This is a genomic window from Streptomyces odontomachicola (assembly GCF_039605595.1).
Taxonomy (GTDB): Bacteria; Actinomycetota; Actinomycetes; order Streptomycetales; family Streptomycetaceae; genus Streptomyces.
The window spans coordinates 1-111872 of record NZ_JBCFOK010000012.1; the positions used below are offsets into that span (position 1 = coordinate 1).

The 111872-nt window shown below is 70.9% G+C and carries 108 protein-coding genes, 3 tRNA genes and 5 pseudogenes (1 of these 116 running past the window's edge); 58 read left to right on the forward strand and 58 right to left on the reverse strand.

Annotation, left to right across the window (positions count from 1 at the left end):
• Positions 1-94: 94 nt before the first annotated feature.
• The 14 genes from ABEE00_RS21805 to ABEE00_RS21870 form a co-directional block, all read right to left on the reverse strand.
• On the reverse strand, positions 95-286 hold the full coding sequence (locus ABEE00_RS21805) for a helix-turn-helix transcriptional regulator (protein WP_345747296.1): 192 nt from the start codon (positions 284-286) through the stop codon (positions 95-97).
• Positions 287-721: 435 nt separating this feature from the next.
• On the reverse strand, positions 722-2200 hold the full coding sequence (locus tag ABEE00_RS21810; protein ID WP_345747297.1) for an ATP-binding protein: 1479 nt from the start codon (positions 2198-2200) through the stop codon (positions 722-724).
• Between the two features lie 2 nt (positions 2201-2202).
• Entirely contained in the window at positions 2203-3084 is an 882-nt protein-coding gene (locus ABEE00_RS21815; RefSeq protein WP_345747298.1) for a bifunctional DNA primase/polymerase, read from the reverse strand.
• Between the two features lie 420 nt (positions 3085-3504).
• Positions 3505-3774: a hypothetical protein gene (locus ABEE00_RS21820; protein WP_345747299.1), complete on the reverse strand. Its 270-nt coding sequence runs from the start codon at positions 3772-3774 to the stop codon at positions 3505-3507.
• Between the two features lie 11 nt (positions 3775-3785).
• The gene (locus tag ABEE00_RS21825; RefSeq protein ID WP_345747300.1) at positions 3786-4250 is read right to left on the reverse strand and encodes a hypothetical protein; all 465 of its coding nucleotides are present in this window, start codon (positions 4248-4250) and stop codon (positions 3786-3788) included.
• 280 nt (positions 4251-4530) lie between these two features.
• The gene (gene traB, locus ABEE00_RS21830) at positions 4531-6543 is read right to left on the reverse strand and encodes a plasmid transfer protein TraB (RefSeq protein WP_345747301.1); all 2013 of its coding nucleotides are present in this window, start codon (positions 6541-6543) and stop codon (positions 4531-4533) included.
• Positions 6544-6623: 80 nt separating this feature from the next.
• Positions 6624-6764, reverse strand: a complete 141-nt coding sequence (locus ABEE00_RS21835; RefSeq protein ID WP_345747302.1) for a hypothetical protein — start codon at positions 6762-6764, stop codon at positions 6624-6626.
• A gap of 1 nt (position 6765) precedes the next feature.
• A complete protein-coding gene (gene traA / locus ABEE00_RS21840) occupies positions 6766-7302 on the reverse strand; it encodes a plasmid transfer protein TraA (RefSeq protein WP_345747303.1) in 537 nt (178 codons plus the stop codon).
• A 56-nt stretch (positions 7303-7358) separates the two neighbouring features.
• A complete protein-coding gene (locus ABEE00_RS21845; RefSeq protein ID WP_345747304.1) occupies positions 7359-7574 on the reverse strand; it encodes a hypothetical protein in 216 nt (71 codons plus the stop codon).
• 97 nt (positions 7575-7671) lie between these two features.
• Positions 7672-7995, reverse strand: coding sequence for a hypothetical protein (locus tag ABEE00_RS21850; RefSeq protein ID WP_345747305.1), 324 nt, complete (start codon positions 7993-7995; stop codon positions 7672-7674).
• Between the two features lie 41 nt (positions 7996-8036).
• The gene (locus tag ABEE00_RS21855) at positions 8037-8543 is read right to left on the reverse strand and encodes a hypothetical protein (protein ID WP_345747306.1); all 507 of its coding nucleotides are present in this window, start codon (positions 8541-8543) and stop codon (positions 8037-8039) included.
• Complete coding sequence (locus tag ABEE00_RS21860) at positions 8540-9544, reverse strand: DUF2637 domain-containing protein (RefSeq protein ID WP_345747307.1); 1005 nt, start codon at positions 9542-9544, stop codon at positions 8540-8542. Before ABEE00_RS21860 ends, ABEE00_RS21855 begins: the two co-directional genes overlap by 4 nt.
• On the reverse strand, positions 9541-9828 hold the full coding sequence (locus ABEE00_RS21865) for a DUF6303 family protein (protein ID WP_345747308.1): 288 nt from the start codon (positions 9826-9828) through the stop codon (positions 9541-9543). Before ABEE00_RS21865 ends, ABEE00_RS21860 begins: the two co-directional genes overlap by 4 nt.
• Entirely contained in the window at positions 9828-10088 is a 261-nt protein-coding gene (locus ABEE00_RS21870) for a DUF6284 family protein (protein WP_345747309.1), read from the reverse strand. Before ABEE00_RS21870 ends, ABEE00_RS21865 begins: the two co-directional genes overlap by 1 nt.
• 1229 nt (positions 10089-11317) lie before the next feature.
• On the opposite strand from ABEE00_RS21870, the gene ABEE00_RS21875 reads away from it, so the two are divergent.
• The 3 genes and pseudogenes from ABEE00_RS21875 to ABEE00_RS21885 all read left to right on the forward strand — a co-directional run.
• Positions 11318-12112 carry a GntR family transcriptional regulator gene (locus tag ABEE00_RS21875; protein WP_345747310.1) on the forward strand — a complete coding sequence of 265 codons (795 nt, stop codon included), beginning with the start codon at positions 11318-11320 and terminating at the stop codon, positions 12110-12112.
• A complete protein-coding gene (locus tag ABEE00_RS21880) occupies positions 12109-12792 on the forward strand; it encodes a YdcF family protein (protein ID WP_345747311.1) in 684 nt (227 codons plus the stop codon). The genes ABEE00_RS21875 and ABEE00_RS21880 overlap by 4 nt, the downstream gene beginning before the upstream one ends.
• Positions 12789-12980: pseudogene (locus tag ABEE00_RS21885) on the forward strand (NUDIX hydrolase); the annotation flags it as partial. The gene ABEE00_RS21880 and the pseudogene ABEE00_RS21885, both read left to right, overlap by 4 nt.
• A 63-nt stretch (positions 12981-13043) precedes the next feature.
• On the opposite strand, the gene ABEE00_RS21890 reads toward ABEE00_RS21885, so the two are convergent.
• Positions 13044-13649: a DUF642 domain-containing protein gene (locus ABEE00_RS21890; protein WP_345747312.1), complete on the reverse strand. Its 606-nt coding sequence runs from the start codon at positions 13647-13649 to the stop codon at positions 13044-13046.
• 229 nt (positions 13650-13878) lie between these two features.
• On the opposite strand from ABEE00_RS21890, the gene ABEE00_RS21895 reads away from it, so the two are divergent.
• The 5 genes from ABEE00_RS21895 (at position 13879) to ABEE00_RS21915 (ending at position 16680) form a co-directional block, all read left to right on the forward strand.
• Entirely contained in the window at positions 13879-14607 is a 729-nt protein-coding gene (locus tag ABEE00_RS21895; RefSeq protein ID WP_345747313.1) for a DUF6879 family protein, read from the forward strand.
• 17 nt (positions 14608-14624) lie between these two features.
• On the forward strand, positions 14625-15461 hold the full coding sequence (locus ABEE00_RS21900; RefSeq protein WP_345747314.1) for a helix-turn-helix domain-containing protein: 837 nt from the start codon (positions 14625-14627) through the stop codon (positions 15459-15461).
• Positions 15462-15548: 87 nt separating this feature from the next.
• Positions 15549-15977, forward strand: coding sequence for a hypothetical protein (locus ABEE00_RS21905; protein WP_345747315.1), 429 nt, complete (start codon positions 15549-15551; stop codon positions 15975-15977).
• A complete protein-coding gene (locus ABEE00_RS21910) occupies positions 15974-16423 on the forward strand; it encodes a hypothetical protein (RefSeq protein WP_345747316.1) in 450 nt (149 codons plus the stop codon). Before ABEE00_RS21905 ends, ABEE00_RS21910 begins: the two co-directional genes overlap by 4 nt.
• Positions 16420-16680 carry a hypothetical protein gene (locus ABEE00_RS21915; RefSeq protein WP_345747317.1) on the forward strand — a complete coding sequence of 87 codons (261 nt, stop codon included), beginning with the start codon at positions 16420-16422 and terminating at the stop codon, positions 16678-16680. The genes ABEE00_RS21910 and ABEE00_RS21915 overlap by 4 nt, the downstream gene beginning before the upstream one ends.
• Positions 16681-16764: 84 nt before the next feature.
• Here the strand turns inward: ABEE00_RS21915 and ABEE00_RS21920 are convergent, their stop codons facing one another.
• Entirely contained in the window at positions 16765-16956 is a 192-nt protein-coding gene (locus tag ABEE00_RS21920; protein WP_345747318.1) for a hypothetical protein, read from the reverse strand.
• 119 nt (positions 16957-17075) lie between these two features.
• On the opposite strand from ABEE00_RS21920, the gene ABEE00_RS21925 reads away from it, so the two are divergent.
• The 3 genes from ABEE00_RS21925 (at position 17076) to ABEE00_RS21935 (ending at position 23304) form a co-directional block, all read left to right on the forward strand.
• A complete protein-coding gene (locus tag ABEE00_RS21925; protein ID WP_345747319.1) occupies positions 17076-20162 on the forward strand; it encodes a tetratricopeptide repeat protein in 3087 nt (1028 codons plus the stop codon).
• 931 nt (positions 20163-21093) lie between these two features.
• Positions 21094-21420: a DUF6879 family protein gene (locus tag ABEE00_RS21930; protein WP_345747503.1), complete on the forward strand. Its 327-nt coding sequence runs from the start codon at positions 21094-21096 to the stop codon at positions 21418-21420.
• Positions 21421-21825: 405 nt separating this feature from the next.
• The gene (locus ABEE00_RS21935; RefSeq protein ID WP_345747320.1) at positions 21826-23304 is read left to right on the forward strand and encodes an MFS transporter; all 1479 of its coding nucleotides are present in this window, start codon (positions 21826-21828) and stop codon (positions 23302-23304) included.
• Positions 23305-23371: 67 nt separating this feature from the next.
• On the opposite strand, the gene ABEE00_RS21940 is transcribed toward ABEE00_RS21935, so the two are convergent.
• The 3 genes from ABEE00_RS21940 to ABEE00_RS21950 form a co-directional block, all read right to left on the reverse strand.
• Positions 23372-23761 (reverse strand): hypothetical protein, encoded by a 390-nt coding sequence (locus ABEE00_RS21940; protein WP_345747321.1) that lies wholly within the window; start codon positions 23759-23761, stop codon positions 23372-23374.
• Between the two features lie 865 nt (positions 23762-24626).
• The gene (locus ABEE00_RS21945) at positions 24627-25277 is read right to left on the reverse strand and encodes a response regulator transcription factor (RefSeq protein ID WP_345747322.1); all 651 of its coding nucleotides are present in this window, start codon (positions 25275-25277) and stop codon (positions 24627-24629) included.
• Complete coding sequence (locus ABEE00_RS21950; RefSeq protein WP_345747323.1) at positions 25265-26500, reverse strand: sensor histidine kinase; 1236 nt, start codon at positions 26498-26500, stop codon at positions 25265-25267. The genes ABEE00_RS21945 and ABEE00_RS21950 overlap by 13 nt, the downstream gene beginning before the upstream one ends.
• A 208-nt stretch (positions 26501-26708) precedes the next feature.
• On the opposite strand from ABEE00_RS21950, the gene ABEE00_RS21955 reads away from it, so the two are divergent.
• The gene (locus tag ABEE00_RS21955) at positions 26709-26954 is read left to right on the forward strand and encodes a hypothetical protein (RefSeq protein WP_345747324.1); all 246 of its coding nucleotides are present in this window, start codon (positions 26709-26711) and stop codon (positions 26952-26954) included.
• A 101-nt stretch (positions 26955-27055) separates the two neighbouring features.
• Positions 27056-27628 (forward strand): LOG family protein, encoded by a 573-nt coding sequence (locus ABEE00_RS21960; RefSeq protein ID WP_345747325.1) that lies wholly within the window; start codon positions 27056-27058, stop codon positions 27626-27628.
• 122 nt (positions 27629-27750) lie between these two features.
• Here the strand turns inward: ABEE00_RS21960 and ABEE00_RS21965 are convergent, their stop codons facing one another.
• Positions 27751-28119, reverse strand: coding sequence for a DUF6344 domain-containing protein (locus ABEE00_RS21965; protein ID WP_345747326.1), 369 nt, complete (start codon positions 28117-28119; stop codon positions 27751-27753).
• Between the two features lie 214 nt (positions 28120-28333).
• On the opposite strand from ABEE00_RS21965, the gene ABEE00_RS21970 reads away from it, so the two are divergent.
• Positions 28334-29818 (forward strand): hypothetical protein, encoded by a 1485-nt coding sequence (locus tag ABEE00_RS21970; protein ID WP_345747327.1) that lies wholly within the window; start codon positions 28334-28336, stop codon positions 29816-29818.
• Here ABEE00_RS21970 and ABEE00_RS21975 read toward each other — a convergent pair.
• Positions 29790-30683 (reverse strand): bifunctional DNA primase/polymerase, encoded by an 894-nt coding sequence (locus ABEE00_RS21975; RefSeq protein WP_345747328.1) that lies wholly within the window; start codon positions 30681-30683, stop codon positions 29790-29792. The two genes, ABEE00_RS21970 and ABEE00_RS21975, sit on opposite strands and share 29 nt — an antisense overlap.
• A 387-nt stretch (positions 30684-31070) precedes the next feature.
• On the opposite strand from ABEE00_RS21975, the gene ABEE00_RS21980 reads away from it, so the two are divergent.
• The 7 genes and pseudogenes from ABEE00_RS21980 (at position 31071) to ABEE00_RS22010 (ending at position 37961) form a co-directional block, all read left to right on the forward strand.
• The gene (locus ABEE00_RS21980; protein WP_345747329.1) at positions 31071-31334 is read left to right on the forward strand and encodes a hypothetical protein; all 264 of its coding nucleotides are present in this window, start codon (positions 31071-31073) and stop codon (positions 31332-31334) included.
• 280 nt (positions 31335-31614) lie between these two features.
• Positions 31615-32556, forward strand: a complete 942-nt coding sequence (locus tag ABEE00_RS21985; protein WP_345747504.1) for a bifunctional MaoC family dehydratase N-terminal/OB-fold nucleic acid binding domain-containing protein — start codon at positions 31615-31617, stop codon at positions 32554-32556.
• Positions 32553-32939, forward strand: a complete 387-nt coding sequence (locus ABEE00_RS21990) for a MaoC family dehydratase (protein ID WP_345747330.1) — start codon at positions 32553-32555, stop codon at positions 32937-32939. The genes ABEE00_RS21985 and ABEE00_RS21990 overlap by 4 nt, the downstream gene beginning before the upstream one ends.
• Complete coding sequence (locus ABEE00_RS21995) at positions 32936-34099, forward strand: lipid-transfer protein (protein ID WP_345747331.1); 1164 nt, start codon at positions 32936-32938, stop codon at positions 34097-34099. The genes ABEE00_RS21990 and ABEE00_RS21995 overlap by 4 nt, the downstream gene beginning before the upstream one ends.
• 205 nt (positions 34100-34304) lie before the next feature.
• Positions 34305-35180 carry a DUF1906 domain-containing protein gene (locus tag ABEE00_RS22000; protein WP_345747332.1) on the forward strand — a complete coding sequence of 292 codons (876 nt, stop codon included), beginning with the start codon at positions 34305-34307 and terminating at the stop codon, positions 35178-35180.
• Between the two features lie 227 nt (positions 35181-35407).
• Positions 35408-35941: pseudogene (locus ABEE00_RS22005) on the forward strand (SigE family RNA polymerase sigma factor); the annotation flags it as partial.
• Positions 35942-36311: 370 nt separating this feature from the next.
• Positions 36312-37961, forward strand: a complete 1650-nt coding sequence (locus ABEE00_RS22010) for a long-chain fatty acid--CoA ligase (protein WP_345747333.1) — start codon at positions 36312-36314, stop codon at positions 37959-37961.
• Positions 37962-38045: 84 nt separating this feature from the next.
• Here the strand turns inward: ABEE00_RS22010 and ABEE00_RS22015 are convergent, their stop codons facing one another.
• The gene (locus ABEE00_RS22015; protein WP_345747334.1) at positions 38046-42353 is read right to left on the reverse strand and encodes a PAS domain-containing protein; all 4308 of its coding nucleotides are present in this window, start codon (positions 42351-42353) and stop codon (positions 38046-38048) included.
• Positions 42354-42966: 613 nt separating this feature from the next.
• Between ABEE00_RS22015 and ABEE00_RS22020 the strand changes: the two genes are divergently transcribed.
• Positions 42967-43056 (forward strand) — tRNA-Ser (locus ABEE00_RS22020).
• Positions 43057-43228: 172 nt separating this feature from the next.
• Positions 43229-43301: transfer RNA gene (locus ABEE00_RS22025), tRNA-Arg, on the forward strand.
• Between the two features lie 62 nt (positions 43302-43363).
• Here the strand turns inward: ABEE00_RS22025 and ABEE00_RS22030 are convergent.
• A complete protein-coding gene (locus ABEE00_RS22030; RefSeq protein WP_345747335.1) occupies positions 43364-43801 on the reverse strand; it encodes an Lrp/AsnC family transcriptional regulator in 438 nt (145 codons plus the stop codon).
• An 83-nt stretch (positions 43802-43884) separates the two neighbouring features.
• Here ABEE00_RS22030 and ABEE00_RS22035 point away from each other — a divergent pair, with 83 nt between their 5' ends.
• The 4 genes from ABEE00_RS22035 to ABEE00_RS22050 all read left to right on the forward strand — a co-directional run bounded on the left by ABEE00_RS22035 (position 43885) and on the right by ABEE00_RS22050 (position 47031).
• Positions 43885-44685, forward strand: coding sequence for an AzlC family ABC transporter permease (locus ABEE00_RS22035; RefSeq protein WP_345747336.1), 801 nt, complete (start codon positions 43885-43887; stop codon positions 44683-44685).
• Entirely contained in the window at positions 44678-45010 is a 333-nt protein-coding gene (locus tag ABEE00_RS22040; protein ID WP_345747337.1) for a branched-chain amino acid transporter permease, read from the forward strand. Before ABEE00_RS22035 ends, ABEE00_RS22040 begins: the two co-directional genes overlap by 8 nt.
• Before the next feature lie 60 nt (positions 45011-45070).
• Positions 45071-45976, forward strand: a complete 906-nt coding sequence (locus ABEE00_RS22045) for a LysR family transcriptional regulator (protein ID WP_345747338.1) — start codon at positions 45071-45073, stop codon at positions 45974-45976.
• Between the two features lie 89 nt (positions 45977-46065).
• A complete protein-coding gene (locus ABEE00_RS22050; protein ID WP_345747339.1) occupies positions 46066-47031 on the forward strand; it encodes a DMT family transporter in 966 nt (321 codons plus the stop codon).
• A gap of 74 nt (positions 47032-47105) precedes the next feature.
• Here ABEE00_RS22050 and ABEE00_RS22055 read toward each other — a convergent pair whose 3' ends face one another.
• A complete protein-coding gene (locus ABEE00_RS22055) occupies positions 47106-48014 on the reverse strand; it encodes an LLM class F420-dependent oxidoreductase (protein ID WP_345747340.1) in 909 nt (302 codons plus the stop codon).
• Between the two features lie 201 nt (positions 48015-48215).
• Here ABEE00_RS22055 and ABEE00_RS22060 point away from each other — a divergent pair, with 201 nt between their 5' ends.
• The 4 genes from ABEE00_RS22060 (at position 48216) to ABEE00_RS22075 (ending at position 54070) form a co-directional block, all read left to right on the forward strand.
• Entirely contained in the window at positions 48216-48947 is a 732-nt protein-coding gene (locus ABEE00_RS22060; protein ID WP_345747341.1) for a response regulator transcription factor, read from the forward strand.
• A 14-nt stretch (positions 48948-48961) separates the two neighbouring features.
• A complete protein-coding gene (locus ABEE00_RS22065) occupies positions 48962-50512 on the forward strand; it encodes a sensor histidine kinase (RefSeq protein ID WP_345747342.1) in 1551 nt (516 codons plus the stop codon).
• Between the two features lie 115 nt (positions 50513-50627).
• Positions 50628-51980, forward strand: a complete 1353-nt coding sequence (locus ABEE00_RS22070; protein ID WP_345747343.1) for a bifunctional glycosyltransferase family 2/GtrA family protein — start codon at positions 50628-50630, stop codon at positions 51978-51980.
• The gene (locus tag ABEE00_RS22075; protein ID WP_345747344.1) at positions 51977-54070 is read left to right on the forward strand and encodes an ArnT family glycosyltransferase; all 2094 of its coding nucleotides are present in this window, start codon (positions 51977-51979) and stop codon (positions 54068-54070) included. The genes ABEE00_RS22070 and ABEE00_RS22075 overlap by 4 nt, the downstream gene beginning before the upstream one ends.
• Before the next feature lie 90 nt (positions 54071-54160).
• On the opposite strand, the gene ABEE00_RS22080 is transcribed toward ABEE00_RS22075, so the two are convergent.
• Together ABEE00_RS22080 and ABEE00_RS22085 are read right to left on the reverse strand one after the other, a co-directional pair.
• Entirely contained in the window at positions 54161-55282 is a 1122-nt protein-coding gene (locus ABEE00_RS22080; RefSeq protein WP_345747345.1) for a protein-L-isoaspartate O-methyltransferase family protein, read from the reverse strand.
• Positions 55283-55442: 160 nt separating this feature from the next.
• Positions 55443-55643 carry a hypothetical protein gene (locus ABEE00_RS22085; RefSeq protein ID WP_345747346.1) on the reverse strand — a complete coding sequence of 67 codons (201 nt, stop codon included), beginning with the start codon at positions 55641-55643 and terminating at the stop codon, positions 55443-55445.
• A 165-nt stretch (positions 55644-55808) separates the two neighbouring features.
• On the opposite strand from ABEE00_RS22085, the gene ABEE00_RS22090 reads away from it, so the two are divergent.
• From ABEE00_RS22090 to ABEE00_RS22105, 4 genes are all read left to right on the forward strand, one after another.
• Complete coding sequence (locus tag ABEE00_RS22090; protein ID WP_345747347.1) at positions 55809-57068, forward strand: helix-turn-helix transcriptional regulator; 1260 nt, start codon at positions 55809-55811, stop codon at positions 57066-57068.
• 11 nt (positions 57069-57079) lie between these two features.
• The gene (locus ABEE00_RS22095; RefSeq protein WP_345747348.1) at positions 57080-57445 is read left to right on the forward strand and encodes a hypothetical protein; all 366 of its coding nucleotides are present in this window, start codon (positions 57080-57082) and stop codon (positions 57443-57445) included.
• A gap of 305 nt (positions 57446-57750) precedes the next feature.
• Complete coding sequence (locus tag ABEE00_RS22100) at positions 57751-59229, forward strand: MFS transporter (RefSeq protein ID WP_345747349.1); 1479 nt, start codon at positions 57751-57753, stop codon at positions 59227-59229.
• A 144-nt stretch (positions 59230-59373) separates the two neighbouring features.
• The gene (locus tag ABEE00_RS22105; protein ID WP_345747350.1) at positions 59374-60144 is read left to right on the forward strand and encodes a TetR/AcrR family transcriptional regulator; all 771 of its coding nucleotides are present in this window, start codon (positions 59374-59376) and stop codon (positions 60142-60144) included.
• Positions 60145-60320: 176 nt separating this feature from the next.
• Here ABEE00_RS22105 and ABEE00_RS22110 read toward each other — a convergent pair whose 3' ends face one another.
• The 3 genes from ABEE00_RS22110 to ABEE00_RS22120 all read right to left on the reverse strand — a co-directional run bounded on the left by ABEE00_RS22110 (position 60321) and on the right by ABEE00_RS22120 (position 64446).
• Positions 60321-61166 (reverse strand): YceI family protein, encoded by an 846-nt coding sequence (locus ABEE00_RS22110; RefSeq protein ID WP_345747351.1) that lies wholly within the window; start codon positions 61164-61166, stop codon positions 60321-60323.
• Positions 61167-61369: 203 nt separating this feature from the next.
• A complete protein-coding gene (locus ABEE00_RS22115; RefSeq protein ID WP_474775253.1) occupies positions 61370-63799 on the reverse strand; it encodes an MFS transporter in 2430 nt (809 codons plus the stop codon).
• A gap of 152 nt (positions 63800-63951) precedes the next feature.
• Positions 63952-64446 carry a MarR family winged helix-turn-helix transcriptional regulator gene (locus ABEE00_RS22120; RefSeq protein ID WP_345747353.1) on the reverse strand — a complete coding sequence of 165 codons (495 nt, stop codon included), beginning with the start codon at positions 64444-64446 and terminating at the stop codon, positions 63952-63954.
• A 218-nt stretch (positions 64447-64664) separates the two neighbouring features.
• On the opposite strand from ABEE00_RS22120, the gene ABEE00_RS22125 reads away from it, so the two are divergent.
• Positions 64665-64880: a hypothetical protein gene (locus ABEE00_RS22125; RefSeq protein ID WP_345747354.1), complete on the forward strand. Its 216-nt coding sequence runs from the start codon at positions 64665-64667 to the stop codon at positions 64878-64880.
• 120 nt (positions 64881-65000) lie between these two features.
• Here ABEE00_RS22125 and ABEE00_RS22130 read toward each other — a convergent pair whose 3' ends face one another.
• From ABEE00_RS22130 to ABEE00_RS22145, 4 genes are all read right to left on the reverse strand, one after another.
• On the reverse strand, positions 65001-65978 hold the full coding sequence (locus tag ABEE00_RS22130; protein ID WP_345747355.1) for a hypothetical protein: 978 nt from the start codon (positions 65976-65978) through the stop codon (positions 65001-65003).
• An 83-nt stretch (positions 65979-66061) separates the two neighbouring features.
• On the reverse strand, positions 66062-67078 hold the full coding sequence (locus ABEE00_RS22135) for an RNA polymerase sigma factor SigF (protein ID WP_345747356.1): 1017 nt from the start codon (positions 67076-67078) through the stop codon (positions 66062-66064).
• Between the two features lie 197 nt (positions 67079-67275).
• Positions 67276-68067, reverse strand: a complete 792-nt coding sequence (locus tag ABEE00_RS22140; RefSeq protein WP_345747357.1) for an RNA polymerase sigma factor SigF — start codon at positions 68065-68067, stop codon at positions 67276-67278.
• Positions 68068-68402: 335 nt separating this feature from the next.
• Complete coding sequence (locus tag ABEE00_RS22145; RefSeq protein WP_345747358.1) at positions 68403-68567, reverse strand: hypothetical protein; 165 nt, start codon at positions 68565-68567, stop codon at positions 68403-68405.
• 466 nt (positions 68568-69033) lie between these two features.
• Between ABEE00_RS22145 and ABEE00_RS22150 the strand changes: the two genes are divergently transcribed.
• Positions 69034-69462 carry a hypothetical protein gene (locus ABEE00_RS22150; RefSeq protein ID WP_345747359.1) on the forward strand — a complete coding sequence of 143 codons (429 nt, stop codon included), beginning with the start codon at positions 69034-69036 and terminating at the stop codon, positions 69460-69462.
• Positions 69462-69650 (forward strand): hypothetical protein, encoded by a 189-nt coding sequence (locus tag ABEE00_RS22155; protein ID WP_345747360.1) that lies wholly within the window; start codon positions 69462-69464, stop codon positions 69648-69650. Before ABEE00_RS22150 ends, ABEE00_RS22155 begins: the two co-directional genes overlap by 1 nt.
• A 27-nt stretch (positions 69651-69677) precedes the next feature.
• Here ABEE00_RS22155 and metC read toward each other — a convergent pair whose 3' ends face one another.
• The 6 genes from metC to ABEE00_RS22185 all read right to left on the reverse strand — a co-directional run bounded on the left by metC (position 69678) and on the right by ABEE00_RS22185 (position 77183).
• Positions 69678-70910: a cystathionine beta-lyase gene (gene metC / locus ABEE00_RS22160; protein WP_345747361.1), complete on the reverse strand. Its 1233-nt coding sequence runs from the start codon at positions 70908-70910 to the stop codon at positions 69678-69680.
• Positions 70907-72241, reverse strand: coding sequence for an MFS transporter (locus ABEE00_RS22165; protein WP_345747362.1), 1335 nt, complete (start codon positions 72239-72241; stop codon positions 70907-70909). The genes metC and ABEE00_RS22165 overlap by 4 nt, the downstream gene beginning before the upstream one ends.
• Positions 72238-73167: a sulfurtransferase gene (locus ABEE00_RS22170; protein WP_345747363.1), complete on the reverse strand. Its 930-nt coding sequence runs from the start codon at positions 73165-73167 to the stop codon at positions 72238-72240. Before ABEE00_RS22170 ends, ABEE00_RS22165 begins: the two co-directional genes overlap by 4 nt.
• The gene (locus tag ABEE00_RS22175) at positions 73164-74432 is read right to left on the reverse strand and encodes an ATP-grasp domain-containing protein (protein WP_345747364.1); all 1269 of its coding nucleotides are present in this window, start codon (positions 74430-74432) and stop codon (positions 73164-73166) included. Before ABEE00_RS22175 ends, ABEE00_RS22170 begins: the two co-directional genes overlap by 4 nt.
• 9 nt (positions 74433-74441) lie before the next feature.
• A complete protein-coding gene (locus tag ABEE00_RS22180) occupies positions 74442-75755 on the reverse strand; it encodes a radical SAM protein (protein WP_345747365.1) in 1314 nt (437 codons plus the stop codon).
• A 165-nt stretch (positions 75756-75920) separates the two neighbouring features.
• The gene (locus ABEE00_RS22185; protein ID WP_345747366.1) at positions 75921-77183 is read right to left on the reverse strand and encodes an ATP-grasp domain-containing protein; all 1263 of its coding nucleotides are present in this window, start codon (positions 77181-77183) and stop codon (positions 75921-75923) included.
• Positions 77184-77312: 129 nt separating this feature from the next.
• On the opposite strand from ABEE00_RS22185, the gene ABEE00_RS22190 reads away from it, so the two are divergent.
• Entirely contained in the window at positions 77313-77507 is a 195-nt protein-coding gene (locus ABEE00_RS22190) for a hypothetical protein (RefSeq protein ID WP_345747367.1), read from the forward strand.
• 106 nt (positions 77508-77613) lie between these two features.
• Here the strand turns inward: ABEE00_RS22190 and ABEE00_RS22195 are convergent, their stop codons facing one another.
• Entirely contained in the window at positions 77614-77862 is a 249-nt protein-coding gene (locus ABEE00_RS22195) for a hypothetical protein (protein ID WP_345747368.1), read from the reverse strand.
• Positions 77863-78103: 241 nt separating this feature from the next.
• Here ABEE00_RS22195 and ABEE00_RS22200 point away from each other — a divergent pair.
• Positions 78104-78523: pseudogene (locus ABEE00_RS22200) on the forward strand (tyrosine-type recombinase/integrase); the annotation flags it as partial.
• 125 nt (positions 78524-78648) lie between these two features.
• Here the strand turns inward: ABEE00_RS22200 and ABEE00_RS22205 are convergent.
• From ABEE00_RS22205 to ABEE00_RS22215, 3 genes are all read right to left on the reverse strand, one after another.
• On the reverse strand, positions 78649-79608 hold the full coding sequence (locus ABEE00_RS22205) for a hypothetical protein (RefSeq protein ID WP_345747369.1): 960 nt from the start codon (positions 79606-79608) through the stop codon (positions 78649-78651).
• Positions 79609-80131: 523 nt separating this feature from the next.
• Entirely contained in the window at positions 80132-80974 is an 843-nt protein-coding gene (locus tag ABEE00_RS22210) for a DUF3800 domain-containing protein (RefSeq protein ID WP_345747370.1), read from the reverse strand.
• A gap of 353 nt (positions 80975-81327) precedes the next feature.
• Positions 81328-81540, reverse strand: a complete 213-nt coding sequence (locus ABEE00_RS22215; protein WP_345747371.1) for a hypothetical protein — start codon at positions 81538-81540, stop codon at positions 81328-81330.
• Positions 81541-82038: 498 nt separating this feature from the next.
• On the opposite strand from ABEE00_RS22215, the gene ABEE00_RS22220 reads away from it, so the two are divergent.
• Positions 82039-82791 carry a GntR family transcriptional regulator gene (locus ABEE00_RS22220; protein ID WP_345747372.1) on the forward strand — a complete coding sequence of 251 codons (753 nt, stop codon included), beginning with the start codon at positions 82039-82041 and terminating at the stop codon, positions 82789-82791.
• A gap of 26 nt (positions 82792-82817) precedes the next feature.
• On the opposite strand, the gene ABEE00_RS22225 is transcribed toward ABEE00_RS22220, so the two are convergent.
• The 4 genes from ABEE00_RS22225 to ABEE00_RS22240 all read right to left on the reverse strand — a co-directional run bounded on the left by ABEE00_RS22225 (position 82818) and on the right by ABEE00_RS22240 (position 85956).
• A complete protein-coding gene (locus ABEE00_RS22225; protein WP_345747373.1) occupies positions 82818-83525 on the reverse strand; it encodes a HEPN domain-containing protein in 708 nt (235 codons plus the stop codon).
• On the reverse strand, positions 83525-84706 hold the full coding sequence (locus ABEE00_RS22230; RefSeq protein WP_345747374.1) for a DUF262 domain-containing protein: 1182 nt from the start codon (positions 84704-84706) through the stop codon (positions 83525-83527). The genes ABEE00_RS22225 and ABEE00_RS22230 overlap by 1 nt, the downstream gene beginning before the upstream one ends.
• Before the next feature lie 162 nt (positions 84707-84868).
• Entirely contained in the window at positions 84869-85552 is a 684-nt protein-coding gene (locus ABEE00_RS22235; protein WP_345747375.1) for a RibD family protein, read from the reverse strand.
• A 41-nt stretch (positions 85553-85593) separates the two neighbouring features.
• The gene (locus ABEE00_RS22240) at positions 85594-85956 is read right to left on the reverse strand and encodes a hypothetical protein (RefSeq protein WP_345747376.1); all 363 of its coding nucleotides are present in this window, start codon (positions 85954-85956) and stop codon (positions 85594-85596) included.
• A 25-nt stretch (positions 85957-85981) separates the two neighbouring features.
• On the opposite strand from ABEE00_RS22240, the gene ABEE00_RS22245 reads away from it, so the two are divergent.
• Positions 85982-86362 carry a hypothetical protein gene (locus ABEE00_RS22245; RefSeq protein WP_345747377.1) on the forward strand — a complete coding sequence of 127 codons (381 nt, stop codon included), beginning with the start codon at positions 85982-85984 and terminating at the stop codon, positions 86360-86362.
• Positions 86363-86788: 426 nt separating this feature from the next.
• On the opposite strand, the pseudogene ABEE00_RS35855 reads toward ABEE00_RS22245, so the two are convergent.
• Positions 86789-87061, reverse strand: a pseudogene (locus ABEE00_RS35855) (helix-turn-helix domain-containing protein); the annotation flags it as partial.
• A gap of 67 nt (positions 87062-87128) precedes the next feature.
• On the opposite strand from ABEE00_RS35855, the pseudogene ABEE00_RS22250 reads away from it, so the two are divergent.
• From ABEE00_RS22250 to ABEE00_RS22260, 3 genes and pseudogenes are all read left to right on the forward strand, one after another.
• Positions 87129-87416, forward strand: a pseudogene (locus tag ABEE00_RS22250) (tyrosine-type recombinase/integrase); the annotation flags it as partial.
• 865 nt (positions 87417-88281) lie between these two features.
• On the forward strand, positions 88282-88572 hold the full coding sequence (locus ABEE00_RS22255; protein ID WP_345747378.1) for a hypothetical protein: 291 nt from the start codon (positions 88282-88284) through the stop codon (positions 88570-88572).
• Between the two features lie 39 nt (positions 88573-88611).
• The gene (locus ABEE00_RS22260; RefSeq protein WP_345747379.1) at positions 88612-89196 is read left to right on the forward strand and encodes a hypothetical protein; all 585 of its coding nucleotides are present in this window, start codon (positions 88612-88614) and stop codon (positions 89194-89196) included.
• 72 nt (positions 89197-89268) lie between these two features.
• On the opposite strand, the gene ABEE00_RS22265 is transcribed toward ABEE00_RS22260, so the two are convergent.
• The 4 genes from ABEE00_RS22265 to ABEE00_RS22280 all read right to left on the reverse strand — a co-directional run bounded on the left by ABEE00_RS22265 (position 89269) and on the right by ABEE00_RS22280 (position 91137).
• Positions 89269-89353 (reverse strand) — tRNA-Ser (locus tag ABEE00_RS22265).
• Between the two features lie 10 nt (positions 89354-89363).
• Positions 89364-89888, reverse strand: a complete 525-nt coding sequence (gene tadA, locus ABEE00_RS22270) for a tRNA adenosine(34) deaminase TadA (protein WP_345747380.1) — start codon at positions 89886-89888, stop codon at positions 89364-89366.
• Positions 89889-90147: 259 nt separating this feature from the next.
• Positions 90148-90696 carry a tRNA adenosine deaminase-associated protein gene (locus ABEE00_RS22275; RefSeq protein WP_345747381.1) on the reverse strand — a complete coding sequence of 183 codons (549 nt, stop codon included), beginning with the start codon at positions 90694-90696 and terminating at the stop codon, positions 90148-90150.
• A gap of 213 nt (positions 90697-90909) precedes the next feature.
• Complete coding sequence (locus tag ABEE00_RS22280) at positions 90910-91137, reverse strand: hypothetical protein (RefSeq protein ID WP_345747382.1); 228 nt, start codon at positions 91135-91137, stop codon at positions 90910-90912.
• Between the two features lie 92 nt (positions 91138-91229).
• Here ABEE00_RS22280 and upp point away from each other — a divergent pair, with 92 nt between their 5' ends.
• Positions 91230-91865: a uracil phosphoribosyltransferase gene (gene upp, locus ABEE00_RS22285; protein ID WP_345747383.1), complete on the forward strand. Its 636-nt coding sequence runs from the start codon at positions 91230-91232 to the stop codon at positions 91863-91865.
• Between the two features lie 103 nt (positions 91866-91968).
• On the opposite strand, the gene ABEE00_RS22290 is transcribed toward upp, so the two are convergent.
• The 3 genes from ABEE00_RS22290 to ABEE00_RS22300 form a co-directional block, all read right to left on the reverse strand.
• Positions 91969-92799 carry a LytR C-terminal domain-containing protein gene (locus tag ABEE00_RS22290; protein ID WP_345747384.1) on the reverse strand — a complete coding sequence of 277 codons (831 nt, stop codon included), beginning with the start codon at positions 92797-92799 and terminating at the stop codon, positions 91969-91971.
• Positions 92800-92943: 144 nt separating this feature from the next.
• Positions 92944-93240 carry a type II toxin-antitoxin system VapB family antitoxin gene (locus ABEE00_RS22295; RefSeq protein WP_006377352.1) on the reverse strand — a complete coding sequence of 99 codons (297 nt, stop codon included), beginning with the start codon at positions 93238-93240 and terminating at the stop codon, positions 92944-92946.
• A gap of 82 nt (positions 93241-93322) precedes the next feature.
• Complete coding sequence (locus ABEE00_RS22300) at positions 93323-94813, reverse strand: M28 family peptidase (protein WP_345747505.1); 1491 nt, start codon at positions 94811-94813, stop codon at positions 93323-93325.
• Positions 94814-95087: 274 nt separating this feature from the next.
• Here ABEE00_RS22300 and ABEE00_RS22305 point away from each other — a divergent pair, with 274 nt between their 5' ends.
• Positions 95088-95783 carry a PepSY domain-containing protein gene (locus tag ABEE00_RS22305; protein WP_345747385.1) on the forward strand — a complete coding sequence of 232 codons (696 nt, stop codon included), beginning with the start codon at positions 95088-95090 and terminating at the stop codon, positions 95781-95783.
• Between the two features lie 125 nt (positions 95784-95908).
• Here the strand turns inward: ABEE00_RS22305 and ABEE00_RS22310 are convergent, their stop codons facing one another.
• The gene (locus ABEE00_RS22310) at positions 95909-97084 is read right to left on the reverse strand and encodes an acyltransferase family protein (RefSeq protein WP_345747386.1); all 1176 of its coding nucleotides are present in this window, start codon (positions 97082-97084) and stop codon (positions 95909-95911) included.
• Between the two features lie 505 nt (positions 97085-97589).
• Here ABEE00_RS22310 and ABEE00_RS22315 point away from each other — a divergent pair.
• From ABEE00_RS22315 to ABEE00_RS22345, 7 genes are all read left to right on the forward strand, one after another.
• The gene (locus ABEE00_RS22315) at positions 97590-98045 is read left to right on the forward strand and encodes a BlaI/MecI/CopY family transcriptional regulator (protein ID WP_345747387.1); all 456 of its coding nucleotides are present in this window, start codon (positions 97590-97592) and stop codon (positions 98043-98045) included.
• A 3-nt stretch (positions 98046-98048) separates the two neighbouring features.
• Positions 98049-98999 carry a M56 family metallopeptidase gene (locus tag ABEE00_RS22320; RefSeq protein WP_345747388.1) on the forward strand — a complete coding sequence of 317 codons (951 nt, stop codon included), beginning with the start codon at positions 98049-98051 and terminating at the stop codon, positions 98997-98999.
• Between the two features lie 112 nt (positions 99000-99111).
• Entirely contained in the window at positions 99112-99531 is a 420-nt protein-coding gene (locus ABEE00_RS22325; protein WP_345747389.1) for a (2Fe-2S) ferredoxin domain-containing protein, read from the forward strand.
• Positions 99532-99667: 136 nt separating this feature from the next.
• Positions 99668-101089: an amidase gene (locus ABEE00_RS22330; RefSeq protein WP_451918645.1), complete on the forward strand. Its 1422-nt coding sequence runs from the start codon at positions 99668-99670 to the stop codon at positions 101087-101089.
• Positions 101086-101751 (forward strand): TetR/AcrR family transcriptional regulator, encoded by a 666-nt coding sequence (locus tag ABEE00_RS22335; protein WP_345747391.1) that lies wholly within the window; start codon positions 101086-101088, stop codon positions 101749-101751. The genes ABEE00_RS22330 and ABEE00_RS22335 overlap by 4 nt, the downstream gene beginning before the upstream one ends.
• A 72-nt stretch (positions 101752-101823) precedes the next feature.
• On the forward strand, positions 101824-102372 hold the full coding sequence (locus ABEE00_RS22340) for a hypothetical protein (protein WP_345747392.1): 549 nt from the start codon (positions 101824-101826) through the stop codon (positions 102370-102372).
• Between the two features lie 245 nt (positions 102373-102617).
• A complete protein-coding gene (locus ABEE00_RS22345) occupies positions 102618-104933 on the forward strand; it encodes a terpene synthase family protein (RefSeq protein WP_345747393.1) in 2316 nt (771 codons plus the stop codon).
• Here ABEE00_RS22345 and ABEE00_RS22350 read toward each other — a convergent pair whose 3' ends face one another.
• Entirely contained in the window at positions 104934-106160 is a 1227-nt protein-coding gene (locus tag ABEE00_RS22350; protein WP_345747394.1) for a hypothetical protein, read from the reverse strand.
• Positions 106161-106353: 193 nt separating this feature from the next.
• Entirely contained in the window at positions 106354-107247 is an 894-nt protein-coding gene (locus tag ABEE00_RS22355) for an RICIN domain-containing protein (protein WP_345747395.1), read from the reverse strand.
• Positions 107248-108315: 1068 nt separating this feature from the next.
• Here ABEE00_RS22355 and ABEE00_RS22360 point away from each other — a divergent pair.
• The 4 genes from ABEE00_RS22360 to ABEE00_RS22375 form a co-directional block, all read left to right on the forward strand.
• Positions 108316-108705 (forward strand): WXG100 family type VII secretion target, encoded by a 390-nt coding sequence (locus ABEE00_RS22360; RefSeq protein ID WP_345747396.1) that lies wholly within the window; start codon positions 108316-108318, stop codon positions 108703-108705.
• A 71-nt stretch (positions 108706-108776) separates the two neighbouring features.
• The gene (locus tag ABEE00_RS22365; protein WP_345747397.1) at positions 108777-109091 is read left to right on the forward strand and encodes a WXG100 family type VII secretion target; all 315 of its coding nucleotides are present in this window, start codon (positions 108777-108779) and stop codon (positions 109089-109091) included.
• Between the two features lie 104 nt (positions 109092-109195).
• Positions 109196-110542, forward strand: a complete 1347-nt coding sequence (locus tag ABEE00_RS22370) for an EsaB/YukD family protein (RefSeq protein ID WP_345747398.1) — start codon at positions 109196-109198, stop codon at positions 110540-110542.
• A 73-nt stretch (positions 110543-110615) separates the two neighbouring features.
• Positions 110616-111872, forward strand: partial view of a right-handed parallel beta-helix repeat-containing protein gene (locus tag ABEE00_RS22375; protein ID WP_345747399.1) — the start only. Its footprint extends 1560 nt past the window's final position; the window shows 1257 of its 2817 coding nt (coding positions 1-1257); it begins with the start codon at positions 110616-110618; its stop codon lies beyond the right edge, outside the window.

Here is a 111872-nt window from a genome sequence, read left to right on the forward strand (position 1 = left end):
ACGGTCCCCCGCCCACCGCGGACGGGGCCCCTGCTCCCGCGTCCATGGGGGCCCCGCGGCGGGGGGCCCCCCCGGGTGGATATTTGGTTGTTGATCAGGCGGCGGCGCGTTCCTCGCAGCTCTCCCACCACGCGTCCAGGTCTGTGCGCTTCACGCGGAGTTGGCCGTTGGGGAGCTTGGAGATCTTTGGCGCTTGGCCACGGGCGCGCATGCGGTAGAAGGCAGCGCGGCTCTGGCCGATCTCTTCGAGGACTTCGGAGAGCTTGAGGTGCTGGACCTTGGCCATGTCGGGCCGTGTTCCTTTCTCGCGGCGGTTGTGTCCGAGGGCGGGATTTCTGCGTCACCACGTCACCCGCGTCATGCGCGAAGCTGACCTGGGGCTTTGGGGTGACACAGGGAGATCGGGGCGTGTCACGGGTGACGCGGGGGCTGTCGTCACCGGTGACGCGAGTGACGCGGGGTGACGCAGCCGGGGGCGTCCTGCGTCACTGCCGTAGTGGCAGGTCAGAGGCGGTTTTCCGCCCGTGAGTGACGTGGGTGACGCAGGATCTCTCTTCTTCGGAAAAGAGAGGGGAGTCTTCCTGTTGGGCGATCGTTCAAGAGCGAAGAAGGAGCCGCTTCGCGGCGCGTCCTTCGGGCGGCGCAAGCGCCGAAGAGCAAGAGGAGCACCCGGGGTGTGGTGCTCTTCTTCCTTGCGCCCGGCGGTTGTTGGGCCGGGACATCAGAGCATCTGCCCCTGCTCGTGGGACGGCGGCGGGTCCGGCGGCCGGTGCATCTCGATGTAGCGGGCCCTGTTGGTGCGGCCCCAGTCGACCTGGACGCCGCGGGCGGCGAGGGTGGGCTGGAGGCGCTTGAGGCGGTCGGAGAGGACCTTGCCGGTGGTGGGCCAGCCCTTGGGGAGCTGTCGGCAGTCCTCGCCGGTGTAGAGCCGGGTGAGGCAGTGCAGCCACTCCGAGGACGTCATCCGCTCCTCCGCGCCCGGCGCGAGGCCGGCGGCGTACTTCAGGACCGTCTGGGCGAGGAGGTCGCCCTCGATGACGTCGTCGTTGAGGTCATCCAGGCTGGCCCGGTAGGCGGCCAGCGAGCCGAAGCCGGTGGCCTCGTCGAGCTGGGCGCACAGGTGGGCGAAGTCGGCCATGCGCAGGTCGGTGGGCGTCTCGGCCTCGGCCGCGCGGACCTTGACCGTCAGGTCCAGGAGCGAGCCGAGGATGACCGGCAGGGCCTCCTCGAACTCGGTCCACAGCTCGGCCTCGGTCCGCCGCACCCGCGGGCGCTCCAGCCGCAGCGGCAGCAGGCGCTCGGCCAGGTCCGGGCGGACCACGCCGACGTCGATGCCGGTCATGAGGAGCGGCCGGCGGTAGCGGGCGCGGACCACGTCCCCGTCGGTATACAGGGCCCGCTTGACGTCCTCGGCCCCGGTGACGATGCGGCACATGGCATCGGCCATGTCCGTCGTGAGGTGGGAGAGGTTGTCCAGGGCGGTGACCCACCCGGCGGCCACGGCCGCGATCAGGTTCTCCTCGTCCTTCGGCGCCCGCCGCAGGTCCCCGTCCATGCCCTCGATGATCCTGGTGAGCATGCGTCCGCCGGTCGACTTCCCCGCGCCCTGCGGGCCGGTGAGGAACGGCGCGGGCACCGGCACGGACGGGCCGAGGCAGCCGATGAGCCAGGCGATCGCGAGGCACTCGGTCTCCGCGTCGGCGAAGTTGCACAGCCGCAGCAGGAGGTCGATGCCCTTGCCGTTCGTGTCCTTGGCCGGGAGGGGGAGTTCGCCGGTGAGCTGGGTGCGACGCCAGCACACCTCCTGCGGATCGGGCGTGCGGATGTCCCAGCCGGTGGGGTGGATGCGCACCGACTGGCCGTCGGCGCGGCCCAGGTCCAGCCACGTCGCCCCGTCGGCGCCGGGGGCGACGCGGATGTGCACGGGCTGCACCTCCTCGGTCATCGCCAAGGCTTCGATCAGGTCCAGCGCTTCCTTGAGCGCGGTCCCGCTGAACACACCGAGGCCATCGCGGTGGAGGCCGACCATGAGCTCCTGGCGGTGGCTGCCGGAGGTGCCCTGGGAGCGGATCGGGCGGGCGATGGGCTGGCCGTTGCGCTGCGCGTACACGGTGCCGTCGGCGGTGCGGAAGTAGCGGAAGTGGGCCTGCGCGTAGTCCGTGATGACCTCGCGGGCCGGGGTCTTCTCGTCCTCGGACATGCTCAGAGTCCCAACTTGGTACGGGCGTTGGCCCACGCGTCGGTGCAGTGCCGGGCGGTCTCGCCCTTGGCCTGGGCGGCGGTGAACAGCCGCGCGACGTGCGCCTCGGTGAGGCAGCCGCACCGGCCGTGAGCCGACAGCACGGCGAGGAAGGTGCGGTAGACGGTCGCGTGCACCGCGCTGTTGGCCTCGGTGATGCGCTGTTCGGCCATCGCGATCCCGCGCTCCAGATAGACCGGCGTGCGGTGCCGGCACTCCCCGCCCCCGGTCAGCGCGGCGACGGCCGGTGGCGTCGAGCAGCTGGCGGAGGGCTCCTTCACGACCAGGGCGCGCACGGTCTCCGGCAGCGTGGCCGTGGTGCCAGCGCCGGGGCCGAGCCAGCGCGCGTAGGACATGGCCGACTTGATGTCCACGCCGTCCCGGACCGCGTTTGCCGAGGGCATCGCGCCCCGGTAGATCCAGTGCTCACCCCGGGTCGAGGACACCGTCCGGGTGGCCGGGAGCGTGGCGCGGGCCCACTCGACAGCGTCGGCGTGGTCCAGGTCGAGGACGGTGAGACCGGCGCCGCCGGGGTGGTAGGCCACCGCCGCCGCCTCACCCCAGGCACGCGCCCAGGCAGACGAGTTGATGACCCCGAGGTCGGTGGTGGCGGCGGCCCAGCCGTGGCACGGCGCCGGGCAGGCGCAGGAGCCGGGCTTCTTCATGTTCGGCCGACCGCCGCAGGCGTTCTGCGCGCACGCCGGACAGTTCCCGAACGGCACCTTGCCCCTGCGCAGCGGCAGCACCGGCAGGCCCTCGGCCGCGAGACGCCGGGCGGTGCCCTGGTGCTCTTCTTGGAGCGAGGCCCGAAAGGGGTCTCGCCGGATCACGGCAGGTTGGGTCATGCTGGAGACCTCCTGGTCTGTTGAGGACAGGGGAGACCGGGGCGGCCCGACGTCTTTGGCGAGAGGCGGGTCGCTCCGGGGGAGCAAGTTGGGGCGGAAGCTACGCTTCCGCGGCTCGGCCGGACCTTCCCGAGGGCGGGAGGACCGGGGCCAAGTACGAGGATCCGGAGAAACGCCGGTTTGGCTAACCGGCGATGTGCGGCTATATTTCGCCCGCCGTGAGCCACGGCCCGAAGATCGGTCGCGCGAGACACGAGCAAGTTGGAGGCTCGGAGTGTCCGGCCGGGGGCGGAGCAAGTTATCCGCGAAGACGGTCTTCGCGCGCCCGCCCGAGGGCGAGCAAGTTATCCGCGAAGCTACTCTTCGCGGACCGGCCCAGGGGTGCCGACATCCACGGCCCGGCCACCTCGCCGGACGCTGTCAGAACGGCGGCTCGTCGCTGTAGCCGCCGCTGTTGTGCTTGCGCCAGGGCAGGCGGATGCGGGGGAGCGGCAGCAGGGTGCGGACGCGGGTGTCGTCCCAGCAGGGGCACGGGTCCCACTCGGTACCGGCGTATTCGCCGGTCTCGGGGTCGCCGTAGTCCCGCCAGTGACCGCCCTCGCCGCCGCAGGCCCAGCAGTTCGGGCGCGGGGTGTCGGTGAGCACGAGGCCGGGGCGGCAGTCGGTGTAGAGGATGCGCAGGCGTGCCACAGGGGTGCTCCTCATTGGTGGTGGATGGTGCCGTTGGCGCGGCCGAAGAGGCCGGTGGCGGTGACGTGTTGGCTGATGTGGGTGGCGCGGCCCCGGGCGCGCAGCAGGGCCGCGGCGGCGAGGCCGCTGGTGGCGATGAGGGCGACGGCCGCCCACAGGGCGTGGCTCATGGCGATCAGTCCCGGTGCGGCGTAGGAGAGGCCGACCCCGGCCGCGCCGACGCCGATGCCGACGGTCGGCGCGAGCAGCGCGGTGGTCTTGGCCCAGCGCGGGATGGCCTGCGCCGGAGCGGGCTGCGGCGCGGCCGGGGGCGGCGCGGGCTGGGTGTAGGCGAGGGTGCGTACCCCGTTGGGCAGGGTGACCAGCTCGACCCCGGGCGGGATCTCCTGCGGCGCCAGCGGCGGGTGGCACACGGCGGTGTGCGGGGTGGGCTGGGTGGTGCGGGTGAGGGTGGTGATCTCGTACGGGGTCTCCACAAGGACCCTCCTCGGCTCGTCGGAACAGGCAGGAGGTGTCAGCCCAGGGGGGTGTCAGCGGCGCCGGAGAGCCGGTTTCTATAGGTCAACGCGCGTGCGCGCGCGAGCTGACACCCCCTTCTGACACCTCCTGACACCCCCACTGGCACCCCGGCTGACACCCCTTCCGGCATGGCTGACACCCCGCTGACACCCGTTGCGGTGCCCGGCGAGGGGGGCGGGTGTCAGCCGGGGGTGTCAGCGGGTGTCACCGCAGGTGAGCGGAGGTGTCAGCGAGGTGTCAGGCGGCGGCGAGGGTGGGGTAGAGCAGCCGGTAGGTGCCGGCGGTCTCGGTCTCCTCGATGTGGATGCCCTCGTCGGCGAGCTCGTTGAGGCGCTCGGAGAGCCAGGCGCGGGAGCGGCCGTAGCGGCCGGTGCGGCCGTGGGGCTGGAAGTGCCGGGGCCCGACCTCTTCCAGGTTCCGTTCGCGGCACTCGTCCAGCACGCGCAGCAGTTCGGCTTCCGCCTCCTCCAGCGACTTGTCCTCGTCCTCGCCGGGGTCCGGGGTGGCGAACGCCCACACCTGCCCCGCCTGAACGGCCGGGATCTCGGTATCCGGGTCGGCGTTCAGCCCGGTATCGTCGCCCTCGTCGCCATCTCCGAGACGAGTCGTGATGTCGCGGTTGATCTGGCGCTCCAGCAGGGCCTCGTCCTGCTGCTGCTTGTCGTCCTTGCTCATGACCACGGCCTCCGGGGTGTCAGCGGTGTCAGTGCTGGTGGGCGCGGTGTCAGCGCCGTAGACGGTGCGGTTGGCGTACGCCTCACCGGCTGCCTGGGCGGTGACCGGGTCGGCCGGAGTGCGCGGTGCGTTGGCGAGCGCGGCCTCGATCTGGTCGTCGTCGATGAGGTAGGTACGCAGCGGGGTGGCGTAGCGCTCCTCCTCGACGCCGGGGGCGACGAGGTAGGCGTAGCCGGGCTTGCGGTTCTCCCAGGCTTCCGGGCGGGCGCCGGCATCCCGTACGTCGTCGGGCAGGGCCATGTCGGCGGTGGTGCCGCCCTTCACCCCGAAGCACAGCACCCCGCCGAGCTGCTCCCGCACGTCCGTGGGCATGGACGTGGAACTCGGGCGCTGGAGGGAGATGATGACGGAGATCCCGGCCGAGCGGGCCTCCATGACCAGGCCCTCCATCTCGGTGCCGTCCCGGAAGAACTTCGCGGCCTCCTCGATCCACACCACCATGTACGGCATGCCGAGCTCGGCGTGGGCGTCCGGAGTCCAGTTCTTGAACCCCGCCCGGCCCAGCGTGTCGGCCCGTGCGGTGATGACCTCGGAGAGGGCGTCGATCATCGCCTCGCCCCCGGCGGCGGACATCTCCACCCAGTCCAGGTACGGGAGGAACGGGGCGAAGGTCTGCTGCCCCTTGGACGGGTCGACCGCCCACACGATCACGTCGCGGCGGGTCAGTGCCTCGGTGATGACCACCGACTGACCGGCCGACTTCCCCGAACCGTTCATCCCGGCGGTCAGGTAGTGGGTGGCGTTCCGGCCGCTCTTCTCATCCCACGGGAACCAGAGCTCGGCATCGGCGCCGTCCTCGTAGATGCCGGGCACGATGGCCTCGGTGATCGAGCCGCCGGGGTTGCGCGGGCCGGGCCACGGAGTGGGCTTCTTGAGCATGTCCTCGGGCACGAAGACCATCTCGCCGCGGGCGGCGTTCTCCGGATCGGGCTTGATCCGGATCGAGTTGGGCGAGATGCCCAGCTCGGAGGCGATGTGGTTGATCCGGTTGCCCAGGTCGGCGTTGGTCAACTCGCCCGGTGCCAGCTGGTATCCGGCCGTCACCTTGTTCGGCTCGACCTTCGGCTCCCCGCGCAGCTTCGCCTTCGCCTTGCCCAGGCTCTTCGTCAGCACCCCCGTGTCCGCGCCCTCGGCCGTGGCGGTCTCGGGGTTGGCGCGCAGGGCCTTGCGGACGTTCCAGGAGGCGGCGACCATCGAGCCGCCGATGGCCAGCCACGCCAACTGCGTAGCGCCGAGCGGGTCGGTGAAGGCCGCGGTGGTCAGGTAACCGGTGGCCGCCGCGGTGGTGGCGGTTGCGTGCACGCGGCGGGCTTCGGTGGTGTTCTTCCCCGCCCACCAGGTGGCCGCGGTCAGGGCGCCGGAGGCGAGGGTCATGCCGATGGCGACCAGGGGCTGGTCGCCCCAGGCGGCGTGCGCGGCGTAGGTGGCCGGCACTTCCCCGGCCATGGCCAGCCAGGGGCGGGCGTGCGGGGACTTCAGCGCCTTCCAGGCGTCGTTCTTCGGGCTGTCGGACACGGTGTCACTCCAGGTCAAGCCGGTGCTGGGGAGGAGAGAAGGGCCCGCCCCGAGCGTTCTCGGGGCGGGCCAGGCCACTGCTAGAGGGCGGCGATGATCAGATAGAGGACGAAGAGCCCGCCCGCGATCGCCAGTCCGTCTCCGAGCAGGACGTACCAGCGGATGCGCAGGTAGAGGGCGAAGAGGAGCGCGGCCACGGCCGCGACGTAGGCGTCGAGCACGTCACCGCCACCCGAAGCGGCTGTGCGGCTTCTGCTGGTGGCGCCCCTTGCCGATCTGCATCAGCTCGGCCTCGTACTCCCGCTCGAAGGCGGAGTACAGGGCGGCGTACCACTTGGCGATCATCTTCTCCGCCTGCGCGATCCGCTTCAGCCACCGCGTGACCCGCCGTGCGCGGGCGCGGGCGCCGGACATGGCGCCGGTGGTGTCGGGGATGTTGCGCAGGCGCCCTTCGAGCATCTCCGCGTCGAGGGAGCGCTCGACCGCGCGCTGGCGGGAGTCCTTGCGCCCGGCCTCGCAGAAGGCGCGGATGTCCTCGTTGGAGAGGAAGTCGCCGCCCGGGGCGCCCTTCTGCCCGGCCTTGGCGGGCGGGGCCTCGGTGCCGCCCTTGAGGACGGAGATGTTCACGGTCGGGTTGACCGACGGGCTGAAGGCCCGGGACTTGTTGATCGCCTTGTCCACCCGCGGCCCCGACGACGAAGACGAGGAGGGGGTGGTCGGGGTGGGCACGGCGCGGACGGAACGCTGCGGGGTAGCCACGATGGGCTCTCCTTCCAAGCAGGGAAACAGGCAGGTGGAGCAGGTGCGGGATGGGGTCAGCCGTTGACGATCTCGTTGAGGCGGTCGCTGGACTCCCGGGCCGCGTCCGCGACTTCGCGAGCGGCCTGGGAGGTGTTGCGCTGGATGTCTGCGGCGTCCGTGTGGCCCTTGGCATCGAGGTGGCGGGCGACGTTGAGGAGGCCGTCGGCGTACGCGTCGTGCTCGGCAGCGATCCGCTCCCGGTCGGCGGCGCTGTAGCGGTGCCAGGTCATGCCGGGTCCTCTCCAGAGGGAAACGGGCTGGTCATTCGGCAGGCAGGCAACCCGCAAGGGCCGCCTGCCTGGTGGAAGCTGAGGTGAGTTGGGTTGGTCAAACGCTGGTGTGATGCGGGTGGCTGTGGGCCACCTCCTGCCAGCGCCGGGACTCCGCCGCGTCCGTGCCGGTGAGGCGCACGCTGAAGGTGCAGCCCTTCTTCGGACACCGGTGCGTGGTGCCGGTCAGGTGCTCGATGACGACTTCCGCCATGCGGCCGTAGGCGACCCAGGCCAGCGCACCGATGGCGAGCGCGGCGGAGGTCGAGAGCCCGTAGTCGGTGGTCAGGTTCCAGGCGAACCACGCCGCCATGGGGAGCGGGACCACGACCGGGCCCCAGGTCACCAGGGCTGAGCGGGCGGAGAGGGGCGTGCGGGACATGCAGATCTCCTTACGTCCGTGGCTGGTCTGGATGTGCGCGTTCATCGGGCCCCTCCGAGCGGGAGCGGCTGCACCCGCCACAGGACCTCGGAGGCCGGGGGCAGCGCGGCGCCCGGCGTGTGCGAGGTCCAGGCCGAGCGGTCCGCACCCTCAGCTTCGGCAGCGGACTCCGCCGCCTCCGGCGTGGCGCGCACGCTGTGCAGCGCGCCCCGGCGGAAGAGGACGTAGACGCGCTGGGCTCGGGCGGACTGCTTGCGGGCGGTGCGCAGCAGCATCCGCAGCGCCTGCCGGTCCTCGGTATCCAGCACGGACTGGGCGCGCAGCGTCTCCAGCTCCCCCTCCAGCCGGGCCGCATCCGCCGTGCTGCGGGTGAGCGCGGCGCGCAGCTCCGCCACGGCGAACTCCGCCCGGATCGAGGAGTCGGTGGCGATCTCGCCTGCCTCCCGCTGCTGCTCGGCTTCGGCACGGGCGTCAGCGGCCTCCGCCTCAGCCTTGGCGAGGGCGGTACGCAGGGCGTTCAGGGTGCGGGTGCGAACGAGGGCGATCATGCGGAAGCTCCCTCAAGGACGGGGACGGTCTGGGAATCGCGCAGTTCCTGGTAGCGGGTGGAGACCCAGCCGATGGACCAGCCGCACAGCTCAGCGGCCGTGCGCACCGGCAGCTCCGAGGCGTAAGCAGCGGCCACGATCTGCCGGGCCCGGTCCTCGGGCAGCTTCTCCTCGGCAGGACCTGCGTTCAGCAGCGCAGCGCGTTCACGCTCGGCCCGCTCCTGGCGCTCAGCCTGTTCACGGCGCGCGGCTTCCTCCCGCTGCCAGCGCTCGGCCTCGCGGCGCTGTGCGGCTTCGCGTTCACGGCGTTCACGCTCCCGCTCGGCCTGTTCACGCTCGCGCTCACGGCGTTCACGCGCTTCCCGCTCGGCCCGCTCCTGGGCCTCGATGCGCTCGCGCTCCTCGCGCCGCGCGGCCTCCTCGCGCTCGGCCTGTTCACGCGCCAGAGCCGCTTCATGGTCACGCTGTTCACGGGCGAGGGCCGCTTCGTGCTCGCGCTCCTCGCGGGCCCGGCGGTCGGCAGCCTCCTGCCGCTCGATGGCCTTGCGCTCACGGGCCTCGCGCTCCGCCCGCTGCTTGGCCTCCTGCTCAGCGACCGCAGCGGCGATGGCCCGCCGGTAGGCGAGACCGGTCTCCGCCGTGACGATCAACAGCAGCGGCGCGACCGCATGAACAGCCACGCCCACCAGGTCTTTTTGTAGCGCGGAGTCGGCGACGTTCAGGGCCAGGGTCATGCAGCCGGTCATCCAGCGCAGGACCACCGGCCACCAGCCACCGTGCCCACCGAGCCGCGCCAGAGCGGAATCGAGGCGGACCACGATCACCACGGCGGCATCCACCACCAGCGGCAGAATCGGCGCCGTCCAGGCCCACTCGCCAGGAGTGTGCGCGGCAGCCAGCGGGGTCACGGTGAGGATCGAGTAGAGCATCGCGCCCGCGACGATCAGCCACGTACCGACCGACAACGCGCGCTCCGCCGAACGCAGATGAACGGCGTTCACGTGACCACCCCCGACCGTGAACGCACCCGCGTCGCCGCTATCAGACAGACCGCAGAGGCCGGGTCGCCGGGGGTCTCGCTGTACTCGGTCCACTCCCACTCGGCGTCTGCCACCGGCTCGAAGCCCAGCATGTTGAGCGCGTTCACGCGCTCGGTGAACGTGGGCACCGGAGCGGTCCGCTCGAAGCTGTGCTCCGGCCAGCGCGCGGTGGTGTTCAGCAGCGCCACGTACAGGCGCCAACGGCCCCGGATCATGGACATCTGCGCGGCGAACTCCTCCGCCATCAGGCCACCTCGTCCGAGCCGGGGGAGTTTGCCAGCTCCCGGCGAGCGGCCAGCACCTTGTTGCGGGCCCGCCGGATGCGCCGCGCGTCCAGCTGCGACGGGATGCGGTCGAGCGTGGCGATGTACGCGTCCAGCAGCTCGACTTCCGCCTCGATGACGGGCAACTCGATCTCGATGGCGTCCAGTTCGACCGCGCTCGGGCCGTCCTCGGAGATGTTGGGGTTGCTGCGCTGGTGGGTGGTGAACGGCAGCACGTTCATTGCTGGGTGTCCTCTCGGTTCAGTGGATGGATGTCACGGACCCGGTGGCCGCTCGCAAAGGCGGCGGCAGCGGCGCCGGCCGCCGCGGACAGCAGCGCGCGGGCGGCCGGGTGGGCCGGGCCGTGACGTGCCAGGCCCCGCGCCGCGGCGTGCTGCGCGGCGCGGGCCCGTATCGCCTCGCTCAACGGCCGCCGGTGCCCTTGGCTGCGGCGTCCTGCTGCGACTGCTCGTTGCGGCGCTGCACCTCGGCGTCGAGTTGCTTGTGCTGCTCGTCGGTCATTGCGCCACCACCCCGGAGCCACTGCAGGTGGTGCACTGGTGCCAGGTCTGCCGGTTCACGCCGTCAGAGCTGGTGTCCTCGGTACGGCCTCCCGTACCGCCGCAGGAAGTGCAGTTCATCGGGTCCCACCCCCGCTCAGGACGCGGCGCAGGGCCTCGTCCGGGTCCGGGTCGGAATCGGTGGGGTTCGCCGCCCAGCAGCGGCGTGCCATGCTGGTGATCACAGGTGCCTCCAGATCAGGTGCCTGTCAGCGCCGCCTGGGAGGTCCAGTCCCGGGCGGCGCGTCTGTGTGCTCATCAAACGGACAGGCAGACCGCTGGCGGCCGAAGCCGCGAGGGGTCCTGCCCGCATGACGAGGGCAGCCGTAAGGGGCCCATCAACTCCCCTGGCTGCCTTCGCAGGTGCGGCATCCCGACAGGCCCTCTCCAGGTGCCTGTGTGCCGCCCTTGCCGATACGCCCGGTAAGAGGTCATCGCGCCCATCTGCCCAGCCGCAGCTGGGTATGGGGATGCACCGCTCGCTCAATCGGTCATCGGGACAACCCGATGACCACCGCGCGTCCGGGGATGTCTCCGGCCTCCCCGGCCGCCGTGATGGATGTACGCGCCGCACCCCACGTGCAGGCACTCGCCGGTTCACCTCCCCGCTCACCTCCCAACGCGTGGAAGGCCATGTCGGGGGTTGTCACCCGGCAACGCGCACATCTCCAGTTGTCAAAGAGCCAGCACTTCCTTCGGACCCCTGTCACAAGGCCCTCCGGGCTGTTCGGGGCCCGGCATGACCGAACCCCTGGTCGCGCCCGGAGCAGCACAAAGAAGGTCCTCCGGGGCTCCGCTGTCCTAGGACTGCGGGCGACCGGTGAATACATTGCCTTGTAGTCCTAGGACTGTCAACAGTCCTAGGACTATGTGGCGCTGTGTTTCACTTGAGGGGTCGAGAGGAGCCCGGCATGGCAGCCAAGTGGCGAGAGCTGGCGGACAAGCTGGCGGAGCAGATCCGGAGCGGGGAGTACACGCCTGGTCAGCAGTTGCCGTACATCCGCGATCTCGTCGAGGAGGGGGAGGGCTCGAAGGCCACCGTCCACGCCGCCTACAAGGCGCTGGAAGCCGAAGGGCTGGTCACCTCGTCGCGCGGCCACGGGACGGTCGTCCGGCCGCAGGTCCCGCTGAAGCGCATCGGGATCGAGCGGTACGACAAGGCCAAGTGGCGCGACGGCGACGAGGTGGCGTTCATCGCCGATCGCGTGGCGTCCGGGCGCACGTACAAGCGCAACGAGCAGACGCAGACCATCAGCCGCGTAGAGGCGCCGGCACCCGTCGCGGAGGCGCTGGGCGTATCGGTTGGTTCCGAGGTCTACTCGCGCTCCCGCCTGGTCAAGGAGGGTGACCAGCCCACGCACACCCTGACCAGCTACTACCGGCCCGAACACGTCGAGGGAACGCGCCTCGTCGACCCGACGCCCGGCCCTGCGGGTCGTGGCGGCGGCTTCCGCGTGCTGTATGACGCCGGGTACGAGATCGACCACATGCGGGAAGAGCTGTTCGCGCGCGTACCGACGCCGGACGAGGTCAAGCAGCTCTGGCTGCCCGCGGGCGAGCCCGTCGTGGAACTCCACCGCACCACGTACACCGCGGATGGCACCGTGGTGGAGTTCGCCATCGGGGTGCACGCTGCCTCGCGCTTCGCGTGGGCGTACGACTTCAAGGTCCCTGACTCGACGAAGGCCGGAGAAGAAGAGAAGTGATCTCGACGCAGAGCTGGTCAGACGCCCGTCTCATCTGGGATTTCCACCAGATGCATCACGAGCTGCGGCCATGCTCTGTGGCGGTCGGTCTTGGCAGTCACGACCTGGGCGTGGCCGACACGACGGTGGGCCTCTATCAGAGCGGCATGGCTCCGCTCATCGTCTTCACGGGCGCGACGAGCCCGACGACGAGGGAGCGCATGCCGCGCGGTGAGGCGGTCCACTACCGCGAGCGAGCGCTGGAGCTCGGCGTCCCCGGCTCGAACGTGCTCGCCGAGCCGAACGCCCGCAACACGGGGGAGAACATCCGCTTCTCCCGCGCCCTCCTCGACGAGGCCGGCATCGACGTGAAGTCGGTCCTGCTGGTCAGCAAGCCGTACGAGGAGCGCCGCGCGTACGCCACAGCACGCAAGCTGTGGCCGGAAGTTGAGATCGTCAGCGCGTCGACGCCGATGACGTTCGAGGAGTACGTCGACTCCCTCGGGGACGCGCGACTGGTCATCGACATGCTCGTCGGCGCCCTGCAACGGCTGATCATCTACCCCGCGCAGGGCTTCATGATCGCGCAGGAAGTGCCCGACGAGGTGGCCGCAGCCTACGAACGGCTCTGCGACGCAGGCTTCACCAGTCGGCTCGTACCGGAGAGCACCGAGCGCGGGCCAGCTCGAAGCGGTCAGTGATCACCAACGCTGGCCAGGAGGGGGTGCCTGTGTCGCTGCACTCGGTCTCGGTCGCGGGCGTAGTAGTGCGCGATGACGGCCGTGTCCTCGCCATCCGCCGCGCGGACAACGGCACCTGGGAAGCCCCGGGCGGGGTACTGGGGCTGGATGAAAGCCCGTCCGGGAGGGCCCTTGCGGGAGACGCCCGTCCGCCGCGACCCATGGGGTGCGGCGGACGGGATGAGGTCGCCTTCTGCGATCAGGGGTGCGGGTCACTTTTCCGGGCGGACGCGCACGTTGGTGATGGCCGCTTGGCAGGAGTAGCTCTTGTTGCCGACGAACCTCAGGGTGATGTGCTTGTCCTGGACGCGGAAGGTGTAGGCCACCCTCACCCAGTCAGCCGTCTTTCCGTCAGCCTTGCGCGGCGCCAGCTTTTTCGACAGCAGGGTGTCACCGTCCTCGTTGGCGATCTCCACCCTGTACGAGACGTCTTGGTCCGCTGTGCAATTCACCCAGGCATCGGGGCTGTGCTGGTAGATGAGGTCGTAGCGGGTGTTCGGTTTGACCTTGAGGTCCTGCTGGATGCCGCCGCCGGTGAAATTCGGCCCCAAGTCCACGGCCTGGATATCGCTGGGGTGCTTGGCCAATTTGGCGCTCAGCAGGTCGTAGCCCTCGCCGATGCCGCGCCAGCCCTTGAGCTTGGCGTTGCTGCTCCAAAGGCTGGCCAGCATGGGTTCCGATTCGAACTTGGGGTTCTTGACGAGGTTGGTGTCGTCGGCGCGCGAGGCGTTGGGCCCGGGAGGCGTGGCGGTCGCGGCCGGGATGGACAGGGACAGGCTCGCGGCCGCGGCGGTGACAAGGGCGAGCCGGGCGGCCATACGACGCCGTGGCGTCGTTATGGAGCGTGTGGCGGAGTCCGAGCTCCGCGGAAGGAGGTTCATGCTCCCGTTGTAAGCAGCGACGGCGATGTGCACGCGCGCTGCGAGGGCATGCGGGTGAGTCCCCTGGGCAGAGCCCCGACGCGGGTTTCCCCAATCCCCGAACGCGAGGGGGCACGTCCCCTCTACCGTGCTGAGCAGTGCAGCACATCCGCGAGAGGGGCGAGGCATGGCTCGACGCATTCGGATCGTGGGCAGCGGCTCGGGGAACGACGGGTGTCCGACGCTGTACGAGGTCGACGGCCCAGACCAGTACCTCGTCCAGGGAGACGCCGTTACCGATCCCGACGAGTTCGCGCAGCTCCGCAACCTGAAAGAGGGCGAGGGCGCGGTCGTCGTGCCCCGGGAGCTCCTGGCGAACTTCGGGCCCAAGGAGCCCGTGCACGTGCCTCAGTGGATCACTTTCGACGAGTTGGGCGGCATGTTCACCTCGCTGCGGCACTCGGCGTGGAGGCTGGAGACCCGGCGCCGGTACGCCTCGGACGAGGAGACCGACACCTACGCCGAGTTCCTGCGCACCGGGTCCGTGACGTGGGACTTGGATGATCCCTGGTGCCGGAATCGGCGGGAGCAGTCCGCGCTCGGGAAGCGCTTCGAGCGGGTGCGCATCCTGGACGAGCCGCCCACCGAGGGGCAGCGCTACCTGCTGGAGAACGCCCGCAGGAACAGCCAGGCAGGCGAGGTCATCCGCGTGCTCCCGCGCGCCACGGCGATCGAGCTGCGGCTGCCCGAAGAAGACTTCTGGATCTTCGATGCGCGGGTCGTGGCCGTACTGCACTTCGACGCCGCCGACACGATCACCGGCGTCGAGCTGGTCACCAAACCGGTGGAGGTGGTCCGCTACTGCCAGGCCCGCGAGGCGGCTTGGCACCACTCCGTCCCCTACGACCAGGCGTAGGGGATAGCTTCGGCCGTGTGAGCACCGACTTCCAGCAGGCCCGGGTGGCGCTCGGCGCGCGGCTGCGCGAACTGCGCGCCGACACCACCGGCCGTGAGTTGGCCGCGCGGCTGGAGTGGCCGCAGTCGAAGGTCTCGAAGCTGGAGACCGGACGGCAGACGGCCACCGAGGCCGACCTGTCCGCCTGGGCGACAGCGACGGGCCATCCCGAGGCCGCCGAAGAACTGGTCTCACGGCTGCGCGGCCTGGAGTCCCATTCCCGCTCCTGGCGGCGGCAACTGGCAGCGGGCCACCGCCCCGTGCAGGAGATCCTCACCGTCGAGTACGAACGCTCGAAGGTCATGCGGGCCTGGCAGAGCGCGATGGTCGTCGGGATGCTGCAGACCCCCGAGTACGCGCGCAACATCTTCTCCCGGTATGTCGAGCTTCAGCAGTCCGTACGGGACGTGGACGACGCCGTGCGCGCCCGCGTGCAGCGACAGCAGGACCTCTACAACCCCAACCGCCGGTACGAGATCGTGCTGTGGGAGGCGGCCCTGCACGCCGCGGTCTGCCCACCAGCCGTGCTCGCCGCCCAACTGGACCGCCTCTCCGGCGTCCTCGGGCTCGACACCGTCCGTCTGGGGATCGTGCCGCTCAGCGCCCCGCTGCGGATTCCGCCGGCCAACGGGTTCTGGATGTACGACGACCGGCTGGTGATCGTCGAGGACTGGCACGCCGAGCTGTGGCTGGACGACCGGGAGAACATCAACCTCTACGGGCGCGTGTGGGAGCGACTGACGAGCTCGGCCGTCTACGGCGCACAGGCACACCGGCTCATCGCACGGGCACGCGCGCACCTCGAACTCGCGTGAGCAAGACGGGGAATCGCCAGGGCACAGAGGCGAATATTCGAGAATCAGGCAGGAGGGAGAATCCTGATTCTCCCTACGGTTCCGGCCATGGCGACCTCAACACCCCAGCCAGTGACGGGCATTCGGCCCGCGTGGCTGCCTCTGGAAAACCAGTATGGCGCGGTCGAAGCCGGGACGTGGTGGGACATTGTCGTGATCGACGGCGACCTCGGCGACCAGGCCGCGGCCCACCTCGTCGACGCCACCGGCAGCGCGTGCGGCCCGGTCGCCGCCACCCGCTACACCTGCCGTTGGTACTTCCTCGTTCCCATCGGTACCACTGAGAACTGGCAGGAACCCGAGAGCGAGGCGCTCGGCCGCGGCAACAGCTTCGGGCTGCCCGGCAGCCTGGACGGGATCATGTGGCCGGTGCGCTGGGTGGTCCCGCCCCGCATGTGCGTACGCCCGCCCCTGGTGGAGGCCGACCACCTGCGCCAGGCGCTGGAGGCGGCCCGCCCCGTGGACGGTGTCTCGTGAACGCCGACGCCTCCGCGGGGGCCATCTGGCTCGCCGCCTACGCCGACATCCCGCGCGCCGTCCTCACGCAGTGGCAGCGCGGAGAGCTGGCCCGCATCCCCTCCGGAAGCGGCTGGCTGGCGGTCGAGGCGCCGTTGCTGCGCAGCATCCGCGCCATGAGCCGCCTGTCCCCGGCCGGGAAGCTCGGGCCGGTGCTCGGCTACGCCGAGGCCGACCGCGCCTGGTGGCTGCTGCCCCTGGACGCCGAGCAGCATCTCGCCGACCTCGCCGGACAGCTCACCGTGCATACTCCCGGCTGGCCGCTGCCCTGCCCCTCCCCCGACCACTACGCGCACGGCCGCGGCTGGCTGGAGAAGCCCGATGGTGCCGGCACATTGACCGACCCCGTCGCCCTCGGCGCCGCCTTCGGAAACGTCGGCCCTCTCCCCGCGGAGGCATTCGGATGAACACCACACCAGACAGCCCCCGCTACTCCCTCGGCCCCTGCGTCGACTGCGACGCCCACGGCCCCGACGTCATCTTCATCCGCGCGGTGGCAAGCGGCTCAGGCCCCGACAAGAACCTCTTCGCCTGCCCCGACCACGCACCCCAGTACATCTCCCGCACCCGCGACATCGCCTGGCTCGCCCGCCGCCGCGCCGCAGAAACCGGCGAGAGCATCGAGCAGGCCCGCCACGCCCTCGAACGCACCGCGTCCCGCTGAACGCACCCGCGGCACCTACCCCAGAGACGGAAGCGCTCGGGGCCTCCGGGGCCTTGCTGCGGTTCCACCACTTCGGATGGGCGGTCAGCGGAGCAGTGCCGCGAGGGCCGCGGTGACGGTGGCGGCGAGGGTGACGACCGCAGTAAAGGCGGTGGCGGCGCGGGTGAGGGCGGCGGGGTAGGTGGCGCCGTCCAGACGGGCGAGTTTGCCCGCGCCGACGGCGGCCAGCAGGGCGACGACGAACACGAGGGCGATACTCAGAAGGACAACGGCCACGACGGACTCCCGGTGGGTGGTGGGGTGTTGACGTGGTCGAAGGTCGTGGAATCGGTGTGCGCCGGGGTTCGCCGACGGGAGAATGAACACCGTCGAACACACCAGGTTCCGGGGGGCACATGGAGAACGAGCAGAACGGCCACGGCCCGGCACTCGCCGAACTGCGCAGCAGACTGGCCGACGGGCTGGCCCGTGCCCGGTTGAACCAGACCCAGCTGGCCCGGCGGGCAGATCTGGGGCGGACCACCGTGTCGGAGGCGCTTTCGCCCCAGAAACCCGCGCCGTCTGCGGAGACGGTGGCAGCCCTGGCCCGCCAACTGGAGCTGCCGGTGGAGGAACTGCTGGAGTTGCAGCGGACCGCGACGCAGGGGGCAGGCGAGGTCACCGCAGACGGGCCGGGCCGTCCGATCGGCGAGTGGGAGCCGCATGACCTGGAGGTCCATCCTGCCGGTCCCGGCACAAGCGCCGCGGGCGCCGAACCGCGCGCGCAGCGGGCGTTACCTGGATACGTGTCTCGCGAACATGACCGGGCGCTGGCCGAAGCGGTCCGCGATGCGATGGCCGGCCGCAGCCGGGTGGTGGTGCTGGTGGGCACCTCGTCCACGGGCAAGACACGGGCGTGCTGGGAGGCCGTCCAGCCTCTTGCCGAGCAGGGGTGGCGGTTGTGGCATCCCTTCGATCCGACCCGGGCACAGGCCGCACTGGAGCAACTGCACTACGTCCGGCCCCGCACGGTGGTGTGGCTGAACGAAGCCCAGCACTACCTCGGCGACCGGGCGGTGGGCGAGCAGATCGCGGCAGCCCTGCACCACCTCACGACCAGCCCGGAGCGCGGGCCCGTCCTCGTGCTGGGCACACTCTGGCCCGAATACGCCGCCCGGTACACAGCCCTGCCCACACCTGACGGGCCCGATCTGCACAGCCGATTACGGGAGTTGCTTGCCGGGCACATCCTGGCCGTCCCCGACACCTTCGGCCCCTCGGCCCTGGCCGCGGCCTCCGCCCTGGCCGAGGACGGTGACCTGCTGCTGGCCGACGCCCTGACCCGTGCCCGCACCGACGGGCGCATCACCCAGGACCTGGCCGGCGCCCCCGAACTCCTCAGCCGCTACCAGCACGCCAGCCCAGCCGCCCAGGCCCTGCTGCACGCTGCGATGGACGCGCGCCGCCTCGGCGTCGGCCTCCACCTACCGCAGACCTTCCTCACCGACGCCACCACCGACTACCTCAGTCAGGACGACTACGACCAGCTCACCGACGACTGGGCAGAACGGTCCTACGCTGAACTCGCCGAGCTCGTCCACGGCAAGCAGGCACCGCTGCGCCGCACCATCCCCCGCCCTACACGGCGTCCGCCCACCCCTACCACTTCCGCCGGAACGGTGGCACCGCAGCCAGCGGGGCCGCAGTTCCGGCTCGCCGACTACCTCGAACAACATGGCCGCACCAACCGCCGTCACCTGTGCCCACCTGCATCCTTCTGGCACGCTGCTCTCACTCACCTCACCCACCCCGACGACCTGCACCACCTCACCGAGGCAGCTGAGAGACGTCTTCGCCTGCAGTGGGCCCACTACCTTCGCCACCGCGCCGCTGACCACGGTCACCCCGACACCCTGTACCAGCTGGCGGTGAGGCGGGAGGAGGCCGGAGATCGCGACGGCGCGGAAGCCCTGGCCAGGCAAGCCGTCGACCATGGCCACCCTGGCACCCTGCACTGGCTGGTGGAAAGACGGGAGGAGGCCGGAGATCAGGACAGCGCGGACGTTCTTCTGCGCTACGCCGCCAACCATGGCCACCCCGACACCCTGCACTGGCTGGCGGTGAGGCGGGAGCGGGCCGGAGATCGCGACGGCGCGGAAGCCCTGGCCAATCAAGCCGCCAACCACGGCAACCCCGACGCCCTGTACTGGCTGGCGATGAGGCGGAAGAAGGCCGGAGACCAGGACGGAGCAGAAGCGCTGGCCAGGCAAGCCGCTAACAACGGCCACTACGACGCCCTGTACTGGCTGGCGGTGAGGCGGGAGGAGGCCGGAGATCAGGACGATGCGGAAGCGCTGGCCAGGCAAGCCGCCAACCATGGCCACCCCGACACCCTGCACTGGCTGGCGGTGAGACGGGAGCGGGCCGGAAACCAGGACAGCGCGGAAGCCCTGGCCAGGCAAGCCGCCAACAACGGCCATCCCAATACCCTGTACCAACTGGCGGTGAGACGGGAGCGGGCCGGAGACCAGGACGGCGCGGAGGCGATGGCTAAACAAGCCGTCGACCACAGCAACACCAGCGCCCTGCGCTGGCTGGCGGAAAGACGGGAGCGGGCCGGAGACCAGGATGAGGCGGAAGCGTTGGCTAAACAAGCCGTCGACCACGGCAACCCCGACACCCTGCGCTGGCTGGTGGAAAGGCGGGAGGTGGCCGGAGATCAGGACAGCGCGGACGTTCTTCTGCGCTACGCCGCCAACCATGGCATCACCAGCGCCCTGCATCAGCTGGCGGTGAGACGGGAGCGGGCCGGAGACCAGGATGAGGCGGAAGCGTTGGCTAAACAAGCCGCCAACCGGGGCTACCCCGACGCCCTGTACTGGCTGGCGGTGAGGCGGGAGGAGGCCGGAGATCGCGACGGCGCGGAAGCCCTGGCCAAACAAGACGCCGACCACGGCAACCCCAACGCCCTGCACTGGCTGGTGGAAAGGCGGGAGGTGGCCGGAGATCAGGACAGCGCGGACGTTCTTCTGCGCTACGCCGCCAACCATGGCATCACCAGCGCCCTGCATCAGCTGGCGGTGAGACGGGAGCGGGCCGGAGACCAGGATGAGGCGGAAGCGTTGGCTAAACAAGCCGCCAACCACGGCAACCCCGACACCCTGCGTTGGCTGGCGGTGAGATGGGAGGAGGCCGGAGATCGCTACGGAGCGGAAGCCCTGGCTAAACAAGCCGCTGACCACGGCAACCCCGACGCCCTGTACGAGCTGGCGATAAGGCGGGAGGTGGCCGGAGATCAGGATGGCGCGGACATTCTTTTCCGGTACGCCACCAACCTCGGCGACACCGCTGGCCAAGGCGACGCCGCTGGCCAAGGCTGGCTCTGGAAAACGTTCAGAGAGATATGGCCATATGGCCTGGACCCGGACGGCACGCCGACGGCCCCATGGCACCCGTCTGCGTACATCCCACTCAGCCCTCACATGCCGCCAGACGCGTCATAGGAGCGTCGTCTCGTTGCGACTGGTGACACGGCTCCTCGCAAACGTACCGGCGACACTGCTCAAATCTCGGCGGCGCTTCCTGTAGCGCAACGGCTAACATTCAAGCGCTCGTTGGCCCGTTCTCCTTTCGATAGCTGCACCCCTTGCCGCCAGCTAAGCGGCTGATCCAGGTGGGACGCTCCAAGCGGAGCGAGGGTGAACAAGCCGGAGCGGCGGTGAGCGACCGCGACGCTCGGCCCGCAGCGGCCCCCGACACTCATCTAGGGAGAACCCGCGAGGTGACTCGTGAACAGAGCCAGTCCCCGGCGAGATGTCGCAGGTGGTACCCGCACCTGTGGGGTTGTCTCTGCCAGCGAGACGGGGCGGGCTCGGACCCAAGTGCCATGAGCGCGCAGTGGGCATCTTCTGGGCCATGTGTGGGCCAGGAGCGGCCATGAAGCGCCACCGGACAGCTCCGGCGCAGGTCAGAGCGTCGCAGCGGCCGTCAGCTCGACGCTCTTGAAAACCGTCGAGGCAGCGATGTCTCCGTGGGTTCAAATCCCACCGCCTCCGCGCAGGCCGGCGACGTAGCAGGTCATTGAGGGCGTCTCCCGGCAGGGAGGCGCCCTTTCTGCTCACGGTCCAGTCACGGACCAGATCTGTGCAGCGGTCCGGGGCGCACGGAACGGGCTCGTAGCTTGGTGCTGCCAGTCCCGTATCCGAGGTTGTGAGCGGATCTGTCGAGCATGCCTGTAGTGGGACGTCTTTCTCTCTTACTGTGCGTCCACATGAGACGTCCCCTCAGGGGCGAGGCGTGGCCCTACGCATTCGGATCGTGGGCAGGGGAGCTGCTGGCGGACTTCGGGCCCAAGGAGTCCGTGCACGTCCCTCAGTGGATCACCTTCGATGAGTTGGGCGGAATGTTCACCTCGCTCGGCGCTCGGCGTGGAGGCTGGAGGTCCGGTGCCGGTACGCATCGGACGAGGAGACGGGCGCGTACGCCGAGTTCGTACGCACCGGGGCCGTGACGTGGGGCCTGGATGACCCCTGGTGCCGGAACCGGCGGGAGCAGTCCGCGCTCGGGAAGCGCTTCGAGCGGGTGCGCATCCTGGACGAGCCGCCCACCGAGGGGCAGCGCTACCTGCTCGAAAACGCCCGCAGGAACAGCCAGGCAGGCGAGGTCATCCGCGTGCTCCCGCGCGCCACGGCGGACGAACTGCGGCTGCCCGAAGGAGACTTCTGGATCTTCGATGCGCGGGTGGTGGCCGTACTGCCTTGATCTTGCTCGGGCAAAGGGCTGTTTCTGGCAGTGGAAGGCTCGGCGCCGAGCGTGGTCGATCCGTCCCGGGGCTGGTTTGCCAGTGGTGTGTGGCGGGGGTAGGGGCTGTCGTACAGTGGGTGAGTTCCTGCGCCGAGGTGTCGGTGGCAGTGACCGGAATCCTGTTTCTTCTGTGTGATCTTGAGGTGGCGACCTATTAACCGGGCCATGTAGCCGTCCGTGTCCCCACGTGCTGTGTTGTCGCACGTGTCCGGGGCGGACGTCGCGCTGGCCTGAGGTGCGCCACCCTTCCCGCAGTTTTCTTTCCCGGGTGCAGCTCTGCCGTCTGCCCCGGGTTTCGTGTTCTCCGGCTCCGGTGCGGCTGCCGGCAGGGCTCCCCGGTCCTTGGATCAGGAGTCCCCTGTTTTGTCTTCCTCCGCGCTCGGCAACGAGCCGCAGGACACCACCCAGACCTCGAAGCACCCAGCACCCCACCACCCGAAAACGGCCCTGGCCGCCCGGATCGCCCTCCTGGTGCTCCTGGGCGCCGAGCTCCTCAACCTTCTCGATCAGTCGGTCACCCTGACCGCGCTGCCCGCGATCCAGGAGTCGACCGGCGCGGGCCCGTCCGCGGTGCAGTGGCTGACCACCGGCTACTCGCTGCCCGTCGCCGTCGGACTGATCACCGGCGGGCGTCTCGGCGACCTCTACGGCCGGCGCAGGCTGCTCCTGATCGGCACCGTCGTGTTCACCGCGGGCTCCCTCCTGTGCGGGCTCGCTGCCGGGCCGGGCGTGCTGGTCGGTTCCCGCCTGGTCCAGGGCGTGGGCGTCGCGCTGATGATTCCGCAGGTCCTGGCCACCATCCATGTCACCTTCGACGGCGCGAGCCGCAGCAAGGCGTTCGGTCTGTACGGGGCTGTCCTGTCCATCGCGAACGTGCTGGGCCCGGTGCTGGGCGGTCTGCTCACCGAGGCGGACCTGTTCGGACTGTCGTGGCGGCCGGTCTTCCTGGTCAACGTGCCCGTCGGGCTCGCCGTGCTGGTCCTGGGGCGCAAGGTCATCCCCGAGTCGACCGCCCGCAAGGCCGACCGGCTCGACCTCACCGGCATGGCGTTGTCCGCTCTGGCCATCGTCCTGATCGTCTTCCCTCTCTCCGAGGGGCACCTGCATCACTGGCCGCTGTGGTGCTTCGCCATGCTCGCCGCAGGCGTCCTCGCGCTGGGTGCCTTCCTGCGCCACCAGCAGCGCAAGCAGGACGACGCACCCCTCGTGCCCCTGTCCCTCTTCCAGCGGCGGCAGTTCTCCGGCGGCATGGCCGCGCAGGTGATGCACGGCCTGCTGTGCGGGTTGTTCTTCATGACCTGGACCCTCTATCTCCAGCGGGGTCTGGGCATGAGCCCCGTCCACGCGGCCCTGGCCTTCGTCCTGCTCTCCCTCGGAGAACTGGCCGGCGCGACGCTCGCGGCGAAGAGCGCCGGGCGCTTCGCCCGCCGCCTTCCCCAGACCGGAGCCCTCATCGCGCTCGCCGCGATGGCCGGTTACGGGTTCCAGGCCGACGCAGGACAGGGAGGTCTGACCCTGCTGGGCATGACCGCTCCGGTGGTCCTGATCGGCTTCGGTCTCGGCATGGTCGGCGGCCCGCTCGCCGACCTGTCGCTGGCCAAGGTCCCGTACGAGGACGCCGGGGCCGCCTCGGGCCTGTTCAACACCGCCATGCACCTGGGCATCGCGCTGGGCACCGCGATGACCGCCCTGGTGTTCTTCGCCACCACCGGCGGATCGCCCGACGCCGGACTCAACCGCGACGCGTTCCTCACCGTGCTGTGGTGGGTCGGCGGCCTCCTCGTCCTGATGTGGGCCCTGATGTTCTGCCTGCCCAGGTGGGCGAACACCTCGGCTGACTGAGACACCCCCGCAGGCCGGCCCAGGCACCCGAAGGGTGCCTGGGCCCTCAGCGAGCCGCTGCGGCCGCTTATCGTTCAGTGCCCCGTTGCGTATCGCTGTCGGAGCTGTCGGTGCTGTCGGTCTCCGCGGAGTCGGTGTCCGCGGCGTCGTACTCCGCGTGGAGCTGGGCGACCCGCTTGTCCTCCGTTCCGCGTCGCGCTATCTGGCGGGCGATCCATGCGGTGCCTCCACCGATGATGAGTACCAGTGCGGTGATCAGCACGACGCGGAATACGGTCGACAGTCCGAAGAGCGACGACAGCCCCATTCCGAAGAGCACGCCGAAGACCACGCCCACGGAGCCCCACACCATCGTGACGGTGTTGGTCAGGTGCTGTTCCGAGAGATTCTTGTCGTAGTAGTCACCCCGGATGGGGTAGCGACCACTGGTGTTGCCGGTGCCGCCGGGCATGGTCATTGCTCACCGCTCCGTACTCGTCGTCCAAGGCTGGTAGTGATTACCGGACCCCGCTGCTCCGGCTGTTCTCAGGAGCAGAAGCAGGGCCCCTGCCCAACTCCTTGTCTCCCACACCTAGTTGTACTCGAGCCGAGGGGCACGGCTTATGGCCGGGGAGCACGCCGGGCCACCCTCTTGAAAACCGGCGAGGCAGCGAGTCGGGCTATCCCGCAGACGGTCAGGTAGCTACCGCTGCACGCTGCGATCCAGGTGGGCACCGCGAGAGCCCAGGAGCCGGACAGTCTGTACGCCGCCGATGCGGCCGTTCCTCCGCAGAGATAGCCGACGAACCCGGCGAGAGCCTCGCGGATGGGGTGCTCGCCACCGCGCAGGTAGCTCCTGGCTTTCCAGTCAGTGAGTCGCTCTCGGGCCGCGGCCGGCAGCTCGCGTATGTGCATGCGGGTGTTCCCGTGATCGTGTTGGTGCGGTGACGCCGAGGGCGGCGCGGCGAGCACAGGGGTGCCGCATGACAGGGGCGGCCGGAAGACTGCGCGCAGAGGGGCTGATCTGCACCGCGGGGCGCGGTTTCGTGCCAGAAAGCGTCTGGATGCAGTTTTGCTAGAGCTGGTGGTTCGTGATGAGGCCCAGAAGATAAGCGACTACGCCTATCGACACGACCTCTACGATCCGTCGGGTTACGCTCCTCCGCTGTCCTTTCGGATGCGTGAGCCCTAGAAGGTCGCTCCAGAATCGGAGTCGCGACATAGGAGAACTCTCCTCGGCGGGCATTGCGCGGTCGTGGTGGCCGCCGCTGCTACTCATCGCTCACCTCGGGCACGGCGGATGGCGCGGAGGGCTATGTGTTCCGGTACGCCGATCGCTGCCGTCAACCGGTGTTGTCCGCGGCCTCCAGGTATGCCAGGACCGCCAGGACTCTGCGGTGGCCGCCCTCGGTCGGGGGGAGGGCCAGTTTGTGGAAGATGTTGCCGATGTGTTTGTGCACCGCGTTCGTGGTGATCGTCAGGCGGGCGGCGATCTCGTTGTTGTCGAGGCCCTGGGCCATGAGCGCGAGGGCCTCGCGCTCGCGCGGGGTGAGCTGCGACAACGGCGCGCTCCCGGCGAGGAGTTGGGAGACGACGTCGGGGTCCATGACCGTGCCCCCGGCCGCCACGCGGTGCAGCGCGTCGGTGAACTCGCCCACCCGGCTCACCCGGTCCTTGAGCAGGTAGCCCACCGCGCCCGCGCCGTCGGACAACAGCTCGCGCGCGTACACCCGTTCCACGTACTGCGACAGCACGAGCACCGGCAGGCCCGGCAGTTCGCGGCGTAGGGACACGGCGGCGCGCAGGCCCTCGTCGCGGAAGGACGGCGGGAGGCGTACGTCGGCGATGACGGCGTCGGGGCGCAGCCGCGGGACCGCGTCCAGCAGGCCCGGCGCGTCCGTCACCACGGCTTCGACGGTGATGCCGCGGGTGCCGAGGAGGAGTTCCAGGCCGGAGGACAGCAGCACGTTGTCCTCGGCGATCACGACCCGCACGGCAGCTCCACGGTGACGGCGGTGGGGCCGCCGACGGGGCTGGAGACCAGGACGGTGCCGTCCAGGGCCGCGGCGCGGCGGCGTATGCCGAGGACTCCGCTGCCGCGGGACTCGTCGACGCCGCCGAGTCCCTCGTCGGTGACCTCGATGAGCAGCCGGTCACCCTCGCCGGATTCGCCGCGGGAGAGGCGTACGGCGACCCGCGAAGCCCCGCTGTGCTTGGCCGCGTTCGTGAGGCACTCGGTCACGATGAAGTACGCGGCGGCCTCCACGGCAGCCGGCAGGCGGCCCAGGTCGCCGACGGTCGCCTCGGCCGGGATGCCGCAGCCGGCCGTCGCGGCGGAGACCGCGCCGGCCAGGCCGCGGTCGGCGAGCACCGGCGGGTACATGGTGCGGATCACATGCCGCAGCTCCGCCATGGCCTCCTCGGCGCCCTCGTGCGCCTCCCGGAGCAGCTTCGCGAGCACCTCGGAGTCGCCGTCCAGCGCCTCGCGCGCGACGCCGAGCCGCATGGCGATGGCGACCAGCCGCGCCTGGGTGCCGTCGTGGAGATCGCGTTCTATGCGGCGCAGTTCGGCGCCGTGTGCGTCCAGGGCGCCCGCGCGGGACTCGGTGAGTTCGCCGATCCGTTCGGCGAGCCGCTCCTCGGCCGAGGGTTCCAGGGCGGCGAGGCACGTACGGGCGTGGAGGCGGGCGAGTGCGGGGACGGCCCACCGCAGGAGCGCGGCTCCGGCCGCCGCCTCCGTGCCGCCCACGGCCAGTGCCGTGGTCCAGTCGTCGACCGTGATGCCGGTGGTGGTCAGGGAGCCCGAGGGCAGCGTCCACCACAGCGCCGCGGTGAAGAGGCCGCCCGCCGCGATGCCGGCGCACAGCAGGGTCAGCAGGCCGACGAGCAGTCCCGTGCCGATGTGCCGCGGCACCCAGCGCAGGTCGCGCCGCGTCTCGGGGGCAGCACGCAGGTGCTTCCACTGGGCGCGTACGCCCTTGGGGAGCGGACTGCGGCGCGCGGTGACCTCCACGCCGAGCAGAACGGCGGCCCGGCAACGGTGCCACTCGGCCCAACGCCGCACGCCGCTCAGTAACTTCGGTACGAGTAACAGCCCCAGTCCGCCCAGCCCCGTGGTCACCACGCCGAGGGCGAGCAACGGCGGGATCAGCAGGCTGGCCAGCGCCGTCGGGAGGACGGCGAGGGCGTACGGGAGGCTCTTCGCAGCTGTTCTCATGCGCATGAGTGTGCGGTAAGGCGGCCGCGGACCGCACTACAGCGGGCTACCCCTTCCGGCCCGACGGGCGCAGAAACCCCTGTCAGCGCGTGCCCGGCCTGTCCGGACGCGTCCGGGACATGTCCGGGACGGGCGATCGCCTCCCCTCGCCCCGTACCGCCGTGCAGCATGACGCCGTCCGCACCACCACGACTTCGAAGGGGAAGACATGCGTACTCGTACCGCTCTCGCCGGCGCCGCACTGGCGGCCGCTCTGCTCACCGGTGGCGCCGCCGCCACCGCGCAGGCGGCACCGGCGCCCGCCGTGCCCGGTGCCCAGACGTGGATCTACGTCGGCACCTACAGAACCGCGCAGGCCTGCTACAACGACGGCGTGAACTCGGCCTACTCGCAGTGGGACTGCAAGAAGAGCAGCAGCGGCAAGTGGCAGCTGTGGGTGAACGACGCGTCGTAAGGCCGGTCCGCCTCCGGTAATTGCTTCGTCGCGGCCGCTCTGCGCGTGGTAGATCGGGTGGACCGGTCGGTATTCGCCGGTCTGTCTTTTCGGAGGTCTCCATGCGTCGCGTCGCCGTCTTTCTCGCCTCGTCCGACGGGAACGATCCCGCGTACGCGGAGCTGGCCGCCCAGGTGGGCGCCGAGCTGGCGCGGCGCGGGATCGGGCTCGTGTACGGCGGCGGGCGCACGGGGCTCATGGGGGTGCTGGCCGACAGCGCGCTGAAGGCGGGCGGCGAGGTCGTCGGCGTGATGCCGCGCAGCATGGTCGCGCGGGAGTGGGCGCACGAGGGGGTCACGGAGCTGCTGCTGTGCGACTCGATGCACGAGCGCAAGGCGATGATGGCCGAGCGCGCCGACGCGTTCGTGACCCTCCCCGGCGGGCTCGGCACGCTGGAGGAGATCTTCGAGGTGTGGTCGTGGCGCCAGCTCGGCTTCCACGCCAAGCCCGTCGGCTTTCTCGACGCCGGCGGTTTCTGGACGCCGATGCTGGACGCGCTGCGCGGCATCTCCGCCACGGGGCTGCTGTCAGCGTCCACCCTCGACGATCTCGCCGTGGCCCCGGAACTGCCCGCGCTGCTGGAGGAGTTGGAGGAGCGGTCGCGCCGCGCCCCGCAGCCGGCACACGGAGGCTGACGGACCCAGCAGAACCCCGCAGAGCCCAGCAGAACCTCGCAGAGCCCCGCAGAACCCCGTACACACAACAGGGCGCCCGGAGACCGTGTCTCCGGGCGCCCTGCCCCAGCAGGGAGGCGGGGTCATGGCGGCGTCGGCACCGGGTCCGTTTCCGTGTCGGCGGGGGCGGAACCGCGGGTCGCGGGCGAGGATCCGTGCGCCTCGGCGCCGATGCGCTGCTTCATCGTGGGCGGCAGTGCGGACTGCTGCGGCAGCCGGGGCTGTGCGGCGAATTCGGAGGTATCCGGTGCGTTTCGCGCGGCGCCGGAGTGCGCGGTGCGCGGCTCCTGGGCGTTCTTCGCTGTGCCGGCGGCACCCGCGGCGTTCGTGGCGTTCTCCGCGGCGTTCTGCGTGGTCTTGGCCGCGGCGGTCGCCGGGGCTGCGAAACCGAGTGCGGCGAGGAGCGCGGCGACTGCCGCGACGAACGCGTTCCAGATCTTTCCGAGCTGCATGGCTGCCCGTTCCCTTCGTTCCTGTCTGACTACTTTTCACATCGTGTGGGTCGGTACGAGAAATCTCTGCACCGACACTCCGATTCGCGGATCGTCGGACAAACGTCATCCGTATGGCGGCAGGGCGGCGGAAGGGAGGGCCGCGGGGCGCCGGAGAAGGGCCTCCCCGCGGACATCCGGGCTCTCCGCGAGCGCGAGCGGTTACGGTGCTCGCATGGGGAGTGATGGGGAGGACGAGGTGCAGGAGCAGGGGTACGGGCTGCTGATCGCGGCCACTCCGGCCGGCGCGCACCCCGCGCTGGCCGCGACCGAGGCCCTTCCGGCGCTTGCCGCCGTGCCGCCGCGCGTTCTGCTGGGCGCGGCGAATGGTTCCGTCGTACAGCTTGCCGACCCCGGGGATCCGCACGCGGTGCTGGCGCAGCTCCGCACCGCCGCCGCGCACCGCGGGCCGCTGCTCCTCTACATCGCGGGGGAACTGCTGCTGGACTCCAAGCAGCGGCTGCCGCACCTGGCGCTGTCCAAGTCCTCGCCGCGTTCCGTGCGGTACACGGGACTGCCCTGGCACTGGCTGGAGTCCGAACTCGCGGGGCGCGCGCCGGGCAGTACGACGCTGGTGCTCGACCTGATCGCGGAGGAGGAGGTGCACCGGCACCGGCTGATAGGCGAGCCCGAGGCGTACGGCTGCCTCGCGCCGCCGCCCGCGAAGCGGCAGAGCAGGGCGCCGCTCTACAGCCGGGCCCTCGCGGGACTGCTGCGGAACGCCGCCGAGCGCCCGCCCATGTGGCAGCTCCACCAGCAGGCGGCCCAGCAGGCCGTGCAGGACGCGGGGGCGACGGGCCGCGAGGTGTTCCTGGCCCCGCCACCGCCGCCGCAGTACGGGGGGATGGCCGGCGGACACGGCGGCGGATACGGCGGATTCGCGGAGTACGACGGCGGGCCCGCGGGTGGGCAGTGGGCGCCGCCCGCGCCGAGCGGGTATGGGGAGAGCGCGTACGGAGAGGCCCCGGCTCCCGGGGCGGGGCCGTCACCGGAGGCGGCACAGCCCCCGCCGCCCGCAGCGCCCGCACCCTCAACTCCCGCGCCCGCGGCCCCCGCTCCACCTGCGGCCCCACCCGCCGCGCCGCCCGGGCCCCCGGCCGCCGCCACGCCCGCCGACCCGCTCCAGGCCATCGCCGACGCGTCCAGGGACGGGCGGCACGGTGAGGCCATGGCCATCGCGATCGCCTGGGAGACGGCGGCGCTGCGCAAGGGCGGGCCGGGGTCCGAGGAGGCGATCCACTGGACCGAGGTGCGGGCCGACCTGGCGCACCGCTCGGGCGACGCGGCGCGCGGCTGCGAACTGTGGCTGCACGCGGCAGGCACCCGGCTGCAGACCGGCCAGGACCCGCAGGCCGAGGAGGTGTCAGGCGCGGTCGACCGGGCGCATCACTGCTGGCAGCGGCTGGAGGACACGCACGAGACGGTACGGCTGGGCCGCCGCCTCGCCGAGCTGCGCGAGTGGTCGCCGGGGCGCCAGGAGGGCGCGCTCGAGGACGTACGCACCCGGCTCGCGGAGGCGGAACGCACGGCGGAGGCGGGCACTCGACCGGAAGGGCACCCGCGGGAGCATCCCGAGGGCGGCGCGAACGGCGGTGCCGGCGGCGAAACCGACAGGGGCACCGGCGGCGGTTTCACGTCGCCCTGGGCAGCGGGCCGTTGACCCTGTCCGTCTGATCCGCCCCCGCCCGCCCGATGTGCCGCGCCGCCGAGGCCACCGTGCCGCGGGCCTCGCGCTCCGGCAGGCCGGTGGAGACCGCGGCCGCCGTGAGGGGGCCTGCCAGCGCGTCGCCGTGGCCGGTCTCGTACGCGCGGCAGGCGGCCCAGAAGAGGCGGGCGTTGCGCTGTCCCTCGCGGGCGCCGCGCACGAAGTGCAGCAGCGCCGAGCCGTCGGAGGGGCCGGAGCCGTACGCGCGCGTCCCGCGTAACGGCGGCTGCGGCTTCGGCGTGAGCAGCCGCAGCAGCGCGGGAGGCACGGGCGCGGGGGCCAGCGCCGAGGCGCCGGGGGCGAGGCGGTAGACGCCGCCGGAGGTCACGGAGCCGGGGCCGACGAGGTAGCCGCCGGTGCCCCGTACATCGATGCCGGGGGCGAGGCGTCCCGCCGAATTCGGCACGTGCGGGCTTCCCGGGCCGCGCAGCCACAGGTGCAGCCCGCCGCTCGGGGTCAGCACGGTCACGGTGGCGGGGACGGTGAACTCGTGCGCCGCGGCGAGCCGTTCCAGTTCGCCGAGCGCGTCCGTGCCGTGCTTCACGTCCAGGTCGAGGCCGATCAGGTGCAGCGGCGCCCGCCCGCACGCGACCCCGTAGCCGGTGGCCCAGGGCGCGGCGGCGAAGAGCGCGCGCACGGCGGCCGGCTCGGCGTCCGCGTCGTGCACCCCGTGGCCGTGCCGTCCGCACTCTCCCCGACACGGAGAGTAGTCGGAGCGGTGCGGCGAGGGGATCGCGGGGAGCTTGCCGCGGGTCAGCGGGAAGACCGGGAGGCCGCGCGCGGCGGCGGCGAGGGCGTGCTCCAGAGCCGTGGTGGCCATCTCCCCAGTTTCGTACGGGAGTTCGGGCAGGGGAAGCGCTCGTGTCCGTGCGCCCTGGCGTCGCGCCGGGTGGAGCCCCGGGTTCCGACCAGGGGCGGAACGATTTCTCCCGGGCGGTGGAGGGGGAGGCGCGGGGTGGCGCCGCGTCGTGGGTGCCGTGCCGCGCCGGAGATGGTTGCAAGGTGGGTTTATCGACACATCATCACGCGTGCGGGCGAAAGAGCCCGGAGGGAGTGGTTCGCCGGGTTCGGGTGGGCAACTCTGGTTCCGCGACGTCGTCAGGGCGAGGCAGGAAGGCCAACTGCCTTGCAGCACAAAGGACTTCAAGGCTTCACCATGCGTACCGATCACGGTGCGCACAAAGCGCGACCTTTCCGGAGGAAAGACATGGCACGCATCCGTACCGCCCGTGTGATCGCCGCGGCCGCTTCCGTTCCGCTCGCCTTCGTGCTCATGGGCGGCGTGGCCCAGGCAGACAACGGCTCCTTCGCGGGCAACGGATCGAACTCGGCCGCCAACGGGCAGGCCGCCGTCGGCAACGGCGCCAACACCAACCAGGCCAACAACGCCAATGTGAACGGTGACGGCGCGGTCGTCGACCAGGACAACCAGACCGTGAACAACACCGTGACCTTCAACGACCTCTGGTGACCGCTTAGCCGCACGGCTCTCGGCGACGCCGAGCCGGGCGTGTTCATGGGGCAGGGTTGCGGCTGCGCGTCCGCGTCGGAAGGGGTTCCGGCGGCGGGCGCGCAGTCGCGTGCGCGGGGAGAAGGGTTGACACGCGCGCCATATCTGACGGACAGTCAGATCGCTCTGGCCCGGCACCCGGAGGAGGCGGAGGGACGCCGTGGACGACCGACCTCACGAGCACGACCAGCGCCAGCACGACCAGCAGGACCAGCACGAACGGCAGGGCGCGCGGGACGACTTGGAAGAGCGGCTGCGCGCGTACGAGGGCAGGCCGGCCGCGTCGGGCGGCAAGGGCAGGGACCCGGTCAACGAGCCGATGATCCGGCACTGGTGCGAGGCGCTGGGGCATCCGGTGCCCGAGGACGGCAGCGCGCCGGAGACCATGCTCCAGGTGTGGACCATGGCGGGGCTCTCCGGGCATCCGGGGGGTTCGGGGAGGTCGTCCGCGTACGACGAACTCCTGGGCGCGCTGGAGGAGTCGGGATACCGGGCCGTGGTCGCCACCGACTGCGAGCAGGAGTATCTGCGTCCGCTGCGGCCGGGGCAGGAGATCGGCTTCGACGCGGTGATCGAGTCGGTGTCGGAGCGCAAGACGACGAAGCTGGGCACCGGCTACTTCGTGACGACGCGGATGGATGTGACCGCGGACGGGGAGCCGGCGGGGACCCATCGCTTCCGGATCCTCAAGTACCAGCCCGCCAAGGGCGGTTCGAGCAGCGGGAAGCATTCGTCCGCGGAGAAGAAGGAGAAGCCCGCGCGGCGCCCGCGTCCCGTGATCAACCGGGACAACGCGGGGTTCTGGGAGGGCGTGGCCCGGCACGAGCTGCTGATCCAGCGCTGCGAGGACTGCGCGGCGCTGCGTTTCCCCTGGCTGCCGGGGTGCAACGCGTGCGGCTCCGAGCACTGGTCGACGGTGCGCGCCTCGGGTCGCGGCACGGTCTATTCGTACGTGGTGATGCACCACCCGCCGTTCCCGGCCTTCGACCCGCCGTACGCGGTGGCGCTGGTGGAGCTGGCCGAGGGGGTGCGGATGATCTCGGACGTCACCGGGGTGCCGTACGAGAAGGTGCGCATCGGGATGCCGGTCGAGCTGGAGTTCCTGCGTGTGGACGAGGAGTTGGAGCTGCCCGTCTTCCGGGCGGCCGACAGTGCGGTGGACAGCGGGGAGGGCGTGGCATGAGGAACTGCTCGGTGGGGGACGCGCTGCCGCCGCTGCGGATACCGGTCACCCGCACGCTGATCGTCTCGGGCGCTGTGGCGTCCCGCGACTTCCAGGACGTGCACCACGACGCGGAGGCCGCGCGCGAGAAGGGCTCCCCCGACATCTTCATGAACATCCTGACCACGAACGGTCTTGTCGGACGGTACGTGCACGAGTGGGCCGGCCCCGGAGCGCGGCTGCGCAAGGTCGCCGTGCGGCTCGGCGCACCCAACTACCCGGGCGACGAGATGGAGTTCACCGGCGAGGTCACGTCGGTGGACGAGGGGCGCGTGGAGGTGGCGGTGACCGGGCGCAACAGGATCGGCAAGCATGTGACCGGCACGGTGGTGGTGTCGTCGTGAGCCTGCGCGGACCGGACAGGCTGGGCGGCGCCGCCGCGATCGCGGGGATCGGCGCGACGGAGTTCTCCAAGGACTCCGGGCGCAGCGAACTCAAGCTCGCCGTCGAGGCGGTGCGCGCGGCCCTGGACGACGCGGGGCTCGCGCCGGGCGACGTGGACGGCATGGTCAGCTTCACCATGGACACCAGCCCCGAGATCACCGTGGCCCAGGCCGCCGGGATCGGCGAGCTGTCCTTCTTCTCCCGCATCCACTACGGGGGCGGCGCCGCGTGCGCGACCGTGCAGCAGGCGGCGCTCGCCGTGGCCTCGGGGGTCGCGGACGTGGTGGTCTGCTACCGCGCGTTCAACGAGCGCTCGGGCCGCCGCTTCGGCTCGGGCGTGCAGCAGCGCGAGCCCTCGGCCGAGGGTACGGCGATGGGCTGGGCCCTCCCCTTCGGCCTGCTCACCCCGGCGTCCTGGGTGGCGATGGCGGCGCAGCGCTACCTGCACACCTACGGGCTGACCCCGGACGCGTTCGGGCACGCCGCGGTGAACGCCCGGCGGCACGCGGCGACCAACCCGGACGCGTACTTCTACGAGCGGCCGATCACCCTCGCCGAGCACGCGGCCTCGCGCTGGATCGTGGAGCCGCTGCGGCTGCTGGACTGCTGCCAGGAGACCGACGGCGGCCAGGCGATCGTGGTGACCTCGGTGGAAAGGGCCCGTGACCTGCGGCGTACGCCCGCGGTCATCGCCTCGGCCGCGCAGGGCGCGGGCCGCGCGCAGGAGCAGATGACCAGCTTCTACCGGGACGGGCTCACCGGGCTGCCGGAGATGGGCGTGGTCGCGCGGCAGCTATGGGCGGGCAGCGGGCTGCGGCCCGAGGACATCGACGTGGGCATCCTCTACGACCACTTCACGCCCTTCGTGTTGATGCAGCTTGAGGAGTTCGGCTTCTGCGGGCGCGGCGAAGGAGCCGACTTCACCGCGGAGGGCCCGCTGCCCATGAACACCCACGGAGGGCAGCTCGGCGAGGCGTACCTGCACGGCATGAACGGCATCGCCGAGGGCGTCCGGCAGGTACGGGGCAGCGCGGTCAACCAGGTCGCGGGCGCGGAGCACGTGCTGGTCACCGCCGGCACGGGCGTGCCGACCTCGGGGCTGGTGCTGAGGGGGGACTAGCGGGGAGTCCGGGACATGGCGCGGTGACCTGCCATTTCGCGGGTTTCCGTGCGCACGGGCAGGTGTGCGCACGGGACGCGCGGACGCAAGCGCGCGCCACCCGCGCTGCGGCAGACGGCTGAAACCGCGGGGCGTGCTGGCGTGCCTCGCGGGGGTGCCGGGGCAGATCTTCTTCACTCACCCCATGCGCCTGAATAGTCACATCATGCGAGGTTTCGTGGTCCTGCTGGCCGCGCTCGCCTCCCTGTGCACGGGCCTGGTGCCCGCCGCCTCCGGGGCCGCCACGAGCCCCGGTACCGCCCAGCACGCCGCGTCGTCCGACTCCGGTGAGGGCTCGCGCGCCGAGGCGCGCGCGGTCCGTCACTTCCGGGGGCAGGCCTTCGACACCTGCAAGGCACCCTCGTTCCAGACCATGCGCGCCTGGCGCCAGTCCTCGCCGTTCCGCGGGGTCGGCATCTACTTCGGGGGCCGCGCCAGGCACTGCCCGAACCAGGAGAACCTGACCCCGAGCTGGGTCAGGGGCGTGGACCGCATGGGCTGGCGGATGCTGCCCATCTACGTCGGATCGCAGTCGCCGTGCGTCACCTCCCAGCACAAGCGCAAGACGCTGATCAGCTCGCGCCACCCGGTCATGCAGGGCGTCCAGGAGGGCCGCGACGCGGTGCGCCGTGCCAGCGCGCTCGGCCTGGGCCGCAGCAGCGCGCTCTACCTGGACATGGAGATGTACCGGTGGTGGGAGCACCCGAGGTGCGCCGTCACCACGCGGCACTTCATCCAGGCGTGGAACTACGCGGTGCGCAAGAACGGCTATGTCCCCGGCCTCTACAGCAGCTCCAACGCGGGCATCAAGCACATGGCCAGGGCGCGCGCCGAGGGCCACGGGAGCCTGCCGCACGCGGTGTGGTTCGCGCGCTGGACCAAGAAGCCGCAGGTCGACAGGGAGCCCGTGCTGCCGCCCGGCTCCTGGTACCCGCACCGCCGCGTCCACCAGTTCGAGGGCAACACCACCAAGACGTACGGCGGACAGAAGATCCAGATCGACCGGAACGCGGTGGACGCCCCGGTGGCGGCCGTGCCCTGACCCCGTAAGCCGTGCCCTGACCCCGTAAGGGGTGTGCGGGCCCCGCACGGGGCGTGTGCCGTGACCCCGTAAGGGGCGCGGGAGGTTCCCGGGGACCCTGAGCCGGAGGGCGTGGGCCCTACACCTTCAGGAGGTGGGGCCCGCACCACCTCTACGCCCACAGGCGGATGCCGCTTCGGGACCTGTGGGCGATCCGGCAGGGGTAAGGCCGCTTCTAGCTTTGAGGCATGACCACGACGGGGACCGCCCGGGACGCGGAGCACCGCACGGCGACGGACGCAGCACCGCTGACGTTCACGTCGTACGTGCGGGCCCGCGGGCCGGTACTGCTGCGCACCGCAAGGTCGCTCACCGCGAATCCGAGCGACGCCGAGGACCTGCTCCAGACCGCGCTGACCAAGACCTATCTCGCGTGGGACGGCATCACCGACCACCGCGCGCTGGACGGCTATGTGCGGCGGGCGCTGGTCAACACCCGTACGTCGATGTGGCGCAAGCGACGCGTGGACGAGTTCGCCTGCGACGAGCTGCCCGAGCCCGAGGTGGCGCCAGGACCCGACCCGGCCGAGCAGCAGGCGGTGCGGGACGCGATGTGGCGCGCGATCGGCAAGCTGCCCGACCGCCAGCGGGCCATGGTGGTACTGCGGTACTACGAGGACCTCAGCGAGGCGCAGACCGCCGAGCTGCTGGGCGTCTCGGTGGGCACCGTGAAGAGCGCGGTCTCCCGCGCCCTGGTCAAGCTCAGGGAGGACCCCGAACTGGCCAGGGGCGTGCGGGACTCCGACCGCGAGCAGGGCGTCGGGTCCGCAGCGCCCCGGGAGACCGGCGCGCTGCCGGGGCCCGGGCCGGCCGCCGTGCCCGCCGCCCGGGGAGTACGCGGATCCCGTACCGCACGCGGCGCCGCGCGCACCGCACACGGGGCGGGACTGGCTGCCGCCGCCTAAGGGCCGTCGCGGGGTGGGCGTCTCAGGGTTCGCTCAGGGAACCCCTAGGGGATGTGTGATCCTCACGGACCTGCCCGCAGCCCGTGACATACCGTCCGGTCGGTGGCAGGCTTCCGAAGGATGACCTCGTTACTTGTGCGTACGCGGGTGACGGGCGCACCCATCCGCATACTTCGGGAGGCCCCCGGTGCTGAGCACGATGCAGGACGTACCGCTGACCATCTCGCGCATTCTGACCCACGGTTCCACGGTCCACGGCAGTTCGACGATCACCACGTGGACCGGCGGGGGCGAGCCACGGAGGCGTACGTTCGCTGAGTCGGGCGCCCGCGCCGCGCAGCTCGCGCACGCGCTCCGTGACCAGCTCGGGGTCGCCCCCGACGACCGTGTCGGCACCCTGATGTGGAACAACGCCGAGCACGTCGAGGCGTACTTCGCGATCCCCTCCATGGGCGCGGTGCTGCACACCCTCAACCTCCGCCTGCCGGCCGAGCAGTTGGTGTGGACGGTCAACCACGCCGCCGACCGCGTGATCATCGTGGACGGATCGCTGCTGCAACTCCTCGCGCCGCTGCTGCCGCGCATGGACTCGGTGGAGCACGTGATCGTCTCGGGCCCGGGCGACACCTCGGTGCTGGAGGGCGCGGGAGCCTCGGTGCACGCGTACGAGGAGCTCATCGCCGGGCGCTCGACCACGTACGACTGGCCGGAGCTGGACGAGCGCAGCGCGGCCGCGCTCTGCTACACCTCCGGGACGACCGGCGATCCCAAGGGCGTGCTCTACAGCCACCGTTCGGTGTACCTGCACTCGATGCAGGTCGGCATGAGCGAGTCGATGGGGCTGACGGACGCGGACACCTCGATGCCGGTGGTGCCGATGTTCCACGCGAACGCCTGGGGGCTGCCGCACTCCACGTTCCTGACAGGCGTGAGCATGCTGCTCACCGACCGCTTCCTGCAGCCGGGGCCGATCGCCGAGATGATCGAGGCGGAGCGGCCCACGCACGCCGGCGCCGTGCCGACCATCTGGCAGGGACTGCTCGCCGAACTCGGCTCCAAGCCGCGGGACATCAGCAGCCTGCGCACCGTCACCATTGGCGGCTCGGCCGTGCCGCCCAGCATGATCGAGGCCTTCGACGGCTACGGCGTGCGGGTCTGCCAGGCGTGGGGCATGACCGAGACCTCGCCGCTGGGCAGCGTCGCGCACCCGCCGGGCGGCCTCAGCGAGGAGGAGGCGTGGCCGTACCGGGTCACCGCAGGACGCTTCCCCGCCTCCGTCGAGGCCCGGCTCATCGCGCCGGACGGGAGCATCGCCCCGTGGGACGGCGCCTCGCAGGGCGAGCTGGAGGTGCGCGGACCGTGGGTGGCCGCCGCGTACTTCGGCGGGGCCGGTGAGCAGCCGATCCGGCCGGAGGACAAGTTCAGCCCCGACGGGTGGCTGCGTACGGGGGACGTCGGCATGATCACCCCGAACGGCTATCTGACGCTCACCGACCGCGCGAAGGACGTCATCAAGTCCGGCGGCGAGTGGATCTCCTCGGTCGACCTGGAGAACGCGCTGATGGCCCACGACGCGGTCGCCGAGGCCGCCGTCGTCGCCGTCCCCGACGACCAGTGGGGCGAACGCCCGCTCGCCACCGTGGTGTTGAAGGAGGGCGCGGGCGAGGTCACCTACACCGAACTGCGGGCCTTCCTCGGCGAACGGCTGCCGAGCTGGCAGCTTCCCGAGCGCTGGGCGGTGGTGACCGAGGTGCCGAAGACGAGCGTCGGCAAGTTCGACAAGAAGGTGCTGCGCAGCAGGTACGCGGCGGGGGAGCTGGACGTCACGCGGGTCTGACCCGCCTTCTCGCCGGGATCGTACGAAGGGGGTGAAGGGGCACGCGCCCCTTCACCCCCTTTTCGCGCGCGGTCGCGTGCCCGGCTAGCTCGCGCCGATCTTCGTCAGCAGGTCCACGATCCGGGACTGTACGTCCGCGCTGGTGGAGCGCTCGGCGAGGAAGAGGACCGTCTCCCCCGAGGCGAGCCGCGGCAGTTCGTCCTGGTCCATGTCCGCCGACGTGTAGACCACGAACGGGGTGCGGTTGAGCTGCCCGTTCACCCGCAGCCAGTCGATGATCCCGGCACGCCGCCTGCGTACCTGCATGAGGTCCATGACCACGAGGTTGGGCCGGATCTGGCTCGCGGCGTTCACCGCCTCGGCGTCCGTCGGCGCGTGCGCGACCTGCATGCCGCGCCGCTCCAGCGACTGCGTCAGCGCGCCCGCGATGGCCTGGTGCTCCTCCACCAGCAGCACCCGCGGAGGATGCTGCTCGCTGTCGCGCGGCGCGAGTGCCTTGAGCAGCACGGCGGGATCGGCGCCGTACGCCGCCTCCCGCGTCGCCTGCCCGAGCCCGGCCGTGACCAGCACCGGAACCTCGGCCGCCACCGCAGCCGTACGCAGCGACTGGAGCGCGGTCCGGGTGATCGGCCCGGTCAGCGGGTCCACGAAGAGCGCCGCCGGATAGGCCGCGATCTGCGCGTCCACCTCCTCGCGGGAGTTGACGATCACGGGCCGGTAGCCACGGTCGGACAGCGCCTGCTGGGTGGAGTTGTCCGGCTCGGGCCACACCAGCAGCCGCCGCGGGTTGTCCAGCGGCTCGGGCGGCAGCTCGTCGTCGACGCCCTGCGCGAGCTGGAGCCCGCGCCCGTCCGACACCTCGACCGGGCTGTCAGGACCGTCCAGCGGCTCGGGCCCCTCACCGGCACCGGCCTCGGGGGCGCCGATGCTGAACTCCCGCGCGCCGCCCTCGGTCCCCGGCTGGGGCTGCGGCTGGGGCATCGGGCCCGCGCCCTGCTGGGGCTGGCGCGGCGCGACCGCCGAACCGCCGCCGGGAGCCTGCGCCTGCTCCTGCTGTTGGGCCTGCGGCGCCTCCTCGTCCGGCGGCGTCGCCAGCTTGCGGCGGCGCCCCGAACCGGGCTGCGGCGGCGTCGAGGGGGTGGACGGTATGGCGGCGGCCGGCGCCGGAGCGGGCAGCCCGGCCTGCGCCTGGCCCTGCGGCTGCACCGTGCCGTGCCGCCCCGTCTGGCCCGTCGGCCCCTGCTGCCCCGCCTGGTCGAGGCGCTGCGCGAACGGCACGCCCTGCCCGAGCGTGCGCACCCGCGGCCCGGGCCCCGACTCCTCGGCGGGCGCCGGGAGTTCCTGACGACCGTGCTGCTCGGGCAGCGGCCCGCCGCCCAGGATGGGGCTCGCGGCCACCCGCGAGTGCTCACTGCGCGCGGGGGCCGGCGCCTGCTCCTGCCCGTCCTGCTCCGGCTGAGCCTGCTCCGCCTGCGGCTGCTGAGTCTGCGTGGCCGGGGCCTGCTCCGGCTGCTGTACGGGCTGCGGCTGGTCACCCCGCGGCTCGGGCCGCGCGGGCGCCGGGGCCTCGGGCCACTGCTGCGCCGCCTGCGCGTCCTGCTGCCGGGTCATCTGCGCGCCCGCCGTGGCCGGTTCGAGCTCCCGGCCCTCGTACGCGCCGGCCGCCGCCGCCCCGTCCGACAGCGCCTGGCGCGCCTCGTACGGCATCGGCTGCGGCGGTACGGGCTGACCCGGCGCCGCATCGGGCGCGGGACCAGCGGGCTCCGGCGCGGGCGGCAGCGCGAAGGGCCCGGCCGGCGCCGCGGCCTCCCCGCCCTCCTGCGCGGCGGCCTGCGGCCCTGCGGACTGCGGTCCCGCCGGCTGCTGCGGTTCCTGCTGCGGTTCCTGCTGCGGGGGTACGGGCTGCGGCGGCACCGGCTCCATGCGCCCCGGCATCGCGAACGCGGGCCCCGTCGCGCCCTGTTGACCCTCCGCGGCCTGGGCCTCCTCGCCCTGCTGCGCGGCGCCGGGCTCCTGCTGTGCCTGCTGCGCGGCCTCGGCCTCCGCGCGCTCCCGCGCGAGCCGCCGCGCCCTGCGGCTGCCGGGCGGCGGATTCTGCCCGCCGTCCGGAACCTCGGTACCGGGCGCGGGGGTGCCGCCGTCCTGCCGCTCCTCGTCCGGCGCGGCGAGCGCCCTGCGCGCCCTGCGGCCCGAACCCTGCGACGGGACCGGCATGGTGGCCTGATCGACCCCGGCCCCCGGCACGGCACCGGCCTCGGCGCCCTCGGCCGAGGGCAGCGCGAGCGCGCTGCTCCGCGCGCCCGTGTCGCCCGGGGCCGCCTGCTCGTGCTGTTCCTCCGCGGGGCTGGGGCGTCCGCGCCTGCGCCCGGTCGGCTGCCCGGCGCCGGTCTGCTCGGCCTCGGGCTGCATCGTCTCGGGCTGCGTCATCTCCGGCTGCTCGGCGCCGCCGTCCGGGCTGGCGCCCGAACCCCATGCGCCGTCCACACCGTCCACGCCGTGCGCCTCGCCGCCCGCGGCGTGCCGGGCCTCGGTACCCCGTACGGGGCGCCCCGGCACCGGCATCACGGTCGTCTCGCCCTCGCGCTGGCGCGGGAGTTCACCCTCGGCGCCGCCCTCGGCCGCGCCGGCCGGCACCTCGCCCGGGGCCTCGCCGGGCATCGGCCCGACCGCTCCACCCGTGCCGCCCGCGGGGACCTCGGCCCCCGCGCCGTCCGTGCCGTCGGCGCCGCCCCGGACGCCGCCCTGCGTCGCGTCCGGCTGCGCGCCCTCGTTCCGCGCCTGCGTGCCGCCGCCCTGCGTGCCTCCGCCTTGAGTGCCGTCACCACTCGTCGCGTCGCCGCCGGCCGTGCCCTGGCCCGCGCCCTTGGCGCCGGCTGCCTGCGCCGCCCCGGACGCCGCGACCGGCACCTCCAGCACGTACGCGCTGCCGCCCGCGTTGCCCGGCACCTCGTGGGTCTGGAGCACGCCGCCGTGCCGCTGCACGATGCCGCGCACGATGGGCTCGTGCACCGGGCTGCCGCCGCCGTAGGGACCGCGCACCTCGATGCGTACGACCTCGCCGCGCTTCGCCGCCGCGACCACGATCGTCGGGTCCACGCCGGCCGGCGCCGCGACCGGCGCGTTGCCCGTCGCGTCGACCCCGGCCACGTCCGCGATCAGGTGCGCCAGCGCGGTGGACAGCCGCTCCGCGTCCACCTCGGCCTCTATCGGAGGGGCGTGCACAGCGAACTGCGCCCGCCCGGGACCGATCAGCTCGACGGCGCCCTCGACGCCGCTCGCCACCACCGCGTCCAGCGGGGTCGTGACGCGGCGCAGCTTCTCCCGTCCCGCGTCCAGCCGCTGATACCCCAGTACGTTGTCGACCAGGGTGGTCATCCGCGCGTACCCGGCCGCGAGGTGGTGCAGGATCTGGTTCGCCTCGGGCCACAGGTTGCCCGCGGGGTCGGCCGCCAGCCCCGCCAGCTCGTCGCGGAGCTGGTCCAGCGGCCTGCGCAGCGCGTCGTCCAGCACCGCGAGAAGCTGCTCGTGGCGCCCCGCCAGCGCCTCGTACGGACGCCGGTCGGCGAAGGTCAGCACCGCGCCCACGAGCTGCTCGCCGTCCCGCACCGGCGCGGTGGTCATGTCCACCGGGACCGAGCGGCCGTTCTTCGCCCACAGCACCTGGCCGACCTTGACCCGGTGCTTGCGGCCCGACTTGAGCGTGTTGGCGAGCGGCGTCTCCTCGTACGGAAGAGGCGTGCCGTCCGGGCGCGAGTGGTGCACCAGCGGGTGCAGCTCCTGCCCGCCCAGGTCGCCGGCGCGGTAGCCGAGGATCTGCGCGGCGGCAGGGTTGACCAGCACGATCCGGCCCTGGGTGTCCACGCCGACGACGCCCTCGGACGCCGCGCGCAGGATCATCTCGGTCTGCCGCTGCTGGCGGGCGAGTTCGGCCTCGGTGTCGAGCGTGCCGGTCAGATCGCGCACGACCAGCATCAGCAGCTCGTCACCGGTGTACGTGTTGCCGTGCCCCAGCCCGTGGTCGGAGAACGCCGCCTCGAAGGCGGAGGCGTACGGGGTGCGCCCGTCCTCCAGGTTCGCGCTGGTCACCTCGACCGGGAACTGGTTTCCGTCGGTACGCCGCGCGACCATGCGGGTCGGCTTCTGGCGCCCCTGGATCTGCTCGTCCTCGTCCGGCCTGCGCATCGACCCCGGTATCCGCTTCGAGTCGAACTCGGGCAGCAGATCGAGCAGTCCGCGCCCCACGAGCGCGGTGCCCGGAGCCTCGAAGGTCTCCAGCGCGATGGTGTTCGCGTTCACCACCGTGCCGTTGCAGTTCACCAAGAGCAACGCATCGGGCAGTGCGTCGAGTATGGCGGCGAGGCGAGCAGCGCCTCGGGATGGCCTGCTGCTCACGACGACGTTTCCTCCCTGATAACCCCACGGTGCCGGTGACCCGCCGGGCCCGGCCGGACCGGTCACGGCTGCCAGTCTGCCGCTGATCCCGGGCGTGTCACTAGGGGGAGTCTACGGGCAGTGGTCGTCCGCGCGGCGACGGATGTGAGGGAGCAACCCGGGAATCGGCGCCCTTCACCCCAACCCCCGGACGTGCGGCGCGGGTTGGCCCGCGCGCCGCTCCGAGGCCCGCGACGTGCGCATCCGCTCATTCGTGCCAACTCCGCCAACTCGTATGAGGCGCCCTTCGTCCGCAATGTCCGCCGATCCGCGCCGATGCCGGTGCGCCCCGCTCCGCGGACGCGCGGGGGTACGCGGGTACGGCCGTACGACACCCGTCGTCGATACGTATGCAAACGCTTCGAACGCGAGCCGGAGGCGAGCCGGACGCGCGGCGGGCTCGCCTCGTGGCCGCCCCTGGTCCCGTCACGTGGCCGCTCCTGGTCACGGCGGCGAAACGCTTTGCCCGGCGGCGCCACGACCGAGTACTCTGGTCCGCGATTGGAGACGGCCCCCGTGGCTGTGCCATCATCAGCACGCACCGCCGCACCCGCTTCGGGCGCGGATGTTGCATGGAGGCGTCGCCTAGTCTGGTCTATGGCGCCGCACTGCTAATGCGGTTTGGGGTCACCCCCCATCGAGGGTTCAAATCCCTCCGCCTCCGCACAAGATCATCAAGATCCCGGGAACCCCGGCCCACTGGGCCGGGGTTCTTGCGTTCCACGGGTGTTTGCCCAGGTCAGAGGGGTCACGGGGAACGGATTTCGCCTCACAGGCCAGGTCATGTAATGTTGTTCCCGCAACGCCGACGGGGCAAGCAAAACCCCGGAAGCCAAGCGCTCGTAGCTTAACGGATAGAGCATCTGACTACGGATCAGAAGGTTGCAGGTTCGAATCCTGCCGAGCGCGCAGCATGAAGGCCCCGATCGGGAAACCGGTCGGGGCCTTCTTCGTATGCGGTCCTGTGCTGGTCACTCCTCCTTCAGGCGCTTCATCGTCAGGTGGGAGTCGACGCGGGAGACCGCGGGGTGGCCCATCAGTCTGGTGATGAGGAAGCGTTCGTAGGACTCGTGGTCGGGGACCGCTACGCGGATGAAGTAGTCGGGGCGGCCGAACATGCGGCGGAACTCCACCACCTCCTCGTACGACTCGACCGTCTCCTCGAACTCCTCGACGGTGCTGAGGTTGTTCACGCCGATCTCCACCGCGACCACCACCTCCACGCCCCGGCCCGCCGCCACGGGGTCCACGCGCGCCCGGTAGCCGGTGATGATGCCGGCGTCCTCCAGGCGCTTCACGCGGCGCAGGCAGGGGGGCGGGGTGAGGCCGACGCGCTTGGCGAGCTCGACGTTGGAGAGACGGCCGTCCTGCTGGAGTTGATACACAATTTCGCGGTCGAGGGCATCCATGGGGCCATGATTGCGCAGATGGCTTGATCTTGGGTAGCGATCGGTAACCCTATTTCGCGGTCTGCTCAATAAAATTTCTTGGTATGGGAACGACTGTGGAGACCGCTGAGGCCCTTGGGGAGGCCACCGGGCGACCCCCGGAGCGGCGAGGGGGAAGTGATCTGGCGCTGGCCTTCAGGGACACCAGTTCCGTGGGGCTCGGGCTGGTGCCGCTGGGGATCGCGTTCGGGGTGCTCGTGGTGCACTCGGGGCTTGCGTGGTGGTGGGCGGCGGCCTGCACCGCGCTGGTGTACGCCGGATCGCTGGAGTTCCTGCTGGTGGGGCTCGTGGTGGCGATGGTGCCGCTGTCGCAGATAGCCGTCACCGCGTTCCTGGTGAACTTCCGGCACGTGTTCTACGCGCTCTCCTTCCCGCTGCACCGGGTGCGGGGCGCCGCGGGGAAGGCGTACAGCACGTTCTCGCTCACGGACGAGACGTACGCGCTGACCGCGGCGGAGAAGCCGGAGCGGCTGAGCGGGGCGCGGATCCTGTGGATGCAGCTCTTCTGCCACGTGTACTGGGTGGCGGGCGCGGTCGCCGGCGCGCTGCTCGGCGGGCTGATACCCGACAGCGTGGTCGGCCTCGACTTCGCGCTGACCGCGCTGTTCGTGGTGCTGGCCATCGACGGGATCAAGGCCGGGCGCGATGTGCCCACGCCGATCCTGGCGCTGCTCAGCTCGCTGGTCTCGCTGGTGCTCGCGCCGAGCCAGATGCTGGTGACGGCGATGGCGCTGTTCCTCGTCTCGCTGGTGGTGCGGTACGGGCTGCGCCGTGCGCGCGGCGTCGACGAGAAGACCCTGGAGCAGGAAGAAGAAGAGGAAGAAGGGGGTGTCGTGCGTGCCTAGTACCGGGTATCTGCTGGCGGCCGTGGGGGTCGCCGCCGCCGTGACCTGGGGGCTGCGGGCGCTGCCCTTCGCGGCGCTGGCCCCGCTGCGGGAGTCGCCGGTCGTGCACTTCCTCAGCACGCACATGCCGGCCGGCGTGATGGTGGTGCTGGTCGTGTACTCGCTGCACGGCGCGGAGTTCACGAAGCCCCCGTACGGCGCTCCGCTGGGGATCGCGCTGCTGGTGACCGTCGGACTGCACCTGTGGCGGAAGAACGCGGTGCTCAGCATCATGGCCGGCACCGCCGTGAACGTACTCCTGGCCAGCACGGTGTTCGCGAGCTGAGTGTGCGCGCTTCGCGCAGTGAGAGCGTGCGGTTTCAGCGGGTGTGCTAAACACGTCTGAATGATCGACTGGGATCTCCGCAAGTTCCGGGTGCTGCGCGAGCTGGAGCGGCAGGGGACGGTGACGGCCGCGGCCGCCGCGCTCTCGCTCACGCCGTCCGCCGTCTCGCAGGCGCTCACCTCGTTGTCCAAGCAGGTGGGCGCGCCGATCGTGGAGCCCGAGGGGCGGCGGGTGCGGCTGACCGAGGTCGCGCACGTGCTGCTGCGGCACGGGGAGGCGGTGTTCGCGCAGCTCGAGCAGGCCGAGGCGGATCTGGAGGAGCATGTACGGGGCGATGCGGGGCTCGTGCGCATCGGCTCCTTCGCCACCGGCGTCGGCACGCTGGTGACGCCGGCGCTCGAGCTGCTGCGCACGGCGCGCCCCGGGCTGCGGGCGCAGGTCTGCGAGGCCGAGGCGGCCGAGGTCTTCGAGCTGCTGGAGCGGGGCGAGATCGACGTGGCGCTGTCCCTCGCGGCGCAGGAGGAGACCGAGTCGGACCGCAAGTTCACGCGCTTCCCGCTGCTGGCCGACCCGCTGGACGCGGCGCTCCCCGCGGGGCACAGGCTGGCGGACGAGCCCCGGCTGCGGCTCTCCCAACTGGAGGAGGAGCCCTGGGTGCTGGGCTCCTCCGGGCCCTGGCGGGAGATCACCCTCGCGGTGTGCGCTGGCGCCGGTTTCGTGCCGCGGGCCGCGCACACGGCGGTGGACTGGGGCGCGATCCTCTCCCTCGTACAGGCCGGGCTCGGGGTCGCGCTCATCCCGCGCCTCGTGGACGCGCGGCGGGACGGCGTGGCGGTGCGGGTGCTGTCGGAGGACCGGCCGCGGCGGCACGTGGTCGGCGCCGTGCGGCGTGGCTCGGAGAAGGCGCCGAAGCTGCGTGAGGTGGTGCGGTGTCTGCGGCGGGCGGCCGAGGAGCGGGCCGGTTGAGGGCCGGCACCTGTTGTTCAGTGTGACTGAACAGTGCCTGCTGTTTCTTTAGATAGACGTGAAACGCCTTGCCGTTCAGGCTGGTTGGCATGACCACTGTCGCCACACCCCCTGTCACCGCCCCCGCCCCCGCTCCCGCTCCCGCCCCCGCCCGTTCGCGGCACGTCGTACGCGGGATGGCGCTGGCGACCGCCGCCACCGCCATCTGGTCGGGGAACTTCGTGATCGCGGACGGGATGGCCGGGTCCATTCCGCCCGTGCAGCTCGCCTTCTGGCGGTGGGTGATCGCGCTGGTGGCGGTGCTGCCCTTCGGGGCGCGGAGTCTGTGGCGGGAGCGCGCGGCGGTACGGGGCGGCCTCGGGTTCATCGCGGTGGCCGCGCTGCTGGGCGTGACCCTCTTCAACACGCTGATCTACGTGGCGGGGCAGAGCAGCCCCGCGACCAACCTCGCGCTGATCGCCGCGGCCGCGCCGGTCGTGATCGGGATCGGGGCGCGGCTGATGTGGCGCGAGCGTATGGGCGCGGCGCGCTGGACCGGCACCGCGCTGGCCCTCGTGGGGATCGTGGTGCTGCTCGGCAAGGGGTCGCCGGCGGCGCTGTTCGGGGCGGGGTTCGCGAGCGGTGATCTGTGGATGGTCGCGGCGATGGGCACCTTCGCGGCGTACAGCCTGCTGCTGCGGCGCAAGCCGGAGGGGATCTCGGGGCTGAGCCTGCTGCTGTCCACCTTCGCGCTGGGCACGCTCTTCCTGGCGCCGGTGTACGGGGCCGATGTGGCGGTGCACGGCGGGTTCACCGCTGACGCCGGGACGGTCGGGGCGCTGCTCTATGTGGGCGTGGCGTCCTCGGCGATGGCGTACTTCGCGTGGAACAAGGCGATCGCGCTGGTCGGCGCGGCGCGGGCCGGGGTCGTGTACTACCTCCAGCCGGTGATGGTCGCCGCGCTCTCCTTCTTCGCGCTGGGCAACCCGGTGAGCGCGGTGCAGATCGTGAGCATGGCGCTGGTGATCGCGGGGGTGGCGCTGGGGGCGCGGTCGGCGCGGGCCGCGCGCGGCTGAGAACGCGAACGGGCGCGGTTGCCGGGGAGTGGGCAGAGGCCCGCTCCCCGGCGCGCATCGAAGCTCCGGCGGCCTCACCGCCCCAGCGGCAGTGCCTCCGCGAGGTCGCGCCACTCCTGGAGGGGGAGGTCGGTCCAGGGCTCGCACGTCACGGACTGGAGGGCGACGTGGTCGGCGCCCGCGGCGTGGAAGGCGTCCACGCGCGCCCGCACCCGCTCCGCGTCGCCGAGCGCGAAGACCGCGTCCAGCAGGCGGTCGCTGCCGCCGCCCGCGAACTCCTCCTCCTGGAAACCCAGCCTGAGCAGGTTGTTCGTGTAGTTGGGCAGCGCCAGATAGCGGGCGAGATAGGCGCGGGCGGTCTCGCGTGCGCGCGGGAGGTCGGTGTCCAGCACGACCTTCAGCTCGGGTGCCAGCACCGGGCCCTCGCCCAGGAGTTCGCGGGCGGAGCCGACGTGCTCCTCGGTCACCAGGTACGGGTGGGCGCCCGCCGCGCGGTCGCGGGAGAGCTCCAGCATCTTCGGGCCGAGCGCGGCCAGCACGCGGTTGCCCGCGGGCACCGGTACGGGCGCGGAGTCCAGGGCGGTCAGGTACTCGCGCATCGCCGAGTACGGCTTCGCGTACTGCGGGGCGAGGGGGCCGTGGCTGACGCCGATGCCGAGCAGGAAGCGGTCGCGGTGCGCGGGCTCCAGCTCGGCGGTCCGCGCGGCCACCTCCTGCGCCGTGTGGTCCCAGATGCTGAGGATGCCGGTGGCGACCGTGCTGCGGCGGGTGGCCCGCAGCAGGTCGCGGGCCTGGCCGACGCTGGGGTTGCCGCCCAGCCACAGCGTTCCGTACCCGAGTTCGTCGAGCTCGGCCGCCGCCTCGGCGATCTCCGTCGCCGAGGGACCCGACTCCGTGCCGCCGCGGCCGCCGGTGCGCAGCGCGGCGCTCCAGATGCCGACGGGGCCGAGGTCCTTGGCGGTGAAGGGCGTGGGGTTCGTCATGGTGCGGTCAGCTCCTGGGGCTGTGGCGATATTCCGTACGAGGGGTGTTCCGTACGAGGGGTGTTCCGTACCGGCGGAGGCATGCGGTCCGTGCGGGGCCCCGCGGGGGCCGTACGGGCGGGGTACGGGTGCCCGCGGTTCTCAGGGGATTCACAGGCACACCACAGGCGTTTCTCAGCGCCCGGCCACACGCTGGTGGACATGAAGGAGTCACCTGCGTCCGACGGTCTGCGCAGGCCGGACGGCAGCCCTGTCCGTGTGCTGGTGGTGGACGACGAGCCCTCGCTCACGGACCTGCTGTCGATGGCACTGCGGTACGAGGGCTGGGAGGTCAGGTCGGCGGGGGACGCCGGGAGCGCGCTGCGCACCGCGCGCGAGTGGCGCCCCGACACCGTGGTGCTCGACGTGATGCTGCCCGACATGGACGGGCTGAGCCTGCTGCACAGGGTGCGCGGCGAGGTGCCCGACGTGCCGGTGCTGTTCCTGACGGCCAAGGACGCGGTGGAGGACCGGATCGCGGGGCTGACGGCGGGCGGCGACGACTACGTGACCAAGCCGTTCAGCCTGGAGGAGGTCGTGGCCAGGCTGCGCGGGCTGCTGCGCAGGGCGGGCGCGGCCTCGCAGCGCAACGCGTCGCTGCTGACCGTCGGCGACCTCGTGCTGGACGAGGACACCCACGAGGTGAGCAGGGGCGGGCACGAGGTGCGGCTCACCGCGACCGAGTTCGAGCTGCTGCGCTTCCTGATGCGCAATCCGCGCCGGGTGCTGAGCAAGGCGCAGATCCTCGACCGGGTCTGGAACTACGACTTCGGCGGCCAGGCCAACGTGGTCGAGCTCTACATCTCGTACCTCCGCAGGAAGATCGACGCGGGCCGGGAGCCGATGATCCACACGAGGCGGGGAGCGGGCTATCTGATCAAGCCCGCGGTCTGAGGCGGGCGCACCGGATGACCGCGCGCCCGAGGGCCTCCCGCTTCCGCAAGCGCGCGCCGCGTTCGCCGCGTTCGCTGCGGGCCCGGCTGGTGCTGGCCTGCGTGGCGCTGGTGGCCGTGGTGGCCGCGGTGATCGGGACGGTGACGAGCATCGCGCTGCACTCGTACCTGGAGAGGCAGCTCGACAAGCAGCTCGAGGACGTGTCGCGGCGCGCGGTGGGCCCGCCGGGCCACGTACGCCCTCCGGGCCTCGGCGACCTGGGGTTCCTGACGCTCGGCGGTCAGCCCGTCGGCACGGTCGGGGCGGTGGCCGACGCGGGGAGCGGCGAGGTCACCGAGGCGCGGATCAGCGTGCAGACGTCGACCGGCCACCAGAAGCCCCGGGTCACGGCGGAGGACCTGGGCGCCGAACAGGCCGCCGCGCTCGCCTCGGTGCCGCGGGACGGCGAGCCGCACACCGTCGTGCTGCCCGGCAAGGGTCCGTACCGGGTGCAGGCGGTGTCCTCCCAGGACGTCCGGGGCGGCGAGGGCGGCCGGGGCGGTCAGGGCGGTGAGCTGCTGGTCGGGCTGTCGATGCACACCGTCGTCGACACCGTGAACACCATGATCCTCACCGAGGTCTGCGTGACCGCCGGAGGGCTGGTCGCCGCCGGGATCGCCGGTGCGGCCTCGGTACGGCTCGCGCTGCGACCGCTGCGGCGGATGGCGCAGACCGCGGGCCGGGTGTCCGAACTCCCGCTGCACCAGGGCGAGGTGCGGCTGCGCGAGCGGGTGCCCGAGCGCGACACCGACCCGCGCACCGAGGTCGGCCAGGTGGGCGCCGCGCTCAACAGGATGCTGGGGCACGTGGGTTCGGCGCTGGCCGCGCGGCACGAGAGCGAGACGCGGGTGCGGCAGTTCGTCGCGGACGCCGGGCACGAGCTGCGTACGCCGCTGGCCTCGATCCGCGGGTATGCGGAGCTCACCCACCGCGGCCACGAGGAGACCGGGCCCGACACCCGGTACGCGCTCTCCCGCATCGAGTCGGAGTCCTCCCGCATGTCGGGGCTGGTCGAGGACCTGCTGCTGCTCGCGCGGCTGGACGCGGGGCGCCCGTTGGAGCGCGCGGAGACCGACCTCGCGCGGCTCGTGCTGGACGCGGTCAGCGACGCGCGGGCCGCGGGGCCCGAGCACCGCTGGCGGCTGGACCTCCCCGAGGAGCCGGTCGCCGTGTGCGGTGACGCCGAGCGGCTGCACCAGGTGCTGGTGAATCTGCTGGCCAACGCCCGCACGCACACGCCGGAGGGTACGGTCGTGACGGCGCGGGTGCGGAGCGCGGGCCCGCAGGCCGTTGTGGAGGTCGAGGACGACGGGCCCGGCATTCCCGCCGAGACCCTGCCGTACATCTTCGAGCGCTTCGCGCGCGGCGACGCCTCGCGGTCCAGGGCACACGGCAGTACGGGGCTCGGGCTCGCGATCGTGCAGGCCGTGGTGGGCGCGCACGGCGGGACGGTGGGTGCGGACAGCGCGCCGGGCCGCACGGTGTTCACGGTCACGCTGCCGGTGGAGGGGCCGAGCGACACCTGAATTCCCCCGCCGCATTCCTCCTCCCCCCCGCCGCATTTCCCCGTCGCGCCGGCTCACAGGCGGCGCACAGCCTCAGCACAACGGCCTGACAGGGCGGTTGACGAGCGTCGGCATCATGCGAACCGACACTCACGGATCCGCCGGCGGCCTCCCCGCCCGGCGCCATCTGCCCGCGCTCGCGGCCCGCGACGCCTCGGCCGCCACCGTTCTGGACGTGGTGGTACCCGTCTACAACGAGGAGGCCGGGCTCGCCGACTGCGTCGAGCGCCTGCACGCCTTTCTGACCGGCACGTTCCCGTACGGCTTCCGGATCACCGTCGCGGACAACGCGAGCGTGGACGGCACCCCGCGCGTGGCGGGCGAACTCGCGGGCCGCTACCCCGAGGTGCACGTCGTACGCCTGGAGCAGAAGGGGCGCGGGCGCGCGCTCAAGGCGGTGTGGAGCGCCTCGGACGCGCCGGTCCTCGCCTACATGGACGTGGACCTGTCCACCGACCTCAACGCCCTGCTCCCGCTGGTCGCGCCGCTCGTCTCCGGGCACTCGGACGTGGCCATCGGCTCCCGCCTGTCGCGCAGTTCGCGGGTGGTACGGGGGCCGAAGCGGGAGTTCATCTCGCGCTCGTACAACCTGCTGCTGCGGCGGTCGCTGGCCGCCGGGTTCAGCGACGCGCAGTGCGGGTTCAAGGCGATCAGCGGGGACGTGGCGCGCAGGCTGCTGCCGCTGGTCGAGGACACCGGGTGGTTCTTCGACACCGAGCTGCTGGTGCTGGCCGAGCGCGCCGGGCTGCGCATCCACGAGGTGCCGGTCGACTGGGTGGACGACCCGGACAGCAGGGTGGACATCGTGCGCACGGCCCTGGACGACCTGAAGGGCATGTGGCGGGTGGGGCGTGCGCTGGCCACCGGCGCGCTGCCGCTGGACCGGCTGAGCCGCCCGTTCGGCGACGACCCGAGGGACAGGCAATTGGCGGATGTCCCACGCGGGTTGGCGCGCCAGCTCGTCGGCTTCTGCGTGATCGGCGGGCTGAGCACGCTGTTCTTCCTCGCCCTCTATTCGCTGTTCCGTACGGGCATGGGCCCGCAGCTCGCCAACGCGCTCGCGCTGCTGGTCTCCGCGCTGGCCAACACCGCGGCGAACCGGCGCCTCACCTTCGGCGTGCGCGGCAGGGAACGCGCGGTGCGCCACCAGGCGCAGGGTCTGCTCGTGTTCGCCATCGGGCTGGTGCTCAGCAGCGGTTCGCTGGCCGCGCTCGACGCGGCGGCGCCCGACGCCTCGCACGGGACCGAGCTCGCGGTGCTGATCGCGGCGAACCTGGCGGCGACGGTGCTGCGCTTCATCCTGTTCCGGATCTGGGTGTTCGCGGGGGCCGACGGGGACGGGGCGTACGACCGGGACGCGGCGGGCGATGCCGACGGAGCCGCCGACACCGCCTCCAACACCGCTGACAGGGAACGGACTTCCGCATGACGACCACCGCCTCCCACCCGACGGCGGCCGCGCCGGAGAGCCCGTCGCGCACCACCGAGGCCCCGCGCCCCCGCTGGGAGCGGCCCGCCTTCTGGGCCCTCCTCGCGGTCGCCGCCGCGCTGTACCTGTGGGGCCTCGGCGCCTCCGGGTACGCCAACTCCTTCTACTCCGCCGCGGCCCAGGCGGGCGCGGCCGACTGGAAGGCGATGCTCTTCGGCTCGCTCGACGCGGGCAACGCGATCACCGTGGACAAGCCGCCGGCCGCGCTGTGGCCGATGGCGCTCTCGGTACGCCTCTTCGGCCTCGGCTCCTGGCAGATCCTGGTCCCGCAGGCGCTCATGGGCGTCGCCTCCGTCGGCGTGCTGTACGCGGCCGTGCGCCGCCGCACGGGGCCTGCCGCCGGACTGCTCGCCGGCGCCCTGCTCGCGCTCACCCCGGTCGCGGCGCTGATGTTCCGCTTCAACAACCCCGACGCGCTGCTCGCCCTGCTCATGGTCACCGCGCTCTATCTGGTGGGGCGCGCCGTGGAGGACGGCCGCACGCGCTGGCTGGTGCTCGCGGGCCTCTGCTTCGGCTCGGCGTTCCTGGTCAAGACCCTCCAGGCGTGGCTGATCCTGCCGGTCGCCGCGGTCGTGTACCTGGTGTGCGGGCCGCACCGCTGGCTCCGCCGTACCGGCCAACTGCTCTGGGCCGGGCTCGCGGTGCTGGTCTCCTGCGGCTGGTGGGTGGCGCTCGCCGAACTGTGGCCCGCCTCCTCGCGCCCGTACGTGGGCGGCTCGCAGAACGACAGCTTCCTGGAGCTGACCCTCGGCTACAACGGGCTCGGCCGGATCACCGGCGACGAGGCCGGCAGCGTCGGCGGGGGAGGCGGCCCCGGTGGTGGCCCTGGCGGCCCTGGCGGTGGTGGCGGCATGTGGGGGCAGACCGGTCTTGGACGGCTGTTCAACGAGTCGATGGGCGGCCAGATCTCGTGGCTGCTCCCCGCCGCGCTGGTGCTGCTCGCCGCGGGCCTGGTGCTGACGCGGAGGGCGGCGCGCACCGACGTCGTGCGGGCCCAACTGCTGCTGTGGGGCGGCTCGTTGGTGATGACCGCTGTGGTCTTCAGCTTCATGTCGGGGATCTTCCACGAGTACTACAACATCGCGCTGGCCCCCTATATCGCCGCTGTGGTGGCGATGGGCGCGGTGCTCCTGTGGCGGGAGCGGCGCCATGTCGCGGCGCGCGCCGTGCTGGCCGCCGTGCTGGCGCTCACCGTGGTGTGGGCGTACGTCCTGCTGGGCCGCGCCGACGGCTGGCTGCCGTGGCTGCGCTGGGCGGTACTGGCCGGCGGACTGGCCGCGGCCGCCGGGCTGCCGGCCGTACGGGTGCTGCCGCGGCGTGTGTGCGCGGGCGTCGCCGTGCTGGCCCTGGTCGCCGGGGTCGCGGGGCCTGCCGCGTACACCGTCAGCACGGTCGGTACGCCGCACACGGGCTCCATCGTGACGGCGGGGCCCTCGACGGGAGGCGGCCCCGGCGGAGGTCCGGGCGGCGGTCCCGGGGGAGGTCCCGGCGGGGGCGGGCCGCCGAAGATGCCGGGCAAGGGCGGCTTCCCGGGCAAGGCCGGAGCCAACGGTCCCGGTAAGGGCATGCGGCCCCCGGGCGGCGGCAAGGGCGCCAACTCCCCCTCGCAGCACGGCGCGAAGGGAGCCAAGACGCCCGGCGGAGGAGGCCCCGGCGGCATGGGCGGCCTGCTCAACGGCGCCCAGGTCTCCGCGAAGGCCAAGAAGCTGCTGGTCCAGGACGCCGACAAGTACACCTGGGCCGCCGCGGGGATCGGCTCGCAGAACGCCGCCAGCTACCAACTGGCCACCGGCAAGCCCGTGATGGCGATCGGCGGCTTCAACGGGAGCGACCCGTACCCGACGCTCGCGCGGTTCCAGCGGTACGTGGCCGAGGGGAAGATCCACTACTTCCTCTCGGGCTCCGGCGGCGGCCCCGGCAACCAGGGCACCGCGAAGAAGATCACCTCCTGGGTGGCCGCGCACTACACCAAGGTGACCGCGGGCGGCGCGACGTTCTACGACCTGACGGAGCCCAAGAGCGGGGAGTGAGCGGTCGGTTGAGCGTGGGTCCGGCGTTCGTCGTCGGGCCCACGCGCCGTCTGCCGCTCGCCCGGGGGAGACAGAGCGGCAGACGAGCTGTCAGCCGCGTCCGTGGGGCACGGTGAGTTTGTAGGCGGGGTTGTCCAGCCAGATGGTCTCGTGGCCGTCGTCGGTCACGGTCAGGCCGAAGCGTTCGCGTACCGGTCTGTCCAGCTCCCGCCAGCGCCCGAAGGCGTGCTCGACCTCGTCCCAGAGCCGACGCGGTCCGTACTGCTCGACCGCATAGCGCTGGGCATCGGGCTCGTACTCCACCGTCGCCCAGGACTCCCAGTCATCGGCCAGCACCCAGTACGTTGCCGACTCGTCCCCCTCCTTGTCGGACCGCACCATCACCGGGTACGCGTCCGGGACCAGGCGGGAGATGAAGAACTCCGCGTCCGCGCTGTCCTCAATCGCCCACGGGTTCAGCGTGGTTGAGGAGGGGTGTCCCGCCTGGCCCTGGTAGACGTCGGAGATGGCGCCGGTGCGGCCCCGGTGCGTACGCGCCCACATGAAGGCCGGGTTCCCGGAGAACTGGCCGTGCGCCTCGCGTCCTCGTTTCTTCAAGGTCAGGTACGAGTAGCTGTGGAAGCTGCTGCCGTACGGCGTGACCAGGCGTCCTTCGTCGCGGAGGTGGCGCAGCAGAACGCCGGGGATACGGCGCAGCGTGCAGGTGCCGAGGATGCGGTCGAAGGGGGCGCCGCTCGGCGGCTTCTCCAGCGCGTCCCCGAGCGCCAGTTCCGGGTGCAGCCGGGCCTTGTCCAAGGCGGCTGTGGCGGCCCTGAGCACCACCGGGTCCACCTCGCTGCTGACGACGTTCCCGTCGCCGAGCCGGTAGGCCAGCCAGGCGGCCATGTAGCCGGCACCCGTGCCGATCTCCCACACCCGCATCCCGTCGTGGACGTCGAGCAGCGCCAGCATCTCCAGCATGGCCGAGGGCTTGGACGAGGAGGCCGTGGGCACTCCGGGCCCGTCTTCGGCGCCGTCGTCGTACTGCGTGACGATCGGTGCGTCGGAGTACACCACCGCACGCCAGGCGGCTGGTTCTGCCTTGTAGTCGAGGTCTCCGAATCGCTTCGGAACGAAGAGTGCGCGGTCCACGGCGGCCACGCTCTCCTCCCAGCCGGGCGGGATGGCTCCCGCCGTGGCCAGGTCCTTGTGCAGGTCTCCCAAGCTCCGCATCACGACCATCCTCACTGCTGTGGCGGGTGCGGCTTGGACACGTCCTGCGGCGGCTTGTCCCGGTGCCCGTCCGAGCTGGACGTGTCGGGCTTACCGGAGTGGTCTCCGCCCTTTTTCTCGCCCATCTTCATGCTCCTTTCAGTGGTGGGAACGTACGCACTCAGCCACGCCGATCCCTCTTGCACCAGGCGCACCGGCAGGACGGGTACCGCATGGGGTTGGCGGCCACGTCCGCGTCCACCTGACCTTCGCTGAAGACCTTGGAGCGGCCCGGACGTACGACGCCGTTCGCTGTCACGACGTACACCCGGATCGTCATGCGCGAAGGGGTGTCGCTCGACCTGGCCCTCTGCGTCTCCACGACCGCACCTCTCCCTTGCCGGCCCCGTTCTGCCGGTGACAACAGCCATGCAACCGCCAGGAGTTGGCGCGAACCACGTCATCCGTGAAGCAGGCTGGGGACATTGCTGGGACATGTGGCCTGTGGCCTGGGCAGAAACCGGCGCTACGGGAGAAGGTGGACCGCATGGGCCTTGCGAAGGCGCGGAAAGCTCAGGGCTACAGCCAGGAGGAGCTGGCGCATGCGGTAGGCGTCGACCGGCGCACCGTGGGCCGTTGGGAGCGGGGAGACTGCGAGATCCAGCCGCCCCTGCGCCGCAAGCTGGCCGGAGTGCTGCACGTCACTCTCGCCGAGCTCGACACCCTGTTGAAGCAGCCACAACCCTGTCCCCAGGAGTCCGCGGGCCCACCGCCCAGCGACGACCACGCCTCGGGGAGCATCGACGACATGATCCGACGCGCATTCCTTCGCGCCCTCGCCGTGACAGGCACTCTCGCCGCCCTGCCTGCCGAAGAGGCCGGGGCTTTGGCCGAAGGAACAGGCCGGGGTGCCCCCGTGGACTTTCTGCGGATGAACGAGCACCTGTGGCAGGTGTACCAACTCGCCCGCACCAAGAGCAGCGTCTACCCCGTCGTACGGGAACAGCTCGCATCCATGAGCCGCACCCTGCGTACCGCCTCCAGCGCGCAGGCCGGAACGCTGTGCAACGCGGCGGGAGACCTCTTCCAACTCGCCGGAGAGCTGGCATTCGACGGCAACCGCTACACGGACGCGGCGTCTTCCTACTCCCTCGCCGCTTCCGCGAGCAAGGACGCAGGTTCCTTCGACCTGTGGGCATGTGCACTGGTCCGGCACGCGTACGTGGACATGTCCAGCGGCCAGTACGAAGAGGCCGCCGACATACTGACCGCAGCGGAGCGAGTCGCCCGGCGAGGGGACAGCACGCTCTCAACCCGCCACTGGGTCGCCTCAGTTCAGGCCGACGCGTACGCAGGGCTCCAGGACCTGGGCTCCTGTGAGCGCGCGCTCGACAAGGCCGAGGAGGTGACTCACCTGGACAGCTCGGCGCACAACGGCGGCTGGCTCCGCTTCGATGGTTCTCGCCTGGCGGAGGAGCGCGGGGCTCGGTACGTACAGCTCGGCCGGCTCGACCTCGCCGAACGGGCGCTCACCGACGCGCTGGACCAAGGCGCCCTGGCCCAGGGGCATTTCTACCGTCGACGGGGCGCGGTCCTGACCGACCTGGCAGCGATCGGAGCCAAGCGGAAAGACCCGGATCAGGTGGCCGCGTACGGGTACGAGGCGGTGCGACTGGCGCGCGAATCCGGCTCCGGATACGTCGCCCGTAGACTCCGGAAACTACGAGACGATCTCGGCCCCGTCAGCCGCAATGATCGAGTCGCGGAGCTGAGCGACGAGATCGCCGCGCTGAGCACGACGCGTTGAGAGGATTTGGCATGCCCGAGACCGATGGTGCGCGAGTGTTCCGGGAGGCGTGGATCGCGGGCGTGCGCAAGCACTTCCCCGGTGAGCCGAAGCCCGGCTACGTGGCGCCCTGGGAGGAGACCCCGGAGTGGGAGCGCCAGGCGGCCGGGGCCGTGTACGAGCAGGTGCGCCAGTTCCTCGCCCTCAGCGCGGGGAACGCGTCTCGGCTCTCTCGCGAGCAGAAGGGCCGCTTCGTCGCGATCAGCTGGACGGCGCAGATGTACAAGCACTTCGGGGACCCGAAGCCCGCGTACGTCGCCGACTGGCCCGACCTGCCGGACTGGCAGAAGGAGACGGACTCCGACATCTTCGAGGCCATCGCGGACTCCGTGGAGTAGCGCTCCGTTGTCGCGGGCCCACCACGGACCACGGGCCTCACGAGCATGAGTACCAGGTCAGAAGGGTCGCCCCTCCCGGAGGGGCGGCCCTTCTGCGGTCGGGTCGCCGATGAGACCGCAGGTGCGTGCCGGGCAGCGCTACCGAAGAAGCTCGGACAGCGGCGCCCGCTGCACCACCCCCTGGGAAAACCACTGTCCCGCGCACGTGCCCTCCCGTACGGTGTAAATCGACTTTCGACTTACGCTGTACAAGGCGCCGCGCAGGGCGCCGCGCGAGACAGCTCGACAGCCGCCGAGGAGCTGCCGTGACCGCCCCACACCCCAGGCGCTGGGTGATCCTCTCCGTGATCTGCCTGGCCCAGCTCACGGTGCTGCTCGACAACACGATCCTGAACGTCGCGCTGCCCTCGCTCACGAAGGAACTCGACGCCGGCACGTCCGACACGCAGTGGATGATCAACGCCTATGCGCTGGTGCAGTCCGGGCTGCTGCTCACCGCCGGGAACGCCGCGGACCGCTACGGGCGCAAGAAGCTGCTGATGACCGGGCTCGCGGTGTTCGGCGCAGGATCGCTCGCCGCCGGGCTCTCGCAGAGCTCGGCCCAACTGATCGCGGCGCGCGCCGGCATGGGCGTCGGCGGCGCGATGCTGATGACCACCACGCTCGCCGTGGTGATGCAGGTCTTCGGGGAGCGGGAGCGGCCCAAGGCGATCGGCATCTGGGGCGCGGTCGCCTCGCTCGGCTTCGCCTCGGGCCCGCTGATCGGCGGCGTGATGCTCGACCACTTCCCCTGGGGCTCGATCTTCCTGATCAACATCCCGGTGGCGCTGCTCGGCCTGTTCGCCGTGGCCCGCCTCGTACCGGAGTCCAAGGACCCGCGCGGCGACCGCCCCGACCTGCTCGGCGCGCTGCTCTCCACGCTCGGCATGGTCGGCGTGGTGTACGCGATCACCGGCGGGCCCGAGCACGGCTGGACCTCGCCGCAGGTGCTGCTCTCCGCGCTGGCCGGGGCCCTCGTGCTGGGCGGCTTCGTGCTGTGGGAGCAGCGGGTCGAACACCCCATGCTGGACATGTACTTCTTCCGCGAGCGCCGCTTCATCGGCGCGCTGTCCGGCGGCATCCTGGTCGCCTTCGGCATGGCGGGCTCGCTCTATCTGCTCACCCAGCAGCTCCAGTTCGTGCTCGGCTACAGCCCGCTGAGCGCCGGGCTGCACACCGCGCCGCTCGCGCTGACCGTGGTGGCGGTCAACTTTGCCGGGATCGGGGCCCGCGTACTGGCCGCGCTCGGCACCCCGCGCACCATCGTGCTCGGCATGGGCCTGCTGTCGGCCGGGCTCGTGTGCGTGGCGCTGACCGGCTCGGACGGGTACGCCGGGATGCTGACCGGTCTCGTGGTGATGGGCGCCGGGCTCGCGCTGGCCAACCCCGCCATGGCGAACGCGGTCATGTCCGCGATACCGCCCGCCAAGGCCGGGGTCGGCGCCGGGGTCAACGGCATGCTCGCCGAGACCGGCAACGGCCTGGGCGTCGCGGTGCTGGGCGCGGTGCTCAACTCCCGCTTCACCGCGCTGCTCCCGGCGGGACTCGCGGGCGCGGGCTCGCTGCCCGCCGCCGCGGCCGCGGCGGAGTCCGGGGCCGAACGGGCCGCCGTCGCCGATGCGTTCGCGAACGGCATCGAGACGGCACAACTCGCGGGGGCCGTGGCCGTGCTGGCGGGCGGAGTGCTGGCCTCCGTACTGCTCAGCCGCGCCGAGCGGGCAGACGCGCCGGTCCCGGCGGCATAGCATCGGACACAACGGCCGGAACCGCCCGGTCCGTTCGCCCTCAGGCGCCGCACGGCCAGCGGCCGGCCGACAGCCGCGGCGAGAGCCCCACAAGGGCGCCAGCACAGCCCCACAAGGGCACCACCGAGGACCGAGGAGCGCTCCATGGCAACCTCCGACGCCAGGACAGGACGTCCGCCGCGCACCAGCGTGTGGCTGGAGGAGCGCCCCGCACCGCGCCGCAGAGCGGCCCGCGAGAAGGGCGAGGCCAGGCCGGAGGGGCTGGACCGGCAGAAGATCATCGCCACCGCCGTGCGGCTGCTGGACGCCGAGGGCCTGGCGAAGTTCTCCATGCGCCGCCTCGCAGCCGACCTGGGCGTCACCGCCATGTCCGTGTACTGGTACGTGGACAGCAAGGACGACCTGCTCGAACTCGCCATGGACGCCGTGGAGGGCGAGCTCGACCTCCCGGACAGCACGGACGGCGAGGGCTCGCACTGGCGCGAGCAGCTCCGCCAGCTCGCCTACGAGTACCGCAAGCTGTTCAACCGGCACCCCTGGGTCTCCGGGATGATGGGCGACTACCTGAACGTGGGGCCGCGCGCGATGGCCTTCTCGGTGACGGCCCAGCGGGTCATGGCGCACTCGGGGCTGCCGCCTCAGCGGATCAGCGGCGCGCTGTCCGCGCTCTTCCAGTTCGTCTACGGCTTCGCCACCATCGAGGCGAGCTGGGAGTCCCGCTGCCGGGTCGCGGGCCTGAGCTCGGACGCGTACTTCTCCACCGTCTGGGAGAAGGTCTCCGCCCGGCCCGAGTACGAGGAGCCGCTGCGCCTCATGGACCAGCGCGGCGGCGGCACCGTCGAGGAGATGCGCGAGCGGGACTTCACGGTCGCGCTCGACTGCATCATCGCGGGCATCGACGCACAGCGCGCGTAGCGCGCGCCCCGCCCCGCGCGCCCCGTACGCGAAACGGCCCGCCCCCTCGTACGGGGACGGGCCGCAACCGCCGCGGCGCGCGCGGGAGTTGGCGGAGGCGAAGCCTCGGGGCGCTCCCGCGTGGGGCCGCCCCGGAAGTGAGGCCGCCCCGGAAGGCTCCGGGCTCGGGTCCTGCCTCAGAAGGGCAGCGAGTCGCCCTGCACCGCCTGGATGTCCAGCTCGACCTTGAGCGTGGTGCCGATCGCGGCGATGCCGGCCGCGACCACCTGGTTGTAGTTCATCTCGAAGTCGTCGCGCCGCAGTTCGGCCGTCGCGCGGAACGCGGTGCGCACCCCGCCCCACGGGTCGGGCCCGGTCCCCAGGTAGGTCAGGTCCAGGTCCACCTCGCGGCCCACGCCGCGCATGGTCAGCACGCCGTGCACCACCCAGCGGTCGGGACCGGCCGGGTCGACCGAGGTGCTGTGGTACGTGATCTCCGGGAAGCGCTCCACGTCGAGGAAGTCCTCGTTCTTGAGGTGCCCGTCCCGCATGCCGTTGCCGGTGTCGATGCTGGCCGCCTTGATCACGGCCTCCACCCGGGACTTCTCCGGGTCCTCGGCTATCTCCACCCGGCCGCCGAAGTCCGTGAACCTGCCGTGCACGCTGGTGATCCCGAGGTGCTGCGCGGTCGCCGCGACCGTCGAGTGCATCGGGTCGATCGTCCACGGCCCGGGCTGCGGGAGCTGCTCGCCGCCCTGCCGCGCCAGCGTCAGCGTCCCCACGTCGGCCCGCCCCGAGGCGGTGACCAGCGCGGTCGAGGCGGCCGGCGCGTAGCCGAGCGCGGTGGCGATCACCGTGTAGGCGCCCTGCTCCAGCGGCTCCTCGCTGCGCACCACGCCCTCGGAGTCCGCCTCGGCGCGCACCACCTGGGTGCCCGTCATGTCGGTGACGGTCAGCACGGCGTTGTGCACCGCCCAGCCGTCGCGGGTCTGGATACGTGCACGGACACCTGCGCCCGCGCCCGTGCTGCCTGCGCCTGCCATCAGTCTCTGCTCCTTCTCGCATGTGCCGGCCCCGGCATCCGCGTCAGCGGGCCGTCCCCTGCCCGCTCTCCCAGAGCGCGCATGCCGGGGCCTTACTCCGGACCGGGTCCGCTCGGCGCGCGCTCCGCTCACATTCCGCGCGCCGTCCCGGCCCGGAGGGTCTGGTCTGCCCTTGTGTCCAACAGCCCTCTGAGGGGCGCCTGTTACTCGTCCGGGTGGTGCAGCTCGATGTCGTAGCCGTCCACACCCGAGCCGCGGACGCTGAGGGCGTTCGCCACCGGGGGGTAGCCGCTGGCGATGACCGAGTAGTCACCGGAGTCCAGGTCGGTGAACGCGTACGCGCCGTCCTGCCCGGTCGTGGAGGTGGCGACCACGTTGCCCGCCGCGTCCACGAGGGTGACCCGCGCGTCCGGGAGGGGCCGCTGCCCTGCCCCCGCCAGCACGGTGCCCCTGACCTGGGATCCCGCGGCGAGCTCGATCTCGATGCGGGTGACGCCCTGGCCGTCCACCTCGACGGGGCGCGCCGTGGGCCGGTAGCCGGGCGCGTTGACCGCGACGGTGAAGGTGCCGGTCACCAGGTCCTCGAAGCCGAACTCGCCCTGCTCGCCGGTCTTCCCGGTGGCCAGGACCTCGCCGCGCACGTCGGTGACGATGACCATCGCCTCCGGTACGGGGCGGCCGTCGGCCGAGCCGCGCACCACGCCGCCCAGGCCGCTCGTGCCGGAGAGCAGGATGTCGTGGCTGAGCACGCCCTCGCGGATGACCACGGTGTTGGCCTGCGGCTGGAAGCCGTCGGCGGCGGCGATCAGCACGTAGCTGCCCGCGGAGGGCGCGTCCAGCGCGTACGAGCCGTCGGCCTGCGCCACGGCGCGGCCGAGCTGGCGGCCGCTCTGCGAGATGAGGGTGACCGCAGCGCGCGGCACCCCGGTCCCGTCGCCGTTGCGCACCGTGCCGCGGACACCGAACCCGGCGTCGCCGCCCGCGCCGAAGGCCGGTGCGGCCTGCGCCATCGGGGCCTGTGCTTCTGTTCCGGGCCGGGTGAACTGCCCGTTCTGGGCCGCCGCCTGGTGCACGGCGGGCTGCGGAGCGGTGTCACCCGTGCCGGGACCTTCGGAGGGCTCTGGCCGCTCCATTCCGGACTGGGTCTTCAACGGGACCTCCTTGATGAACAGGACGCAGATGAGGGCGACGAGCGCGATGGGCGCGGCGTACAGGTAGATGTCGCCGATGCCGTGCCCGTAGGCGCTCTCCACCACGGTGCGGATCGGCCCGGGCAGCGCGCCCACGTCGGGGATGGCGCCGCCGCCCCCGCCCAGTGCGCCGCCGCCGGGCTTGATGCCGCGCTCGGCGAGGCCGTCCTTGATGTAGTCGGTGATGCGGTGGGAGAGCACCGCACCCAGCACGGAGACGCCCACGGCGCCGCCGAGCGAACGGAAGAAGTTGATCGTGGAGCTGGCCGCGCCGAGGTCGGAGGCGCCGACCTGGTTCTGGGTGGCCAGCACGAGGTTCTGCATCATCATGCCGACGCCCAGGCCGAGCAGCGCCATGAAGATCGCCATGTGCCAGTACTCGGTGTCGTACCGCAGCGTGCCCAGGGTGCCCAGGCCCGCGGTCATCAGCACGCCGCCGGAGATGAGGAAGGCCTTCCAGCGCCCCGTACGGGAGATGATCTGGCCGGAGATCGTGGTGGCCAGGAACAGGCCCGCGATCATCGGGATCGTCATGACGCCCGCCATGGTCGGCGACTTGCCGCGGGCGAGCTGGAAGTACTGGCTGAGGTACACCGTCGCGCCGAACATCGCGATGCCGACGAAGAGCGAGGCGATCGCGGCCAGCGAGATCGTCCGCATGCGGAACAGCCGCAGCGGGATGATCGGCTCGGCGACCTTGGACTCGATCAGTACGAAGATGAGCGCCAGCAGGATCGAGCCGCCGACCATCGTCCAGGTCTGCCAGGAGATCCAGTCGTACTTGTCCCCGGCGAAGGTCACCCAGATCAGCAGCAGCGAGGCCGCGGCGGCGACGAAGAAGGCGCCGAACCAGTCGACCTTCACGTCCCGCTTCACCACGGGGAGGTGCAGGGTCTTCTGGAGGAGGATCAGGGCGATCACCGCGAACGGGATGCCCACGTAGAAGCACCAGCGCCAGCCGAGCCAGCTCGTGTCGGTGATGACACCGCCGAGCAGCGGCCCGCCGACGGTCGCGACAGCGAAGGCCGCGCCGATGTAGCCGGAGTACCGGCCGCGTTCCCTGGGCGAGACCATCGCGCCGATCACGATCTGCGCCAGCGCGGATATCCCGCCCATGCCGATGCCCTGCACGGCGCGGGAGGCGATGAGCATCCCGCTGTTCTGCGCGAACCCGGCGCTCGCCGAGGCCAGCACGAAGATCACGATCGCCGTCTGGACCAGCACCTTCTTGCTGACCAGGTCGGCCAGCTTGCCCCAGAGCGGGGTCGAGGCGGTCATCGCCAGCAGCGACGCGGTGACGACCCAGGTGTACGAGCTCTGCCCGCCGCCCAGGTCGTGGACTATTCGCGGCAGCGCGTTGGAGACGATGGTCGAGGACAGAATGGCGACGAACATGCCGAGCAGCAGCCCGGACAGCGCCTCCATGATCTGTCGGTGCGTCATGGGCGCGGAGTCGGCGGGAGCGCTGCGCGCGTGCGACGCGTGCTTCGCCCCGCTGCCGGCACCGGCCCCCTGCACACCGGTCTGTGGTGTGGTCGTTGCCATTCGGTTCCTTCTTCTTCCTTCTGCGTCGGGCCGTGTCGGCCGAGGTCTTCTCAGCGCGTCTTCTCGGCGCGCGCGGCGGGTCCTTCGGTCCGGTCTCCCGCGCCGCGCTCCGCGCGGTTCTCGCAGGAGAAACTCGAACGGAGCCGCTCCAGCAGGGAGGTGAGCCGCTCCACGTCCTCGTCGGACCAGTCACCCAGGTGCCGCTCCAGCGCTTCCGTCGTGCGCTCCGAGAGCAGGTTGAGCTGCCGCTGCCCCTGTTCGCTGATCCGCAGCAGCCGCGAGCGGCCGTCCAGCGGATCGGGGTGCTTCTCGATCCAGCCGCGCTCCGCGACGTGCGCCACGTGGCGGCTGGTCACCGACATGTCGATGGCCAGCAGCTCGGCGAGCTGGCTGGTGCGCATCTCGCCGTACTTCTCCAGCAGCGCCAGTACGCCGGCCGAAGCGGGCGGACAGTCGACGGGAAGCCCCCGCGCCAGCTCCCTCTTCACGGAGCCGATGGCACTGAGGTGCCGACCCAGCTCCTCGTACTGACTGCGCGAGGCCATCCGCACCCCCAATGGGTTTGTTGCTTAGGGCAACCATAGGAGCTGTTAGTTGCTGCACGCAAGTTGATTTCGGGCACGCGATCGCAAACATTCAACAAAGCGGAAGTGAGGCGACGATCAAGGATGATCATGAAAGGGGGTCGCGGGGCCCGTCGTTGAGCGGTTACCGGGGGCCGGGGCTGCCGCGCGGCCGCACGCGTTCGCTAGGGTCCTGTCGCATGGCTCACAACCCCCATGCACCGCAAGGCCAGGAGCCCGCGCAGGACCCGGCGGGCAGCACCCAGATGTTCCGCGCCTTCGTCGAGGAGAGCGCACCGCAGCGCGGCCCCGCCGCCGCGCCGCCCCGCTCCTCGGGGCCGCGCGTCGGCCTGATCGTCGGCATCGTCGTGGCGGTCGTCGTGGTGGCGGCCGCCGCCTGGCTCGCCCTGGGCTGAGCGGCCGGGGCGTACGGGCGTCGCGGCTGTACGGGGCGTCGCGGGCGTACGCGGCGCTGCGGGCCCACGCGGCGCCGCGGGCGCTGAAGGCGTACGCGGGCGAGGGTGCCGGGGCGGGGGTCAGAGCCCCGTGCCGAGCACTCCGCCGCCGCTCTTCTGCTCGCCGTCCCCGCCGCTCCTGCTGTCGCCGGCCTTCGCGTCGCCGTCCTCGCGCGCGGCGTCCTTCTGCGGCTTCTCCGGCTTCTTGCCCAGCTCGACCCGTACGTCCTCGGTCTTCACGCGCATGCCCAGCGGCACACGCCACTGATCCACGCAGACATTCCACGAGCCCTTCTTCCGCTCCCCGGGCCCGATCGGCGCGGGGAGCGCCCGCTCGGTCTTGATCGTCCCCCAGTCCACGCCGAGCGCGCCGATGATGTGCGTCTCGAACGTGACCGTGCCGGACTTCGCCGCCCGGCCCCCGGTGTTGCGGAACACGACGGAGACCTTCTCGCACCACCGGTCGTCGAGCTTCGCGCGGTGCGGCTTCCCTGCGTCGACCTTCGCCGGCCCCTCGGGATTCGCCTTGCCCGAGCCGGAGCCCGAGCCCGAACTGCCGCCGCCCGAGCCGCCGTTGGACCCGCCGCCTGATCCGGGTGCCGACGTGTCCGGCGCGCCACCGCCGCCAGGAGTCTCCTGCGGTGCCGAGGGCGACTGCCCAGCGGAACCGGAATCGGAGCCGGACCCCGCCCCTGAGCCGGAGCCCGAGCCCGTCGCGCCTCCCGCCCCGGGCGCCCCCTCACCCGAGGAGCCGGGGGAGGACCCCGTACCGGAGCCGTCGGAGGAGCCCGCGCCCTGCCCCTCCCGTGGCAGCGGAACCATCTTCACGCCGCCCTTCGGGGGTACGGGCTTGCCCGAGTCGCCCGCCTCGGAGTGCCCGGCCGAGCCCACCGCCACATAGGGGGACTGCCCGCCGTCGTCGCCGCTCGCCGCGAGCAGTGTGCCCGCGCACAGCAGAGCCGCCGAGGCGGTCAGTGTGCCGCCGCCCCGGCGGCTCCTGGCGAACCTGCCGAAGGATGCGCTCTGGGTACGTATGTGGTGCCGCAGCCGCTCTCGCATCCCGGCAGTGTCGCTGACGGTATGTCAGATGTGAACCCCGCGTCGTGTGGTGTCCCCCGTGCCAACCGGCCCTCCCGAAGCCTCTAGTCTTCCGCGATCAGCCCCTCGCGCAGCTGGGCGAGCGTGCGGGTCAGCAGCCGTGACACGTGCATCTGCGAGATGCCGACCTCCTCGCCGATCTGCGACTGGGTCATGTTGGCGAAGAAGCGGAGCATGATGATCTGCCGCTCCCTGGGCGGGAGTTTGGCCAGCAGGGGCTTGAGCGACTCGCGGTACTCCACGCCCTCGAGCGCGCCGTCCTCGTACCCCAGGCGGTCGGCGAGCGAGCCCTCGCCGCCGTCGTCCTCCATCGAGGGGGAGTCGAGCGAGGAGGCCGTGTAGGCGTTCCCCACCGCCAGGCCGTCCACCACGTCCTCCTCCGACACCCCCAGGCAGTCGGCGAGTTCGGTCACGGTCGGGGAGCGGTCCAGGGTCTGGGACAGGTCGTCGCTCGCCTTGGTGAGCGCGAGCCGCAGCTCCTGGAGCCGGCGCGGCACCCGCACCGACCACGAGGTGTCCCGGAAGAACCGCTTGATCTCGCCGACCACGGTCGGCATCGCGAACGTCGGGAACTCCACGCCCCGTTCGCAGTCGAAGCGGTCGATCGCCTTGATCAGGCCGATCGTTCCGACCTGGACGATGTCCTCCATCGGCTCGTTGCGGCTGCGGAAGCGGGCCGCCGCATACCGCACCAGCGGCAGGTTGAGCTCGATCAACGTGTCCCGGACATAGGCGCGCTCGACGCTGTCCGGGTCCAGTGTGGCCAGCCGCAGGAAGAGGGAGCGGGACAGGGTGCGGGTGTCGAACGTGTCCTCGGCGTGCTCGGCTTCGGGCGCGGCGGTCACCGCGGCGACGGCCTCGGAGAGTCCCGGCTCGCCGAGGCCCGGCTCGGTGAGCCCCGCCTCCGGAAGGCCCGACTCGCCTGGCAGTGCGGGGACTTCGTGACCGGCGGAAACGTCATCCAGCACCTCGTGCCGATCGTCGGTGGTCGTCATCTCGGTGATCTCGGTGAGCACCTTCGACTCTGTGAGCACCTTGGAGCTGCCCAGTTCTACGGACATGCCACCCCCTTGAGGTCGCGGACGGGTCGCGGCGGCGCCCTCGCATGAGGGATGCACCTCCCCCTGAATACCGGGAGCGCCGCCACGGCAAACGCAGCTCTTGCAGAATGTCACAAGTCAGCAACGCGACGTAGCTTCATGTCGATAAAACTGCAGAGATGAGCCCGGGATCACGGGAGCCGGGTCGCCCGTACCGGTTAGGCGTCGATCCGATTTGCGGCCCTGAGCCGCGCGAAGCTCCGGGCCAGCAGCCTGGACACATGCATCTGCGAGACCCCGAGCTCGGCGCTGATCTGTGACTGCGTCAGATTCCGGTAGTAGCGCAGCAGCAGGATCCGCTGCTCCCTCTCGGGCAGCTGTACGAGCAGATGCCGTACGAGGTCGCGGTGCTCGACGCCGTCCAGTTCGGGGTCCTCGTAACCGAGCCTGTCGAGCAGTCCCGGGGCGCCGTCCTCGCGCTCCTGCGCGGCCTCCAGCGAGGTGGCGCGGTAGGCCCGGCCCGCCTCGATGCAGGCGAGCACCTCGTCCTCGCCGAGCTGCAGCCGCTCGGCGATCTCCGCGGTGGAGGGCGACCGGCCCAGCAGCGTCGTCAGGTCCTCGGTCGCGCTGCTGACCTGCACCCACATCTCGTGCAGCCGGCGCGGCACGTGCACCGTGCGGACGTTGTCCCGGAAGTAGCGGCGGATCTCGCCGATGATCGTCGGCATCGCGAAGGTCGGGAACTGCACGCCGCGCTCCGCGTCGAACCGGTCGATCGCGTTGATCAGCCCGATGGTCCCGACCTGGACGACGTCCTCCATCGGCTCGTTGCGGCTGCGGAAGCGCGCGGCCACATAGCGCACCAGCGGCAGATTCGCCTCGATGAGCTCGTCCCTGACCCGGTTGTACTCGGCCGTACCCCGCGTCAGCCCCGTCAGGCGCTCGAAGAGCACCTGGGTCAGTGCCCGGGCATCCGCGCCCCGTTTCACGCGGGTCTGGGTCGCCGCCACTCAGCCACCACTCCTTACGGCCTTCACGGTGCAGCTCACGGTGCAGGTCACGGTGCAGCTCACGCAGGTCGGTCTCATCCAGTCATCCGCACAAAGCGGTCATAGCATCACAAGACATGTGCACAGTGTGCAAGCACCGTATTACGCCGTGTTGTACACCAGTTGGGACTTTTCACCACGCTCCGTACGTGGAGCGCGTGCGATCCCGTGAGGCGCTGCCCAACGGCACACGAAAGGCCCCGTCCACGGGGTGAACGGGGCGGCGCGAATCGCTGCGCGGAGGTAAGGGGGAGTGAAGCGGGCGGGCCCGGAGCGGTCCGGGCGCGGGTCCGGGACTAGCTGATGAGCTCGGTGAAGAAGCGGCCGACGCCCTGCGCGGCGCTGGAGATCCCCTCGAAGCCGATCTGCACGAGGTCCGCCGCGCGGGCGGGTGAGGTGATGATCGTGTACAGCACGAAGACGATCAGGATGTACAGCGTGAGCTTCTTCGCCTGGACCATTGCTCGCCCCTCCCGCGGCTACTCGTAGTGGATCCCCTGTGCGGTCGGGTGAGTCTAACCAGAGGTGGCCGGAACGTGATCCCGGCGTAGGGACCAAAGCCCCAGCAATCAGGGCCCTTTGCCGCTGAACTGTCCCTCTTTGTCCGCGCACCATGGAAGGCGAGCCTCCGGACCTGGCAGGAGCCGGAGGCGGACGGCGGGACGCTCTGCGGGGTCCGGCCCCGCGCATCTCCCCTCCCCCTGATGGGTGCGCGGCCGGATCGACGTCCCGTCCATCGGGGGAAGCGGCCTGTCCCCCCTGAGTCGCTTCCCCCGAGCTCTTCGTTCCCCCGAGCCTCTTCGCGCGGCCTCCGAACGCGCGCCTCCGCATGCGTTGACATGTGTCTGTCACGAGTGAAAGCGTGGCCGCGAAAGCGCCTCTGACCAGCGCTTTCCACGGGGAACTCACAACAAAAATGGGGGAATAATGCGCGCGTTCGCGACCGGCATGTATGTCGGCAGGCGTTCCGTCACCGTCCTGGCGCTGCTCTTCGCCGCCTTCCTGGTCGCGGCCCAGGCGGGCCCGGCGGAAGCGGCGGCGACGAAGAAGGTCTGCGCCCCGAAGAAGTGCGTGAAGGTGAAGAAGTCCAAGTACTGCTACCCCGGCGACGGGTGCGGGAAGCGGGCCTACAAGCGGCTGCCGGACACCGAGTACTGCTCGCCCTCCGTCGGCTGCGTCTCGTACAAGGGCAAGAACTACCGCTTCGTCGGCGGTCCCAAGATGACGCCGAAGCAGCAGGACCAGGCGCGGAAGTGCGCGGCGGGCCTCGGCGTCGCGGGGCTCGGCTTCATCGGCACCGGGCCGACGGGGATCACCGTCCTCGGCGCGGTCGTCTCCGCGTGGGGGTGCTCCTGATGCACACCGGCAGCCCGGTCAGGGGGAGGAGGCCGAGCGCCGCGTTCAGCTTCCTGATGGCGGGGCTGTTCGCCCTGCTCTCCCTCTGGAGCGGCGCCGGCGATCCCGCGTACACGGCGGCACTGCTGCTGGTGGCCGCGCTGTGGACGGCGCAGGGCACGGTCACCGCCCGACGGTCACGCGATTAGCGGGCCGGGCGGGGGCGCCGCGTGCGGTCAGCCCCCGCCCAGCAGGGCCGCCAGGCCCGCCGACAGGTCCCTCTTGAGATCGTCCGGACTCTCGAATCCGGCGTGCACCCGCAGCAGCGGCCCGCGTCCCGCCCAGGTGCCGGGCAGGCGGTGGGAGACCGGGTCGGCCGGCACGATCAGGCTCTCGTAGCCGCCGTAGCTGTGGCCGAGACCGAAGAGCCGCAGCCGGTCGAGCATCGCGTCGACGGCCGCCGCGCCGGGGCCCGGCTCCAGTTCCACGCCGAACAGCCCCGTGGCGCCGGTGAAGTCACGGCGCCACAGCTCATGGCCGGGGTCGCCCGGCAGCCCCGGGTGCAGTACGGCCGCCACGCCCTCCTGCCCGGCGAGCCAACGGGCCAGCTCAAGCCCCTGTTCCTGATGGCGCTCCAGCCGTACGCCCAGGGTGCGCAGCCCGCGCAGGCCCAGGTAGAGGTCGTCGGCCCCCGCGCACTGGCCGAGCCTGACCGCCGCGGAACGGATCACCGGATGGCTCTCCTGCGTGCAGACGACCGCGCCGAGGATGCTGTCGGCGTGCCCCGTCAGGTACTTCGTCGCCGAGTGCACCACCGCGTCCACGCCGGCGCCCAGCGCCAGCGGCCGGCAGAAGGCGGGCGTGGCCCAGGTGTTGTCCGCGAGGGTGGTCACCCCGCGGGCGCGGCACACCGCGGTGATCGCCGGGATGTCCTGCACCTCGAACGTGGTGGACCCCGGGGACTCCAGGTACAGCAGCCGGGTGTGAGGGCGTATCAGCTCCGCGACGGCCGCGCCGCCCGCCGCCGGGTCGTAGTACTCGGTCTCCACGCCCAGCGCCGCGAGCGAATCGCAGAACCTCCTGGTCGGGAGGTAGACGGAGTCGCTGACGAGCAGGTGGTCGCCCGCCCGTGCGTACGCGAGGATCGCCGTGGTGGCCGCCGAGAGGCCCGAACACGTCGCCACCGCCGCGTGACCGCCCTCCAGCTCGGCCAGCGCCTCCTCGAAGGCGCGCGCCGTGGGGGTGCCGAAGCGGCCGTACACCGGGGTGCCGCGCTTGAGCGGGTCCGCCTGGGAGGCCGCCATCTCGGCGGTGCTCTCGTACAGGACGGTGGAGGCGCGGTGCACGGGCGGGTTCACATAGCCGCCCTGCCGGCGGGGGTCGGATCCGGCGTGCACGAAGAGCGTCTCGCGCGCGGACTCGGGTGCGGAGGCGGGCTCGGAGGCGGACCCGGCCCTGGACTCGCTCACCGGGCCGCCTCCTCGTCCGCCGCTCCCGCCGCTCCCGTCGCGGCCGCGCTCGACTCGTACGGCGGCGGCGCCGGGACGTCGGCCCGGGCCTCTGACCTGCGGCGGCCGCCCAGGAGCAGAGCGAGGAGTACGGCGACCGCGCACTGTGCCGCGACCGCCAGCCAGAAGGTGTCCAGGTCCCCGGCGGCCTTGTAATGCGCGAAGACGAAGCCGCCGACGACGCCCGCGAGGAGTCCGCCGATGCCGGCGGTCAGCCGCTGGACGCCGAAGGCGAAGGCGGGGTTGCCCGGCACGCGCTCGACGAGTTCCAGGTCGCAGCGCAGGAACAGGAAGATCTCGCCGAGCGTGAAGAGCGCGGTGCCGGCCAGCAGCGCCGGGGCGCCGCCGAGCGCCATCGCCGCCGTACCGACTCCCATCAGGGCGAACGAACCGCCCACCAGCAGGCGGTAGTCGGCGCGCGCGATGCGGTCGGCGAGCGCCGGCTGGAGCAGCACCACCATGGCGCAGTTGAGCAGCATCACCCAGCCCAGGAGCCGGATGTCGGACACTCCGGCCGCGTACAGGCCCATGAAGCTCTGGAAGAAGAAGTAGAGGTAGAAGGCGAGGGCGGTGAACAGGGCCGGGCGGAGGGCGCCGCGCAGCGCGGCCCGCTTCCCGCCGGCCGTGACCGGCTCCGGGGCCTGCTCCGCCACCGGCTCTGGACCCGGCTCCGCCTCCTCCCGCCGCTCGACCGGCCTCAGCGCCGCCTGGTGTGCCCCGGTGATCAGCGCGAAGAGCCCGGCGAGGCCGATGAGCAGCAGGACGGGGTCGGCGTCCAGCAGCACGGCGGCGAGCAGCGGTCCGAGCCCCATGCCCGCGTTGAGCGCGGCGCTGCTCACGCCGAGGAAGAGCGGGCGGAGGCGTTCGGAGACGCTGGTGACGATGTACGCCTTGTTCGCCGGGAGGTACAGCGCGGGACCGCCCGCCACGAGGACCACGGCGGGGTAGGCGACCCAGGGCAGCTCGACCGCCAGCCCGAGCAGCACGAGACCGGCCGTACGCAGGGCGAGCGCGAGCACCATGGTCCGCTTGAGCCCGAGCCTGTCCACGACCGCGCCGCCGAGGATGCTCCCGCCGAACTGGATGAAGGTGGCCACCGCGACCAGGGCCCCGGCCACCCGGACGTCCAGCCCGACGGCCTGCACCATCAGCACGCCGATGAAGGGGGTCACCATGTAGCTGCCGAGCGCGACGACGAAGGACAGGCCGATCAGCGCCTTGAGCCCGGAGGGCAGTCCGGTGAACGTGCGCCACTTCGCGGCGAGCCCGGCGCCGGGCCGCCCCGCGCTCACGACGCACCGCCCGCACACGACGCACCGCTCCCACCCGACGTACCGCTTCCGCCCGGCGATTCCCCGGTGGCCACCGGCCGCGCGGAGGGCAGCCCCCACTCGCTCCACGAACCGTCGTACACGGTCAGGTCGCGGTAGCCGGCCAGGGTCGCGCCGAGCGCGAGGACGCAGGCGGTGACGCCGGAGCCGCAGCTCAGATACAGCCGCTCGCGGTCACCGGCCGCCGCCTCGATCTCCGTACGCAGCTCGCGCGCGGGCCGCATCGTGCCGCCGTCCCGCTGGAGCCGCCCGAAGGGCAGGCTGGCGGATCCCGGCATGTGGCCGCCGCGCAGGCCGGGGCGCGGCTCGGGCGCCGTGCCCGCGTACCGCCCGGCGGAGCGCGCGTCGAGGACGGCGGCCGACGGGTCGGCGAGGGCGGCGGCGACGGTGTCGGCGTCGGCGAACATGCCGGTCACGGGCCGCGCGGTGAAGGTTCCGCGCGGCCCCTCGTAGGCGGCGGGCGCGGGCTCGACGGGGAGTCCGGCCGCGGTCCAGGCGGGCAGTCCGCCGTCGAGTACGGCGACCCGGCCGGCGCCCATGGCGCGCAGCATCCACCAGGCACGGGCGCTGGAGTACACGCCCTGCGCGTCGTAGACGACGAGGGTGTCGCCGTCGTGCACACCGAGCGCGCGCAGTTCCTCGGTGAACTCCTCTGCGCCGGGCATGGTGTGCGGCAGCGCCGAGGCGTGGTCGGACAGCCGCCCGTCGAGGTCGAAGGGCCGGGCCCCGGGGATGCGCGCGGCCGCGCCGCGGTGCGCGCCGACGGAGGCGTCGAAGGGGATCACGCGGCCCGCGCCTTCCTCGAGCAGCGCGGCCAGTCGGGCGGGGGAGACGAGCGGGCCGACGTGCTCACCAGCGCCGTTTCCCGTGGGCGTCGTCGCGTTCACTCCGCGCCTCCCGAGCACTCCGCGCCCCGCCACCGGGAGTTCTCCGCGAACCAGTCCGCGACCTGTCCGATGTGCGCCGCCACCTCGTCCTCCGTCTCCCCGCCCACCACGTAACCGGCGAGGAACAGGCCGGACTTGACGCCCCCGTGGAACCGTTCGCCGACGGCGCCGGTCAGCACCGTCTCGCGCACGCACGCGGGCTGCCCGCTCCCCGGACCGGTCGCCGGCAGCCGCTCCAGCACCCCGCTCTGCGGCGGAATGCACAGCGCGCCGGCGGGCCGGTACGCGGGAAGCGCCGCGAGAGCACCGGACGACACTGGGTCACCGGCCGCCGTCGGCAGCCCGCACTCCGCGTACAGCCACTCCCTGTCCAGGTCGAGCCCGAACGCGTGCCGGACCATCGCGCTGATCATGCCGCCGCCGGTGCGCCCGGCGATCTCGCAGAAGACCAGCCGGTCGTCCGGAGTGATCCAGAACTCCGCGTGGAAGGCCGTCTGTCGCGGCGTCGGCAGCGCCTCCAGCACCGACAGCGCCGCCTTCACCAGCCGGTCGTACGCGGGGTCGCGCGGCGAGAGCGGAACGTTGGCCACCCACTCGTTCCGCCGGAAGGACAGGCAGTCGTTGAGGTACCGGAAGGGATGGACGAAGACCACGTCGCCGCCGGTCACCAGCCCGTCCACGTGGTACATCCGGCCGGGCACGAACGCCTCGACCTCGCTCGGCCCGCGCCACGGATCAGCGAGGTACGCGTCCAGCTCCGCCTCGTCGCGGATGACTGCCGCGCCCAGCGAGCCCGACTCGGACACCGGCTTGACCACGACCGGGTAGCCGTGCCGTTCGACGAAGTCGAGGACGGTATGGGCCGATTCGACCCGCTCGTACGCGGGCACCTCGACGGCGGCCCCGGCGAGATGGTCCTTCATGACCACCTTGTCGCGGAAGGCGAGCGCGCTCGCCGTGTGCTGCCCCGGCAGCCCGAGCCGCTCGCGCAGCCGGGCCGCCCGTACGACGTCCGCCTCGGCGCGCGCGAAGACCGCATCCACCGCGAACTCGCGGGCCAGCCGCAGCGCGGCCTTCTCGACCAACTGGCTGGTGTCGTACGCGTCGAAGGCGTGCACATGCGGCAGGTGCGCGTACCCCTCCGCGTACTCGCGCGCGGTCACGATCACCGGGACCACCCCCGTGCCGGCCAGCCACCGGTCGTACGGGGTCTTCTCGTAGGGCGTCTTGGCGAAGACGAGGACGTGGCGCATCGCGGCGGTCATCCCCTCGGCTCAGGCCCGGGAGGCGGAGGTGACAGGGGCGGGTGCCTGGGGTCCGGTGAGGAGCGGCAGGCGGCGGCGCTCCGGAACGCGGGAGACCAGGCCCAGCTCCTCCGACAGCTCGGTGGCGAAGCAGCCGTCCTTGTACGTGCCGGCGAGCCGCTTGGCGGTGAACGCCTCGATCTCGTCGTGGTCGAACTCGACGTCGTACGAGGTCTCTTCGCCCGCCCCGCCCTCACCCGCCTCGCCCGCGGTGACCGTGCGGACGAGTATCCCCAGGTGCGGCTCGAAGGTGTTGACGCAGCCGACGATGTCGCCGATCTTCTCGCGGCGGCCCCCGGGCCCGTCGGACAGCACCTCCTCCTGCGCGGGGATGGCCGCGAAAAGCTGGCGCCCCGCCCTGCACCAGCCGACGTGTCCGGGGAAGCCCATGGCCTTGATCCCCGAGGTGCCGAAGTCCTCGCTCACGCCGAGCTGGAAGCCGAGCGGGATCGTCTCGTGGATCCACTTGAAGTCGCGGTACGCCTGCGCGACCTCCTCGCGGGACAGCCGCAGTTCGGGGTGGCGCCCGCCGTGGTCGGTGAAGTTGTTGAACCGCACGGTGGCCACGCCCAGCTTGTCGAAGTAGCGCGCGTAGCGCTCCAGCGAGGTCCGGCCGTGGTTGTGCCGCCCGACGGTCACGCCGATGTTGACCCGGAAGGCGTCCTCGGGGGCCACGCCCTTGTTGTACGAGGCGATGCGGCGCAGCACCTCCTCGGTGTCGGCGCCGGAGAAGACGCCCTTGATGGGGTACGTCTTGTGGTCGGCGACGTTCAGGTCCTCGTCGATCACGCCGTGGTACGTGATGGAGATGGTGCCGTAGCCGTTCTCCGCGGCCAGGTCGAGGAGTTCGGCCCAGTTGTCGGCGAGCAGCGGGCGGCCGCTGGTCCACGCGTCGCCCTTCTCCATCGTCTCGGTGGGCTTGTGGTCGGACTCCTGCCGGAACTCGCGGTTGTTGGCGGGCCCGTAGATCCGCATGAACGCGCCGTCGTAGGCGAAGCTGTCCACATAGCGGGGATAGACCTGGTAGCCGCGCGCCTGGAGGCCCCTCAGGATGCGGGGCCCCTCCTCCATGGCGAAGGACTTGTCGTACACCTTCTCGTAGTTGACGAACCAGCAGTGCGTGCACTTCTGCCCGCAGGTGTTCTTCCCGACCTTGGTGTCGAGGTCGAGATAGAGGTGGATGTCCTCGGGCCTGATGTCCTTGAAGGGCGTCGAAAAGGAGATGTCGCCGTGGAAGTCATAAGAAATCGGCGCGTTCTGGATCGGCTCGTTCTGCACGGACACGTGTCCCCCATGAGGTGAAGTCGCCGTCGTCGGCGGTGAAGAGGTGCGGTGAAGCGGTGCGGTGAAGCGGTGCGGTGAAGAGGTGCGCCGGCGGGGCGCGGTGGTGAGGTGGTGCTGCGGGTGGCTCAGGTCCGGGCTGCTCGCTGCTCAGGACCGAGTGGTGGCTCAGGTGCTGGTGGTGATCACCGGCAGGGCGAGCAGTTCCGCGACGGCCCTCGCGCAGGCGTCGGTGCCGTCGGCGGTCAGCACGGCCATCCCGAGCCGGTCGGTGGAGGAGCGCAGCGCGCGTACCTCGTCCCCGGCCCGTACGGACAGATCCCAGCAGTGGACATCCCCGTGTACGAGCTCGGGGCGCGGCGCGACGGCCGTGACCAGCCCCGGCGCCGCTGTGGGGAAGACGGTGGCGGCCGCGGGCGCGGTGACGGGGCCCCGCCGTACCCCCGCGCCGACCGCCCAGCCGAGCGCGGTGCCGCGCCACTCGACCCCGGTCGTGAGCCGCACGAGGTCGGCGATGCCGTCGCCGCCGAGCCGGGTGTGCGTCTCGATCACGAGGACCTTGTCGCCGTCGACCTTGACCTCGGTGTGGCTGGGTCCTTCGGTGAGCCCGAGCGCGTCGAGCAGTTCGCCGACGGCCCGTGCGACCAGACGCCGCCGGCGCGCGTCCAGCGAGGGCGCCGGCATCATGTGGCTGACCTCGACGAACCCGTCCGTGACGCCCTTCTCCGCGATCCCGAGCACGGTGTGCGCGCCGCCCTCGGAGAGCGCCTCGACGCTGAACTCCCGCCCCTCTGCGAACTGTTCGAGCAACGTCGCGCCCGTACGCCGTTCGTCGGGGAGCGCGTCGATCCCCTCGACCAGGGCCACGGAGGCGCTGCCGACCCCGTTCACCGGCTTGGCCACGGCCCGCCCGTAGCGCGCGAACAGCGCGGCCACCGCCTCCGCGTCGTCCCCCGCGGCGAAGGCCGGATTCAGATGCGGGGCCTTCCGCTCCAGGACCCGCCGCATCTCCAGCTTGTTGCGAGTGACCCGTACGACGTCCGGGTCGACCCCCGTGACGCCGAGCCGGCGCGCGGCCGAGGCGGCCGCTTCGAGCCCGAGTTCGGTGAGCGAGACGACCGCGGCGGGCCGCAGGGGCCGCAAGACCTCATCGGTGAAGGCGAGGAAGGCGGTTAGATCCAGGAAGTCGGCGGTCAGCACCCGGTCGTCAGGCCCGAGGGCCGGAGCGCCCGGCAGCTGTACGTGGACCACGTCACCCGGCAGCGTCGCCGCGGCTTGGGCCACGGTCGGATTCGCCCCGACGACCACGAGACACGCCGCTCTGCCCGACTCCCCTAAGTCCCCCACGGTTCCTCCCCCGTCCCACGCACCGACCACGCGTTCGGCCGGTACGGCGAGCAGCAGCATCCAGTCCCGAGGGGGGCCTGTCAACAGTCCGCCCGTAGCCCCGAGATCAATTTCCCGCCGCCCGCCTCCGTCCCCTACCGTCCCCGGGTCAGCCATCAGGGGGCGGATCGAGAGGAAGCCGTGCGAGATCTACCAGCCCCGAGAGTGCGCACGATGCAGGCGCTGGCATTCCTCTCCGTGCTCTTCCTGGCTCTCACCGTGCTGACCGCTTTCATCAGCGGCTTTACGTGGAATGCGGCGGGCGTCACCTTCGCCCTCGCCGCATCGGTGCTGGGCAACGTCCTCAGCGCCCGGCGCATGAAGCAGGAGCTGAGGCACCGGGACCTCCACGAGGGGAACGGCCCGTGAACGCGGGCTCCGGCCGCCAGCTGAGGCTCGCGAGCACAGCCCTCCTCCGCTACTTCGTCGGCGACGCTTGTCCCAGCTGGAGCAGAACACAGTTGAGGGCAACGCCTCAGGTCGGTTCACGCCCGTGCAGGCGCAACAGCCCGAATTCCCCGTCGACCTGACACTGGGCGTATACGACGAACTCGCGACCATTCGCTTTCTCGTGAGCCCACCGCATCACGTCCCCGACGTCATCCGCGCCTTCGATGATCCATTCATCGCACTCGGCGCCGGCACGGTCCCAGAAGTCCACCCGGTACGAAGGTTCGCCGTCCTCCCAGCGAACGTATCGGGGGTCGACCTGGCGAGCATCCATGCTTCCTCCCCTCCAGATCTGCCACGTGCGCCGAACTAACGCCATCAACATCCTCGCGCGCCACCGAGAGGTCGAGCCGGACCCCTCGCCCGCTTCCGGTGCACGAGACAGCTTCGTGCCCCCAGGCAGGAACGCGAACTGAGCCGAACCACGACGTTCACCTGCGATAGGCACAGCTCACCAGGCGCACCGCACACTCCGCGCCGCCCTCTCGTGGAGATCCCGCGCGTGAACGAAAGCGATCGAACCGTTCACGGCGGAGAAGGTCCGCCGCCTCCTCCGCGCAGCAGAGAAGCGCCGAAACTCAGCCCGCTGGGCGGTCGCGTTGGTCCTCGGCCTCAACTGGCACGACGAGGACTGGCTGTTCGCGACGAAGACCGGCCGCGGCACCTCAACCCGAGTCGACTACGACGAATGGAAGGAGCTGCTCAAGTCAGCAAAGGTCCGAGACGGCCGCCTCCACGACGCCCGCCACACAGCCGCAACAGTGCTGCTGATCCTCGGAGTCCCGGAGCGGGCCGTGATGGGCCTCATGGGCTGGTCTTCCACTGCGATGGCCGCCAGGTATCAGCACATGGTCGACACGGTGCGGAGCAGCATTGCAGAACAAGTTGACGGTTTTATCTGGCAGACATCAGAAGCCAGTGTAGATAGGGAGTAGGCTTTACTAGCCTGCAAGTTCAATAGGTTGAGGGGGGATGTTCTGATTGGACAGCCCCCCTCAACCATTGCTACTACGCACTCAGGGGTATTGCACTGTTGGAGTCGCTGAATTATGGCACAGTTCTAGATTCCTGTGCGTGGGATGGGGCTGATTATCGTTGACGTCTCTGGCTTTGCGTTTGCCCCAAAGGCTACGTTGGAGGCGGAAGCTTCATCAGTGACAAGAAGCTCTGGCTGTGCAAACTTCTTGGTGGCCTCTAGGACGTCGGGAACTGGAAACTCTCGTCGCTCGATGTAGACGCGCGCCACTTCTCGGTCAATGGGTCGAGGTAGGTCGACTTCCTTAGGCATCTTGAAGTTGGATTCGCAGAGTGCCTGCACGATTCGCCAGCCTTCATAGAAGACCTGCATGAAACTTCCGTCGTGGGGCATAGGGCAGACGATGAGGTTTTTCTGCTCGTCCTTCTTGATGGCGTCAGAAGCGCCTGAACGGCTGGGAACGATCGCCACGCGAAGGCCCCTGGCCGCCTCTAGATGTGACCGGTTGATCTTGACCGTAGTTCCTACCCAGTGATCTGGCTCAGTGGATCCTAGGAACAGGTCTGCTTTCCAGAGTCCTCTGATGCTCTGCGGCAATTTTACGCGAGTGCTGGGACGTCTAAACGCGGCAGCGATCTTATTGAGTTGCCCCATCAACTTTACTGGCTGCCCGCGCTCCCCGGACAACACCCTCGAATCTGTTGTGATGAGGTCGATCTCAGTGGAGATTAGCTGCTGTGATCCGCTTTTCTCGATGGCGAACAGGATCGACGATGGGTCGCCGCGTCGAATCTTGCAGTGTGATAGAGCGTCTGCCACGCGCTCTATCACGATGGGAACTCCATTTGTCACAGCATCGTGAACAGTGTATTCAAAAGCGATCCCGGTGTCCCCGTCTCCTTTACTTCTGATTCTCCCGAGGAGTTTCAGTTTTATTTCCTCACGCGGTCCGATTGCATCTACCACGTCTTGGCCGATCGAATGGTAGACACCAGCAATGATCGGCCGTGTGACCGCCACGAGAGCGCTCACCTCATCGGCCACGGGGTTGTACTGCTTCTCTGCCCGGATCTGCACTACGTCACCAGCCTCTGTGGAGAGAGCGTTGAGGCTGCAGTGTCATGACTGACATCGCCTCAAACTGCTCATCATGTAATGCTCTTGACTTAACCCTACGTCTAGGGGCAGACAGGACAGACTGGATCACCCTGTGTGCCAGCCTGGCCCGGGGCAGGCGCCGTGAGTGCGACGGCGTGACACGGGCCACACAGTGCGCCAGCAGGGGGAGGTCGCCTGCACCCGGTGACTGATGGGCCAACTGAGCCGGAGCACGACGAAGGGCCGGACCCCGCGGGGGTCCGGCCCTTCGTTCACCTGCGGTAGCGGTGGGATTTGAACCCACGGAGAGTTTCCCCTCACTCGCTTTCGAGGTCTGCTCATGCTGGTCAGAGGCTTGTACGCTGTAGTTCACGCTGGTACGTCGCCGATACCGGGGCGACTCTGCGACCCCTCGCGAACGCCCCCGGACGGGGGTGAATGAGACGGAAACTGAGACGGCCGGGCGTGCTCAGCCAGGCATGCCGTCGCTCTCCTGGAAGGGGCGGCCCGGGGCAGAGAATGGGTCGCCAGTGGGGCCCAGCGAATGCTCCTTCCCCGATCGGACGTAGGAGTCCTCCCCCAGGACCCAGTAGTAGAGATCGTTCAGCTGAGGAGGCCAGAGCACGACGCCTGCGCCACCGATGTATCCGTAGCTGTTTCTGCGTGCGAGCGGCTTGAGTAGGTCGACCAGGTCGAGTGCAGCCTTCTGGCCCGCTATGGCCGCTGTCGTGGCTGCGACCACGAGGTCAGCTAGCTGCACATGGGGGACGTGGTGGGACGGTGTCGTCACGATCGGCATGACCACTCGTTCGGGTTTGACGTACTGGGTGCCTGCTCTGGTCAGATCCAAGGAGCTAGCCAACCACTTGTTATGTTCAGCTGAGCCGCCGCCGGGGACATCCGCGATGACGACGCCGCGCTCGCCCTGTTCATCGAGGTGAATCTCTATTCGCTCATAGAGGTAGCCAAGGATCGCCGGGGCTACTTGCTCCCTCTTCCAGTCGAGATGGCCTCGGTCCCAGATCACCACAGCGGTGCGAACTCGGTGCTCTGCTGCGAGTTCAAGCATGCGACGGCGAAGTTCGGTGACCTTTGCCCCGCCTGCCGTGGCGAGGAAGCTTCCTTTGGAAGGCTTCCACTTGATCTCTTCGTCGTCCGGGATGCCGAGGGTGGAGCGAATCTTGTCCAGCTCCTTCGAGTAAGGGGCTACGGCATCTTCCGGAAAGATCGCCCCTCCTATGGCGACCAGTTCCCCCAAGTGCTGTCTACGTGGTTCTGGCTGCCTACTGTCATCGACGAACACCATGTGCATGGACATGTCCTTCTCTTGCCCGTGGCTGGGTGAAGCCCGGAAGGCACCACAACCCTCTACCGCAAAGCGTGCACCTGGGGCACTTGGGCAGGAAAGTGGTTACTGCCTACCAACTCTGTGCCCCGGGCTGTTATGTGGCGGACGAGCACGGCCATAGACCGCGGGCGCGTAGGTCGTCTTGGAGCCACTCGGGGGCGTACGTCCGCTTGGCGTACTGCTGGGCGCACGGCTCCGGGCAGGCGTAGTGCCCCCAGCCCGGCCCCGACCCGCTCTCGATGATCTGTACGAGCATCACGTCGGCCCGGGTCGCGCCGCAAACGATGCACCGTCCTGTACCTCGCCCCATGGCGCGCTCACCATCCTTTGGCGACCCGCAGGACGGTCAGCCGCGTCCCCGGCCCGATAGACAACGTGTGGCCCCTGCCGAAGTTGAGGCGCTTGGCGCCGCCCGGCAGGTCGACCAGGTCGAGCACGGTCATGGGCACTCCGCCCACCGTGATCACGTCGCCGAGCCGCACGGTGCTGGCCACGACCTCGACGGCGACCTCTCTTTCAGTACGGGGCATCGGTGGCCCCTTTCTCATGCGCTGTGCGCCCGGCAGGCGCCGCGCGGCATAGCGAGGCGGCTGGGGGTCGCCGGCGCCGCCGGTCAGGCCCCTCCGCCCCACCACAAAGTTCGAGCCCGCGATCGAGCACGTCGTGTCAGCTCCCTACGGCTGATGGCCACGTCCCTGGGGAGCCGTTCTCCCGCAGGACGCGCTGAAGACGAGTGCCCAGGCGGTGGAGCCCACGGCGTCGGTGTCGAGCCCGAACCGGTCGCCTCGCTCCAAGGCCGCTAACAGGGACCTCCACGTCGAGGACGTCGGCGCCTCCGGCATGTCGGCCTCCACCCGGATGTGCCCGGGATGGCGCGTCACGCGCGGTTCGAGTCCGGCGGAGGAGAGGAACGCCGCGATGGCCTGTGCTCGCGACACGGGTTGGGGCACGACGGTCCTCCGCCACCTGGTGGGCACTCTGAGTAATGCTAGTTAACTAGATTAGAGCTAGTGGACTAGATTGCCAACATGCCTGAGCAGCCGCCGTACCTCCGCATCTCCGACCTGCTCCGGCAGCGCGTCACCGAGGGCGAATGGACGCCCGGAGACCGCCTGCCGTCCCGCGCCCAGCTCGCCGCGGAGTACGGCGTCGGCGACAACGTGGTCCGCCGCGCACAGGAATTGCTGATCTCCCAGGGCGTGTTGGAGGGCCGCGCAGGCTCGGGCACCTACGTCGCCGAGCCGCGCCGTCGCATCCGCATGGTCCGCTCACACAGCCGCGAACGCCGCGGCGGCTCCCCGTTCCACGGCGACATGGCGGCACTTGGGAAGACGGGCACCTGGGAATCCCACACCGAGGCGAAGGTGCCGGCGCCCGCAGGCATCGCGGCCCGCCTGGGCATCGAGGAAGGCGACCGCTGCGTCAGGACGCGCTACGAGTTCCTGGCAGAGGGCAAGCCGGTACAGCTCGCAACGAGTTGGGAGCCGTACAGCATCACTGGCGGCACAGAGATCGTGCTCCCGGAGGGCGGCCCCTACGCGGGTCGCGGAGTGGTGGAGCGCATGGCAGCGATCGGCATCACGGTCACACACGCGGTGGAACAGCCGGAGCCGGGAGAGGTGACGGCGGCGGAGGCCCAGCTCCTCGGGGTGCAGAGAGGCTCACTAGTCACGCGGATTCAGCGGACCTACTACGCTGACGACGGTCGCCCGATGGAGACGGCCGTCGTCATTGTCCCTGCAGCTCTCAGCGAGATCGTCTACGAGATTAAGCTCAGCTAGTAGAGTTATTTTCGTAAAATATTTCTCTAAGGATAGATGCTCTGGCGGAGCTGATATTGCACTAGCTTATCTAGTGGCGCAAGAAGCTTTAGCACAGCGTCGACAGCTGCCACTTCGTCAGAAGGTGACGGGAGGCGGCGGATAGTGGCGTCATTACCGGGTGATGTTCTCCTCCTGTATCTGCGCCAAATTTCTCTTCGACTTAGGTGGGCTGCATCACCGCGATCTCTTCCCAAGCGGGCAAGCAAATCCAGTAAGCTGCTATCTAGCAGCGAGGAGTCGATTCCTATCCAGCCCATGAGCTTGCGAACATCTTTAGGTTTAATCCCGTTATTATTGTATATAATTGATGTCTCAACCCATTTAATTGCCTCGTCTAGGATTGAACTGGCGTACTGGTGCATTGCGTGTGAGTCCAAAAATGCAGAACTCGCATCATTCTTTCCATCAAGGAAACATTTCGAGTGGTAGTGAGTCAAAGCTGAAGCTGCTGGGTAGGTAACCTTTCCATTCTGCCTTTCAAATATTTTCAGGCTGCTGAGAAGTGCACTCAGAACAGTGTCCTCTAGATGTCTTTCAATTTCTGCATGCATTAGCACTCTGTAAGCTAGGGCGCGATCGAATTCCTCATCAGATGGTGGTGTGCCCCACGACGAGCGAGGGCCCAGCAGGTTATTCCGCAGGACACGTTCCCGGTTTCTCAGGCGTTTCAGCCGGCGCGTGATGCTTGCCATTAACTCACCATCTTCGCCAATACGTCACGTGCACCCGTCACCTGTTCGATCATCTCTGACCACAACTCAAACCGCCCTCGTACTGCTTCTTTTGATTTAGTGGTTGTTGTGATGAATTGAGAGAAGGGGTGACTCGTAGAGAGGGACTCCACCGCTTCACGCAGTTCTCTGCTGTTGATCGATAGACAAGTACGCCGCAATTCTTCATTGCGCAGCGTGGCTGTCACAACGTCGAAAAGCGGTGCGTTGAAGCGAGGGAGGTACCTTTCTCCGGTATACCGGAAAAATGCAGTGGATCCGAATATGGTAAAAGCCGAGTCGATAGCAGCGTCGAGTTCCTCACCTCTCACTTCGTAGCTTTGGCGCACCCGTTCCCAGTTTTTTCCCGCCCACTTGGCCTCTTCGTCCAGGAATTTCCTAAGGTCACCCTGGTAGTTTGCGTAATTGCGACAAAATGCGAGATGGCGAAGTGCTGTTTCTGCGTCCCGCATTCGAAAATCTGGCTGCTTAATGCGGCGCGCACGCTGCAGAGCACTCGAATTTGCGGAGTACTCGTCCAGCCACTTCATGAATTCATTCATGTGCAGCGCGCGTCGGAGTTCATGCGAAGAGAGACTCACGCTATTCTGGTTCAGGCGATGAAAGATTGCGTGAAGCGCTCGTTCATCTGAATAGCCTTGAACTACCACAGTTCGGATTGGCTGAACCAATAGATTTTCCCAGTGCTCGCTGAGTTCTGGGTCATTGAGGACAGTCTTGAGCATCTTGCCCTGAAGGTCAGATAGAATTTCAAGCTTAGGGAATCTCTTACGGTTTTCAGGCTTTTGTAGGTCGGCTGCGAATTTAAGCGCCAGGAGCCTCTGTTTTCCGTCGAGTACAACGAACTTGTTCCGGCTTCCCTTTTGCGCTGCGAGGACTATTTGCGGTACAGGGATGCCGAGCATCAAGGACTCCAGGAATCGCCAGGTCTTTGCGGGATTCCAGACCGGATTTCGCTGATAAGTGGGGGAGACGTTAATTGCCTCCCTTTCCATTCGCTCGATTACTGTAGTTACAGACCAATCTACCGTATACGTCGTGATGTTCTTGAAGATTGCTTCATCTGATCCGAGATCTTCTTCTGAGTCCTCGTCAATCTCGTCCTCGATGTCAAGGTCGAGGTAAGGGTCTTTTGCTTCCATGCTGCCTCAATTCAATTCGTACTTCTGCGTATCTTATTGTTGCGTGAACAGGTTAGCTGTGTCGCAGGGTGATTGACTGTGATCTACAATACTGTTCCTTTCAGCGAGTGTGTCCAAGAGAGTTCGCTCGCTCCGTCCGGCGCTCGTCATATTCGCGCCGGCTCATTCGCCACTGTCTTCCTTCGGGAGGTACCGCAGGAGGACAACATCGCCGACCGGGCGGGCCTCTGCCAGCTTCATGCGGCGTGTGGTGGCCCACGGGTAGTCCGCGGGGTTCAGGAAGCGGGGGGCGCCAGCCTGGCCGACCACCAGGGGCGCCACGACCATGTGGATCTCGTCGGCGAGGTTCTGGGAGAGGAAGGCGGTGTGGACCTGGGTGCCGCCCTCGACGAGCAGTCGACCGATCCCACGCTCGCCTAGGTCGTCGAGCATCGCGCCGAAGTCCAGGTCTGGGCCCGTTGAGACGACGTCGGCGAGGTTGCCGAGGCGGGCGCGGAGGCCCTCTGCTGCGGCGTCTGTTGTGTAGGCGACCTTCTCCCCGCCGTGGTGCCAGAACTTCAGGTCTTCCTTGAGGTCGCCGCTCTTGGTGACTGTGACCTTAAGCGGGTAGGCGGGCTTGCTGGCGGCCTCGCGCTCGGCCCGGCGTTCCTCGCTGTTCACCAGTAGCCGCGGGTTGTCGGCTCGCATCGTGCTGGCGCCGATGAGGATCGCGTCGGAGTCGGCGCGGACCTGGTCGACGCGGTCGAAGTCATCGGGGTTGCTCAGCAGCAGGCGCGTCGAGCTGGTGTCGTCGATGTAGCCGTCGATCGAGGTCGCGACCTTGAGCAAGACGTACGGGCGGGGCACTGGTATCTCCTGGGAACTTGTCGGGTGAGGGCGGCGGTTGGTCACGCTTGCTTCAGCACGGCTTCCTTCATCGCCTCCCGGAACTCGCTCACGCTGGCAACGCTATGCCACTTCTCCAGGCCGGTTTCGAGGCGCGCAAGCTCACGAGTGATGCGGCCGGAGCCGGTCTCTACGCCGATGTGGAGGGCCTGCAAACCGGCCCGCCCGGCTTCCTCGGCTTCGCCGGCGCCGGAGAGGGCGACGGCCTGCCTGGCGAGGTGGACGCCTCGTTCCCGGTGGTAGTCGGCAGGCAGGTTGTCGATGGCGCGGCCGAAGCCGTCCGCTGCGGCTTGGAAATCGCCGAGAGTGTTGAGGCTCCGGGCTCGCTGGGCCTCGATATAGGCCGCGTCGAGCCAGATGCCCAAGGCGGAGTCCGGGTCGGTCCATGCTTTGACGCAGGTCGTGCGCGTGGTCGTAAGCGCGCTTGCATGCGTCGGTGTCGCCTCGCAGCGCGTGAGCGTGGGCTCCGTACGTCGCGGCTACAGCTGCGAGTCGGCTGCCTGGCTGCGCGTGCTGCTCGGCGGCCTCGGCCACATCCAAAGCGTCGATCGAATCGTGCATGTCGCCGGCGAGCTGGCTGCGCCTGGCCAGGATGAAGGTCGTGAGCTGCGTGTCATTGCTCAGGTGGGACATCTCCAGGGCCTCGCGCATCCAGTGCTGCGCTGCACGGAAGTTCCTCGTGTCCTGGTGGAGCCAGCCGGCGAGTTCCGCGTACCGCGCGTGCAGCTGCAAGAGCCGCCTACGGTCCTCGCCCCGCACCTGCTGCCGTAGAGACTTCATCGCCGCGAGCTGACGCTCGACGGCCGGGATGCTCTGGTACGGGCCGAACAGCTTGTCGCTGTCGATGAGTACGCGGTGCGTGGCTTCCAGGTGCTCGATCGGGTTGGCTCCCGACAGAGTCCCATGTGCCGGAGCGGACGCGCCGAGGGCTGTGGCATCCGAGAGCGCGGCGCTCGCCGCTGCGGTTCCCAGCGTGCCGAGCAGCGCACGGCGCGAGATGGACACGAAGATGATCCTTCCGTCGTCGGTGCGTGCGGGGACGGAAATCCCCTCCGACGACGCTCCCTCAAGCCCGGCACCGTCCTCCAGTAGGACAGAACCGTTGGACACATCAGGGCCCGGTTTGGACACATGGCCACGTGCCGATGTGCCCTCGGAGGCGCCCTCCCTGTACTCCCGGTACAGGCGAACCAGCGAACCACCGGCGTCCAGTGCATGGTCATAGGCCGTGACCAGGTCGGCCGAGGCAGCCTGGTCGCCGCGCTCCGCGCGAGCCATGTAACTGGCGTTGAACAGGATCTTCTTGCTGAGCTTGCCGAGTGAGAGGCGGCGGTGGTTCCGCCACTCGCGCATCTCGGCCCCGAGCCGATGCTGAGGGCTGGCGTTCGGTGTCAGCTCTCTCGGCCGTTGCCCCACTCGTTCTCCCCCTCGCTCCCCATGTGGCCTTCGTGGCTGCCTGCTGGCGGCCACATGTCAGACCTTTGGTCGGCCAAGTCCCGTGGCTACAAAGGAGTCACAGGCAGAAACCAGCCTATCGACGCAGGTCCGAGAGGACTACGACGAATGGAAGGAGCTACTCAGGTCAGCAAAGGTCCGAGACGGCCGCCTCCACGACGCCCGGCACACGGCCGCGACAGTGCTGCTGATCCTCGGAGTGCCGGAACGAGCCGTGATGGGACTCATGGGCTGGTCGTCGACTGCGATGGCCGCCAGGTACCAGCACATGGTCGACACGGTCCGAAACAGCATCGCTGAACAGGTCGACGGGCTCATCTGGGAACAGAAGCCTGAGCACGATGACGACCAGAACGGCGGGATCTCGTAGCGGACAGCCGAGAAGTCTGAGGGGGCTGGCCCAACTGGTCAGCCCCCTCCGTTGTCCCCTGGCCTGCCGAGAAGCGAGGGCATGGTCTCTGACGGGCTGCAAGGATTTGTGCATGCCAATACGAACCACAAGATCGCGGCTTCTTCACCGAACGTCTCGGCTCCTCTCGGATCGTTACCTCGCTTCATTAGCGGACGGGCTAAGAGTCTTGTATCCCGGGGGGCTACCAACTCAAGTCAGACGGGCCGTGGTTCGATGGTCATACGGGTTCGTGATCACGGCCCCCCTCCGAGTAGTCGCGGCAGTGCTGCTGGTTGGGTGGGTGTCAGGGGGCTCATCCAGGTCCTATTTCGAAGGTCTGTGGACGTTCGGGGCGTCCTATCTGAGCAAGGCGGGCGCCAGTCGCCAGGCGGTAGAGAACGCCACCGCAGAGGGCTGGAGAACCTTCTCTATGGAGGTGATCGGTCTGGCGATCATTGTGACTACTGTTTGGTTCACTCTGGCCACGTTCGCTGGTGTCTTCGTCAGCAGGAGTCATAAGAGGACTGCCCGGGACCACCTGTTAATGCTGGAACGGCGCTACCGTGCATCGGTCGCGCTGTATCAGTCTGCTGCTCGGTGTGGCCGAGCTCGCGTGAGTTCTGGTTGGGCGCGACCCTCGATCGAAGCGGACGTCAAGAACACATACCTTGCTGAACAGGCGATACGTCAGGCGTGGCGTACAACACGACCGACCTCCGGGGCGATCACAGGGTATAGAAGAGTGCACTTGAAGAGGCATGCTGGGCGTGTGGTTGCGGCAGTTCGGGCGGCCTCGCTCCGTGTTGATGCAGACCCAGACGAAGGGCTGCGGGAGCTTGGCCTAATGCTCGCCACCATCGCTGAACGGTGCGCGGAGGGCCGTGCTGGAGCACTTCTGGATGAGGAGCAGCTCGCTGGCCATGAGCCAGTACGTGACTACGAAGCCCTCCGCATCATGTCGGCCGCCATCTTCGTGGCAGTCGCTGCGATTGGCATCGCGCTTCTCCGGCTGCCTGCCACAGTGGCGGCGCCGCTTACGAGCGCGGCAGGGGTGATCGGAGTCGCACTCGTCTATCGCAAGGCGGCACGGCAGGGGATGGAGACCATGGGGGCCTTGTTCGGCAGCGGCAAGTGACGGGTTCGACTGCCGCTCGTGTCCGGGCATCCTGCCTCCATGGATCAAGGAGTAGCGGCAGTCATCGCCGCAGTGGTGGCGCTCGTCGGAGCTGTCGCTGGTGCTGCCGTGGGTGGCATCACGGCAGCGCGTGGCGCGCGTATCGGTGCTGAGACGACGGCACGGGCAACCGTGGAACAGGTGCGTGACCAAGCGGCCATGGACCATGAGCATTGGTTGCGCGGGCAGCGCTTGGAGGCGTGTACGGCCTTACTCGCGGCGTACGACGAGTACGCCATCGTCGCGTCGAACATGACGAGAGCCGTTGAGGGGGAGGTCACGGGGTCTGCAGAGTTGGGCCTAGCGTTCGGGCAGTCCGTCACCGACTTCAGGAAGTCCTTCTTCCAGGTTCGACTCGTGGGGCCACCTGACGTCTGTGAGCGAGCGATGGAACTCCGAAGAGGTCTAGAAGATCACAAGGAGTGTGTTGAGCAGTGGACGGACGCGTTCGTTGACATGGACGGTTGCACTGCGGCTGCAGCACAGGCCGAAGAAGAACGGCTTCGTTACCGGCTCGGAGACCTTCACGACGAGTTCGTGGCGGCAGCGACCCACTCAGCGACCCGCTCGCCAGCGGCTGAGTGATCGCGCGAGTCCAACTGAGACGCCCCACGCAGAAGGGCCGGACCCCCACCGGGGTCCGGCCCTTCTCATCTGCGGTAGCGGTGGGATTTGAACCCACGGAGAGTTTCCCCTCACTCGCTTTCGAGGCGAGCTCCTTCGGCCGCTCGGACACGCTACCGAGAGGAACTCTAATCAAACGATGGCCGTGTGCCCAAATCGGCGGGCGGGGAGCGGAAGAAGGTGGTGAGCAAAGCGGCGCAATCTCGGGCAAGTACGGCGTCGATGACCTCGGGGCGGTGGTTCAGGCGGCGGTCGCGTACGACGTCCCAGAGGGAGCCGGCCGCGCCCGCCTTCGGGTCGGCCGCCCCGTACACCACCCGGTCCACGCGGGAGAGGACGAGCGCGCCCGCGCACATCGTGCACGGCTCCAGCGTCACCAGCAGGGTGCAGCCGCTGAGCCGCCACTCGCCGCGCGCGCGGGCGGCCCGGCGGAGGGCGAGGACCTCGGCGTGCGCGGTGGGGTCGCCGGTGGCCTCGCGCTCGTTGCGGCCCCGGCCCAGTACGGCGCCGTCCGGGCCGAGGACCACGGCGCCGACCGGCACGTCCCCCGTACGGGGTGCGAGCTCCGCCTCGGCGAGGGCCTCGCGCATGGCGGGCCGCCAGGGATCGCGTACGGGGTCGGCGGGGGGCGGGGTCGGCGTGGACTCGGTCATGCGACCAGTGTCCACCGCCCCGCCGAGCCCCGTACGACGCCCAAGCCCCGTACGACGCGCTCAAGCCCCGTACGACGCGCCCAAGCCCCGTACGACGCGCCCAAGCCCCGTACGACGCGCCCAAGCCCCGTACGACGCCCAAGCCCTGTGCGGCAGCCAAGCCCCGCAGGACCGCACAGCGCCCGGCCCCGTACGACCGCTCAGCCCGGCGCAGGCTCAGAGCCGAGCCCGGAATCCCGGCACAGGCCCAGCGCAGCGATCAGCGCACCGCCTCCAGCACATCCGGACACCCCAGCGCGTCCGCGATCTCGCTCAGCGCGTCCTCCGGCGTGAGCGAGAGCAGTGCCTTCTCCTCCAGGCCGAGGTCGGTGAGGAGGTCGGACGAGCCGATCGGGCCCGGGGGCGCCTCGGTGTCGGCGGCCTCGCCGGACGCCTCGGCCTCCGGCTCCTCCTCGTCCTGCTCCGGTTCGCCGTCCTCGGTGCCGTCCAGCTCGGTGAGCTGGTCGAGTACGGCGGGGTCCTCGGGCTCGCGGCCCAGCAGCTCGTCGGAGAGCAGGATCTCGCCGTACGAACTGCGCATCGCGGCCGCCGCGTCGGAGACGAAGACCCGCGGGTCGTCCTCACCGTCCACTCTCACGACCCCGAACCACTCGCCCTCCTGCTCGATGCAGACCAGCACCGTCTCGTCGTCGGTCGCGGCCTCCCGGGCCAGGTCGGCCAGGTCGGCGAGGGTCTCCACATCGTCGAGCTCCGTGTCGCTCGCTTCCCACCCGTCTTCGGTGCGCGCGAGCAGTGCGGCGAAATACACCGTGACTCTCCCACTGGTTTCGGATGTGCCCGAGTGCTGCTGACATGACGAGGAGCATGTCCATCGAGGTGCATGGCCCCGCCCCATCGGAATCGTGGCAGAAACCCGCGCTGTGCGAAGGGTCTTCGACAGTGCGTCGTGCAGGTGTTTTCCCGGAGCTCGCCGATGAGTTGGCGGCGCGTTGGCGGTGCGTCCGCCCGTGGCGACGCACCGTCACCAACGGAAGGTGCGCATGCGCATCTGCTGCCGCATGCGTGCGGCCCGCGCGCGCCGCGGCTGTACGCGGTCGCGGAGCTCCTTCGCCTCGTTCAGCTCTCGGAGAAAACGGGCCCTGCGGCGGAGCCTCTCGGCGTCGGCGCGCTCACCGCGCCCGCTCTTCGGCTCCCTCTGCGCATCCCTCTTCGACTCCCGCGCCCCGTCGGGCCGCTGAGGTTCGGACATATGCACACCTCCGGCGTACCGCCCACCTTCCACCCAAGGGTCCGGGGTACGCCAGTGCGAGCAGGGCGTTCCGTCTCGGATAATGTCGAGGCATGCGGACCCACGTCGTCGACCACCCCCTGGTCGCGCACAAACTCACCACCCTGCGAGACGAGCGCACCGACTCCCCCACCTTCCGCCGGCTGGCGGACGAGCTGGTGACGCTGCTCGCGTACGAAGCGACCCGGGATGTGCGCACCGACGAGGTCGGCATCCGTACCCCGGTCACGGAGACCACCGGCGTACAGCTCAAGCGCCCGCGCCCGCTGGTCGTGCCGATCATCCGGGCGGGGCTGGGCATGCTCGAGGGCATGGTCCGGCTGCTGCCCACGGCGGAGGTCGGCTTCCTCGGGATGGCGCGGGACGAGGAGACGCTCACGCCGACGACGTACGCGAACCGGATGCCGGACGACCTGTCCGGGCGGCAGGTGTACGTGCTCGACCCCATGCTCGCGACCGGCGGCACCCTCGTCGCGGCGATCCAGGAGATGATCAGGCGCGGCGCCGACGACGTGACCGCGCTCTGCCTCCTGGCCGCGCCCGAGGGCGTCGAGGTGATGGAGCGCGACCTGGCCGGCAGCCCGGTGACCGTCGTGACGGCCGCCGTGGACGAGCGGCTGGACGAGAACGGCTTCATCGTCCCGGGGCTCGGCGACGCGGGCGACCGGATGTACGGCACGGCGGGCTGAGGCCCCCTCCGACCCGAGCCGGTTCCGTACGGGGATCAGCCCTCGTACGGGGGCAGCCCTCGTACGGGATCAGTCCTCGTACGGGATCAGCCCCGGTACGGGATCAGCACTTCCCGGTCGCCGCGGTCGCCGTCGGCTTCGGCTTCGGCTTGGGCTTGTGCGACAGCCCGTCGAGGGCCCGCAGCTTGCTGTCCGCCTGCTCCCTCGGGACCAGCTTCGTGAAGCCGTGGCCGATGACGAGGTCGATGCGGTCGGCCTGCTTGCCGGTGCGCGCCTCGTAGCGGGTCTTGACGTCGCCGATCTGGGTGCCGAGCGCCTTGAGCCTGGCGGTGTTCTCCGCGCCCGGGGCGCCGAGCAGCAATCCGCCGTGCTTCACCTTCTTCTCCAGCGCCGGGGGCGCGTTGCCGACGTCGCCGGTCTTGAAGCCGCGCTTCTCGAGCTCGTCGGCCGTCTTCTTGGCGAGTCCGCCGCGCTTGGTGGCGTTCAGGACGTTCACGGTGACCTTGCCGGGGGAGTGCGCCGAGTGCTTGCCGACGCCACTCGTGTCGCCCTTGCCGGAACGTTCCTCCAGCGACCGCAGTACGGGGTCGGCGGTGAAGCCCGCGGCCTCGGCGACCTTCCCGCCGCCCTGCCCGCCGGGCCCGCACGGCGCGCTCCCGGAGCCCCCGGAGCCCCCGGATCCTGCCCCGCTCGCGCTGGCCCTGTCGCCGCCCGAGAACACGTCCACGAGCTGGAGCGTGCCCCAGCCCAGCACCGCCAGCGCGCAGACCGCGGCGACGGAGGCGAACGCGAGCCGGCGGCGGCCGCGGCGGCGCGAGGGGAAGCCGAGGTGGTAACTGTCGCCCTGATAGCGGAAGTCGCCGTAGCGGCCGCCCTTGAGCCGCTTCTTGCGGCCGGGCCTGCCGCCCATGCCAGGCGGAGTGAGCATGCTCATAACCGCAGAGTAATGCGGCGTGCGCACTATGCCTACAAGCTGATCGGTGACCACGCCGCAGGCGGCCCGTTCGGCGCAACGAAAAACTGACGCCCCGTCACGCGGGGCGTCAGGTGGTGCGCCTTGCGGTGCGCCGCTCCGGCCTCAGTCCATCTCCAGCACGCGGGCGTGCAGAACCTGACGCTGCTGCAGCGCGGCCCTTACGGCGCGGTGCAGGCCGTCCTCCAGATAGAGGTCGCCCTGCCACTTCACGACGTGCGCGAAGAGGTCTCCGTAGAACGTGGAGTCCTCGGCGAGCAGGGTCTCCAGGTCGAGCTGGCCCTTGGTGGTGACCAACTGGTCGAGGCGCACCGGGCGTGGGGCAACATCCGCCCACTGGCGGGTGCTCTCCCGGCCGTGGTCGGGGTACGGCCGCCCGTTTCCGATTCGCTTGAAGATCACACGGAAAGCCTACCGGGACCGGGCCACCGGGCGCAGCCTCCCGGCGCGCCCGGTGACTCCCTTCCGGACCTTGTTCATGGGCCTACGGCAGGGCGCGGGTGTCCCAGGCGTACCGTCCGACCGAGTCCGCGATCGCCTTGATGTTGACGTCGAAGGCGTGCCTGTCGATGTTGCGGAGGGTGTCGCAGGACTGGTGGTAGCAGCCGTCGTACGCCTTGCCCGCCGTGCCGCCCCACAGCTTCCGCTCCGCCTCGGTCTTCACGCCCTCAGCGCCGGTGAAGGTGCCGCCGGCCGGGATGCCGGCCTCGATGAACGGGCCGTAGTCGGAGCGCCCGGTGAAGTCGGTGCCCTTGGGGGTCTCGCCGCGCGAGGCGATGAACTTGTTGATGCGCGCTTCCAGTTCGCCCGAGCCCTCGGGGCCCGGGCCCGACCCCGTACCGTCCGAGTCGTCGCCGTCGTAGACGAACAGGCCGTAGTTGGGTGAGGCGATCATGTCGAAGTTGAGGTAGGCGGTGATCTTCTTGCGCTCGGGCTCGGGGAGCGACTTCACGTAGTGCTCCGCGCCGAGCAGCCCCAGCTCCTCTGCCGACCACAGGGCGAAGCGGATCTTGTTGGGCGGCTGGTGGTGGCCGCCCCTGGTGGCCTTGGCGAGCTGGAGCGCGGTCTCCAGGACGCCGGCCGAGCCCGAGCCGTTGTCGTTGATGCCGGGGCCCTCGGGCACGGAGTCGAGGTGGGCGCCGATCATCACGGTGTCGCCCTTGCCGCCGCCGCGGGTCTCGGCGATGACGTTCGGCGTCGTGCGCTGCTCCTGGAACTCGCGCAGCTCCAGGTTGACCGTGACGGTGCCCTTTCCGGCCTCGGCCGCCAGGGCCTCGCCGTCGGCCTGGGTGATGCCGCCGGTGGGGATGCGGGCGGCGCCGGCCTCTCCGAGGGTGCCGTTCAGGTCGCCCGCGGTGTTGTTGTAGATCACCGCGCCGACGGCGCCCGCGCCGGCCGCGGCCGCCTGCTTCTCGGCGAAGGAGCAGCCGCCGCGCTTGATGAGGGCGATCTTGCCCGCGTAACCGCCCGAGGAGTAGTCGGACGCGGTGCAGCCGCTGGTGCCGTCCGCGTCCACCGGCACGGCGGCCAGCGCCGCCTCGACGCCGCCCTCGGGGGTGCTCTTGGTGTACGTCATGAGCTTGATCTGCACGTCGCGCGGACTGGGCGCGCGGACCGAGAGCTTCTCCGCGAGGGTCTTGCGGTAGGTGAACTCGAAGTCCTGGTACGTGACTTTGTAGCCCGCTGCCTTGAGCAGGGAGCCCGCGTAGCGCGCGGACTTGAGGTGGCCGTTGCTGCCCGCCGCGCGGTTGCCGCCGTTGGCGTCGGCTATCGCCTGGAGCGCCTTGAGGTGGCGGGTGGCGTTCTTGGCGGTGGTGCGCTGCACGAGCTGGTGCGCGAGCTTCTCGGCCTGCCTGCCGGGGTCGGGCTTGCCGGGCGGCGCGGCGTCGGCGGAGGTGGCGAGGAGCAACGGGGCCGCGAGGGTGCCGGCGGCGAGCGCGGCGAGCGCGCGGGTGGTCCGGCGGGGCCGGCGTATCCGGCGCCCGGCGGGTCCGGCGGGTCTTCGGGGCGAAGCGTCCACGGTTCGGGTCCTTCCGCTGTGGATGGTGACGGCGGGACGGCTGTGCGTGGGGGGCTTCGTGTCCAGCGGGGCCGGGGGTCCTCCCGGGCCGCACGGTGCGGACGCGATGAAGCGGGAACGTAGCGGGAATCCGGGCCAGAGGGAATGAAAGCGGTTCAAGTTGGCCGGTGTTCGCCGGTTCGCCGTTGCCCTCCCGGGATCGCGGAGGGGGAGGGGATAAAAAGGCGTTATGCGAAGAAACTGGAGAATCATCGCGGTCGCCGGGGCCGCATCACTGCTGCTCGGGGCCGCCCTGTCCGGGTGCTCGGACGGCGGCTCGAAGGGCGGTACGGGGTCGTCCCCCAGCGCCTCGGCCTCCCCCTCGTCCAAGGGCCCCGCGCCCTCGTCATCGCCGCCGTCGGCCGGCCCGGGCGAGTCCTCGCCCGCCTCCGTACGGAACGGTGCGCGGGCCCTGGCCACGGCGGCGAAGGCGGTGTCCGGCACGGCGGCGTACGCCATCGAGCACGACGCAGAGGGGCAGCGCGACTGGGTCGTGAAGACCGCGGAGAAGAACGGCGGGGCCTACGACGGCAAGCAGTACGCGGTGCGGGTCTCGGACGACGGCGGGACGGTCAGGGGCAAGCGCGGGCGCTCCGACAAGGACGACGACGCGGCCAAGCTGGAAGGCAGCAAGGTCACGCTCCAGGACGCGGTGCGCAGGGCCTCCGAGGACCACCCCGGCGAGGAACTGGACTCGGCGGAGATCGACAAGACCCGCCGCGGCACCGAGATCGGCGGCCCGGAGGGCACGGCGGTGTGGGAGGTGCGGCTGGCCAACCCGGCGAGCGCCAGCCCGGACGAGGACGGCGGCAGCGACGTGCAGAAGACCGAGGTCGTGATCGACGCGGTGACCGGCAAGCAGCTCACCGAGCGGGGCGCGGATTGAGGGCGCGCCGCTCTCGTCCGATTTCGCCCTCGTACGGCGCCGTTCTCGCACGGGGTCCCGCCCGTACGATGAAGGCCGCACTCCCGGAGTGCCGGGGTGCGGCCTTCATCGTGTGACCCGCGGGGTCAGGCGGTCTTGCGGTGGCGCTTGCGTGCGGTGGACTCCTCCGGCGCGTCCGGCTGGAAGGCCCAGGGCATCTTCGGCTCCATGGCCCAGCGGAACGCCTTCTGCACGGGCGGCGTGCAGAGCGCGGTGATCACCGTTCCGGCGAACAGCGTGATGAGGACGGCGCCCCACGGCGTGTTCACCCAGTCCGCTTCGTACCAGTCCCAGAAGCGGGAGCCCTTGGCCAGGAAGCCGTGCAGCAGATAGCCGTACAGCGTCCCGGCGCCCAGGGCCGTGAACCACGTGTGCCGGCGCGGCACCCAGGCCAGGAAGCACGCGGTCAGCACGAGCGAGCAGCCGAACATCGCGAAGGTCATCACCACGCCGGCCGACCACGGGACGCCCAGCTCCTGGGCGCTGTCGCGGTGGTAGAACCAGGCGGCGTTCATGCGCTCGACGGCCCAGTACGAGAAGACCAGCGCGCCCGCGATCACCGGCAGGGACAGCAGCCTGGCCCTGCGGGTGCGCACCAGGTCGAAGTGCTCGGCGCGCAGGTTGAGGCCGATCACGAAGAACGGCAGGAACTGGAGCACCCGCTGGAGGTCCAGGTCGTCGCCGATGTCGGGCGAGACGGCCGCCAGGGTGGCGATCGCGAGCGAGAGCGGGACGGGCCAGCGGACCACCTTCCAGATCGGCGTGGTCAGCCGCCAGATGAACAGCGCGATCAGGAACCAGGTCAGATACCAGGGGTCCAGCAGCGTGATCGCGTGGCCCGGGTCGTCGTCGGCGTAGCGCTTGAAGAGCGAGTACGCCGTCTCGAACAGCACATAGGGCACGGCCACCCCGGTCAGCAGCCGCTTGAGCTGCTGCGGCGTGCCGCGGAAGCTCCGCGACATGTAGCCGGAGATGACCATGAAGGCCGGCATGTGGAAGGCGTACACGAAGATGTAGAGCGCACCGGCGGCGCGCGAGCCGTCGCGCAGCGGCTCCCAGGAGTGGCCCATCGCGACGAGCACGATGGCCAGGTACTTGGCGTTGTCGAAGAACGGGTCCCGCTTCTTCGCGCCGGCCGCGGCCTTCTGCCGGTCCTGCTGCGGGGCCTTCTGCTGGTCCTGCGCGGACTGCGGGGCTTGCGGGGAGCCGCCCGCTGCGGGCTCAGCCGGACGCTTGTCGAGCGTGACGGTGCCGAGCTGCATGGTCTGTTCCGCGGCGTTCCCCGGGGAAGTGGAACGCTCAGCGGGGAGCGGGGAACTCCCGGGGTAGAGGCTGTTGGTCACCGGCCCTCCGAGCGGGAACGGTCGGAACGTACGGGGTGCCCCAGGCGCGGTGCGGCGGGGGAAGAGGGGGACATCGACAGCACTGTAGTAGTGCCGGTTCGGCGGGTAAATCCCCTGGTGACACCGTGGGAATTCACCGGGGACGCCGGGCGTACCGCGCGGTAGCCGGAATAGGTTACGCGCTCTTCCCGCGCTCAATTCACCGGGGTGGGCCGGGAGTTCGGCGGCCGCCCCCGATGTCCCGCTGTGTCGCGGAGTAAGCGCGGCGTAGGTTTTCGCTGTGTGGTGCGTGCCTCGTAGAAGCGGAGCGTTCGCGGGGCACCGCGCGGCCGCGCGGCTGCGTAGGATGCGGACCGATTCCGTGCGTCCCTCGGGAGGATCCCCGCAGGGACACCGCGAGCACCGTTGAGGAGAGGTGGCCCGCATGGCGAAGCCGGACGACGGCGCCGGAGCGGCGCGCCGGCGCCGCGCACGCAAGCGCGGCCAGGGCGAGCTGGAGGCCCGCGTGCTGTCCGTGCTGCGCACGGCACCGGAGCCGGTGAACGCCGCCTGGGTACAGCAGCGGATCGGCGAGGACCTGGCGTACACCACGGTCGTGACCATCCTCGGCCGGCTGCACGAGAAGGAGATCGTGCACCGCACCCGCTCGGGCCGGGCCTACGTGTGGTCCCCCGCGGCCGACGAGGCGGGCATCGCGGCGCTGCGCATGCGCAAGGTGCTGGACAGCGAGGACGACAGGGACGCCGTGCTGGCGAGCTTCGTCTCCTCGCTCTCCGAGCAGGACGAGCGGCTGATGCGGGACCTGCTGAGGGACGCGGAGAGAGCGGGTGGCGCCGGCTCGGGGGACTCGGAGGACGCCGACGGCCGCCCCGGTGACTGACCGATGGGCGTCTTCGTCTTCCTCCCGCTCGTCCTGCCGCTGACCGCGCTCCCGATCGTCCGGCTCGCCGAGCAGCACCTGCACCCGCGCGGCGCTACGCGGCTGCTCACCGTCTTCGGCTGCGTGCTCGCGCTGTGCAGCACGCTCTGCCTGGGCCTTCTGATGGTCGTGGGTACGGCGCAGCTACCGGGCAACCCGCTGCCGGACGGCTGGTCCGACCCCGAGGTGCGGGCCATGGTCCCCTTCCCCGAGCTGACCGGGTCCGCCGCGATCGTCGCGCTGGCCGGAGTGCTGGGCGCCTGCGCGGTGGCGGTCCGGCGGCACTACCGGGTGCGGGCGCGTGCGCGGCGCGCGCTGGCCGGAGTGCCGGAGGACCCCGCGGTGCTGCCGGACGCCGAGCCGTACGCGTACGCGCTCCCCGGCCGCCGGAGCGGGCCGCGCGGTGCGCGCGGCGGCCGGGTCGTGGTCTCCAGCGGCATGCTGGAGGGGCTCGCCGAGGACGAGCGCGAGGCGCTGCTGGCGCACGAGCGCGCGCATCTGACCGCCGGGCACCACCGCTTCCTGCTGCTGGTGCGGCTGGCGGGCTGCGCCAACCCGCTGCTGCGCCCGCTGCGGTCGGCCGTCGCGTACGGGGCCGAGCGCTGGGCCGACGAGGAGGCGGCCGGGGCGGTCGGCGACCGGAGGGCGGCGGCCCGCGCGGTCGCCAAGGCGGCGCTGGTCTCGCGCGGCGGCCCGGTCCCCGAACTGGCGGGCTTCGCCGCGGCCGGTCCCGTGCCGCGCCGGGTGGCGGCGCTGCTCGGCCCCGTACCGCCGGACCGCGGCTGGCCGCCGACCACCAGCCGCGCCGGGCTCGCCGCGATGGTCGCCGCGGTGGGCACGACGGCCTCAGCACTCTCTTCGCTGAACGCGACGACGGCGCTGTTCCTGGTGTTGCAGGCGACGGCTTCGCTCTGAGGGCGTCGCTCTGAGGCGTGGGCGCTTCGCGCCGCGGCCCCCGTACGAGGTGTGGGCAGCCCTGCCCGGGCGCCCGCCCGGCCCGTTGACCCGCGCGTATAGGCTCGGCCGAATGACTGCTCAGCGCACCTTCCGCATAGGCGCAGCACGCAATCGACCCTGCACGCTGGTCGTGTGCCGCGGGTGCTGCTGCGGTGACCCGCGCAAGCACCCGGGCTTCGACCACGCCTGGCAGCTCGACCGCCTGGAGGCCGCTGCCGCCGCCTCGCAGGGCCGCTTCGCGGTGCGGACCAGCGACTGCCTCGGGATATGCGAGCAGGCGAACGTCGTGGTGGTCCAGCCCTCGGGCGAGGGCAGGCGCAGGGGCGGGCGCGCCGCCTGGGTCGGCTGGGCGATGGGCGACGACTGCACCGAGGACCTGCTGACGTGGGCCGAGGCGGGCGGTCCCGGGGTGGCCGAGCCCCCCGAGGCGCTGGAGCTCCAGCTCATCAAGGCGCCGAGCGCGGCGAAGTCCGCGAACGCCAAGAAGTAGCCGGCCCCCGCTCCCTTCCGCCTTCCTCTTGAGCGCCGACTTACCCGGGGTTACCCTCCCAACTGTTCGTTCGAACGAACAGTCGCGTCGGGAGGTGGTGACCGTGACCGCTCCGGAGAACGCCGGACTCGCGGAAATGGCACGGGAGTTGGCGGCAGGACGCACGACGTCGGTGGAGCTCGTACGGCGCTCACTGGACCGCATCGCCGCAGGCCAGGACGGTGTCAACGCGTTCAGGCAGGTACGCGGGGAAGCGGCTCTCGCCGAGGCGGAGGCCGCCGACCTGGAGCGCGAACGGGAGGGCGCCGCACCCGAACGCCCGCTCCTGGGCCTGCCGTTGGCGGTCAAGGACGACACCGACGTGGAGGGGCTGCCCACCCTGTTCGGCTGCCGCGGCGAGCGCGAACCCGCCGCGCGCGACGGCGAGTCGGTACGCAGACTCCGCGCGGCCGGCGCGGTGCTGGTCGGCAAGACCAACTCCTGCGAACTGGGGCAGTGGCCGTTCACCGAGGGCCCTGGTTTCGGCGCCACCCGCAATCCGTGGAACACCGGCCACACACCGGGCGGTTCGTCCGGCGGCTCGGCGGCGGCGGTGGCCGCCGGGATGGTTCCGGCCGCGCTCGGCTCGGACGGCGCGGGCTCGGTGCGGATACCCGCTGCCTGGACCCACCTCGTCGGCATCAAGCCCCAGCGCGGCCGCATATCCACCGACCCGCGCCCCGAGTCCTTCCACGGGCTCACCGTGAACGGCCCGCTGGCCCGCACCGTCGCCGACGCGGCGCTGCTGCTGGACGCGGCCGCCGGACCGCACGAGGGCGACCTGCACCGGCCCGCGCCGGTGCGCGCGCTGGACGCCGCGCGCCGCGAGCCCGGGCGGCTGCGCATCGGCCTCGCCTGGCGCCCCCCGATCACCGCCACCCGCGCCCCGCTGCACCCCGAGGTGCGCCGCGCCGTCGAGGACATCGCCGAGGCGCTGGCCGGGCTCGGCCACGTCGTGGAGGAGGCCGCGCCCCGCTACGGGCTCATCGGCCTGGCCTTCGTGCCGCGCGCCTCCGCCGGGGTCGCGGAGTGTGCCGCCGACTACCCGGACCCCTCGCTCTTCGACCCGCGCACGCGCGGGGCCGTGCGCACAGGGAAGCGGCTGGGCGGACGGGTGCTGCGCGCCGCGCGTGCGGCCGAGGCGCGGGAGCAGCGCAGGGTCGGCGCGCTGTTCTCCTCGTACGACGTGCTGCTGACGCCGACCACGGCTCGACCCGCGCCGGAGATAGGCCACTTCGACGGGATGAGCGGGCTGCGCACGGACATGGCGATGGCCGCTGTGTGCCCGTACGCCTGGCCGTGGAACGTGCTCGGGTGGCCCGGCGTGAACGTGCCGGCCGGGCGCACCCGCGCGGGCCTGCCGGTGGGCGCGCAGCTCCTCGGCCCGGAGGGCGGCGAGGAGCGGCTGATCTCGCTCGCCGCTCAACTGGAGGCCGAGCGGCGGTGGTACGAGGAGTGGCCGGAGGCGCAGGCGCTGACGGGTGCGGAGACGGCGGCGGCACGGGAAGGGGTGCGGTGAGCCCCTCCGAAGGCCCGTCGCGCGCGGCCCCCTCCGCCGCGCGCGCCCGCATCGTCGAGGCGGTGCTGCGGATCATCGGCGAGGACGGCGTCGCCGGGGTCACCAACCGGCGCATCGCGCGCGAGGCCGGCGTCTCGCTGGGCTCGGTCACGTACCACTTCGCCACCCAGCACGAGCTGCTGCGCGAGAGCCTGCTGCAGTTCGTCTCGGAGGAGACCCGGCGCTTCACCGAGCTCGCCGAGGAGAGCACAGCCGAGGGCATCGGCGTGGACGGCGCGGCCGAGCTGGCGGGGCAGGTCGCGGGCGGTACGGCGTTCGACAGCAGGCACATCGCGCCGTTCGAGCTGTATGTGCAGGCGGGGCGCGACGAGCGGCTGCGGGCCGCGGCGGGCGAGTGCTTCGCCGCGTACGACAGGGTCGCCGAGCGGGTGCTGAGCGGGCTCGGTGTACCGGACGCGGAGCGGCTCGCGCCCGCCGTGGTGGCGCTGGTCTTCGGCCAGCAGCTCCGCCGCCTGGCGACCGGCGCGCCGGCCGAGGAACTGACCGACGCGCTGCTGCTTTTCGCAGGTCGGAGCGGGGCGGGCGGTGGTACGGGAGGCGGTACGGGGAGTGGCGCCGGCCCCGGTGCTGTGCCCGGTTCCGGGGGCGGGAAATCCCCTTAGGGGGCGCCCCTGGCACTCCTGAGAGGCTCGTCAACTCCCCGTGTCCTGCCGTACTTTGCGAGGAGGGGGCAGGTGACTTGGGGGCGAGTGATGTTCCAGTCCGTATTCTTCGAACGGCAGCGGCTGCCGCGGCCGTTGGACCTCGCGGCGATGCTGGGCAGCCTCGTCGGGGTGGCCTTCTGCGTGTGGTTCGGCGAGAACCTCCCGTACGAGCCGTCCTGGGCCGGCCTCGCGGCGGCCAGCGCCGTGCTGCTGGTGCTCGGCTTCGGCATGGAGATGCGGGTGCGGGTGCGGGACGGCGCCGTCGTGCTGATGCTCACGCCCGTGTACCGCAAGGTGCTCCCGGCGTCCGCGATATCCGGCGCGTACGGGGGCGGCCCGCACCCCGGGCGCATACGCGGCGGCCGCGGGCTGCGCTGCCGCGCACACCACCGGATACAGGACCACCGCACGCCGGGCCGCCTGGTGCTGATGCTGCACGCGCGCTCCTCGGTCGAGCTGCGCACCGTGCACGGCAGGACGTACGTGGTGGGCACGGCACGGCCACAGGAACTCCTTTACGCGCTGCGGAACTTGGGTGTCGCGGTGTATCCGCGGGAGGGGCCGGCCGAGAGGGCGTGAGGGGGCGGCCGGGATGCCGTGATGGACCTGCCGGGGTGCCGTGAGGGGGCGGCTCCGGGCTCGCGGTTTCGGGCTCGGTCCGCTCGTGGGAACGGCAGTTCATCCTTTCGTGTGTTCGGTGGGCCGGGCCGGATGCCGCGCCGTGCGCCGGGGTAGATCGCAGGCCGCCGAAGTGACCGTCGGCTCAGGGACGTTGAGTCTGCGAGCGGCGGCACACGACAGCGACCAGAGAGACCGGGGAGCCCGTGTCACAGCCGTTTGACCTGCCGGACTTCTACACGCCGTATCCCGCCAGGCTGAATCCGCACCTGGAGACCGCCAGGGTCCATTCCAAGGAGTGGGCGGGGCAGATGGGCATGCTGGAGGGCTCCGGCGTGTGGGACACCTCCGACCTGGACGCCCACGACTACGCGCTGCTGTGCGCCTACACCCACCCCGACGCCTCGGGCCCCGACCTGGACCTGATCACCGACTGGTATGTGTGGGTCTTCTTCTTCGACGACCACTTCCTGGAGCTGTTCAAGTACCCGCGCGACCGTGCGGGCGGCAAGGAGCACCTGGACAGGCTCCCCGCCTTCATGCCGCTGGACGGTTCGGCCCCGGTGCTGGAGCCGCGCAATCCGGTGGAGGCCGGGCTCGCCGATCTGTGGGCGCGCACCGTTCCCGCGATGTCGGACGGCTGGCGCTCGCGCTTCTCCGAGAGCACCAGGAACCTGCTGAACGAGTCCCTGTGGGAGCTCGACAACATCACAGCGGAGCGGATCGCCAATCCGGTCGAGTACATCGAGATGCGCCGCAAGGTCGGCGGCGCCCCCTGGTCGGCCGGCCTCGTCGAGGTGTCGGAGCGCGCCGAAGTGCCGCACGCCGTCGCGGAGTCCAGGCCGCTGCGCGTGCTGCGCGACAGCTTCTCCGACGCCGTGCACCTGCGGAACGACCTCTTCTCGTACGAGCGCGAGGTCGGCACCGAGGGCGAGCTCAGCAACGGTGTCCTGGTCATGGAGACCTTCCTCGACTGCTCGACCCAGGAGGCGGCGGAGTCCGTCAACGACCTGCTGACCTCCCGCATCCAGCAGTTCGAGAACACCGCGCTGACCGAACTGGAGCCCCTCTTCGCCGAGTTCGCCCTCGCGCCGCACGAGCGCGCGGCGGTGCTCAAGTACGTGAAGGGGCTCCAGGACTGGCAGGCGGGCGGCCACGAGTGGCACATGCGGTCCAGCCGGTACATGAACGGTGCGGGGGAGGGAGCGGGTGAGAGCGCCGCCGGTCCCTCGCGGGCCATGCCTGGCAGCCCCCTCTTCGGGCTCGCGGCGGCCCTGGGCACCTCGGCCGCCGACGTGGGGCAGCTCGGGCCGGGACAGCTCGGGCTGGGGCAGCTCACCACCGTGCGCGCCGAGACCGCCCGCGCCCGCAGCCACGGCCACGTACCGTACGAGCGGGTCGGCCCCTCGCAGATCCCCGAGTCGGCCGGCATCCCGTACGCGGACCGGCACAGCCCCCACCTCGAGGGCGCGCGGCGCAATCTCGTGGAGTGGTCGCACCGCATGGGCATCCTGCGGCCGCAGCCCGGCGTCCCGCACTCCGACGTCTGGGACGAGGAGCGGCTGCGCGACTACGACCTGCCGCTGTGCGCCGCGGGCATCCACCCGGACGCCACAGCCGACCAGTTGGACATCACCTCGGCGTGGCTGGCCTGGGGCACGTACGGCGACGACTACTACCCCGCGGTCTTCGGCAGGCCCCGCGATCTGGCCGGCGCGAAGGCGCAGACGGAGCGCCTGAAGGGGTTCATGCCGGTCGACGAACCGGGCCCGGCCGCCTCCCCGACCCCGGCGAACGCGCTGGAGCGCGGCCTCGCCGAGCTCTGGTCCCGCACCGCCGGACCGCTGACCCCGACCGGCCGCCGGTCCTTCCGCACGGCCGTCGACGTGATGCTCGACAGCTGGCTGTGGGAGCTGGCGAACCAGGCGCAGAACCGTATCCCCGACCCCGTCGACTACATCGAGATGCGGCGCCTCACCTTCGGTTCCTCGCTGACCATCAGCCTCTCCCGGCTGGCGCTCGGCGACGTGATCGCGCCGGAGGTCTTCGCCAGCGGCCCGGTGCGCGCGCTGGAGAACGCGGCCTCGGACTACGCGTGCCTGATCAACGACGTGCACTCGTACCAGAAGGAGATCGAGTTCGAGGGCGAGGTCCACAACTGCGTCCTCGTCGTCCAGAACTTCTTCGACGTCGACTACCCCACCGGCCTCGCGATCACCGCGGACCTGATGAGCTCCCGCATGAGCCAGTTCCGGCACGTCGTGGACCACGAACTCCCGGTGTACGCCGCCGAGTACGGCCTCACCGACGAGACGGTCGCCGCCCTCGGTGCCTACGTGCGCGACCTCGAACTCTGGATCGCCGGCATCGCCACCTGGCACCGCGACTGCCACCGCTACAAGGAATCCGACTGCCACCGCCACACAGGCCCCACCAAGGCCTCGCCGGCCCCAACACACCTCCCGGGCCCACCGACGGGTCTGGGCACGTCGGCGGCACGGGTGGCGGGAGCACGGGGATAGCTACCGGGGCAACGCCCTGAGCTCCTCACCCAGTTCGCGATCTTCGATCTCGTGCCCGTACGCGAAACTCTGCAGCACCGCGGTCCCGTTCTTCGCCAGCCGCACGGCGTGGCAGGACTCCCGCTGCCGGCAGTCCTCGCAGTACCGGTGCGTCACGAAGGGCGACAGGGACACGGGGCCGTTCTCGGTGAGCACGTAGAAGGTGTCGTTCGCCGCAGGGACGTTCCAGGTGTACGTGCGCAGGTCGTGGTCGGGGTTGTCCCCCATCGCGTACTGCGCCGCGACCTGGAACGTCGCCTGCCTCGGCCGATAGTCGCTGGACACCACGAGCACCCAGGGCAGCCGCGTGAGGAACTCCGCCTTCGCCAACGCCTGTTCCAGATGCGCCATGCCGTCGCGCACACGGACCGCCGCCTCTTCCGGCGCCTTGGGCCCCTGCCGGTGCGCCGCGTGGTTGCGCTCCACACGCAGCGCGTCGAGGTGCGCCAGAAGCCCGGCATCGCCGTCGCCGTGCCGCAGCGCTTCGTGCAGTCCGGGTACGAGGCCGGGGTTGCCCGCGAGCAGGGCAGTGGAGTGCAGGAGCCAGTTCGTCCAGGCGCCGAAGGTGGGCCCTGACCCCTCGTAACTCTTCCTGAGCCTCGCCAGATTGCGTTCCCCGGCGCCGTGCTCGTGGAGCAGCGCCGCGGCGGTCACGCACACGGTGAGCGCGAGCGTCTCCGCCGCGTCGAGCATCGCGTCGTACTCGTCCTTGGACGTGTGGGCCCGCTGCAGCCCGTGCACGGCCCGGGCCACCGGGTGCGGGAAGGTCGCGCACGCCTTGGAGAGCCGCTCCGAAGCGGTCTCCGCCTGAGCTTTCGGAGACACCTGGGCAGCCGGAGCGGAGGACCGCACCGCATCACCCGCGGCCTGGCGTACGGGAGCGCCGGCCCTCGACGCGGAAGTGGTCCCGCCCGGGGCCGGTGGCCGTGCAGGGGCGGCAGCAGGTTCGGTGCGCGGCTGCTGGGCGCTGATCTCCGGCGTCCGCTGCCGCCGAGATCTCCACCTCCGCACCCGCAGCCGGACCCAGGCGGGAAGCGCACCGAAGAGGAGCCCGAAGGTCAGCGTCGCGAGCGCCGTGTCCAGCCAGCGGGGCAGGCCGCTGGTGGTCGGTTCGGAACTCGTTCCGATGCTGACGGCGCCCAGCAGCATGATCCCGACGGTCGCCCAGAACGCTCCGTCGCGATACACGGGCCCGTCGTACAGCTTCAGCACCGCATTACGACGCCTCGGAGGCACCTGCGGGCTGGGAGAAGCGACCCCACCACCGCTGTCCATACATGCATAGTGCTCCCCGAATCACCCGAAAACCAGTCATCGAGGACACGATCTGGGGTGGACGATCCAGGTTGGCCCCGCCCATCCCGGATCGCAGGTCAGTCGGTTACTGGCGGATGTACCAGTTGGAAGTGGGTGTGTCGCACGGGCCGATGGTCAAGGGCGCGTCCGGGTCGTTGGAATTGCCGTGCACCATCAGGCACTTGCCCCTGCTGGCGAAGTTGTGGAGCTTCTTGCTGCCGTCGGGCAGGTTCTCGATCCGCCACTGCTGGTTGTCGTCCATCCCGTTGTTGCACGGGGATTCGACGACGCGGGTGCCGTACGGCTTGCCGCCCTTGTCGGGCAGGTCGAAGCAGAGGTTGTCCTTCTGATTGGCGATCATCACCAGGTCACCCCCGTCGGCGCCGGCGCCCGGGTGCGAGACGGAGATGTTCCAGAGCTGGTTGTCCTGGTCGCTGGCGTTGCAGTGGTACTGGTTGACCGGGCCGCCCTCCGGGTGCCCATCGAAGCCCGGCAGGTCGGCGCACATGTTGCTGGCCTTGTTGGCGAGCACGATGCGGGAGTAGCCGGCCCCGCCCTTCTTCGTCTTCTCGTTCAGCCTGACGTCCGGCTCGGGCTTCTTGACCGTCTTCCTCGGCTTCTCGACCTCGTCGGCCGGGCGGGAGGTCGGCTCCTTCGTGTGCTTCTGCGGCTCTTCCTTCTGCTTCGACGCGGAGGCACTGGGCGAGGGCGACTCCTTCACCCGCCGTGCCGCGGCGGCCTGTTCCCGCTCGTGAGCCGCTTTGGCCGCGGCCTCCTTCTTCTGCTGCTCCGTCTGGTACGAGTTCCACGCGCCGATCCCCAGCGTGGCACCGGCGGCGAGCGCCACCACCGCCACGGCCCCGGCTATTCGCGTACCAAGGCGCGGGCCCTCGCCCGGCTGCCGGGAGGCGTCGGTCAGCGCATCGACCCGACGCGCCCGCTCCCGCCGCTTGGCGTCCTCGTTCGGTGACTCACTCACTGCTCTTCCGACCCCTCGTCGTCTCCGGACCCACCAGAACCACCGCCCGGGTCCCCGCACATCCGCGTACCCCCGAACTCAGACGCAGCGGGAGACCTAAAAGTTCATACCTCAACACAGTAGACCGCTCGCACAACTGACTCCCCGCCACTCCCCGCCTCCGCGCCGCACTTCACACAGATGTCACTTCGCGGCCCACACCGCCGGTCCCCTCCCCGGAACGCGCCGCGCGCCTGTGAGCGCATGCCCGTTCCGCGCTTTCCGGTGTGGGGGTCGTGCCCGTTTGCCGCCGCGTGGAATTCCCGGCGGAGGGGAATGGCGACGTGGGAATGCGGTCGCAAGGGGCCGGGCAGGCTGGGCCGATCGCTGCCGGAGGCGTGCCTCCGCTCCTTGGTACGGGGCAACGCGCGGCGTTCACAGAGGTGTTGGTGAATAGCTTCATCGGCTCCCCTGCGGGAGCCGCGTCTGCCCGATCGGGCAGCCGCGGCCCGTCCGGCGGCTGTACCAGGGCACTTGAAGGGGAAAACCCGTGAGAAACGGGATGGAAACGGACTGGAGGCGAGGTCCGTGTGCCGGGAAACAACCTTGAGTTTCTCGATATGCGAGAAGCCCGCCAAGGGATGCCGTCGGACGCGAGGAACCACTGTCCCGATAATTGCGTGTGAACAGTGTGAGTAGGCGCTAGCCACTGGGCACTTGGCGCCTTGCCTGGTCCGGTCTAGCGTCAGGTACTCTCCTGACGGAGTTGTGGAAGGGGCATGTCATTGCGGTCGGCACGTCCCGGGAGGGGGTGCGGCCACCGTGGGGAACGGATGCCGAAGGTGGCCACCATTCGCAGGGGCATCGCCGCGGGCGATTCCTGACATCGGCGGCGAAAGCGGCCCCGCCGACCGGTGTTCACGCCTGTCCGCACGAAGCAGCCATGAAGCGGCAATGAAGCAGTGGTGAGTTCTCCCGGCCCTTGGTGAATTCCGGTCCGAGAGGGCCCGTCGAGGTATCTGGCAGTTATCAGAGAAGGGAGGCGGATCCGCTATGGCGGACCAGCGGCCTACCACCAGCGTCGGTGGCGTGCAGTACCGCGTGACGCCCGAGTACCTGGCCGGCGCATCGGCTGACGCGGCGAAGACCGCGAACCAGATCGCGTCCGACCTCGCGGAGCTCAAGAGCTACGTGGTCAGTCTGGAAAGCAGCTGGCAGGGCGTCGCGCACCAGCAGTTCCAGACGCTGATGCAGCAGTACGACAACTACGCCCGCATGCTGCACCAGGCGCTGACCGGTATCTCCAAGGGCCTCCAGGGCAACTACGTCAACTACAAGGAGAGCGAGGAGCGCAACCTCTCGAATCTCCACTCACTGGGTGCGGACATCCCCACGCCGTCCGGCGGCAGCGGCGAGATCCACCAGGCGATCGACGGCAACGGCGCCGGGGGCCAGAAGCCGGTGGCCAACTTCGACTGACCCGCCCCGCTGGCCCGGTGGAGTGGGTCCGCAACCTCCCCAGCAGACGGTGTATTTGACGAGGAGCACGCATGGCCAACATCGATAGCGCACGGCTGTACGTCGGCGAGGGGCTCGGCGAGGCGGGCAAGTACCTCAACAGCCGTGCCGCAGCCATCTCCGACGAACTGGCGCGCCTGAAGGGCAGGCTGGCGCCGCTCGCCGACGCCTGGAACCAGAGCCAGGCCGCCAGCTACTACCAGGACATGCAGAACGAGTGGGACATCGCCGCCGAGGGGCTCTTCGGTCCCGAGGGCGTGCTCGGCCGAATCGCCCACGCGATGGATGTGAACTGGAACAACTACAGTGACGCCGAGTGGTCCAACGTCTCCACCTGGAAGCACTGACCACACTCGTGCGGCTCCTGGGGAGCCCGGAGGACCGGGACCGGCACGGGTCCCGGGCGTGACCGGAGAGGGCCCGCAGGAGCCGGGACAAGGAAGACGACCTCGTGCCCGATGAACGCTGCCGCGTCACCGTGATCGGTGAGCGCAAGAGCGTGGATCTCGCGTTGCCCGTGCGTACCCCGATAGCGGAGTACGCCCCCCGACTCGCCGGAATGTGCGGCGAGGAGGAGTCCGAGGCGATGCCCCCGGTGTGGTCGCTGGCACCCGCCGGCGCCATGCCGCTCGCCCCCGGCGATTCGCTGGAGCAGGCGGGAGTCCTCGACGGCACCGTCCTCTATCTGCGCGACTGCCGTGCGGAAGAGGACCTGGACCCCTCCGTCACCGACCTCGACGACCAGGTGTCCGCCGCCAACGAGGGGACCCTCCCCTGGAACGCGCGCAACCGCGCGCTGTCGGTGCTGGTGTGCGGCCTGTTCGGGAGCGTGCTGGCCGCGGGCGCGCTCAGCCTCCGCCAGCAGGCGGGCCCTGCCGTGGTGATGTTCTGGCTGATCGGCCTCGCCTCGGCGCTGACCGCCTGGTACGCGACCCGCAAGAGCTGGCCTGTGCCGTCAGCGGTGCGCCAGATCATGGCGCTGGCCGCCGTACCGATGGTGGCGGCCGCCGGGATCGGGCTGCCGTTCGACGGTCCCGTGGCGGGACCTGCCCTCGCCACGGCGTCGCTCGTGCTCGGGGCCATCGCCGCGCTGCTGGCGCTGCCCGCGGTCTCCACGGTGGTGGTGATGATCTTCGCGACCACCGCCATGGTGCTCACGATTCCGCTGGCGGTGCTGGGCGCCGACCGTTCCGCCTCGGCCGCCGTGGTGGCCGTCGTCGTACTGCTGCTCTTCCGCGTGCTGCCGCGGGTGGCCAGCCAGATCGCCGTTCTGGCACCCGGCGGGCAGCCGGACCGCCCGATGCGCGAGAGCGACGAGGTCTCCGCCGCCGTGCGCCGCAGCAACCGTCTGCTGGCCTTCCTGACGACGGTGCTCGCCGTGGTGCTGGGCACCTGCTTCGTACTGCTGTGCCTCTCGGAGAACGCCTACGCCTTCGGGCTGCTGGGCTGCGCGAGCACGGCCGTGCTGCTGGAGGCCGGGGCGGCGCGGATGCTTCCGGCCGTCGGGCCGATGCTGGCGGTGGGCACGGTGGGCCTGGTCGCCCTCTTCGCCCGGCTGCCCGAGGTGCTCTTCGGCGAGCCGGTTCCCGGCGCGCTCGTGGCGTTCGGCGCCGGGGTGGTGCTGACCGCGTGCGGCATCGGCATGGCCTTCCGGGCCGCCGTGCGGACGGTGGACCTGACCGAGCGGCCCAAGTGGCTCACCGGCCTGGCCAGCTTCCTGGCCATGGTGTGCGTGCCGCTGGCCGTCGGGGTGTTCGGCGTCTTCGAGGGGCTCATGAACCTCGGAGGGTCGCTGTGACCCCGAGCCTCACTCACCCCTCGGCCGTCGTACGGCGTGTGCTCATGCCCGCGGCCGTCCGGAGGTACGTGCGGTGAAGGGCGGCAAGCAGCAGCGGGTGGCACCGGGGAGCTGGGGCGCGCACCGGACGATCACAGCGGCCGTGCGCGGCGCGGGTCCCGGCACCGTCGTCACCGTCCGGGCCGGTACGTACAACGAGAGCGTCGTCGTGGACAAGGACGTGACGCTGGTGGCGGAGAAGGGCGCGGGCAGCGTCCGCGTCGTCGCCGCCCGCGGCCCGGCCCTCACCGCACACGGCGGCTCTCCCGAGGTGCGCGGCATCACCTTCGAGGCGTCAGCTCCCCGCGAGCCCGCCGTGCTGCTGCGCTCCGGCGAACCGGTGCTGCGCGACTGCGAGATCACCGGTGGCCGGATCGAGGTCTCCGAGGCGGCGGCGCCCACGTTCACGGGCTGCACCGTGCGGGGCGCCGCGCTCGCCGCCGTCCGGCTGGCCGGCACCAGCCGCACCACGATGGAGCAGTGCGGCGTCAGCGGCTGCGAGGGCGACGGCGTCATCGCCGACGACGAGGCGCGGCTCGACGCCACCGAGCTGGTCATCGAGGAGGTCGCGGCCCGCGGCGTGTACCTCGGCGGCGCGGCCCAGGCGAGCCTGACCCGCTGCGAGATCAAGCACAGCGCCGGGGCCGGACTGGTCGCCGACGCCAGGTCGTCGGCGCTGCTGCGCGAGTGCCGGGTGCACGAGACGGGCGCGCAGGGCGTCAGGCTCGCCGGCTCTGCGGGGCGCAGGGCCGACCGGACCGGCGGCGCCGCGCGGAACGGCCGCGACGGCGTTGACGGCGCGCCGGGCGCGTCGGGCGCGTCCTCGGCCGACGAGGACACCGACGCGTACGGGGTGCGGCTGCGCTCCTGCGAGATCTTCCGCACCGCGGGCGCCGGTGTGCTCGCCGACGGCGAGACCTCCGCGCTGCTGGAGGAGTGCCACGTCCACCACACCGAAGGCGCCGCCCTGATCGCCACCGGTTCCAGCGCCTTCAGGATGAGCCAGGTGCGGGCGGTGGACACCGGCGACAGCGCCCTGGTGGTGACCGGCAAGGCCGGGACGGTGGCCGACGGGAGCACCTTCGCCCGCACCGGGGCGAACGGCGTCTACGCGGTGGAGGACGCCGAGGTGACCTTCACCGACTGCACCGTCAAGGACACCTCGTACACCGCCGTGCACCTCGGCGGCAGCGCCCGCGGCCGGCTCGCGGGATGCACGGTGACCGGCACCCCCGAGTACGGGATGCGGGCCACGGAGCGCGCCGAACTGATCGCCGCCGACTGCGAGACG

Bases quoted from the DNA above. Each gene is read 5' to 3' on its own strand.
- ABEE00_RS22175 (WP_345747364.1), bottom strand. From the start codon at position 74,432: ATGACCGCCGCGATGCGCCACGTCCTCGTCTTCGCCAAGACGCCCTAC.
- ABEE00_RS22290 (WP_345747384.1), bottom strand. From the start codon at position 92,799: ATGAGCATGCTCACTCCGCCTGGCATGGGCGGCAGGCCCGGCCGCAAG.
- ABEE00_RS21870 (WP_345747309.1), bottom strand. From the start codon at position 10,088: ATGAACGTGCTGCCGTTCACCACCCACCAGCGCAGCAACCCCAACATC.
- ABEE00_RS22065 (WP_345747342.1), top strand. From the start codon at position 48,962: ATGACCGCGCGCCCGAGGGCCTCCCGCTTCCGCAAGCGCGCGCCGCGT.
- ABEE00_RS21955 (WP_345747324.1), top strand. From the start codon at position 26,709: ATGCGTACTCGTACCGCTCTCGCCGGCGCCGCACTGGCGGCCGCTCTG.
- ABEE00_RS21850 (WP_345747305.1), bottom strand. From the start codon at position 7,995: ATGTCCCGCACGCCCCTCTCCGCCCGCTCAGCCCTGGTGACCTGGGGC.
- ABEE00_RS22260 (WP_345747379.1), top strand. From the start codon at position 88,612: ATGGATCAAGGAGTAGCGGCAGTCATCGCCGCAGTGGTGGCGCTCGTC.
- ABEE00_RS22305 (WP_345747385.1), top strand. From the start codon at position 95,088: ATGCGAAGAAACTGGAGAATCATCGCGGTCGCCGGGGCCGCATCACTG.
- ABEE00_RS21810 (WP_345747297.1), bottom strand. From the start codon at position 2,200: ATGTCCGAGGACGAGAAGACCCCGGCCCGCGAGGTCATCACGGACTAC.
- ABEE00_RS21980 (WP_345747329.1), top strand. From the start codon at position 31,071: ATGGCACGCATCCGTACCGCCCGTGTGATCGCCGCGGCCGCTTCCGTT.
- ABEE00_RS21845 (WP_345747304.1), bottom strand. From the start codon at position 7,574: ATGACCTGGCACCGCTACAGCGCCGCCGACCGGGAGCGGATCGCTGCC.
- ABEE00_RS22365 (WP_345747397.1), top strand. From the start codon at position 108,777: ATGGCCAACATCGATAGCGCACGGCTGTACGTCGGCGAGGGGCTCGGC.
- ABEE00_RS21875 (WP_345747310.1), top strand. From the start codon at position 11,318: ATGGCAGCCAAGTGGCGAGAGCTGGCGGACAAGCTGGCGGAGCAGATC.
- ABEE00_RS22145 (WP_345747358.1), bottom strand. From the start codon at position 68,567: ATGGTCCAGGCGAAGAAGCTCACGCTGTACATCCTGATCGTCTTCGTG.
- ABEE00_RS21815 (WP_345747298.1), bottom strand. From the start codon at position 3,084: ATGACCCAACCTGCCGTGATCCGGCGAGACCCCTTTCGGGCCTCGCTC.
- ABEE00_RS22110 (WP_345747351.1), bottom strand. From the start codon at position 61,166: ATGGCAGGCGCAGGCAGCACGGGCGCGGGCGCAGGTGTCCGTGCACGT.
- ABEE00_RS21915 (WP_345747317.1), top strand. From the start codon at position 16,420: ATGAACACCACACCAGACAGCCCCCGCTACTCCCTCGGCCCCTGCGTC.
- ABEE00_RS22095 (WP_345747348.1), top strand. From the start codon at position 57,080: ATGCCCGAGACCGATGGTGCGCGAGTGTTCCGGGAGGCGTGGATCGCG.
- ABEE00_RS22105 (WP_345747350.1), top strand. From the start codon at position 59,374: ATGGCAACCTCCGACGCCAGGACAGGACGTCCGCCGCGCACCAGCGTG.
- ABEE00_RS22045 (WP_345747338.1), top strand. From the start codon at position 45,071: ATGATCGACTGGGATCTCCGCAAGTTCCGGGTGCTGCGCGAGCTGGAG.
- ABEE00_RS22120 (WP_345747353.1), bottom strand. From the start codon at position 64,446: ATGGCCTCGCGCAGTCAGTACGAGGAGCTGGGTCGGCACCTCAGTGCC.
- ABEE00_RS21975 (WP_345747328.1), bottom strand. From the start codon at position 30,683: ATGGCCACCACGGCTCTGGAGCACGCCCTCGCCGCCGCCGCGCGCGGC.
- ABEE00_RS22225 (WP_345747373.1), bottom strand. From the start codon at position 83,525: ATGGCAAGCATCACGCGCCGGCTGAAACGCCTGAGAAACCGGGAACGT.
- ABEE00_RS21970 (WP_345747327.1), top strand. From the start codon at position 28,334: ATGGGGAGTGATGGGGAGGACGAGGTGCAGGAGCAGGGGTACGGGCTG.
- ABEE00_RS21990 (WP_345747330.1), top strand. From the start codon at position 32,553: ATGAGGAACTGCTCGGTGGGGGACGCGCTGCCGCCGCTGCGGATACCG.
- ABEE00_RS21890 (WP_345747312.1), bottom strand. From the start codon at position 13,649: ATGGCCGCCCGGCTCGCCCTTGTCACCGCCGCGGCCGCGAGCCTGTCC.
- ABEE00_RS22150 (WP_345747359.1), top strand. From the start codon at position 69,034: ATGCGCGCGTTCGCGACCGGCATGTATGTCGGCAGGCGTTCCGTCACC.
- ABEE00_RS22055 (WP_345747340.1), bottom strand. From the start codon at position 48,014: ATGACGAACCCCACGCCCTTCACCGCCAAGGACCTCGGCCCCGTCGGC.
- ABEE00_RS22080 (WP_345747345.1), bottom strand. From the start codon at position 55,282: ATGCGGAGCTTGGGAGACCTGCACAAGGACCTGGCCACGGCGGGAGCC.
- ABEE00_RS22135 (WP_345747356.1), bottom strand. From the start codon at position 67,078: ATGTCCGTAGAACTGGGCAGCTCCAAGGTGCTCACAGAGTCGAAGGTG.
- ABEE00_RS21865 (WP_345747308.1), bottom strand. From the start codon at position 9,828: ATGGCGGAGGAGTTCGCCGCGCAGATGTCCATGATCCGGGGCCGTTGG.
- ABEE00_RS21950 (WP_345747323.1), bottom strand. From the start codon at position 26,500: ATGAGAACAGCTGCGAAGAGCCTCCCGTACGCCCTCGCCGTCCTCCCG.
- ABEE00_RS21925 (WP_345747319.1), top strand. From the start codon at position 17,076: ATGGAGAACGAGCAGAACGGCCACGGCCCGGCACTCGCCGAACTGCGC.
- tadA (WP_345747380.1), bottom strand. From the start codon at position 89,888: ATGACCGAGTCCACGCCGACCCCGCCCCCCGCCGACCCCGTACGCGAT.
- ABEE00_RS22190 (WP_345747367.1), top strand. From the start codon at position 77,313: ATGCAGGCGCTGGCATTCCTCTCCGTGCTCTTCCTGGCTCTCACCGTG.
- ABEE00_RS22070 (WP_345747343.1), top strand. From the start codon at position 50,628: ATGCGAACCGACACTCACGGATCCGCCGGCGGCCTCCCCGCCCGGCGC.
- ABEE00_RS22320 (WP_345747388.1), top strand. From the start codon at position 98,049: ATGGGCGTCTTCGTCTTCCTCCCGCTCGTCCTGCCGCTGACCGCGCTC.
- ABEE00_RS22035 (WP_345747336.1), top strand. From the start codon at position 43,885: ATGGGAACGACTGTGGAGACCGCTGAGGCCCTTGGGGAGGCCACCGGG.
- ABEE00_RS21960 (WP_345747325.1), top strand. From the start codon at position 27,056: ATGCGTCGCGTCGCCGTCTTTCTCGCCTCGTCCGACGGGAACGATCCC.
- ABEE00_RS22220 (WP_345747372.1), top strand. From the start codon at position 82,039: ATGCCTGAGCAGCCGCCGTACCTCCGCATCTCCGACCTGCTCCGGCAG.
- ABEE00_RS22060 (WP_345747341.1), top strand. From the start codon at position 48,216: ATGAAGGAGTCACCTGCGTCCGACGGTCTGCGCAGGCCGGACGGCAGC.
- ABEE00_RS22330 (WP_451918645.1), top strand. From the start codon at position 99,668: ATGGCACGGGAGTTGGCGGCAGGACGCACGACGTCGGTGGAGCTCGTA.
- ABEE00_RS21940 (WP_345747321.1), bottom strand. From the start codon at position 23,761: ATGACCATGCCCGGCGGCACCGGCAACACCAGTGGTCGCTACCCCATC.
- ABEE00_RS22125 (WP_345747354.1), top strand. From the start codon at position 64,665: ATGGCTCACAACCCCCATGCACCGCAAGGCCAGGAGCCCGCGCAGGAC.
- ABEE00_RS22210 (WP_345747370.1), bottom strand. From the start codon at position 80,974: ATGCACATGGTGTTCGTCGATGACAGTAGGCAGCCAGAACCACGTAGA.
- ABEE00_RS22310 (WP_345747386.1), bottom strand. From the start codon at position 97,084: ATGCAGCTCGGCACCGTCACGCTCGACAAGCGTCCGGCTGAGCCCGCA.
- ABEE00_RS22130 (WP_345747355.1), bottom strand. From the start codon at position 65,978: ATGCGAGAGCGGCTGCGGCACCACATACGTACCCAGAGCGCATCCTTC.
- ABEE00_RS22030 (WP_345747335.1), bottom strand. From the start codon at position 43,801: ATGGATGCCCTCGACCGCGAAATTGTGTATCAACTCCAGCAGGACGGC.
- ABEE00_RS22075 (WP_345747344.1), top strand. From the start codon at position 51,977: ATGACGACCACCGCCTCCCACCCGACGGCGGCCGCGCCGGAGAGCCCG.
- upp (WP_345747383.1), top strand. From the start codon at position 91,230: ATGCGGACCCACGTCGTCGACCACCCCCTGGTCGCGCACAAACTCACC.
- ABEE00_RS22280 (WP_345747382.1), bottom strand. From the start codon at position 91,137: ATGTCCGAACCTCAGCGGCCCGACGGGGCGCGGGAGTCGAAGAGGGAT.
- ABEE00_RS22155 (WP_345747360.1), top strand. From the start codon at position 69,462: ATGCACACCGGCAGCCCGGTCAGGGGGAGGAGGCCGAGCGCCGCGTTC.
- ABEE00_RS21905 (WP_345747315.1), top strand. From the start codon at position 15,549: ATGGCGACCTCAACACCCCAGCCAGTGACGGGCATTCGGCCCGCGTGG.
- ABEE00_RS21855 (WP_345747306.1), bottom strand. From the start codon at position 8,543: ATGATCGCCCTCGTTCGCACCCGCACCCTGAACGCCCTGCGTACCGCC.
- ABEE00_RS21805 (WP_345747296.1), bottom strand. From the start codon at position 286: ATGGCCAAGGTCCAGCACCTCAAGCTCTCCGAAGTCCTCGAAGAGATC.
- ABEE00_RS22315 (WP_345747387.1), top strand. From the start codon at position 97,590: ATGGCGAAGCCGGACGACGGCGCCGGAGCGGCGCGCCGGCGCCGCGCA.
- ABEE00_RS22195 (WP_345747368.1), bottom strand. From the start codon at position 77,862: ATGGATGCTCGCCAGGTCGACCCCCGATACGTTCGCTGGGAGGACGGC.
- ABEE00_RS21895 (WP_345747313.1), top strand. From the start codon at position 13,879: ATGGCTCGACGCATTCGGATCGTGGGCAGCGGCTCGGGGAACGACGGG.
- ABEE00_RS22000 (WP_345747332.1), top strand. From the start codon at position 34,305: ATGCGAGGTTTCGTGGTCCTGCTGGCCGCGCTCGCCTCCCTGTGCACG.
- ABEE00_RS22230 (WP_345747374.1), bottom strand. From the start codon at position 84,706: ATGGAAGCAAAAGACCCTTACCTCGACCTTGACATCGAGGACGAGATT.
- ABEE00_RS22115 (WP_474775253.1), bottom strand. From the start codon at position 63,799: ATGACGCACCGACAGATCATGGAGGCGCTGTCCGGGCTGCTGCTCGGC.
- ABEE00_RS22215 (WP_345747371.1), bottom strand. From the start codon at position 81,540: ATGCCCCGTACTGAAAGAGAGGTCGCCGTCGAGGTCGTGGCCAGCACC.
- ABEE00_RS22050 (WP_345747339.1), top strand. From the start codon at position 46,066: ATGACCACTGTCGCCACACCCCCTGTCACCGCCCCCGCCCCCGCTCCC.
- ABEE00_RS21965 (WP_345747326.1), bottom strand. From the start codon at position 28,119: ATGCAGCTCGGAAAGATCTGGAACGCGTTCGTCGCGGCAGTCGCCGCG.
- ABEE00_RS22255 (WP_345747378.1), top strand. From the start codon at position 88,282: ATGCTCGCCACCATCGCTGAACGGTGCGCGGAGGGCCGTGCTGGAGCA.
- ABEE00_RS22325 (WP_345747389.1), top strand. From the start codon at position 99,112: ATGACTGCTCAGCGCACCTTCCGCATAGGCGCAGCACGCAATCGACCC.
- ABEE00_RS22090 (WP_345747347.1), top strand. From the start codon at position 55,809: ATGGGCCTTGCGAAGGCGCGGAAAGCTCAGGGCTACAGCCAGGAGGAG.